General features: G+C 48.4%; 103 protein-coding genes (1 of these 103 running past the window's edge). 46 read left to right on the top strand and 57 right to left on the bottom strand.

Annotated elements, in window-relative coordinates:
• From NC980_RS12265 to NC980_RS12240, 6 genes are all read right to left on the bottom strand, one after another.
• Nucleotides 1–995: the 5' portion of a radical SAM family RiPP maturation amino acid epimerase gene (locus NC980_RS12265; protein ID WP_190375284.1), read on the bottom strand. The gene continues 199 nt to the left of window position 1, outside the view; only the first 995 of its 1,194 coding nucleotides appear in the window; it begins with the start codon at nt 993–995; its stop codon lies off the left edge, out of view.
• Nucleotides 996–1,129: 134 nt separating this feature from the next.
• A complete protein-coding gene (locus NC980_RS12260; protein ID WP_190375283.1) occupies nt 1,130–1,792 on the bottom strand; it encodes an NHLP leader peptide family RiPP precursor in 663 nt (220 codons plus the stop codon).
• A gap of 77 nt (nt 1,793–1,869) precedes the next feature.
• Nucleotides 1,870–2,670: a helix-turn-helix domain-containing protein gene (locus NC980_RS12255; RefSeq protein WP_190375282.1), complete on the bottom strand. Its 801-nt coding sequence runs from the start codon at nt 2,668–2,670 to the stop codon at nt 1,870–1,872.
• Between the two features lie 4 nt (nt 2,671–2,674).
• A complete protein-coding gene (locus NC980_RS12250; protein WP_190375281.1) occupies nt 2,675–5,569 on the bottom strand; it encodes an NHLP bacteriocin export ABC transporter permease/ATPase subunit in 2,895 nt (964 codons plus the stop codon).
• A 40-nt stretch (nt 5,570–5,609) separates the two neighbouring features.
• Nucleotides 5,610–7,766: an NHLP family bacteriocin export ABC transporter peptidase/permease/ATPase subunit gene (locus NC980_RS12245; protein WP_190375280.1), complete on the bottom strand. Its 2,157-nt coding sequence runs from the start codon at nt 7,764–7,766 to the stop codon at nt 5,610–5,612.
• A gap of 37 nt (nt 7,767–7,803) precedes the next feature.
• Nucleotides 7,804–9,243, bottom strand: coding sequence for an NHLP bacteriocin system secretion protein (locus tag NC980_RS12240; RefSeq protein WP_190375279.1), 1,440 nt, complete (start codon nt 9,241–9,243; stop codon nt 7,804–7,806).
• A gap of 362 nt (nt 9,244–9,605) precedes the next feature.
• On the opposite strand from NC980_RS12240, the gene NC980_RS12235 reads away from it, so the two are divergent.
• Both NC980_RS12235 and NC980_RS12230 read left to right on the top strand, forming a co-directional pair.
• Nucleotides 9,606–11,279 (top strand): TolC family protein, encoded by a 1,674-nt coding sequence (locus NC980_RS12235; RefSeq protein WP_190375278.1) that lies wholly within the window; start codon nt 9,606–9,608, stop codon nt 11,277–11,279.
• A gap of 55 nt (nt 11,280–11,334) precedes the next feature.
• Nucleotides 11,335–11,652, top strand: coding sequence for a transposase family protein (locus NC980_RS12230; RefSeq protein ID WP_347272561.1), 318 nt, complete (start codon nt 11,335–11,337; stop codon nt 11,650–11,652).
• Nucleotides 11,653–12,301: 649 nt separating this feature from the next.
• Here the strand turns inward: NC980_RS12230 and NC980_RS12225 are convergent.
• Both NC980_RS12225 and NC980_RS12220 read right to left on the bottom strand, forming a co-directional pair.
• Nucleotides 12,302–12,664 (bottom strand): pentapeptide repeat-containing protein, encoded by a 363-nt coding sequence (locus tag NC980_RS12225; RefSeq protein ID WP_190375276.1) that lies wholly within the window; start codon nt 12,662–12,664, stop codon nt 12,302–12,304.
• Between the two features lie 133 nt (nt 12,665–12,797).
• Nucleotides 12,798–13,097: an RNA-binding protein gene (locus NC980_RS12220; protein WP_190375275.1), complete on the bottom strand. Its 300-nt coding sequence runs from the start codon at nt 13,095–13,097 to the stop codon at nt 12,798–12,800.
• Between the two features lie 293 nt (nt 13,098–13,390).
• Here NC980_RS12220 and NC980_RS12215 point away from each other — a divergent pair, with 293 nt between their 5' ends.
• Nucleotides 13,391–13,591 carry a chlorophyll a/b-binding protein gene (locus tag NC980_RS12215; RefSeq protein ID WP_190375274.1) on the top strand — a complete coding sequence of 67 codons (201 nt, stop codon included), beginning with the start codon at nt 13,391–13,393 and terminating at the stop codon, nt 13,589–13,591.
• Between the two features lie 375 nt (nt 13,592–13,966).
• On the opposite strand, the gene NC980_RS12210 is transcribed toward NC980_RS12215, so the two are convergent.
• Together NC980_RS12210 and cutA are read right to left on the bottom strand one after the other, a co-directional pair.
• Complete coding sequence (locus tag NC980_RS12210; protein WP_190375349.1) at nt 13,967–14,449, bottom strand: GNAT family N-acetyltransferase; 483 nt, start codon at nt 14,447–14,449, stop codon at nt 13,967–13,969.
• A complete protein-coding gene (cutA, locus tag NC980_RS12205; RefSeq protein WP_190375273.1) occupies nt 14,446–14,772 on the bottom strand; it encodes a divalent-cation tolerance protein CutA in 327 nt (108 codons plus the stop codon). The genes NC980_RS12210 and cutA overlap by 4 nt, the downstream gene beginning before the upstream one ends.
• Before the next feature lie 47 nt (nt 14,773–14,819).
• On the opposite strand from cutA, the gene NC980_RS12200 reads away from it, so the two are divergent.
• The 10 genes from NC980_RS12200 to NC980_RS12155 all read left to right on the top strand — a co-directional run bounded on the left by NC980_RS12200 (nt 14,820) and on the right by NC980_RS12155 (nt 29,170).
• A complete protein-coding gene (locus tag NC980_RS12200; RefSeq protein WP_190375272.1) occupies nt 14,820–15,491 on the top strand; it encodes a DUF2834 domain-containing protein in 672 nt (223 codons plus the stop codon).
• On the top strand, nt 15,488–16,213 hold the full coding sequence (locus NC980_RS12195; RefSeq protein WP_190375271.1) for a 4'-phosphopantetheinyl transferase superfamily protein: 726 nt from the start codon (nt 15,488–15,490) through the stop codon (nt 16,211–16,213). The genes NC980_RS12200 and NC980_RS12195 overlap by 4 nt, the downstream gene beginning before the upstream one ends.
• A 27-nt stretch (nt 16,214–16,240) precedes the next feature.
• Entirely contained in the window at nt 16,241–17,293 is a 1,053-nt protein-coding gene (locus NC980_RS12190) for a BMP family protein (protein WP_190375270.1), read from the top strand.
• 29 nt (nt 17,294–17,322) lie between these two features.
• The gene (locus tag NC980_RS12185) at nt 17,323–18,804 is read left to right on the top strand and encodes an ABC transporter ATP-binding protein (protein ID WP_242026526.1); all 1,482 of its coding nucleotides are present in this window, start codon (nt 17,323–17,325) and stop codon (nt 18,802–18,804) included.
• On the top strand, nt 18,801–19,835 hold the full coding sequence (locus NC980_RS12180; RefSeq protein ID WP_242026525.1) for an ABC transporter permease: 1,035 nt from the start codon (nt 18,801–18,803) through the stop codon (nt 19,833–19,835). Before NC980_RS12185 ends, NC980_RS12180 begins: the two co-directional genes overlap by 4 nt.
• Before the next feature lie 5 nt (nt 19,836–19,840).
• Complete coding sequence (locus NC980_RS12175) at nt 19,841–20,803, top strand: ABC transporter permease (protein WP_190375269.1); 963 nt, start codon at nt 19,841–19,843, stop codon at nt 20,801–20,803.
• A gap of 15 nt (nt 20,804–20,818) precedes the next feature.
• The gene (locus NC980_RS12170) at nt 20,819–21,832 is read left to right on the top strand and encodes an aromatic ring-hydroxylating dioxygenase subunit alpha (RefSeq protein WP_190375268.1); all 1,014 of its coding nucleotides are present in this window, start codon (nt 20,819–20,821) and stop codon (nt 21,830–21,832) included.
• Nucleotides 21,833–22,128: 296 nt separating this feature from the next.
• A complete protein-coding gene (locus tag NC980_RS12165; RefSeq protein WP_190375267.1) occupies nt 22,129–25,029 on the top strand; it encodes a PAS domain-containing protein in 2,901 nt (966 codons plus the stop codon).
• 74 nt (nt 25,030–25,103) lie between these two features.
• A complete protein-coding gene (locus tag NC980_RS12160) occupies nt 25,104–27,902 on the top strand; it encodes a PAS domain-containing protein (protein WP_190375266.1) in 2,799 nt (932 codons plus the stop codon).
• 53 nt (nt 27,903–27,955) lie between these two features.
• Nucleotides 27,956–29,170, top strand: coding sequence for a PQQ-dependent sugar dehydrogenase (locus NC980_RS12155; protein WP_190375265.1), 1,215 nt, complete (start codon nt 27,956–27,958; stop codon nt 29,168–29,170).
• Between the two features lie 111 nt (nt 29,171–29,281).
• Here the strand turns inward: NC980_RS12155 and NC980_RS12150 are convergent, their stop codons facing one another.
• The 7 genes from NC980_RS12150 to psbB form a co-directional block, all read right to left on the bottom strand.
• Complete coding sequence (locus tag NC980_RS12150) at nt 29,282–30,613, bottom strand: hypothetical protein (RefSeq protein ID WP_190375264.1); 1,332 nt, start codon at nt 30,611–30,613, stop codon at nt 29,282–29,284.
• A 79-nt stretch (nt 30,614–30,692) separates the two neighbouring features.
• Complete coding sequence (locus NC980_RS12145; protein ID WP_190375263.1) at nt 30,693–31,145, bottom strand: RNA-binding protein; 453 nt, start codon at nt 31,143–31,145, stop codon at nt 30,693–30,695.
• A gap of 579 nt (nt 31,146–31,724) precedes the next feature.
• On the bottom strand, nt 31,725–33,902 hold the full coding sequence (locus NC980_RS12140; RefSeq protein WP_190375262.1) for a M48 family metalloprotease: 2,178 nt from the start codon (nt 33,900–33,902) through the stop codon (nt 31,725–31,727).
• Nucleotides 33,903–34,087: 185 nt separating this feature from the next.
• Nucleotides 34,088–35,659 (bottom strand): bifunctional pantoate--beta-alanine ligase/(d)CMP kinase, encoded by a 1,572-nt coding sequence (locus tag NC980_RS12135; protein WP_190375261.1) that lies wholly within the window; start codon nt 35,657–35,659, stop codon nt 34,088–34,090.
• Between the two features lie 224 nt (nt 35,660–35,883).
• Entirely contained in the window at nt 35,884–36,474 is a 591-nt protein-coding gene (locus tag NC980_RS12130) for a GNAT family N-acetyltransferase (RefSeq protein ID WP_190375260.1), read from the bottom strand.
• Between the two features lie 106 nt (nt 36,475–36,580).
• On the bottom strand, nt 36,581–36,676 hold the full coding sequence (locus tag NC980_RS12125) for a photosystem II reaction center protein T (RefSeq protein ID WP_083622085.1): 96 nt from the start codon (nt 36,674–36,676) through the stop codon (nt 36,581–36,583).
• 63 nt (nt 36,677–36,739) lie between these two features.
• Nucleotides 36,740–38,272 carry a photosystem II chlorophyll-binding protein CP47 gene (psbB, locus tag NC980_RS12120; protein WP_190375259.1) on the bottom strand — a complete coding sequence of 511 codons (1,533 nt, stop codon included), beginning with the start codon at nt 38,270–38,272 and terminating at the stop codon, nt 36,740–36,742.
• A 445-nt stretch (nt 38,273–38,717) separates the two neighbouring features.
• Between psbB and NC980_RS12115 the strand changes: the two genes are divergently transcribed.
• Nucleotides 38,718–39,005, top strand: a complete 288-nt coding sequence (locus tag NC980_RS12115) for a 2Fe-2S iron-sulfur cluster-binding protein (protein WP_347272560.1) — start codon at nt 38,718–38,720, stop codon at nt 39,003–39,005.
• A gap of 48 nt (nt 39,006–39,053) precedes the next feature.
• Nucleotides 39,054–39,170, top strand: coding sequence for a photosystem II reaction center protein PsbM (gene psbM, locus NC980_RS12110; RefSeq protein ID WP_190375257.1), 117 nt, complete (start codon nt 39,054–39,056; stop codon nt 39,168–39,170).
• 59 nt (nt 39,171–39,229) lie between these two features.
• Here the strand turns inward: psbM and NC980_RS12105 are convergent, their stop codons facing one another.
• Nucleotides 39,230–39,565 carry a hypothetical protein gene (locus NC980_RS12105; protein ID WP_190375346.1) on the bottom strand — a complete coding sequence of 112 codons (336 nt, stop codon included), beginning with the start codon at nt 39,563–39,565 and terminating at the stop codon, nt 39,230–39,232.
• 283 nt (nt 39,566–39,848) lie between these two features.
• On the opposite strand from NC980_RS12105, the gene NC980_RS12100 reads away from it, so the two are divergent.
• The 4 genes from NC980_RS12100 to NC980_RS12085 all read left to right on the top strand — a co-directional run bounded on the left by NC980_RS12100 (nt 39,849) and on the right by NC980_RS12085 (nt 43,533).
• Nucleotides 39,849–40,676, top strand: a complete 828-nt coding sequence (locus NC980_RS12100; RefSeq protein WP_190375256.1) for a photosystem II manganese-stabilizing polypeptide — start codon at nt 39,849–39,851, stop codon at nt 40,674–40,676.
• 392 nt (nt 40,677–41,068) lie between these two features.
• Nucleotides 41,069–41,857, top strand: coding sequence for an RNA polymerase sigma factor SigF (locus NC980_RS12095; RefSeq protein WP_190375255.1), 789 nt, complete (start codon nt 41,069–41,071; stop codon nt 41,855–41,857).
• Nucleotides 41,858–42,020: 163 nt separating this feature from the next.
• Complete coding sequence (locus tag NC980_RS12090; RefSeq protein ID WP_190375254.1) at nt 42,021–42,794, top strand: hypothetical protein; 774 nt, start codon at nt 42,021–42,023, stop codon at nt 42,792–42,794.
• Nucleotides 42,795–42,906: 112 nt separating this feature from the next.
• Nucleotides 42,907–43,533: a DUF6391 domain-containing protein gene (locus tag NC980_RS12085; RefSeq protein WP_190375253.1), complete on the top strand. Its 627-nt coding sequence runs from the start codon at nt 42,907–42,909 to the stop codon at nt 43,531–43,533.
• Here NC980_RS12085 and NC980_RS12080 read toward each other — a convergent pair.
• The gene (locus NC980_RS12080; protein ID WP_190375252.1) at nt 43,530–44,429 is read right to left on the bottom strand and encodes a 4-hydroxybenzoate solanesyltransferase; all 900 of its coding nucleotides are present in this window, start codon (nt 44,427–44,429) and stop codon (nt 43,530–43,532) included. The two genes, NC980_RS12085 and NC980_RS12080, sit on opposite strands and share 4 nt — an antisense overlap.
• Nucleotides 44,430–44,611: 182 nt before the next feature.
• Between NC980_RS12080 and NC980_RS12075 the strand changes: the two genes are divergently transcribed.
• A complete protein-coding gene (locus NC980_RS12075) occupies nt 44,612–46,261 on the top strand; it encodes a Ppx/GppA phosphatase family protein (protein WP_190375251.1) in 1,650 nt (549 codons plus the stop codon).
• Nucleotides 46,262–46,320: 59 nt separating this feature from the next.
• Here the strand turns inward: NC980_RS12075 and NC980_RS12070 are convergent, their stop codons facing one another.
• The 7 genes from NC980_RS12070 to NC980_RS12040 form a co-directional block, all read right to left on the bottom strand.
• Nucleotides 46,321–46,974, bottom strand: coding sequence for a PIG-L deacetylase family protein (locus NC980_RS12070; RefSeq protein WP_190375250.1), 654 nt, complete (start codon nt 46,972–46,974; stop codon nt 46,321–46,323).
• Between the two features lie 22 nt (nt 46,975–46,996).
• Nucleotides 46,997–47,785 carry a glucose-1-phosphate cytidylyltransferase gene (locus NC980_RS12065; protein WP_190375249.1) on the bottom strand — a complete coding sequence of 263 codons (789 nt, stop codon included), beginning with the start codon at nt 47,783–47,785 and terminating at the stop codon, nt 46,997–46,999.
• A gap of 42 nt (nt 47,786–47,827) precedes the next feature.
• On the bottom strand, nt 47,828–49,144 hold the full coding sequence (locus tag NC980_RS12060) for a DUF4910 domain-containing protein (RefSeq protein WP_190375248.1): 1,317 nt from the start codon (nt 49,142–49,144) through the stop codon (nt 47,828–47,830).
• 3 nt (nt 49,145–49,147) lie between these two features.
• Entirely contained in the window at nt 49,148–50,485 is a 1,338-nt protein-coding gene (locus tag NC980_RS12055) for a UDP-glucose/GDP-mannose dehydrogenase family protein (protein ID WP_190375247.1), read from the bottom strand.
• Nucleotides 50,485–51,630 carry an NAD-dependent epimerase/dehydratase family protein gene (locus tag NC980_RS12050; protein ID WP_190375246.1) on the bottom strand — a complete coding sequence of 382 codons (1,146 nt, stop codon included), beginning with the start codon at nt 51,628–51,630 and terminating at the stop codon, nt 50,485–50,487. Before NC980_RS12050 ends, NC980_RS12055 begins: the two co-directional genes overlap by 1 nt.
• A 114-nt stretch (nt 51,631–51,744) precedes the next feature.
• On the bottom strand, nt 51,745–52,977 hold the full coding sequence (locus NC980_RS12045) for a class I SAM-dependent methyltransferase (protein ID WP_190375245.1): 1,233 nt from the start codon (nt 52,975–52,977) through the stop codon (nt 51,745–51,747).
• A gap of 369 nt (nt 52,978–53,346) precedes the next feature.
• A complete protein-coding gene (locus tag NC980_RS12040; protein WP_190375244.1) occupies nt 53,347–54,306 on the bottom strand; it encodes an inositol monophosphatase family protein in 960 nt (319 codons plus the stop codon).
• Between the two features lie 138 nt (nt 54,307–54,444).
• On the opposite strand from NC980_RS12040, the gene NC980_RS12035 reads away from it, so the two are divergent.
• Complete coding sequence (locus tag NC980_RS12035; RefSeq protein ID WP_190375243.1) at nt 54,445–55,380, top strand: alpha/beta hydrolase; 936 nt, start codon at nt 54,445–54,447, stop codon at nt 55,378–55,380.
• A 42-nt stretch (nt 55,381–55,422) separates the two neighbouring features.
• Here the strand turns inward: NC980_RS12035 and NC980_RS12030 are convergent, their stop codons facing one another.
• Nucleotides 55,423–55,638 carry an RNA-binding protein hfq gene (locus tag NC980_RS12030; protein WP_190375242.1) on the bottom strand — a complete coding sequence of 72 codons (216 nt, stop codon included), beginning with the start codon at nt 55,636–55,638 and terminating at the stop codon, nt 55,423–55,425.
• Nucleotides 55,639–55,723: 85 nt separating this feature from the next.
• Between NC980_RS12030 and dapF the strand changes: the two genes are divergently transcribed.
• Entirely contained in the window at nt 55,724–56,569 is an 846-nt protein-coding gene (dapF, locus tag NC980_RS12025; protein ID WP_190375241.1) for a diaminopimelate epimerase, read from the top strand.
• Between the two features lie 48 nt (nt 56,570–56,617).
• On the opposite strand, the gene NC980_RS12020 is transcribed toward dapF, so the two are convergent.
• Both NC980_RS12020 and pdxA read right to left on the bottom strand, forming a co-directional pair.
• A complete protein-coding gene (locus tag NC980_RS12020) occupies nt 56,618–56,839 on the bottom strand; it encodes a DUF4327 family protein (RefSeq protein ID WP_190375240.1) in 222 nt (73 codons plus the stop codon).
• Between the two features lie 293 nt (nt 56,840–57,132).
• On the bottom strand, nt 57,133–58,164 hold the full coding sequence (pdxA, locus tag NC980_RS12015) for a 4-hydroxythreonine-4-phosphate dehydrogenase PdxA (protein WP_190375239.1): 1,032 nt from the start codon (nt 58,162–58,164) through the stop codon (nt 57,133–57,135).
• A gap of 120 nt (nt 58,165–58,284) precedes the next feature.
• Between pdxA and petM the strand changes: the two genes are divergently transcribed.
• The gene (petM, locus tag NC980_RS12010; protein ID WP_063270207.1) at nt 58,285–58,389 is read left to right on the top strand and encodes a cytochrome b6-f complex subunit PetM; all 105 of its coding nucleotides are present in this window, start codon (nt 58,285–58,287) and stop codon (nt 58,387–58,389) included.
• A gap of 33 nt (nt 58,390–58,422) precedes the next feature.
• Here the strand turns inward: petM and NC980_RS12005 are convergent, their stop codons facing one another.
• Nucleotides 58,423–58,806, bottom strand: coding sequence for a metalloregulator ArsR/SmtB family transcription factor (locus NC980_RS12005; protein WP_190375238.1), 384 nt, complete (start codon nt 58,804–58,806; stop codon nt 58,423–58,425).
• Nucleotides 58,807–59,043: 237 nt separating this feature from the next.
• Here NC980_RS12005 and NC980_RS12000 point away from each other — a divergent pair, with 237 nt between their 5' ends.
• From NC980_RS12000 to NC980_RS11955, 10 genes are all read left to right on the top strand, one after another.
• Nucleotides 59,044–60,027, top strand: a complete 984-nt coding sequence (locus tag NC980_RS12000; protein ID WP_190375237.1) for an SDR family oxidoreductase — start codon at nt 59,044–59,046, stop codon at nt 60,025–60,027.
• A 40-nt stretch (nt 60,028–60,067) separates the two neighbouring features.
• A complete protein-coding gene (locus tag NC980_RS11995) occupies nt 60,068–60,982 on the top strand; it encodes an NAD(+) kinase (RefSeq protein ID WP_190375236.1) in 915 nt (304 codons plus the stop codon).
• Between the two features lie 81 nt (nt 60,983–61,063).
• Complete coding sequence (gene nblR / locus NC980_RS11990; RefSeq protein ID WP_190375235.1) at nt 61,064–61,753, top strand: response regulator transcription factor NblR; 690 nt, start codon at nt 61,064–61,066, stop codon at nt 61,751–61,753.
• Nucleotides 61,750–62,283 (top strand): DUF192 domain-containing protein, encoded by a 534-nt coding sequence (locus tag NC980_RS11985; protein ID WP_190375234.1) that lies wholly within the window; start codon nt 61,750–61,752, stop codon nt 62,281–62,283. The genes nblR and NC980_RS11985 overlap by 4 nt, the downstream gene beginning before the upstream one ends.
• A gap of 476 nt (nt 62,284–62,759) precedes the next feature.
• Nucleotides 62,760–62,957 carry a DUF2949 domain-containing protein gene (locus NC980_RS11980; RefSeq protein WP_190375233.1) on the top strand — a complete coding sequence of 66 codons (198 nt, stop codon included), beginning with the start codon at nt 62,760–62,762 and terminating at the stop codon, nt 62,955–62,957.
• A gap of 63 nt (nt 62,958–63,020) precedes the next feature.
• Complete coding sequence (locus NC980_RS11975) at nt 63,021–64,166, top strand: glycosyltransferase (protein ID WP_190375232.1); 1,146 nt, start codon at nt 63,021–63,023, stop codon at nt 64,164–64,166.
• 110 nt (nt 64,167–64,276) lie between these two features.
• Nucleotides 64,277–65,413, top strand: a complete 1,137-nt coding sequence (locus NC980_RS11970; protein WP_190375231.1) for a glycosyltransferase — start codon at nt 64,277–64,279, stop codon at nt 65,411–65,413.
• A gap of 5 nt (nt 65,414–65,418) precedes the next feature.
• Nucleotides 65,419–66,501, top strand: a complete 1,083-nt coding sequence (locus NC980_RS11965; protein ID WP_190375230.1) for a glycosyltransferase family 4 protein — start codon at nt 65,419–65,421, stop codon at nt 66,499–66,501.
• A gap of 16 nt (nt 66,502–66,517) precedes the next feature.
• Nucleotides 66,518–67,975 carry an SLBB domain-containing protein gene (locus tag NC980_RS11960; RefSeq protein WP_190375229.1) on the top strand — a complete coding sequence of 486 codons (1,458 nt, stop codon included), beginning with the start codon at nt 66,518–66,520 and terminating at the stop codon, nt 67,973–67,975.
• Nucleotides 67,976–68,221: 246 nt separating this feature from the next.
• Nucleotides 68,222–69,250, top strand: coding sequence for a pentapeptide repeat-containing protein (locus NC980_RS11955; protein ID WP_190375228.1), 1,029 nt, complete (start codon nt 68,222–68,224; stop codon nt 69,248–69,250).
• Nucleotides 69,251–69,346: 96 nt separating this feature from the next.
• Here the strand turns inward: NC980_RS11955 and rfbB are convergent, their stop codons facing one another.
• The 3 genes from rfbB to NC980_RS11940 all read right to left on the bottom strand — a co-directional run bounded on the left by rfbB (nt 69,347) and on the right by NC980_RS11940 (nt 76,102).
• A complete protein-coding gene (gene rfbB, locus NC980_RS11950; RefSeq protein WP_190375227.1) occupies nt 69,347–70,441 on the bottom strand; it encodes a dTDP-glucose 4,6-dehydratase in 1,095 nt (364 codons plus the stop codon).
• Between the two features lie 667 nt (nt 70,442–71,108).
• On the bottom strand, nt 71,109–74,504 hold the full coding sequence (locus NC980_RS11945; protein WP_190375226.1) for a patatin-like protein: 3,396 nt from the start codon (nt 74,502–74,504) through the stop codon (nt 71,109–71,111).
• 497 nt (nt 74,505–75,001) lie between these two features.
• Complete coding sequence (locus tag NC980_RS11940) at nt 75,002–76,102, bottom strand: EAL domain-containing protein (protein ID WP_190375225.1); 1,101 nt, start codon at nt 76,100–76,102, stop codon at nt 75,002–75,004.
• Nucleotides 76,103–76,405: 303 nt separating this feature from the next.
• On the opposite strand from NC980_RS11940, the gene NC980_RS11935 reads away from it, so the two are divergent.
• Nucleotides 76,406–76,705, top strand: a complete 300-nt coding sequence (locus tag NC980_RS11935; RefSeq protein ID WP_348244597.1) for a DUF370 domain-containing protein — start codon at nt 76,406–76,408, stop codon at nt 76,703–76,705.
• A gap of 117 nt (nt 76,706–76,822) precedes the next feature.
• Nucleotides 76,823–77,392: a guanylate kinase gene (gmk, locus tag NC980_RS11930; RefSeq protein WP_190375224.1), complete on the top strand. Its 570-nt coding sequence runs from the start codon at nt 76,823–76,825 to the stop codon at nt 77,390–77,392.
• A gap of 99 nt (nt 77,393–77,491) precedes the next feature.
• On the opposite strand, the gene NC980_RS11925 is transcribed toward gmk, so the two are convergent.
• Nucleotides 77,492–78,016: a photosystem I reaction center subunit XI gene (locus NC980_RS11925; RefSeq protein ID WP_190375223.1), complete on the bottom strand. Its 525-nt coding sequence runs from the start codon at nt 78,014–78,016 to the stop codon at nt 77,492–77,494.
• Nucleotides 78,017–78,313: 297 nt separating this feature from the next.
• On the opposite strand from NC980_RS11925, the gene NC980_RS11920 reads away from it, so the two are divergent.
• The 3 genes from NC980_RS11920 to NC980_RS11910 are packed head-to-tail and all read left to right on the top strand — an operon-like array spanning nt 78,314 to nt 81,702.
• Nucleotides 78,314–78,628: a hypothetical protein gene (locus NC980_RS11920; RefSeq protein WP_190375222.1), complete on the top strand. Its 315-nt coding sequence runs from the start codon at nt 78,314–78,316 to the stop codon at nt 78,626–78,628.
• A 55-nt stretch (nt 78,629–78,683) separates the two neighbouring features.
• A complete protein-coding gene (locus tag NC980_RS11915) occupies nt 78,684–80,207 on the top strand; it encodes a pitrilysin family protein (RefSeq protein ID WP_190375221.1) in 1,524 nt (507 codons plus the stop codon).
• A 34-nt stretch (nt 80,208–80,241) separates the two neighbouring features.
• Nucleotides 80,242–81,702: a pitrilysin family protein gene (locus NC980_RS11910; RefSeq protein ID WP_190375220.1), complete on the top strand. Its 1,461-nt coding sequence runs from the start codon at nt 80,242–80,244 to the stop codon at nt 81,700–81,702.
• A gap of 12 nt (nt 81,703–81,714) precedes the next feature.
• Here NC980_RS11910 and NC980_RS11905 read toward each other — a convergent pair whose 3' ends face one another.
• From NC980_RS11905 to minC, 5 genes are all read right to left on the bottom strand, one after another.
• Nucleotides 81,715–82,266: an MOSC domain-containing protein gene (locus NC980_RS11905; RefSeq protein WP_199298368.1), complete on the bottom strand. Its 552-nt coding sequence runs from the start codon at nt 82,264–82,266 to the stop codon at nt 81,715–81,717.
• Nucleotides 82,267–82,295: 29 nt separating this feature from the next.
• Nucleotides 82,296–83,147: a shikimate dehydrogenase gene (locus tag NC980_RS11900; RefSeq protein WP_190375219.1), complete on the bottom strand. Its 852-nt coding sequence runs from the start codon at nt 83,145–83,147 to the stop codon at nt 82,296–82,298.
• Nucleotides 83,128–83,538 carry a cell division topological specificity factor MinE gene (gene minE, locus NC980_RS11895; RefSeq protein WP_190375218.1) on the bottom strand — a complete coding sequence of 137 codons (411 nt, stop codon included), beginning with the start codon at nt 83,536–83,538 and terminating at the stop codon, nt 83,128–83,130. Before minE ends, NC980_RS11900 begins: the two co-directional genes overlap by 20 nt.
• A 43-nt stretch (nt 83,539–83,581) precedes the next feature.
• Nucleotides 83,582–84,385: a septum site-determining protein MinD gene (minD, locus tag NC980_RS11890; protein ID WP_190375217.1), complete on the bottom strand. Its 804-nt coding sequence runs from the start codon at nt 84,383–84,385 to the stop codon at nt 83,582–83,584.
• A gap of 247 nt (nt 84,386–84,632) precedes the next feature.
• Nucleotides 84,633–85,496 (bottom strand): septum site-determining protein MinC, encoded by an 864-nt coding sequence (gene minC, locus NC980_RS11885; RefSeq protein ID WP_190375216.1) that lies wholly within the window; start codon nt 85,494–85,496, stop codon nt 84,633–84,635.
• 142 nt (nt 85,497–85,638) lie between these two features.
• Between minC and NC980_RS11880 the strand changes: the two genes are divergently transcribed.
• Complete coding sequence (locus NC980_RS11880; protein ID WP_190375215.1) at nt 85,639–88,062, top strand: sucrose synthase; 2,424 nt, start codon at nt 85,639–85,641, stop codon at nt 88,060–88,062.
• 61 nt (nt 88,063–88,123) lie between these two features.
• On the opposite strand, the gene NC980_RS11875 is transcribed toward NC980_RS11880, so the two are convergent.
• Both NC980_RS11875 and NC980_RS11870 read right to left on the bottom strand, forming a co-directional pair.
• Nucleotides 88,124–89,134: a cistern family PEP-CTERM protein gene (locus NC980_RS11875; protein ID WP_190375214.1), complete on the bottom strand. Its 1,011-nt coding sequence runs from the start codon at nt 89,132–89,134 to the stop codon at nt 88,124–88,126.
• 346 nt (nt 89,135–89,480) lie between these two features.
• Nucleotides 89,481–89,651 carry a hypothetical protein gene (locus NC980_RS11870; protein WP_348253927.1) on the bottom strand — a complete coding sequence of 57 codons (171 nt, stop codon included), beginning with the start codon at nt 89,649–89,651 and terminating at the stop codon, nt 89,481–89,483.
• On the opposite strand from NC980_RS11870, the gene NC980_RS11865 reads away from it, so the two are divergent.
• The gene (locus NC980_RS11865) at nt 89,650–90,744 is read left to right on the top strand and encodes a peptidoglycan DD-metalloendopeptidase family protein (protein WP_242026522.1); all 1,095 of its coding nucleotides are present in this window, start codon (nt 89,650–89,652) and stop codon (nt 90,742–90,744) included. The genes NC980_RS11870 and NC980_RS11865 overlap by 2 nt on opposite strands.
• Here the strand turns inward: NC980_RS11865 and NC980_RS11860 are convergent.
• From NC980_RS11860 to NC980_RS11840, 5 genes are all read right to left on the bottom strand, one after another.
• Nucleotides 90,735–91,259: a vitamin K epoxide reductase family protein gene (locus NC980_RS11860; protein ID WP_190375212.1), complete on the bottom strand. Its 525-nt coding sequence runs from the start codon at nt 91,257–91,259 to the stop codon at nt 90,735–90,737. The genes NC980_RS11865 and NC980_RS11860 overlap by 10 nt on opposite strands.
• 413 nt (nt 91,260–91,672) lie before the next feature.
• A complete protein-coding gene (locus NC980_RS11855) occupies nt 91,673–92,116 on the bottom strand; it encodes an HHL1-like protein (RefSeq protein ID WP_190375211.1) in 444 nt (147 codons plus the stop codon).
• A 60-nt stretch (nt 92,117–92,176) separates the two neighbouring features.
• Complete coding sequence (gene argF / locus NC980_RS11850) at nt 92,177–93,112, bottom strand: ornithine carbamoyltransferase (protein ID WP_190375210.1); 936 nt, start codon at nt 93,110–93,112, stop codon at nt 92,177–92,179.
• 102 nt (nt 93,113–93,214) lie between these two features.
• A complete protein-coding gene (locus NC980_RS11845; RefSeq protein WP_242026521.1) occupies nt 93,215–94,876 on the bottom strand; it encodes a DUF2079 domain-containing protein in 1,662 nt (553 codons plus the stop codon).
• Nucleotides 94,834–95,247 (bottom strand): hypothetical protein, encoded by a 414-nt coding sequence (locus NC980_RS11840; RefSeq protein WP_190375209.1) that lies wholly within the window; start codon nt 95,245–95,247, stop codon nt 94,834–94,836. The genes NC980_RS11845 and NC980_RS11840 overlap by 43 nt, the downstream gene beginning before the upstream one ends.
• A 116-nt stretch (nt 95,248–95,363) precedes the next feature.
• Between NC980_RS11840 and NC980_RS11835 the strand changes: the two genes are divergently transcribed.
• Entirely contained in the window at nt 95,364–97,199 is a 1,836-nt protein-coding gene (locus NC980_RS11835) for a DUF5942 domain-containing protein (protein WP_190375208.1), read from the top strand.
• A complete protein-coding gene (locus NC980_RS11830) occupies nt 97,196–97,411 on the top strand; it encodes a hypothetical protein (protein WP_190375207.1) in 216 nt (71 codons plus the stop codon). The genes NC980_RS11835 and NC980_RS11830 overlap by 4 nt, the downstream gene beginning before the upstream one ends.
• 256 nt (nt 97,412–97,667) lie before the next feature.
• Here the strand turns inward: NC980_RS11830 and NC980_RS11825 are convergent, their stop codons facing one another.
• The 3 genes from NC980_RS11825 to mfd all read right to left on the bottom strand — a co-directional run bounded on the left by NC980_RS11825 (nt 97,668) and on the right by mfd (nt 102,895).
• On the bottom strand, nt 97,668–98,237 hold the full coding sequence (locus tag NC980_RS11825; RefSeq protein ID WP_190375206.1) for a YtxH domain-containing protein: 570 nt from the start codon (nt 98,235–98,237) through the stop codon (nt 97,668–97,670).
• 39 nt (nt 98,238–98,276) lie between these two features.
• Nucleotides 98,277–99,251, bottom strand: a complete 975-nt coding sequence (locus NC980_RS11820) for a hypothetical protein (protein ID WP_190375205.1) — start codon at nt 99,249–99,251, stop codon at nt 98,277–98,279.
• Nucleotides 99,252–99,448: 197 nt separating this feature from the next.
• The gene (mfd, locus tag NC980_RS11815; protein ID WP_190375204.1) at nt 99,449–102,895 is read right to left on the bottom strand and encodes a transcription-repair coupling factor; all 3,447 of its coding nucleotides are present in this window, start codon (nt 102,893–102,895) and stop codon (nt 99,449–99,451) included.
• A gap of 143 nt (nt 102,896–103,038) precedes the next feature.
• Here mfd and NC980_RS11810 point away from each other — a divergent pair, with 143 nt between their 5' ends.
• Nucleotides 103,039–104,367, top strand: a complete 1,329-nt coding sequence (locus tag NC980_RS11810) for a hemolysin family protein (RefSeq protein ID WP_190375203.1) — start codon at nt 103,039–103,041, stop codon at nt 104,365–104,367.
• Between the two features lie 3 nt (nt 104,368–104,370).
• Here the strand turns inward: NC980_RS11810 and NC980_RS11805 are convergent, their stop codons facing one another.
• Nucleotides 104,371–104,694: a cupin domain-containing protein gene (locus NC980_RS11805; RefSeq protein WP_190375202.1), complete on the bottom strand. Its 324-nt coding sequence runs from the start codon at nt 104,692–104,694 to the stop codon at nt 104,371–104,373.
• Nucleotides 104,695–104,696: 2 nt separating this feature from the next.
• Nucleotides 104,697–106,268 (bottom strand): aldehyde dehydrogenase family protein, encoded by a 1,572-nt coding sequence (locus tag NC980_RS11800; RefSeq protein ID WP_190375201.1) that lies wholly within the window; start codon nt 106,266–106,268, stop codon nt 104,697–104,699.
• 95 nt (nt 106,269–106,363) lie between these two features.
• Here NC980_RS11800 and NC980_RS11795 point away from each other — a divergent pair, with 95 nt between their 5' ends.
• Both NC980_RS11795 and NC980_RS11790 read left to right on the top strand, forming a co-directional pair.
• A complete protein-coding gene (locus NC980_RS11795; protein ID WP_190375200.1) occupies nt 106,364–106,963 on the top strand; it encodes a peroxiredoxin in 600 nt (199 codons plus the stop codon).
• A gap of 331 nt (nt 106,964–107,294) precedes the next feature.
• Nucleotides 107,295–107,675 carry a hypothetical protein gene (locus NC980_RS11790; protein WP_190375199.1) on the top strand — a complete coding sequence of 127 codons (381 nt, stop codon included), beginning with the start codon at nt 107,295–107,297 and terminating at the stop codon, nt 107,673–107,675.
• Nucleotides 107,676–107,719: 44 nt separating this feature from the next.
• On the opposite strand, the gene NC980_RS11785 is transcribed toward NC980_RS11790, so the two are convergent.
• The 6 genes from NC980_RS11785 to upp all read right to left on the bottom strand — a co-directional run bounded on the left by NC980_RS11785 (nt 107,720) and on the right by upp (nt 113,809).
• A complete protein-coding gene (locus NC980_RS11785; RefSeq protein WP_190375198.1) occupies nt 107,720–108,841 on the bottom strand; it encodes a geranylgeranyl reductase family protein in 1,122 nt (373 codons plus the stop codon).
• Between the two features lie 305 nt (nt 108,842–109,146).
• A complete protein-coding gene (locus NC980_RS11780; RefSeq protein WP_190375197.1) occupies nt 109,147–110,496 on the bottom strand; it encodes an FAD-binding oxidoreductase in 1,350 nt (449 codons plus the stop codon).
• 273 nt (nt 110,497–110,769) lie between these two features.
• Nucleotides 110,770–112,290, bottom strand: a complete 1,521-nt coding sequence (locus NC980_RS11775) for a DASH family cryptochrome (RefSeq protein ID WP_190375342.1) — start codon at nt 112,288–112,290, stop codon at nt 110,770–110,772.
• Nucleotides 112,291–112,394: 104 nt separating this feature from the next.
• Nucleotides 112,395–112,691 carry a YggT family protein gene (locus tag NC980_RS11770; RefSeq protein ID WP_190375196.1) on the bottom strand — a complete coding sequence of 99 codons (297 nt, stop codon included), beginning with the start codon at nt 112,689–112,691 and terminating at the stop codon, nt 112,395–112,397.
• 90 nt (nt 112,692–112,781) lie between these two features.
• Complete coding sequence (locus tag NC980_RS11765) at nt 112,782–113,111, bottom strand: hypothetical protein (RefSeq protein ID WP_190375195.1); 330 nt, start codon at nt 113,109–113,111, stop codon at nt 112,782–112,784.
• 47 nt (nt 113,112–113,158) lie between these two features.
• The gene (upp, locus tag NC980_RS11760; RefSeq protein ID WP_190375194.1) at nt 113,159–113,809 is read right to left on the bottom strand and encodes a uracil phosphoribosyltransferase; all 651 of its coding nucleotides are present in this window, start codon (nt 113,807–113,809) and stop codon (nt 113,159–113,161) included.
• A 208-nt stretch (nt 113,810–114,017) separates the two neighbouring features.
• Here upp and NC980_RS11755 point away from each other — a divergent pair, with 208 nt between their 5' ends.
• Nucleotides 114,018–115,319, top strand: coding sequence for a recombinase family protein (locus tag NC980_RS11755; RefSeq protein ID WP_190375193.1), 1,302 nt, complete (start codon nt 114,018–114,020; stop codon nt 115,317–115,319).
• Nucleotides 115,320–115,343 lie beyond the last annotated feature (24 nt).

Genomic DNA, 115,343 nt, shown 5'->3' with positions numbered 1-115,343 from the left:
TGTTTTCGCACTGTCCCGAATGTCCGTCCTGCATTAATTTTGGGAGCAAGTTCAGCTTTAAACGGAAACTGCGTGATCACAACTGCTTCTGGATTTTGTGGCACAATCCCGACAAACGCCAACTCTTCAGCCGTGAATTCTTTATACACGCGATCGAGCGTTTTGGCTGACAAAATTGATAGCCGATTCAACTTACATCCTTTTTCGAGCGAATGCTTGAGCAGCGAGCGCAACCGTTCAGGATATTTCGTTGGTTGTGCTGTGGTAGTTTGCGGAAAAATTCCTAAAACATCATGAAACTCAGCCGCGAATTGTTCATAATCAGGATTATCAAGCGGATCAGTCGCCCAATAGCAAAATCCCGCACTCACAGCCGTTCCAAGTAAATCTTGTAGTACCTGAAGCATCGATCTCCAGAGCTTTGCATTTTCCGGTGTGTAGTAGAAATTATTTTGTAGCGACGAAGCGGAGATCGCGCAAAACGAGCAACCAACTGAGCAACCTTGACTCAGTTCAAAACACACAGGGACGTGCGCTAGATTGGCAGCAATCAAAGGCATTTCGCGCTGAGTGCGTTTAATTTGCCGCGATCGCCAAGCTCGATACTTCGCATGGCTCGATTGAGCACTGATTGATTGGAGTTCTGACCAATGTAAGCGATCTTGACCAAACGCAAAGAAATGCTGAAGCGTTTCGGAAATTGTTCCAGGCTGATGTGTCCAGAGGGATTCAACATCTTGTAGCGCTACGGCAAGTCCAGCTTGTTGAATCGCCTCACCCGGATTGCTTTGCAGCGCTTCCCGAAAGCTACGATCGACGCAATATTTTTCCAAGAATCGTTTGAGATGGCTCGTAGTCGAGAGGCGTTGTTGCAACGCTGCATCCGACAGATCACACCAAGATTGCGTCTGTGTTCCTGCCCATTGCTTCAAATTCTGGCGCAGGGATACCGCATCAATCAAGCCAATGTTACTAGAAAAAAGGGAAGCACTCATAAAAGTCATCTGATTAAAAATAGCTCCCCAATTTCAACCACTGATTTCAGGGAGCTAGGATTCAGCACAATGTCTGACTTGGCTCGAAGGAACTCATTCAGACGATCGAAATGCTGCTTGACGCAAGTTAGGGATTAGCACTTGCCCTTTGAACTTGCAACTGTGCCACCTGCTGTTGAGATACCCGATGCTACACCGCCTGCAACTCCTAAACCGCCAGCAATAATTCCAGTGACGGCTGTTCCAACTGCACTAAAGGCTAAAGCAGCAGCAGCGATTCCGAATCCTCCGGCAGCGACTCCTGTAACTGCACCAGCAGAGCCACAGCCGACGCCCCATTGTGCGCCTTTAGACAGTCCACCCGCAACCCCTTCAAGATCCATATCGCTCAGTTCTGAGTCATTCGGGTTCGCAGGCAAAATCATGTGGCGCACTTCTGGAGTGTTTTCATAGACATTGACGGTCATCTCTTCTGGGAGTGTTACGCCCGTCGCATCTTGAATTGCAGCTTTCGGCTCAGCTAGCAATTGCGTCTTGAACTCACTGTCTGCCCAGGCTCGCTTCATCACTTTCCCTGCAACCGGATCAAGCGCTTCAGGGTCAGCCCCTTCAAAAATCGCTTGCTCAGGCAAAATAAAGTTGAGGCAGTTTGCCGTGTTCTCATGCACTTTAACGTCAACTTGGTCGGAAATGTCCAAACCAAACTCAGACAAGACAGGCTTCGGATCGCTCAATAAGCGATTTTTGAGCGCTTCATCGCTCCATACCTGCTCTAGTGCTTCTTGAATTGTTTGCATTGTCAAGCTCCTAATATAGATTGAGGCTCTTCGCTATTAAATGCGATCGCACTCATTCCAGTGTTGCGTTTCCTTGGTTAAACATTGCATTTCTTTCGATCCCGTTCGAGAACTAAGAAATCGCAAGTCCCTCGATGTTGATTTCGCCACGATCGAGGCGTTTGTCCATAGATTTGCCGAAATTGGCGAAAGAAATTACAAACATTCAAATAGCCCACTGATCGCGCAATCTCCTCAATGGAGCGATCGGTTTCAATCAATAAAGCCGATGCAGCTTTCATTCGACGCTGTATCAACCAACTATGTAATGATTGCCCAGTTTGCTTGCGGACAAGGTGAGTAAGATAAGTCGATGAATATCCAACCGCCTCAGCAACATCTTTTAGCCCAATCTCTTCTGTGTAATGCGCTTCGAGAAAGTCAAATATAACTTGAAGCCGGGCAGACACAGTGGGAAAAATCGTTGAATCTGATGGAACTGTCGATTGAGCGGCATACCATTGCTTTAGTTTGGCTTGGCGATCGATGCGGACTGTGATCACTCGCAGTAATTCTGCGATCGAAGGCTGAATCAGATAGTCATCTGCACCGAGCTCCATCCCCCGACGATAGTCTTCTGTGGTTGCTTGAGCGCTCAGAAAAATAAAAGGAATAGGTAACGTTGCGGTCTGTTGACGCAGCGAAGCCAAAAGCTCAAATCCGTCCAGATTCGAGGAATTCACGCCACAGAGAATCAAATGAGGCAACCATTGATGTGCTGTTTGCATTGCCATCGGTGCGGTTTCACAGCCGATCGCGTGAAATTCTTCAGCTTCAAGACATTGAATTAACTGTTCTCTAGCTTTCCTCTCGGTTTCAATCACCAGGATTCTGTTCATTTTCCTACACCACTTGCCGAGCAATTAACTGAGAAAATAAGCCATTCTGCTTTGCTAACTGATCAAAGCTTCCGACCTGCACCACTCTCCCTGCCTGCAAGACATAGATGCGATCGGCGTTGCGAATCGTGCTGAGGCGATGAGCAATCACAATCCGCGTTACATTGAGTCGATCGAGGCTTTCACTGACGATCGCTTGAGTCCGATTATCTAGCGCACTGGTCGCTTCATCAAAAAATAAAATCCGAGGTTTCAGCACCAGCGCTCGTGCAATAATCAATCGCTGCCGTTGCCCGCCGGAAAGATTGCTGCCACCTTCGCTGATTACGGTGTGCATTCCCATCGGCATTGCCTGAATATCTTCGGCAAATCCTGCCATCTGTGCGGCTTCCCATGCTTCGTCCATTGTGACTTGAGCGCCGGAAGCAATGTTGTCAAAAATTGAGGCAGAATTAATTCGAGCATTTTGTAAAACAACACCAATTTGACGACGCACTGCATAGATATCTAACCCTGCCAAATCTTGTCCATCATAGAAAATGCTGCCTAGCTCTGGAGTATCAAACCCCAGTAAAAGTCGCAGAATGGTTGACTTACCACTTCCAGAAGGGCCGATCAAGGCAATAAATTCACCGGGATTTGCCTCTAAACTGACATCATCGAGCGTCAGCGCTCCATCCATTCGATAGCGAAATACAACATGATCAATCTTAATACCTCCAGCGAGTCTACCTGGATCAGCTTTACTTTGATCGACTTCTGGAAGTTCTTCGAGAATTGGCTTGGCTCGTTTCCAAAGCGGAATCACGGACAGAATGCTGAGAGTGGTATTGCTCAAACTGGTGGCACCACTAATAAAGGTTCCAAATGCAGAACTAAATGCTAGGAATGTACCGGTTGACATTGGCTCTGCATCTAATGCGGTCGCAGGTTTTGTCAGCATTCCTACTACAAACCAGTACAGCGCGATCGAGGTTAAGGTCGGCATGATTGTATTGAACAATATCACCACATCTTCGATCAATTGAGTGCTTAGTTCCAGCTTAATCTGCTGACTATATCGACGGCTCCAGTAAGCGAACGCTCGTTCTTCAGCCCCGGCAACCCGCAGTTTCGAGATGCCATTAATCAATTGCACAACCAAACCAAAAATGGTTCCTTGTAGCTCTAACAGCGGACGCTGTTTACGAAGCAGCAGCACACCTGAAACAGTGGTAACAATGATCGAAATGAGCGCGACAACAATGGCTACGATCGATAGCTTAAAACTATAGAACATCAGCAATCCCAGATTCAGCAGCGAGAAAAATCCGCTAAATAGCGTTCTTAAAGTCGTACTGCTCAATTGTTGCCGAATGCTACTAATTGCGGTGACGCGAGACTGCAAATCTCCAACCGAGTATCGCCGAAAAAATCCCATGCGGAGATTGAGCAATCGATCCCACACGGCAGCTTGTGTCGTTGCATCTGAAGCGGTTTCCGATCTCAAACTTGCAAAAGTCTGGGTAAGCTGAAACATGGTCGAACCGAATGCAGTTGCCGCGAGTCCTAATGCAAGCTGAAGCACTAGGCTACGATCGCTGTTGGGAATGGCTGAATCCATCAAAATCCCGGTGGCTTGGGGTACAACCATGCCCAGCACCGACCCCAGAATGCCCATGACGATGACGGTGGCAAAGTCTTTGAAGCGTCCTCTGCCTGCAAATCGAATTAAATCGCCCGCGTTCAGCAATGTTGCGGGTAGGGGGCGGTAAAACATCACGCTTTCCGGGGCTAAAGTTGCAGCAACTTCAGGGGTTACAAGCGTTCGGGATTGATCTGTGGGATCAAACAAGTCATAACGTGCTCCCCGAATCGGTAACAAAGCGACTGGAGATTGATCTGCTTTGCGATAAGCGAGTAGTGCGCCAGCATCTTGCCGCCACCAATCATCTCGCAACAACACCCGACGGCTGCGAATTCGAGACGATCGCACGATCGCTTCTAAGGGATCTTTCAGCCGCGATAAATTTTCTGATTTTGCCGGGGGACGGATCTCAATGTTGAGCGATCGACCAACTGCACCCATCGCAATCAGTAAGGCATCGCCTTCAAAAAAAGACTGCTTCTGTTTCGGGATCAGAATCGAAGCTAACTCACCAAAGGCAGATTCGGTCACTTGCTGATTCAGTCGTTCTTTTTCCGCAAAACGCTGAAGTTCTGATTGGGCTTCTTGTTGTTCTAGCCAAGCAATCGCATCGAAGACAACCGAGTGAAACACGGCTAGGCTGGATAAAATTTGATTCCAGTTCAAATCTTGAGTCGCGCTGAGCGTCAGAGTCGATCGCTGTTCTGCTTTAATCCAAGCATGATGACTAAGGGGAAACCTACCTGTTTCTACATCTAGCGACTTTAGCCCCATCCAGGAGAAGCATCCGGTCTGCACTTGCAACCAATCAATCTCAGAGGATTGGTAAGTCTGACCTGCTTCTAATTCCAATGATGAAAGAGATTGACCAGTTGCTGTGTTTTTTGTGTAAGCGATTGTATTCTCAGACTGAAGGGCAGCACTGAGATGATCAATCCAAGCTTTAAGAAGTGCAATCGGGTCAATCTGAAAATCGCCCTTCTCAGTTGAAATCGTATACTGTACCAATTCTGTTGGTTCGATCGGCACAACTAAAAGCTGTCGATCGCTCTCCTCCAATTCAGAATTAAACAATGCCGCGCCCGCTTCTAAGCTAAACAAATAGCGTCGAGCCGCCGCAGGAGTTCCCTGCTCGACCGACACTGCAAACACTGCCACAGAGCCAGACCGAATCCACCAGAACGTTTTGTCTGAATCAGCGAGAAATAAAGGCTGATTCGCAGTGATGTCTTTAACGTTTCCAGTCGCTTTGGCAAAAAATGAGTTCAGCATGAATCAAATCGCAGATAGAACTTTAATCAAACACAGGTGACTACTCTCCCTGTAATGCTTCGCCCTCAGTCTTAATCAACCGAGCATAAACCCCATCTCGATCGCGCAATTGTTCATGAGTTCCACGCTGTACCACTCGCCCTCGCTCTAGAACAATGATTTCATCACAATCGCGAATCGTACTCAATCGATGCGCCACAATCACGCAGGTACAACCCCGACGACGCAAATTTTGATCAATGATCTTCTCGGTTTCAGTATCTAATGCACTCGTAGCTTCATCCATCACCAAAACACTAGGATTGTAAACGAGCGATCGAGCAAGTTCCAATCGCTGTCGCTGTCCTCCACTTAAGTTCACCGCTCCTTCTAATAACAAAGCATCATATCCCCCCGGAATCGATAACACCGTGTCATGAATCGCAGCATCTCGGCAAGCATGAATCAGATAACTATCTGGTACAGTCGCATCCCAAAGCGTCAAATTATCTCGCACAGTTCCCGCAAATAAGAAAATTTCTTGCTCAACCATTGCAACCGAATGAGTTAACACACTTCGGGGAATCTGCGATCGTGGCTTTCCATCAAACAACACTTCACCCGACCAAGGTTCGTACAGTCCCGTGATCAATTTCGCGATCGTGGATTTGCCAGAACCGCTACCGCCGACTAAGGCGACTCGTTGCCCTGGTTTGACCGAGAGATTGAAATTTTCAATCAAAGCATCCGACGCTCGACTATAGCCATAAGTGATGTTTTTTAGCTCTACATGCCCTTGTAGCTTTGGTGTTTGAAAGACTACAGGCTGTTGTCTGGGTTCAACCTGGGGATCAGTTTCATTCTGAAGCACATCATCAAGCCGATTCAGGCTTCCTTCTAGTTCTTGCAGGCTGCTTCCAAAGCTCACTAAACTATTGACAGGTCCTTGAAAGCTTCCCATCAACGATTGGAACGCAATTAGCATTCCAATACTCAAATTGCCATCCATCACTCGAAAGCCACCCACGACTAACAGCAACATCGTAGTCAATGATGAAAGCAATGAAGGTAAAGCTTCCAAAACTTGTCCGACCGTATCTAATTCTTGTTGAGCATTGATGGCTTTGGCATAGTAACCCGCCCAGCGCGAGAAAAACTCTGATTCTAGCCCCGATGCTTTCAAAGTCTCCATGCTTTGCAGTCCCGCGATCGATGCTCCTGCAACTTTGCCATGTTCTTGTACCAGCCGCATATTGGTATCAATCCGCCGCCGTGAAATCCACTGCAATGCAGACACATTGACGATCGCAAAAAACACACCAATGCTAGTTAAAACCAAGTCGTACTGAATCATTACCCCCAGGTAAAAAATCAGCATCACGACTTCAATTACGGTACTCGCTAACCTTCCAGACAAAACATCTGAAACATTGTCATTTAATCTGACTCGGTTACTAATTTCGCCCGCAAATCGTTGTGCATAGAAGCTAACTGGTAATCTCAGAATGTGCCAGAGAAATTCACTCGACAGTTTCACTGATAGCTTAACTCTCAGCTTCCTCAGATAGCGCAGTTGCAGTAACGTGAGTAAAGCTTGCAGTAAGCCCGTAATCAGCATTCCTAAGATTAATGGTCGTAACCATTCATACCGACCTTCAATCAGCACATTATCGACAAAAACTTGGCTGAACACAGGGATTGCTAATCGTGGTAACACCAGAAAGAAACCAGCGATCACACAATACAAAAGTGCACCCGTCGAACTCGACAAGCGATCGACCAGCGCGAGCATTAAACTTGGCTTTCGTCCACCGCGTTTAAATTCATCCGTCGGTCGAATCACGAGCGCAACCCCCGTGAATGACTCATCAAACTCTTGCAGCGAAACGGTTCTAGGTCCTGTTGCCGGATCGTTGAGATAAACTCGCTGTTCCTGAATGCCCTCAACGACGAGAAAGTGGTTAAAATTCCAGAACACAATGTACGGAGGCGTTAACTCACGCACGGCTTCAATACTTTTCTTGAACCCTTTCGCGCTCATTCCATAGTTTCGCGCTGCCTTCAGCACATTTGAAGCCTTACTACCATCGCGGGAAACGCTGCACTCTCTGCGCAGTTCAGCAAGCGGCACAATCCGCCCGTAGTACGCCAAAATAATTCCTAAAGCGGCGGCTCCACATTCTACTGCTTCCATTTGTAGCACTGTGGGCGTTTTCACACGACTTGAGGATTGGGAAGATTGGGGGAGCTTAAGCTTAATAAACACCAGTGTACGACCTCAAAATCGGGAGCAAAAATGTAATCGGCGCACGTTCTTCCACCACCACACGAGCGATCGTTGTTGTTCCTGGCGTGATTTTTAGGTCTGGTCCTTTCGATGAAGACCATTCATAGCCGCTAAAATTTCCAGCACCGGGCTGTAGTTCTGCTGTGATTTCAAGCATCGGTCCTTGAGCAGACAATCCTTTTACCAGTTCTTCGTTTCCCAGTAGCGCCACTGCCCCAGCTTGGGTCACTGGAAACGGCGATACACTTTTAACCTTGGCAATAATGCCGCCAAACCGCTCACGCTTTACCGTTTGCGGTGTGATTTGGATTTGCATTCCGGGTTTGACTTTTTTACCGTCTCCAATGCTGAAGTAAGTAATGCCTTCGAGTGAGCCAGACTCATTCTCGGCGGCAATCACGCCCACCCGCAGTCCCATTGAGACAAGCTGACCATCGACTGCTGAAACTTCCAGCACTCGACCACTGTAAGGACTAACAATCTGACTTTGGTTCTTCAGTTGCAGAGTGAGTTGCGCGATTGCTCGTTGCAGTTCGTTGATCTGATTTTTACGGCTTAAGTTCGCTTCAAAGGTCTGTTGTGCGACTGAGGTTTGTCTTGAGTCAAGCTCACGAAGCTGCGATCGCAACTCCGCAATCAAGCTGAGGTTCTCTAGATATGATCGCTGTGCTTCTGCTTCACGAGTATCAAGTTCTTTAAGCTGTGCTTGAATATTCGCAATCTGAGCATTTTGATCGAGATACTGTTGCTCGGCTTGCAGAACCAGATCTTCGGTGACATATTGATCTTTGTATAGTTGTCGTCGATTGTCTAATCGTTCTTTGAGTACAGGTTTGAGCGCTTGAGCATCCCTAAGACGCTGCTGCAAGTTCTGTCGTTGCACCTCAAGTGAAGTTAGCCCTTTATCTTTCAGTACTGGAATTAATTCTTCTGCATTCGCAATGCGCTGAGTTAGGTTGCGCCGTTGCTGCTCGATCGAAGTGGTTTCACTCGCAATTCGCTGCTGTTGCAACTGATTTGCGTCTTCACCCTGAGCTAAGAGTTCGGTGAGTTTGGCTTGTTGTTGCTGAAGCTGTTTTTTTAGTTCGGGTTGGTCGATCGTGGCAATCACATCTCCTTTTTTCACCACATCTCCAACTTTGATCCTAAGATTTTGCAGTTGCCCAGCGCTCGGAGATTGTAGCGAAGTCACTCGACGAGGATAGATTAGCACTCCTTGTCCTGCAACGGTCATCGGAATTCGCCCAAAAACGCTCCAGCCTAACCCAATGGTTAACAATCCACCTAATGCTGCAAGCGGTATCCAGGTTTTTGGGCGAACGACTTGCATCAATTGATCCAATCGTTCCGGCGAAGACAGCCGCTCTAGTGATTCCTTACGAAAAACATTTCGATTGGGATTAAACATACAAAGAGCTTCAATTCACTAATGACTTAACTTCCTCTTGCGGATCAATTCAACAAGTTCCGATCGTATCGATAAGCCGATGTTCTCTAATAAACTGCGAATGACACCTAAGATTAGATGGCAATCCTCTTTAGGGATAAACAGAGAATCCACGGATTTTTATTGAGATAAGCAGTGAAATTACTTAGGTATTACGTAGATTTTGCTAAAAGTTTACACTTCAAATTGAGTATCTAAATTCAGAAATCAGAGTAAACTGAACTCTGCAACTTTGCAAACGCTGTTAGCAAGCGAACTGATTCGCTTCTGAGTCCTAATTCTAGGAGTACAGAGTATTTACTTGTGCTGGAAATAAGAAACAGATGAAATGTTTAAATTTCGGTATTATTGCAGGACTGAATGCTGCGATCGCGCTGCAATTTGGCATCTACCCAGTTCAGGCTCAATCCCCGCCTCCAGCTCCATCAGCACCGCTTCCCACATTACAACCCAGTGTTCAACCTAAAACTTCGGTGGTTGAAGCTCCCGCAACTCCGTCTGCCGCCGATCTAACGCCCAATCCAAATCGGCTTCAGCTTCCTACTGAGACCAATCAAGTTGAAGTACAAAAAACAGTTGCGATTACCCTGAAGCAAGCGATCGAAACCGCTCAGCGCAACAGTCTTACTTTGCAGGTTGCTCAGGCACAACTGCGACGATCGCAGGCAGCATTGCGCGAAGCAGAAGCCGCGCTCTATCCAACCTTCAGCTTTCAAGCCAGTCTCAGTCGTGATCTGTCTGCAAGCGGTGATATTGCAGTCCAAGCAACGGAGCGTCAGACCCGTCAACAGATTACTCAAGGAGAAGCAGCGCTCAGGGATCTACTTGCATCTCCGTCACCAACTGATCCATTAAGTGCTTTCTTACAACGGAATAGCCTCTTGCAGACGCAAGCCCAACTTGCCCAAGGACAAGCTTCGCTCGACGCGCTCAAGAACTATGGCACCACCAGCTTCAACGGTTCTTTTCTACTTGAGTACGCACTCTACACGGGCGGACAAAGACCCGCATTAATTCAAGTGTTTGCAGAACAAGTTCGACAAAATCAATTGGAAGTAGAACGCATTCTGGAACAACTGCAACTAGATATCACAAATGCTTACTATGACGTGCAATCTGCCAACGAGCAAGTTCGGATTGAGACCGCAGCCGTTACCGAAGCAACGCGCAGTTTGGACAACACGGAAGCGCTGTCGAAAAATGGATTAGCAACCCGCTTGGATGTTTTAAACACACAAGTTCAATTAGATAATGCCTCACAGCAACTCGTCGTGGCACAGACACAGCAGCAGGTGAGCCGTAGACGGCTTTCGCGGTTGCTCAATAGTTCGGCAACGATCACTGTAACCGCCGCAGAGCCGGTCAAACTGGCTGAACCCTGGACACTATCGCTAGAGGAGAGTATTGTTCAAGCCCTGAAAAAGCGGGTCGAATTGCAGCAGCAGCTTGCACAACGCAATGTTAGTATCAATCAACGCAAGGCAGCAGAGGCAGCACTCCGTCCGCTAGTGGGGGTGTTCGCAAACTATAACGTATTGGCATTAGGCAATGATGCCCCGGGTGAGGGTATCAGCCGAGGCTGGGGAGATGGCTATAGCGTCGGAATGCGCGTCCAGTGGAGGTTATACGATGGAGGTGCAGCCAGAGCCAGAGCAGCGCAAGAAACGGAAAACATTGCGATCGCAGAAACCCGGTTCGCGGAAACTGGGCAGCAAATCCGGTTGGATGTGGAGCAAAGCTACTTTAACTTACAGTCGAACCTGAAGAATGTTCAGACTGCGACTGCTTCCCTGAATCGAGCCAGAGAAGCGTTACGTGCGGCTAGAGTCCGGTTTGGAGCCGGGGTTGGACTTCAAAATGATGTGCTAGATGCAGAAAGTCGATTGACCCAGGCAGAGGGCAATTTAATTCAGGCGACTTTGGGATATAACCGAGCGCTAGCTGCACTGAAGCGAGCCGTGAGCTGGGTAGGAAGTAGCCCGAATGGGCAGAGCTAGTTTATTGGAGAAAGAAAAAGCAGAATGAAAGCGTTGTTCCTGCCGTGAATAGCCCATAAGCCTGATTGAGCATCTCAATCAAGTGCGCGACTTCCGAACTCATCCTCAGTATGAGCTATGGGTGATCCGATTGCAGGTCGTGATGGGCGTGCTGAGTGGCTGTACGAGCTATCGAGCGTTAGAAGAATTTGTGACACGGCATCAAAAAGCATTGCTGAAATTGCTGGAACTGCCCTATGCCCGCTTGCCCTCGTACTCGACGATTTGCAAAGCAATTGAGCGTGTTTCATATGCGTCGCTGATGAGTGCATTCAATGCTTGGGCCATCGAAACGATTGAATGGCAGCCCACAGAACATTTAGCGATAACCTGAGCTCGGGATAAGGGTTGAGACAAGGAAGGGGCAAACCCAATCGGCTGAAAATACCAAAACTTTAAGCCCAGTTTGCCCTCATGCTTGGTCTAGAAGAACTCTTCTGTCCCATCGATGATTTCTGCCAAACCTTTGAACTGCAATGGAGACAGCAACTTTTAGCGAACTCGGCGGGAAGCCCCGTGCTCTAATCTTTGATTGAGCGTCGGGATGAAAGCCAAGGTATTGGCGAATTGATGCCTGGCTTATGGTTAGTGAAAGCTTTTGCGATTGACATCGATGAGGAAACGCCAACGACAAAGACATGTCACCACGCCATTTTCAACACCATAGCAGCATGGTACGATTGATTTATTGGTGAAGCCGCCAACTGGAATGCCTGCAACCATCAGAACCAGCATAGTCCGGGAAGGTCCTACCCCAAGAGTACGAGACCCATCCAATTGGGCGGAGTAACGCGAGACGGATAGCTGAAAGGCGATGCTGTATCAAACAATTATCACCCTGTGGGGCATCACGCGGAGCCTAAACAACGCTCGTGGAGGCGATAGGGACTGCCCAGCCGATGAAACGAGTATCCTACTAGCTTGCCTATCCGGACGCTGAATCAGAGATTACAGCGTCCGGATAGGCAAGCTAGTAGGATACGTCACACCTGTGGCACTCTCAGATGCTTCGAGAGCGTACTGACACTGACTCCAGCAGGTAGAATTGCACCTTTGAGATAGGTCTGGTTCAGAGTAGCTTCACTTAAACTGGTATCGCTTAAATTTGCCTCAGTGAGATTTGCTCTAGTGAGGTTCGCTTCGGTTAATGTTGCCCCAGTCAGAATTGCACCTGTAAGATTGGCGCAACTTAAGTTAGTTCGAGTTAGATTTGCCTTTGTTAAGTTCGCACCACTTAGATTGATACCCATAAGGTTTACATTTCTGAAGTTGACTGCCATTAAATTCAGATTTCGGAAGTCCCGTTGTCCTGCAGCATATCGGCTCAGAATTTCTTTGGTATTCATTTGTGTTTCAGCCTCAGTAAAGAACAATAGATCACTGAATCGAAAAGCAGGATCAGCGATCGCCAACAAGGCAAACTCTATATTTACAAGAGTTGCTTATAAATATAGAGTTGCACTTAAAACCCGTTGAGAACTAACGTCGAGAAGAGCCACCTCTGCGATCCCAACTTCCCCCTGAAGAACCTTTCTCCTCACGTGGCTTCGCCTTATTGACGGTCAAATCGCGCCCCATCCACTCGGCTCCATCGAGCGCACCGATCGCAGCCTCTTCTTCTGCTTCAGTTGCCATTTCGACAAATGCAAAGCCCCGAACTCGTCCCGTCTCCCGATCGGTCGGTAACTGAACCCGCTTGACTGTTCCATATTCTGCAAAGACTTCGCTGAGACTGTCTTGCATCACTTCGTAAGAAAGATTACCAACGTAGATAGACATAAAAATGGCTCCAGAATCACAATGTAGAGAGATTTAGGTTCGGAGCAACACTTATATTTACATAATAAGGCATTACATAGCCGAAAATATCGCTTTAGTCTCCAGCCTAACACAGCTTCAAAGAGTTCGACGATCGCGTAGAGCAATAGAGAAACGACAAATTGGGTGATTGTCAGTCAATTGTTGCCGATCGCGCCTTTAATCGAAACCACTAGAGACACTTCTAAAGGTATAGAGCCGATCTGAACTCCGCTTATATGATGATGGGTAGAAGTTTATTAAGAAGTGTAACAATGCAATCGAACAAAGCGACTAACTTACCTCCTGTTGCCACCGAATACAATGGTGTCGATCGCAACGCTTTTCTTTTCGGCTTTAATCCTCAAGCAGAACTCTGGAACGGTCGTCTAGCAATGATTGGATTTACTGCTTACTTATTGTGGGACTTAGCAGGCTTTAGTGTTCTGCGAAACGTTTTGCACTTAATTAAGTAGATTTGAGAATGCTTTCTCTGAGCTACAAACTGTTGACTCAGGAGTAAGCATTAAATAATCTAGCCCCCAAATTTGGAGCGATTCGCTGCTCTAGTTCGGGGGCTTTGAAGTTTTAAGTCTTCTCCAGCAAAGGCAGCGCCAAATTCAATCCGAAATGAACGGGGCGTTACTTCGGGTATGGTCGAACTCGGTCGAACGTTCTCAAGAATCGGCTCCATTGGCTGGAATTCGCGAAGTTGAACAATTCGTTTGGCTCGAAGCCGTAGGACTGGGACTGATACTGTGATCAGAACAGTTCGAGGAAACAATAATGCCTTAGTTTGTGTCAAATCTCCTGCGATCGCTCACAGTAATCCTACGTTTCTAAACAACGATTTAAACTTTCAGCCCTAAGAGAATGACATCGTGATCCATACCCCACGATCGCGCTACCTGCGGCAAATATCCCCATTGCTCAAAACCGAATTTTTTCAGCAAAGTTACACTCGGTTGATTCTCAGCAAACACCACTGCAATCAAGGTGTTAATCTCTAGCTTTGGAGCCTGTTCGATCGCATAACTGAGTAACGTTTGTCCGACTCTCTGACGCTGAAATTCGGGTGCAACATACAAGCTAAACTCAGCGGTCGATTGATAAGCGGCTCTACCATAGTACATTTTGAGTCCAAGCCATCCCGCGATCGCATTGTCTCGCTCTAGTACCCAGAGTGGATATCGGCTCGAATAGCTATGAAACCAATCCAAGCGACTTTCCACGGTTACAGGTTCAATGTCGGCGGTGATCGTATGAGCGGCGATCGCGTGATTGTAGATTGTCACGATCTCGCTTAAATCAAACTCAACGGCATTTCGGATCATCGGGACGTAACCTGCTGAGACATCCACTGAAGATAAGGATGCGAACCTGCCACAATCGGAAGGGCAATAATTTCGGGTATTTCGTAGGAGTGAAGTTCACGAATTTTGGCTTCGAGCGCAGCGAAGCGATCGAGATCCGTTTTGATCATCAATTGCCATTCTTCTGCGTATTCGAGTTCGTCTTGCCAAGTGTAAATCGATTGCACCGGGAAAAGTGTGACACAGGCTGCTAACTTTGCGGAAACGAGCGATCGGGCGAGGGTTTCTGCTTCGGATTTCGATGCAGCCGTGACGAATACGACTCCATACGTTGCTTCTGCCATGAGTTCTCTACAATAAATATGCTTGTTTTCAGTTTAGGTGAGTCGGGATGAGTGGGAAAATTCTGTTAACGCTAATTTGGGTGGGGTTTGTTGGATATGCGTTTACGCTTGCGCCTCCCAATCAGCCGGATACGTTTGAGTTGATCAAAAATCTTTCAACGGCGAATGTCGCGGGAATTAATCCCTTGATCGTCGCGCTGTTTAATATCATGGGCTTTTTGCCATTGGCGTATGCTTGCATTACGTTTTTAGACGGTCGATCGCAAAAGATTCCAGCGTGGCTGTTTACAGCAGCATCCTTTGGAGTGGGTGCGTTTTCGCTATTGCCATATCTGATCTTTCGCAAATCCAATCCGACCTTTACCGGACAGAAGAACTGGTTTCTGAAGTTGATGGATTCGCGAATTACAGGCGGCGCGATCGCGCTGGGTGCGATTGGATTATTTCTCTACGGTGTGACAAATGGCGATTGGAGTAATTTCGTGCAGCAGTGGCAAACAGATCGGTTCATTCATGTGATGAGTTTAGATTTTTGTTTGTTGTGTGGACTATTTCCCGTGTTATTGCAAGATGACATCAAACGACGGGGTTTAGAGAATTCTCAAGCGTTTAGGATTCTGTCATTTCTGCCCTTCTTTGGAGCGTTGATGTATTTGGTACTGCGTCCACCGACGATCGAACCATCCACTTCTGTGTCCCCTGAAAAAGCCCCGGCATGAACTGGCAAACTCCACCGGACGAATTGAGGCTGGGCGATTCAGAGGTTCACATCTGGCTGACGAACTTAGACGCGATCGCACCCTCATTTGAGATGCTCTCAATCGATGAACGATCAAGAGCCGATCGCTTTAAGTTCGAGCAGCATCGACAGCGATTTATTGCGGGGCGGGGATTTCTGCGATCGCTCCTCAGTCGCTACCTCAACACTGATCCTACGACTTTAGAATTTGACTATGGTACACACGGAAAGCCATTTCTCAAGCATTCAACCCTTCAGTTTAATCTGGCGCATTCACAGCATTTAGCGCTTTATGCTGTCACTTACGATCGTGCAGTTGGCATTGATATTGAACAGATTCGAGTGATCGATCAGGTTGAGAGATTAGTGCAACGATTTTTTCTACCCTCAGAAGCCGAAGCAGTTCAGACACAGCCTGATTTATTTTTTCAGTATTGGACGTGCAAAGAAGCGTTTCTCAAAGCAACAGGCATCGGGCTTTCAGGGCTGAAAGAGATAGAAATTGATCGTTTTCAGATAAAAAACATTCCACCTGAAGCTCGATCGCAACAATGGCAACTGCATCCCATTACAATCAGCGATCAATTTGCAGGCGCGATCGTGATTGAGCAAAATTGTTCTCAGTTGGACCTGCGCTACTTTCACATTGAAGTGAGTTCAACAGATTTACACGCTTTACGAATTCAGGATTACAGGGAATAATGGGGCATTCTTTCTCTAGCCCGGATTATGACTTTATCTGCTCAACGATCGCTGAAACACTCGGCGCTTTGCTTCTTACTTTCTGTGCCTGTTTGGTTAACGGCTTGCTCGACCGCGCCTCAAACTTCGACCACGACTTCTAGCCCTGCTTCCCCAGTCGCCGCAACAAACGAGAACAAACCTGCAAAGTTTGCCTTAATTTTGAGCGCTCCGCCAACAGACAAATCCTGGAACCAAAAAGCCTTTGAAGCTGCCCAAGCACTCAAAGCCAAAGGAGTCGAAGTGGCAGTGTCGGAGTCAGTCTCTAACTCGGATGTCGAACGAGTGCTAAGGCAATATGCAGAAGCGGGATTTACGACGATCGTCGCGCATTCTTTTAACTATGGCGATGCTGTCTTCAAGGTGGCAAAAGAGTTTCCGAATGTGAACTTTGCTTGGGCAGGTGGGATTAACAAAACCGCGACTAATGTTGCAGACTATGACCAGCCATTTTATCAAGGCGCTTACTTAGTGGGCATCGTGGCAGCAAAACTCAGCAAGACCGGGAAACTAGGAGCGCTTTCTGGGTTTGATATTCCCGTGTGTCATGCCATGGGTGAAGCGATGTTAGCGGGGGCAAAAACCGTTCGCCCGGATGTGACATTGACCAGTACTGCAGTGGGAGATTGGTACGATGTGGCAAAAGCCAAAGAAGCCGCATTATCACAGGCGGAAACCGGGGTAGATTATTGGATCGGCTGTGGACAAGGGCCGACGATCGGGCAAATCGAAGCCGCAAAACAAAAGGGGGGCTATGTCACAAGCTACGTCGGCGATATGTCTTCAATGGGCGAAAAAGTCGTTGCAACGAATTTGATCTGGAACTTAGAGCCACTGTTCAGCCGGATGCTCGAAGACACCAAAGCGAAGAAGTTTGCCAACCAGTATTACAAAATGGGCGTTGCTGACAATGTGATCAACGTTGAAGTGAATCCAGCCGTGAAAGATAAAGTGCCGGCTGATCAACTCAAGGCGTTAGAAGCGGCTCGCGCCAAGATTGCGTCTAATGAGCTGAAAGTTCCATTTGTGCCGAAGAAATAGACGGTAACTGTTGTTCTAAGGTACAGACTATGACTTCCAAATCAGACGTGATCGCAATCGAGATGCGCGGCATCACTAAGCGATTTCCGGGAACGATCGCGAACCAAGCGATCGACTTTACGGTAAGAGCAGGTGAGATTCACGCGCTCTTGGGTGAAAATGGTGCGGGTAAAACTACATTGATGAACATTCTCTGTGGACTCTACACGCCCGATGCGGGAGAAATTCGATTGTTTGGTCAGTCGGTGCAGTTTCGCTCTCCCAAAGCTGCGATTCGTGCTGGAATTGGCATGGTGCATCAACACTTTATGCTGGTTGAGTCGTTTACTGTGGCTGAGAACATTGTCTTGGGAACGACTCGATCGCTAATACGAGAACCACCTCAACGCCTTCACACCAGAATTCAAGGTTTAGCCGATCAGTATGGTTTGAAGCTTGATCCGGCGGCGAAAGTGTGGCAGTTGTCCGTGGGGGAACAACAGCGCATCGAAATTCTCAAAGCGCTTTATCGCAATGCTCGAATTCTGATCTTGGATGAACCAACCGCAGTGTTGACTCCACAAGAAGCCGAAGATTTGAGTGCAACATTACGATCGCTCTCTGCTCAAGGAACTACGATTATTTTTATCTCACACAAGCTCAAGGAAGTGATGTCTCTGTGCGATCGAGTCACGGTTCTGCGCGATGGGCAGACTATTGGAACTGTTGTGATCAAGGACTGTACAGAAAAAGCGTTAGCGCAAATGATGGTCGGACGCGAGGTTGATTTATCACGTAAGTCACAAAGGTCGTCCAAAGCAACCACACCAGCATTAACGCTAAAAGATCTTTGGGTGATGGGCGATCGAAGTCTTCCAGCATTGCGAGGCATCAATCTAACAGTTCATGCAGGTGAGATCTTGGGGATTGCTGGTGTGGATGGGAACGGACAACGAGAACTAGAAGAAGCGATCGTCGGCTTACGAACGGTAAAAGGTGAAATTAAGTTAGACGGCAAGTTAGCTCACATTCCCTCGGATCGCTATTCGATGGGATTGTTAACCGAGTTTTCGATCGCAGAAAACTTCGTTCTCAAGGATATCCAGCATCCGCCGTTTAGCTGGAAAGGTTTACTCCGCCCACAGTTGATCTTTAAGAATGCGATCGACCTCATTCAACGGTTTCTCATTCGTACCCCTTCTCCGAATGTTCCTGCTGGAAAATTGTCCGGCGGCAACGCCCAAAAAGTAGTGTTTGCAAGAGAACTATCTCGCGATCATCAAGTGCTGTTAGCAGCACAACCCACACGCGGATTGGACATTGGTGCAACGGAATTTGTACATAGTCAATTGATCGCCCGTCGTGATGCAGGAACGGCTGTTTTATTGATCTCGACTGAGCTTGATGAAGTTATGCGATTAAGCGATCGGATTGCCGTGCTGTACGAAGGCAAAATTGTCGAAGTTCTAGATGTTGCACAAGCAAATCTCGATCGACTTGGACTATTAATGGCAGGGAGGAACCACGCTTGAATCTCACGCTTTCTCGATCAGTTCAACTGAGATCCTTTGCTCCTTGGATGGGTGGATTGATTGCACTGTTACTGGGCGCTGTGTTGATTCAATTAAGCGGTGCGAATCCACTCCAAGCGTACGGGGTTATGCTTGCGGGTGCATTTGGTGGCTTTCGGCAACTCACCGAAACATTGTTAAAAGCAACGCCACTGTTGATTATTGGGTTGGGAATGACGATCGCGTTTCGCTGTCGCGTGTGGAACATTGGTGCAGAAGGACAGTATTACATTGGGGCATTGTTGGGAAGCATTGTTGCCCTAAAATTGCCGGACTTGAATGCTGTTATTCTAATTCCATTGATGCTAATGGCTGGAATGCTGGGTGGTGTGATTTGGAGCGTGATCGCCGGACTCCTACACCTAAAGCGCGGCATGAATTTGATTATTTGCACCTTAATGCTGAACTATGTCGGAATTCTGCTGGTGCAATATGCAGCGCGGGTTCCTTTACAGCAACCGGATGGATTTTTGCCCGAATCGGCTCAGTTTAGTGTTGCGGCTCAGATTCCAATCTTGTTCGGAACCCGATTGCATTTGGGAATGGTTCTGGCGGTGTTGCTGGTGGGTGGGGTTTACCTGCTGCTGTGGCGGACTCCGCTTGGGTTTCAGCTTCGGGCAGTCGGATCACGCCTAAGTGTGGCACGTTGCGCGGGAATGAAGGTCGATCGTAGCATTCTCACAGCATTGTTACTGAGTGGCGCGCTCTCAGGACTGGCAGGCATCCTCGAAGTGAGCTACACCTACACGCGGCTAAAAGGAGATATTTCAGATAGCTATGGATTTAGTGGCATTCTCGTCGCATTGCTGGGTCAACTGCACCCGATCGGCGTTTTGATTGCTGCGGTGTTATTTTCAGCATTAATGGTTGGGGCACAGTCGCTCAATGTTGTATTGCAAATTCCCGCTTCGGTGGCAGAAGTGATTCAAGCATTAGTGGTGCTGTTTGTGCTGGCGGGTCATGCTATTTCGCGACAATCTGAATCGGAGTAAAAGCAATGCCGTGGGAACAGATTTTAACCTGGAGTTTTGTCGTCGGTTTGCTGACCGCAGGCATTCGATTAGCAGTGCCTGTATTGTTAGCGGTGCTCGGAGAAATTATCTCAGAGCGATCGGGCGTGATGAATCTCGGACTTGAAGGTGTGATGCTGGTCGGAGGACTATCGGGATTCATTGTTGCCTATCAATTAGAGCAAGCCGGGATTAGCGGCGCGGACTGGTTTGGATTGTTCGCAGGGCTGTCCGGAGGAGCAATCATGGGGTTGCTGATGGCGGTTTTAGCGGTTCGATTTAAGACGGATCAAGTGGTGACAGGGGTAACACTCGTATTGCTTGGACAAGGCTTAACTTCATTTGTATTTCGCAAATTTAGCGCTCTATCTGGGGCGCGAGTGAAAGGCTTAGAAGCTTGGGCAATTCCGGGACTCTCAAAGATTCCAGTGATCGGAGATATTTTGTTTAATCACAACGCGATCGTCTATCTCACGGTGATCTTAGTGATTCTCTGCTCGGTTTTTCTCTTCCGCACCAATTCGGGACTGGCGTTACGTGCAGTGGGAGAAAATCCCGCAGCCGCAGAAACCTCTGGATTGAACGTCGATCGCATTCGTACTCTTGCGGTGATGGTTGGGTCAGCCTTTGCCGGGTTCGGGGGAGCTGTGCTGACGGTGGTGCAGCTCAATATCTTTACCGAAGGCATCATCGCGGGGCGGGGCTGGATTGCGATCGCGATCGTCTTTTTCTCGCGCTGGCAACCGATTTGGGGATTATTCGGGGCGGTGTTGTTCGGAGTTGGCGATGCGCTGCAATATCGAATTCAGGCATTCGGGTTAAAGGATCTTCCCTATGAATTTCTATTGATGCTACCGTATGTGTTGACGCTGCTCGTCTTGTTACGCGGAACTGTTCGCAGCGATACGCCTGCTGCGTTAGGTGTCCCGTACTCTAAAGGTAAACGGTAAGCTGGAGAAGCTCAAATGGTTGGATTGATCGCTGCACCTCAAAAGAACAATCGCTCGATTGAGTCGGTGTTGCTAGATGAATGGTATCCCGTCGCGCGATCGAGTGAAATTCAGCCCGGAACAGCGCGATCAGTGCAACTGTTTGAGACGGACTTGGTACTATGGCGCGGTGAAAATACTGGGGTAGTGGCATGGCTCGATCGTTGTCCCCATCGCAGCGTTAAGCTCTCTCCCGGAACAGTTGAAGCAGATACTTTAGTATGTCCCTATCATGGACTCGCCTTTGATGCTCAAGGGCAATGTGTCAAAGTTCCAGCGCATCCGAACTATCCCCCGCCTAAGCAAGCCTGCACCACAACCTTCCCGGTACTGGAGCGATATGGCGTAATTTTTGTTTCATTGGGCGATCCGCCTGCCGATGTTGTCCCTTTTGCAGAATGGGATGATCCAGACTATCGCACTTATCTGAGCGGCGGACATCGGTTTCGCTGTAGCGGATTAAGAGCGATCGAAAACTTTCTGGATGTGGCGCATTTGCCGTTTGTTCATGCGGGAATTCTGGGTGTGCCCGAACAGCCTGTGATCGAAGACTACGAAGTTCAGACGATCGACACCGGCATTTACATGAGAAATATTCAAGTCTGGCAGCCTGATCCTGATGGCACAGGCAAAGACGGGATTGCGACCTACGACTATTGGACGCTTCGACCGTTAATGGTTGCCCTGAAGAAAGAAAGAGCGAGTGGGCAAACGATGGTGTTGCTTTACTGTGTCACTCCGATTTCCGAAGAAGAATGCGTCGGTTGGATGTGGGGCGCTTTGAACTATGCTCATCACATTCCAGAAGCAGACCTTGTGGCATTTCAAGACACCGTGATCTTGCAAGATGTTGCGAACCTGGAATCCCACAACCCGAAGCGGCTCCCGCTTGATCCGCAGATGGAATTTCATCTGCCGAGCGATCGTGCTTCTTTGGCGTACCGCAAGTGGTTGAAACAGAGCGGTGTCACTTATGGAACCGTGCGCTAATTTGAGTTAAATCTATCCACAGATACAAGACAGTAATGCCCTTTTCGATAGATAGTCAAATACGGAGAATCGCGCTATGGGAAATACATGTGATCTTGCGTCTTAGGAACGCAGATTTATTCATGCTAGAATCTTTGCCCTCATCCCCTAACTCCTTCTCTCACTTGGGGGTAAGGACGAATTAGTCTTGTCATGAGCGCTCTCTTATTGAGTCCCCGTTCCTTAGCGATCAAATTTGCTAACCTTAAAGGCGATCGCTCGTCGATTATTGATGCGAGAAGACCAGGATAAATTAAGTGCTGCATTCGCCTGACATCAGTAAAGCCTTCGTTCGCATTACCGAGAGCCTAGCACAGCGCTCCTCAAGAACACCAAATTTTCAAGCAGAAAATCGGGCACTGCAAATCCTGGCGCAACAACTTGCAGGAGATGCTCGATCGCTGCTCAAAACCCTGACCCATCTGGCGATCGAACTCTGTCAAGCCGATGCCGTTGGAATCAGCCTGCTCGAAGACACTGTGTTTCGATGGGTGTCGATTTCAGGAACCCTCAGCCATTGGGAGGCTCAAACTGTCGCCGTCGATTTGAGTCCCTGTGGCACAACCGTCCGAACTCGGCAACCACAGTTGTATACCTGCCCGGAAATCTATTTTTCCGACCTATGTCATCTCGATCGTCCACTGGCTGAAGTGCTGTTGATTCCTTTGTTTGCCGATCAGCAAGTCCTTGGCACTATTTGGACGGTTACCCATGATCTTGATCGTCATTTCGACCTCGAAGACCTGCGCATTTTGACCAATCTCTCTGGCTTTATCAGTGCAGCGTTAGCGAACCTAAGAGTTAGACAAACCGCTGAGGAACTCCTTCAGCGCGAACAAGCCTTTAACAAAGCTGCAAATCGAGCGATCGACATTCTCGAAAGCACAACGGATTGCTTTGTGTCCCTCGATCAGGATTGGCGCATTACCTATGTGAATCAAGTCACCGCAAAACTCAATGCTCTCTCCCCTGCTGAGATGATCGGGAAGACGCATTGGGAAATGTGGTCTTGGTCGGCTGGAACTATTGTCGAACACAACTATCGTCAAGCGGTTGCAACTCAAACTCCGGCGCACTTTGAGGTGCTGTATGAACCCCTGGAGATGTGGTTAGAGATTCATGCTTATCCCTCGATCGACGGTCTCAATCTATTCTTTCGCAACATCAGCGATGCAAAGCACCGCGAAGTGGAACGCAAACGAGCGGAACTGCTTTTAAGCCAACAATATGCCGAAATTGAAGCGATTTACAACACGGCTCCGATCGGCTTGGCGGTTCTAGATCTTAACTATCGCTTTGTACGCCTCAACCCGAAGTTGGCGGAAATTGACGGACGGTCTGTGGAAGATCATTTAGGTCGATCGATACGCGAAATTGTGCCCGCCCTTGCCGACCAATTAGAACCCATCTTTCAGCAGCTCTTAGCGACCGGAGAGACGGTGTTAAATCTCGAAATTAGCGGCGAAACTCCCTCGCAACCCGGACAGCAGCGCGTCTGGCTGGGAAGCTGGTTTCTGCTGCGTGATTCAAACGGTGAGAGTATTGGCATCAATGCAGTCGTGCAGGAAATCACCAGCCGTAAGCAGTCCGAAGCAAAGCTGAGTGAAAGTGAAGAACGCCTACGTATGGCGCTGGTGGCTGCTAATCAAGGTCTGTATGATCTGAACGTGCAGACCGGAGAAACGATCATCTCTCCCGAATATGCTCAGATGCTTGGTTACGATCTAGAAACGTTCTGCGAAACGAATGCGGCGTGGCAAGAACGGCTGCACCCGGACGATTGGGAAGCCGTGAGCCGAAATTACAAAGACTATATCTCTGGTAAACGCAGCGACTATCGCGTTGAATTTCGCCAACGGACACGATCGGGCAATTGGAAGTGGATTCTATCGCTCGGCAAAATTGTCGCTTGGGATGCCGATGGACGACCCCTGCGAATGCTGGGAACGCATACGGATATCGACGATCGCAAAGCTGCCGAAGCCGAACGCGAACAGCTTTTACTGAGAGAACAAGCTGCCAGAGAAGAAGCCGAACGCGCAAACCGCATCAAAGACGAATTTCTCGCTGTCCTCTCTCACGAACTCAGAACCCCGCTGAATCCGATTCTCGGCTGGAGCAAACTGTTGCAAACCGGAAAACTCGATGCAGATCGAACCCGGCAAGCTCTCGCTACGATCGAGCGCAATGCCCAACTGCAAACCCAACTGATCGATGATTTGCTCGATGTCTCGCGGATTTTGCGCGGCAAGCTGACTTTAAATGCTCAGCCCGTGAACCTAAAAACCGTGCTCGAAGCGGCGATCGAAACCGTTCGCCTTGCCGCTGAAGCCAAATCAATTCAGATCGAAACTGCATTCGATGGGATTGGTATAGTTATCGGCGATTCGGGGCGATTACAGCAAGTCGTCTGGAACCTGCTAACCAATGCGGTGAAATTTACCCCGCCGCACGGACGAGTCAAAGTCGAACTGACAGCAACCGTAACTCAGGCTCAAATCCAGGTCATCGATACCGGAAAGGGCATTGCTCCTGAATTTTTACCACAGGTTTTTGAGCAATTTCGACAAGCGGATTCTTCCACCACGCGCCAATTTGGAGGGCTAGGCTTGGGGCTGGCGATCGCTCGTCAATTGGTCGAACTGCATGGCGGCACGATCGCAGCCGCAAGTCCCGGAGAAGAACAAGGCGCAACCTTCACCGTTTGCCTGCCGCTGGCTTCAGCGTTTGCGATCGCGTCGTGCCCCGGAGGGTTCACCGCTCCAAACTCACCAACTTCAGGCTCTCTCGCAGGAGTCCGAGTCTTACTGGTCGATGATGAAACGGATGCACGAGAGCTCGCACAGTTTATTTTGCAGCAAGCGGGCGCGATCGTCTTGAGTACAGCATCGGCAACTGTGGCGCTACAAATTCTGCAAGGAGCGACTGTTGATCTACTGATAAGTGATATTGGAATGCCCGACTGTAATGGCTATCAACTACTCAAAGCCATTCGCTCTCGTGGGCATCAATTTCCTGCGATCGCGCTTTCTGCTTACGCAGGAGAACTCAATCAAGCGAAATCGCATCAGGCAGGATTTCAGCAGCATCTCTCGAAACCGCTTGATCCAGCTTTACTGATTACTGCCATCACTACCTGCTTGTATCCTGCTTCATAAAATCTTTCTTTAAGGCGACGAGACCGCTTTATCTTTGGTGTATATCTACACTGAGCGACTCTTGTGCCTGTGTTATGACGATTCGCCCGTCCTCTGTCTTTTCCGCTATCATTCGTCGAATTCGGCAGCGCCTCGGATTAATTTCGCTCGATCGTCAGTCTCAGCCCCCCCAACAGCAAATTCTCGACATTCTCGAAAGCATTTCCGATGCGTTCTTCTCGCTTGACCAACAATGGCGCTTTACCTATGTCAATTCTCAAGCCACACAGGTTCTGAATCGCTCAAAAGCAGACCTCATTGGTAAAAGCATTTGGGAAGTATTCCCTGAAGCGGAAGACAGTGTATTTGGACAAGAATACCGGCGGGCTGTGGCTGAACGAATCACGGTGAGCCTGGAGGCTTTTTATCCACCCTTGAATGCTTGGTTTACAGTCCGCGCCTATCCGATCGTCTCCGGGCTTGCGGTGTACTTTCAAGATGTGACCGCACAAAAATCAGCAGAAGCCGCTCAGCTTCAGCAGCAGCAAACGGCTCAGCGCCGACGCGCCGAAATTGAGGCAATTTACGCCACTGCGCCTGTAGGACTATGCTTTAACGATACCGACTTGCGCTATGTGCGGATCAATCAACAATTAGCAGAAATTAATGGCGTTCCAATCCAGCAGCACCTCGGACGAACGGTGCGCGAGGTGCTTCCAGAACTTGCAGATCAGCTGGAACCAATCTACCGACAAGTGATCGAGACTGAGAAACCCATTCTTAATCTGGAAGTGAGCGGCATGAATCCGGCTCAGCCTGGAGTGCTGCGAACTTGGCTATCGAGCTTTTACCCCCTTAAAAGCGAGGACGATCACGTTTTGGGCGTAAATGTCGTGGTGCAGGAAATCACCGCACTCAAGCAGCGAGAAACCGAACGCAAACAAGCAGAGGAAGCCCTACGACAATCCGAAGAACGCTATCGATCGCTGTTTAACTCGATCGATGAAGGTTTTGCCGTCATTGAACTCCTGTTCGACGACGCTGACAAAGCGATCGATTATCGCTTTCTCGAAGTCAATCCAATCTTTGAGCAACAAGCCGGACTCAAGAATGCAGTCGGAAAAACAATACGTGAGTTCGTTCCTGATCTTGAGAGTCATTGGTTTGAGATTTATGGCAGAGTGGCGCTAACTGGAGAACCCGTTCGGTTTGAAAATGGTTCTGAATCAATGAACCGATGGTTTGATGTCTATGCGTTTCGCGTCGAGGAACCCGAAAAGCGCAAAGTCGCGATTTTGTTTAGAGATGTCACCGATCGCAGGCGCACCGAGAAGGAACTGCGCCAGAAGAACGCCATTCTAGACGTAATTAATGCCGCCGCTCCAACGCCGATTTTTGTCAAAGACCGAGCCGGACGAATTATCTATGCCAATCCTGCCACGCTAGAAACGTTAGGCAAGACCGCAGATCAGGTAATTGGATATCGCGACGCTGAAATCTCCTCTCCGCCTGAGCTCGGCGCGATCGTCTCAGAAAACGACCAGCGCATCATGACCACCGGACAAACCGAAGTCGTCGAAGAGTCTCCCGATGGCATTCGCACTTTTTTGGGAACGAAAACGCCTTATCGCAATGAAACCGGAGAAGTGATTGGCTTAATTGGCATCTCGAATGACATCACCGAACGAGTACAATTCGAGCGCGAACGAGAACGCCTGTTTCAGCAAGAGCAAGCTGCCCGCGAAGCCGCAGAGCAAGCCAACCGTCTCAAAGATGAATTTCTCGCAGTGCTCTCTCACGAACTAAGAACGCCCCTGAATCCCATTTTGGGCTGGATTAGACTGTTACAAAACGGGCGCTTAGATCCTGCAAGAACCGCAGAGGCACTGAATACGATCGAGCGCAACGCCAAACTTCAAACCCAACTGATCGATGATCTGCTCGATATTTCTCGCATTATGCGCGGTAAGCTCAGCCTCAACCGCTACCCTGTCAATGTTGCCTCAGTGATTCAAGCCGCTGCAGAGACGATTCGACTCACCGCCGAAGCCAAACAAATCACCTTTGACTTGCAATCCGATCGCCAAGATTACTTTGTGTTTGGGGATGCGGGACGATTGCAGCAAGTGTTTTGGAATTTGCTCTCCAACGCTGTGAAATTCACCCCAGAAGCGGGAAGAGTGACGATTCATCTGGCGCAAGTCGAGCATCAGGCTCAGGTGCAAATTACGGATACAGGAATTGGAATTCGCCCAGACTTTTTGCCTCATCTGTTTGAACACTTTCGGCAAGAAGACGGCTCAATTACTCGCAAGTTTGGCGGCTTAGGATTGGGGTTAGCGATCGCTCGTCAAATCATGGAATTACACAGCGGCACGATTTCCGCCGAAAGCCAGGGAGAAAATCAAGGCGCAACGTTTATAGTGCGATTGCCATTACTTCCGCAAGTCCCGGAGGAAGCGGTTGCTTCTACACCTGTCACGCCTCCTACGGTGGATGTACCCTTGGGCGGGATTCGAGCAGTGATCGTCGATGATAACGCTGACACACGAGAATTTCTCACCTTCTTATTAGAAACAAACGGCGCGACCGTAATCACGGTTGACTCAGCCCTTGAAGCGTTGATTTTGGTTAAGCAAGCTCCACCTGACATTCTCCTGAGTGATATTGGAATGCCAGAAATGACGGGTTATGAGTTCATTCGAGCCGTTCGCGCCGCGAAGATTGCAATTCCTGCGATCGCGCTGACCGCTTATGCGAAGGAGTTCGATCGCCAACAAGCCCTTGAATCTGGATTTCAGCAGCATCTTGCAAAGCCAATCCAGCCAGAAGCGCTCGTTGCAGCCGTGCTGGAGCTAGTTCAGCAAAGCACTGCTCGCGATTCCCAGAGTTAAAACTCCCAGACTAGAATGGCAGCAACGGCTACCGACGCATAAGGAATACGGCTATGAAGTTTTCGACCGAGCAACTAAGGCGCAGCGTAGGAATCAGTTTGCTAGGATTTGCGATGACCGCTTGCTCCCTAACTGCCGCGAATACGGTTGCGCCCACTCAAAGCCCCTCAGATGCTGCTCAGATATCTTCTGCCCAAACGCCTCAAGGATTTCAGCAAACAACGATCGTATCAGGATTAGAACGCCCGTGGAGTATGGCATGGCTTCCCGATGGCGCGATGCTGATTACCGAGAAAGCCGGACGGCTACGGCTAGTGCGAAATGGCGTGTTAGATTCGACTCCGATCGCGGGAGTTCCAGAAGTGATGTCAGCAGGTCAGGGCGGTCTGCTGGATGTCTCGATTCATCCCCGATTTGCCCAAAACCGCTGGGTGTATTTAACTTATTCGCATGGAACTCAGAGCGCAAATCGGACTCGTGTAGCGAGAGCCACGTTTGATGGCAAAGCGCTGCGGGATTTGCGCGTGATTTTTGAAGTGAAGCAAGCGAAATCCGGCGGACAGCATTTCGGGTCGCGGATTCTTTGGCTACCGGATGGCACAATGCTGGTCGCGATCGGCGATGGTGGCAATCCACCCGTTCAGCTAGAGGGTGAGTTGATTCGCAAGCAGGCGCAAAATTTACGCAGTCGCCTCGGTAAGATTGTGCGGCTAAATGACGATGGCTCAGCGCCACGTGATAACCCCTTTGCAACGAATCAAACCGCAGATCCAGCGATCTGGAGCTATGGACATCGCAATATTCAAGGGTTGGCGTTTGACCCGCTCAAGCAGCGAGTTTGGGCAACTGAACATGGGGCGCGGGGCGGCGATGAGCTGAATCTAGCGCAAGCAGGCAAGAATTACGGCTGGCCCGTTGTGACTTATAGCCGAGAATATTTTGGCGGGGAGATTTCGACAGCGCGATCGCGCTCCGGTATGGTGAGTCCGAAAGTTGTTTGGACTCCGGCAACGGCTCCTTCGGGATTGGCGTTTTATACGAGCGATCGTATTCCGGCTTGGAAAGGTGATCTGTTTGCGGGCGGATTGGTGTCTCAAGATGTACGGCGCATTGATCTTGATGAAACGGGAAATGTGCGAGGGCAGCAGAGGATTGCGATCGGGCAGCGAGTACGCGATGTGCGGCAGAGTCCCGATGGATTGCTGTATGTTCTTACGGATGGATCAGGAGACGGGCGTTTAATTCGATTAGAGCCGACAGGGAGCTAAAAAACGCAAGTTCGATGGGTATGACCTTCAGAGATGCCCTTATACCAAATCTCCAAATACTCGCTACAGACTGGGTAAAGACGCGATGAATCGCGTCTTTACGTCACATCTTCACCGGTTGAGCATTCGTTTTTCAGCCGAAGCCCTCATTTCTGCTGCTTTCTCGTAAACCGTTGTATTGGGTTTCACTTGATCAAGCCGATCAAGGATGGCGCGTAGCTGTCCAAGAATGTAGGAACGATCGACTCGGTTTGGATCAGCATTTGAAATCAAGCTCTGAGTCATTCGCTGCGCGGATTTGTAAGCGACAACAGAGTCTTCCTCATGCTGAATTCTCTCTTTAATCGCACTGCGACTCTGTTGATACTGGGTCATTCTGCGGCTCGCTTCTACATAATCTGGATCAGTGGGCTGAATTTGCTGTAATTTGGCGATCGCGCGCTCCCAGTTCTCCTGCACCTGCCCCAGCTGGATTAGCGACATTGGCGCATCTTGAGTTTGTTGTTTTGCAGCGTTCGCGCTGATTTGAGCGACTTCGATTAATCGACGGTTGCGATCGCTCTCTGTTTGAGTTCCAACCATGGCGCGAAAGTCACGTTCTGCCGCGCTTAATTTATTGCGGGCAAGTCGTCCGGCGAGGGTTGAACCCGGAAGTTGACTCAGGGTATCGATCGCCGATCTCCAGTCCGCGATCGCAGCGTTACGATTTTCTCCGGTTGCACCATCGCGAATGATGCGAATGGCTTCACCCAATGACTGTTCAGCTTGCTCAAATCGAGTTTGAGCGTTCTTCTCCTGAAAGAGCTTTGCATCCAGCCGGGCAACTTGCTCACGGGCAGATTTGAACTCATCGATCGTGAATCGCCAATAGCATTTAGCCCATCGGCAGTAACTCCCTGGGTAATGTCCTAAAAACCAGACAGGCAGTTCGTCCAAATGCTTTTGCGCCGCTTTGACTTTTTGTGTTCCAAGATCTAAGTCTTCAAACGCGGTTGCTTCGTTCACGAATTGATCGGATTGCTCAACCAGCGCGACCGCCCTACGGTAGTTGTGATCCATCGCCATGTAGCTCGGTGTGAGCAGAAATGGAGCAGCCCCCATGACCGGATAACGAATCCACGGAATCGGGCGATTGACGAGCCAAATTCCACCCGCTGAAAGAACGATCGCAACTGTTCCAAGCTTTAAACTGATCCACAACGGCGACGAGGGGCGATTTACTTTTGCAGCCTTGCGGAGAATCTTTGAATCAAAATCTGGAATCAAATCGCTGATCGCGTCTCGTAACTCTGCCTCGGTTGCAGGTGTTCCCGACTGGAGGCGTAATCTCTCCAAACGACGAAGGGCAAGCTCAGTTTGAGCTTGCCCAATCTTACACGAACCAAGACATCGTCGAACCTCAGTCTGGAGGATGTAAAATGCTTGATTGTTCAAACGCTTCATTCAAACGAAACCCTATCACAACGCAATGTTATTAGGATTCCCGTCACTCAAATCGAAATGCGGCAGAGAATCTCAAATTCTATGAATTAGTCGTTTGAGTTGCCAGCATTTGTTTGAGTTTTTCCAGTTCTTGTGCCCAGCGCGGATCGGGTTGAACCGAGTCAGGATCAGCAGTAGAAGTGGTGGTGCGGCGCGATTTGTTGTTGTTGTTCGTGTTGCCGCCTTTGCGCTTTCCACCGGCCGACGCGACGGGTGCTGCTGCGGGTTCATCAGCTTTGTCTTTCGATCGCGGCAACGCTTTTTCAATTTTGATCGCGTTGTCCTTGATGCTGACTCCGTTGTATTTCTCAATGAATTGATCCGCTAATTCATCAGATTTGACGGTGACGAAGCCAAAACCGCGGCATTTACCGGTTTTGCGATCGGTGATCAGCTTGGCGGAGACTCCTTCTCCTGCATCCGCAAATGCAGCTTCAAGGTCTTGCCGACTTAAATCTTCGGGCAAATTGCCCACATATAGACGAATTGACATATCGAGACACCTCCAGACTTTGATCCTAATACATGGTACGGACGCTTACCACACATCCCTCAGCTACACCTTTCGTTTTCTTGGCTCAGGTTAGACGATACAGACATTTCTGCCACCTTTCGTCAGGACTACATGAAGCAGCACGATCGCGCTGCTGACCCTTCCTCCGGAGATTTCAAACCAAACCCGGAAAATCTCCATAGGGCTCGATTCTTGTCGCTGGGCGATGATCGCGGGATTTGAGGTTAAGCAACTTGGTCACTGTGTCCCAAGGATATGCACCACTCTTAAAGGTATCATGCTCGTCTCTTAGATTCGAGCCACCTGAAGAATTTCCCTCCTGAGTGCTATTTCGATTGTTAGAGCCTGCAAAATTGTTAGAGTTTGCAAAATTTTGCTTCAGTTGCGAGACAAAAACCAGCCGATCCTACGATCGACTGGTTCAGCTTGCTGTGTTGGGAGGAGAAATACCGAATACTGAAAGTTCTGTAAGTCGATGCACGACCGACTGAGCCACTTCAGGACTGGACTCCTTGTAACGAAATGTAACACTATGTCTAGAGAGAACGCAACTATTCTTTACAGAATCTGAGCGATGCCAAATAGAATTGCCGCGATCGCAACCAGTAACGACCAGACGGGATGCCCAGCTCGGATTAACGATCTCGTTCTAATCGTGTCTACATCAATCCAGGGAGTTGCGCTACGTCGGAGCCATCCAGTGACGATCGCGGGCTGCCCAAGCGGGAGCGAACAGAGTAGATTTCCGATCGCGCCTAGCTGAGAGCAGTAGTGCAGCTTAATTAATCCGGTCTCGGTTTGCAGGAGGAGGTCTTGAGCAAGTCGGTTGCTGGCTCCAGTGCGCCCGATAAGCGTTCCTTCGAGGCGAATTCTGGGACTATCGAGGGGGGTGAGCTGGGGTTGCGTCAGGAGCTGAACGAGATCGGTGTGTGCGTCCTGAGAGTCAGGAAAGAAGCGATTAAATCGAATGATCATCCCAATGCCAAATCCAATGCACCCAAAACTTGGAAACAAGCTGTAATCGCTGGCTAACCAATTGAGGCGGAAGTTACCAATGGCAAAGAGAGCGTGAGCAATTAGCCAGAGTAATGCTGCGATCGCAATGCCGCCTAAACCACCAAACAGGGGTGCGAATTGCAGTAAGGGTTGCTTACGGTTAGTGGGGGTGAGGGTTTCGAGATCGAGTTCAGGTTTGAGGTGCCATTGCTGACAGCAATTCATCAGTTTTTGCAGTCGGGTTCCCATGAGAGCATGAGGGCTATCCAACAGGGATAAACTACGATCGCAGTTAGCAAAATCCCACTGAAATAAAGTCGATAAAGAGACTCGATCGAATAGCCCTTCAAATAAAATTGCGCTGCGATAACTCACAGGATTAAGCAGCTCAAAACCCTCTAATAGATAAGGAGTTCGCTTTTCGTGTTTGATTGTTTTAGTCGTCGCGATCGTTAATTTAATCAAGGTTCGTGCTAGTCCGTTTGGATTGCCTGTGAGACTGCAAGCCTGACGATCGCTATAGATAATACGCTCTCTTGAAAGCCATAATCCTGACCAGCGAAATACCCAGAAAAATCCATAGGCGATCGCAGAAATTAGCCCTGTTACATCAGCAGCAATTTGAATGAGTTTGGAAACAAAAGCCTGATTTAACTTCAAGGCTCGGAGCCGATCGCTGGAGATCGCGCCCAATTGATAAATGGAGTAAGGAATCTGCAACACGACAGCAACAAGTGACATCCAAGCAAAATCCCAATGAGCAATATGGCTCACTTCTCCGGCATAAATTGCTGCAATTTCTTCATCGGTTAACTGATCTAAAAGCCCTTGACTCACCACAATTCGAGCAAATTTAGGTAGACAACCGTAAGTAAACGCGATCGGAACCGAAGCCGGCAAAATTCCGAGCTTGGGAATGGGAATTTTCTGCTGCTGAGCAAATCTTTGAATCAGGCGATGCGCCTCTACGCTATGACGAGCGATCGCGGCCGTGGAAAGCGGCTTGAGTCCATACAGTTCTTTCAGCACTGCATCCAAAATCCACGGAGATGCAAAAAATAGGAGCATCAAGCTCAATCCGAATTGCAGGATCGGAATGGTTTGATCAGGAGCAGCAATACTCCAGCGCAAGAGCCGTGTCACTGCTATATGGGGCAGCGAGAAAGTGAAACCTACTACTTGCCAGAGCAAGCACAGTGTCATAAAGAGCGAGATCGCGCTTCCAACTTCTGCACACCGCAACCGCATCGGATTGAGCGGAGGAAGGGGATGCCAGCGCTGAGCACGAGCGGCGTTTTTCCAGGCGTGCGGCGTTATAGCTGAGATGGTTTCAGGTCGAGCTGGCTCTGATAGGGGTTCTGTTTGAATTGTGGCGGCATTTTTCTGAGATGGCGTTGCTCGTTTGCGTCGAACGGGTTGAACTGTGGCATCAAGCGGCACGAATCCCGAATCAATAGGCGCAAGCTTTGTTATCATTTGCGTCGCCCACGCCCGCACCTTTTCGTGGCGGCTCTGTTGAAGCTCTTGGCAAAGTGCGATCGCTGACTGAATTTCTCCACTTTGCGCGTATGCCTGCACTAATCCCATTTTGGCTTTGACAGCATCTGAGGAATTGAGATCGGGAGAGGTGAGACACCGGTTAAGTTGTACGATCGCGCTTTCGGTCTGCCCGCTTTGAAGCGCCATTAGCCCTGCTTCTAGCTGATTCTGACAAGAAGCAGACTCCGAAAAAGAAGACATAGGGTTCCCTGAACGACAGCGCTTCTAGAGTACCCAACGAAATCTTTAAAGAATGGTCGGTGTGAATTCCAATTCAAAAAACAAATGCGGCAAATCGCCCATTCGTTGTATCCGTTGCCGTCATAGAGACGCGATTAATCGTGTCTCTATGACTACAACAAATCCCGCAGCGACCCATAATATTGTCAAATCGAAACCGGTGCCGTTTTTTCCTGATACAGACTGACAATTCGTTGCAGCACTTCCGCCACCGTCAAGTTGTCGGATTGAATCTCAATCGCATCCTCCGCCTTCCGCAATGGTGAAATGACACGAGTGCTGTCCTTACGATCACGCTCAAAAATTGCGGCTTCTAACTCTGCCAAACTCACCTCTGGCTGTCCCAGAGTCTTCAGATCGTGCTGTCTGCGCCGCGCTCTTTCTTGAATCGAAGCAGTTAAATAGATTTTTACTTCTGCGTCCGGGAAAACGTGCGTTCCGATGTCGCGACCATCAACCACGATGCCCCCGCGCCGACCGTAATTCTGCTGCTGCTTCACTAACGCTTCCCGCACCGCTGCCTGTGCCGCGATCGTCGAAACATGCGCCGTTACTTCTGGAGTCCGAATCGCCTGCGTCACATCTTGGCTGTTGACAAACACGAGCGGGGTTGCCGTGTCAGTTTGAAAATCGATCTCGCACTGATGCGCCAATTCTGCAACTGCCGGTTCATCGTTCAAATCTACGCCCGATTGCAGCACAAACCAAGTCAGCGCCCGATACATCGCACCCGTATCCAGATAAAACAAGCCCAGCTCAGCCGCTACTGCCCGTGCCACCGTCGATTTTCCTGCTCCCGCAGGACCATCGATCGCAATCATCGGGCGACGATCGCGCAGCACGCAATTGTCAATCAGGCGGGTCGAACCCAAACGCGCAGCCAGCGCTAACAAACCCTCATCGGTCACAGAGTCTAAAGATTTCAGCGTCATCGGATCAACAAGTTCGATATATTCTGGTCGCAGTTCGGAAACTTTTTCGAGTTCCTGTTTCACTGCCTGAACTAAGGTAGCACTTACACGCTCTCCGGATCGAAACAGTTTTTCAGCTTGTGACAATCCTCGATAAAGCGCGGTTGCCTTTATTTTTTCTTCATCTGACAAGTATTGATTTCGGGACGAAAGCGCTAAACCGCTGGATTCCCGCACGATCGCGCACGGCACAACCTCAACAGGCAAATTCAAATCTTTCACCATTTGCTGAATCACCGCGAGTTGCTGAGCATCTTTCTGCCCAAAATAAGCTCGATCGGGCTGCACCAAATTTAAGAGTTTCGTCACAATGGTTGCCACGCCTTCAAAATGTCCAGGACGAAACGCCCCACACAGTCCAGAAGTTAGCTCGTTCGACGGCTGCACTCTCGTTGGAGTAGGCGGACTGACTCCCATTTCTGCGGCATCAGGCGTAAAGATCACATCAACCCCAACTGCTTCACACAGCGATCGATCGCGCTCCAAAGTGCGGGGGTAGCGGCTCAAATCTTCGTTTGCTCCAAACTGCAGCGGATTGACAAAAATGCTGACGACAACGATTTGATTTTCTTGTCGCGCTCGTTGAATCAGGCTCAAATGTCCAGCGTGGAGTGCGCCCATCGTGGGAACAAACCCGATCTTTGATCGTGCGATCGTCGATTCGGTGGAACCCGTCGCGATCGGTTGTTTTCCCTGAGCCAAGTTCAAGTAGCACCGCAATCCTGCGACGGTCGTAAACAGGCGCACAAGCCCTCCTAACTCTGTTTCATACAGATCTTTCTAAGTTTAGTGAATCTCCAGAATTTTTTGCGTATATCCAAGTGAATTCGGAGGCGAAAACGGAATACTTACCCAATCTTTCGCTCGGCTTCGTTTCTTTCGCCTTTCCCGCTGGTACGCCTTCGTTGGAGATTCAAGTTGAAGTGGGTAATTTCGACTAGCGTATTGTGGCCCTGAATTCGAGCGCTGAATTAAAGCTCTCTGACTTCAGGCGATCGCAATTCCTTCCGCAAAAACATCCGTCTCGGTTTTCCCAAGAACCAATCCCAACTCGGCTGAATCTCTTCTAGCTGATACCCCAACTTAAAATAAAGCCGCTTTGCCGCCTCATTTGTTTCCAGCACATGCAAATAAATATTGCGATAGCCCCACTCTTGGACATACGGCTCACATGCCAATAACAACTGCTGCGCCACTCCTTGCCGTCGCGCGTCTTCCCGTACCGCCAGATTCGACAAATAAATATACTGATTAGTACGCGGCTGCCAAGGATTCGTTCCACGTAATCCAATCTCGACCGTTCCAACCAATCGCTCTGCTCGATCACTCGTATCGATCGCCACCAAGCAAACATAATTCGGTACCGGAAATCGCGTTCGACTCCTTAGATCCTCATGAATCCCGACTCGAATCACTGGAGCCAGCCACGGTAGAAACGACGGATACAGCGGAAAACTATCCACCAAAACTCCCGCAATCTCATACAAATCCGAAGGCTGTACCGCCCGAACGCAATAGCGAGTCGGACTGGAAAAATCTGTTTGTCGCGAAGAAACGCTCACAAGCACCGAGTAAACCCAACATTCACATCCTAAATCAGCTTGTCCGAAACCGTCGCAAAAAAGAGCCCGCCTCGGTCTGAAGCGGGTTCTTCTCGTAATCGTGAAATTACTTACCGATTCTCGGTGGTTCCCGAAAGGCGATCGCAAAGAACAGAACGCCGAGCGCCAAAGCCAAAATCAAAATATATGCAACGCTTTCCATGATGATGTCCCAAGATAAAGAGTCAATCGGGTCTAAGCGAATTGCCTAGACCCGTGAAGCCAATTACGCTTCTGTTCTTTGAAGGGTGGATTTGTCACCCACTTTCGCGAAGCGTCCCCATTCGACCTGCTCTTCCGACAGATCCGGGTCAACCCCAGCAAACACATCCCGGAAGATGGTTCGAGATCCGTGCCAGATGTGACCAAAGAAGAACAACAGTGCAAACACAGCGTGACCGAAAGTAAACCATCCACGCGGGCTGGTGCGGAATACACCATCCGAGTTCAGCGTTTCACGATCGAATTCAAACGGTTCGCCCAACTGAGCCGCACGCGCATAACGCTTAACCTGTGCCGGATCGCTGATGGTCTGCCCATCCAGCTTACCGCCATAGAAGCTAACAGTTACGCCAGCTTGCTCAAAGCTGTACTTCGACTCAGCCTTACGGAACGGAATGTCCGCACGAATCACGCCATCGCTATCTTGGAGAATCACAGGGAAGTTCTCGAAGAAGTTCGGCAAGCGACGGACAAACAATTCACGACCTTCGCCATCCTTGAATACCGGATGTCCGACCCAAGTCTGAGCGATTCCATCCCCTTTGTTCATCTGACCGGTACGGAACAAGCCACCTTTCGCGGGGCTGTTACCGACGTAATCGTAGAACGCCAGTTTTTCAGGAATTTGGTTGTAAGCCTCAGACAGACTTGCGCCATCTGCAACCGCATTTTGAACACGACGATCGATCTCTTGGCTGAAGAACCTGCTATCCCATTGATAGCGTGTCGGACCAAAAAGCTCGATCGGAGTGGTTGCGTTGCCGTACCACATGGTTCCTGCAACCACAAATGCTGCAAAGAACACGGCTGCAATACTGCTCGACAACACCGTTTCGATGTTCCCCATTCTCAGGGCGCGATAGAGACGCTCAGGCGGACGAACGCTGAGGTGGAATAAGCCCGCAATAATGCCGACAATGCCTGCTGCAATATGGTGCGCCACGACTCCACCCGGATTAAACGGGTTAAATCCAGCCGGGCCCCATTCAGGCGCGACAGCCTGAACGTGACCCGTTACACCGTAGGCATCAGACACCCACATTCCGGGACCAAATAAGCCCGTCAAGTGGAACGCACCGAAACCAAAACAAAGTAATCCCGACAAGAACAAATGAATTCCGAACATTTTCGGCAAGTCGAGCGCAGGTTCACCTGTGCGCGGATCGCGGAAAAGCTCCAAATCCCAATAAACCCAATGCCAGCAAGCTGCCAAGAACAGCAAGCCCGATAAAACGATGTGGGCAGCCGCAACGCCCTCAAACGACCAGAAGCCTGGATCGGTGACGGTTTCACCCGTAATGCTCCAACCGCCCCAGGAAGAGGTTACGCCGAGTCTTGCCATAAACGGCAGCACGAACATACCTTGTCTCCACATGGGGTTCAGAACTGGATCGCTCGGATCAAAAATGGCAAGCTCATAAAGCGCCATTGATCCTGCCCAACCTGCTACCAGTGCGGTGTGCATCAGGTGAGTCGCAATCAACCGTCCCGGATCATTCACCAGAACTGTGTGTACGCGGTACCAGGGTAGTCCCATTGACTACTCTCCTCCTCTAAATTACGTCTACTGCAACGCTTCTTTCAGCCTTTTGTTAAAGTGCCTAATATTGGTAACTTTACCAGACAAGGCATCCCGTAACCCCGCCGTTTCTGCGCTCCAGCCGTTCACAAGAACGTTGAATCGCGACCATGACAAGGGATTGATAAAAAATGAAAGTGTATAAAGAAGTGTAACCAGTGTTAGAAGCGATTGCAAGCGAATCACGATCGTCTGAAATTCCTTCCAATTCTTGCTTTTCACTTATTAATATTTCTTAATTCTTGAATGAAATGAGGTACAACTAAAGAAAGCATTTTGAGTGCCAATCAATCTACAAATTCTCTTCAAGAGGAAGACTATGCAACCAGCAGACACCGATCTCCAACCCGTTGAAGAAGCTGTCGTTCAGGAGTCACCGAAACCCGCATTCCAGTCTGCCAGCATCAATTTTGTCAAAGAAGGTAAAGAAGTGGTCGCGGCTCAAGGCGCGAATCTGCGGATTAAAGCGGTAGAAAATCAAGTCGATCTCTACACCTTTGGCGGCAAGTTAATGAACTGTGGCGGCAGCGGTCAATGTGGCACTTGCATTATCGAAGTGATTGAAGGTATGGAAAATCTCTCGCCGCGCACCGCATTCGAGGAGCGCAAATTAAAGAAAAAACCCGCTTCTTATCGCCTGGCTTGTCAAGCCCTAGTCAATGGGGCAGTCAGCGTTAAGACCAAGCCTTAGTGGTATTCTAGAAAGTGTTGATGCCAAGTTTAAAAGGGGTCGTGCTTTATGCAAGTTAATGATTTGGGATTTATTGCGTCGATTCTGTTTGTGCTTGTGCCGAGCGTGTTTCTGCTGATTCTCTATATTCAAACCGCCAGCCGCCAGCCCAAAGACGAGCAATAAAACTTTACAGTTTCACTCAGAAAAAGCGCTGAAGATTAAGCATCTTTGGCGCTTTTTGCCTATCTTTCGGTTTCAGAGCAGGTGTCATCTTCGACAATCAGATTTCGCAGAAACTCTTGAAGCGGCATGCGATTGATATAGGGCCATCCCCCCGTCGCTTCAATATCTTTCAATAAACTATAGAGCGCCTGACGATTACTAGGCAGTGCCTCCTGAAACAAGCCTTCTCGGATTTCGCGATGGAGGATTTCAAGCACCCTCAGCAAAGCGAGAAGCGCGAGTCCGTCTCCGGCTGAACGCTCCGAGATCGAGCGAACCGTCCGCGCTAGCTCGTCAAGTTCTAACGACCTCGCAGTAATCTCATCAGCTTTACTCTTGGTGTAATCTCTTATCATCGCATCGTGATCCATACGGGTTGCTCCTCAGGCGCGTCTACTGATAACCGGAAAAAGGCATTAATACCGTACCGCTTTTTGGCGATCGAGACCGCTGCCCCCAGCACTGTAATTCCTTCTGTGCAATCTGCGATCGTCTTCGATTCTTAAAATGTTTACGAATATCTGTAAAATGCTATGAGAGGTTCGATTGAACCACACCAGAATTTATAGAAACTCGATGAGATCTGACAGCAGTGCCAAAACACCCTGACAGAATTTTTACATTACTTTGAGGTTGACCATGAGGTATCGCGCATTGATTGTGACACTGCTGGCGTTCTGCCTGAGTGTTCTAACGGCTTGTAGTGACGCTACTGCTACCAGTACGGAAGGATTGACCTACGAGCAAATTCGCGGCACAGGCTTAGCCAATAGCTGCCCCCAAATTGAGGAAACATCCCGCGGCTCGATCGCGATCGAAAACGGAAAATCCTACAGCATCACCGGATTGTGCCTCCAGCCCACCACTTACTTTGTCAAAGAAGAGTTGGGCAACAAGCGCCGTGAAGCTGAGTTTGTTCCTGCGAAAGTGATGACCCGCTACACCTCGTCGATCGATGCGGTGTCAGGAACATTGACGGCAAACCCAGATGGTAGCTTGACTTTTGTAGAAGAAGATGGTCTAGACTTTCAGGCGATTACTGTTCAGCTACCAGGTGGCGAACGGGTTCCCTTCTTGTTCACCATTAAAGGATTGGTGGCAACGACCGCGCCGGGTTCGTCCACGATCAACACTTCAACCGACTTTACTGGAAACTTCCGCGTTCCGTCTTACCGGACTTCTAACTTCCTCGACCCGAAAGGTCGCGGTTTGACCACCGGTTACGATAATGCAGTTGCGCTTCCAGCTTCAGCAGACTCAGAAGAGTTGAGAAAAGAGAACGTCAAACGCTTCCAGCTTGACAAGGGTGCAATTTCGCTACAAGTGGCAAAAATCGACAGCGCAACTGGCGAGATTGCCGGAACGTTCGAGAGTGAACAGCCATCTGAAACCGACATGGGATCCCGTGAAGCCAGCGAAGTGAAGATTCGCGGCTTGTTCTACGCACGAGTCGCGCCTGCTGCTTAGATTCCCGCTAGTCTAGGAATTGCCAATTTAACGCGCTCTTTTTCAGAGCCATTCACGTCTTGGGGCAAGCTGCCCCATTTTTTTGCGCATTTTAATTTTGTAAAATCTAATTCTCACGTTTGTTCAGAATCTATTCATAAAGTGATTCAAATCACGGTGGGCTAACGTTCCGTGGAAATGCAGTTGTACGCAATTCGATCAAAGAAATAAGTTTGATTTGTCACCAAGAGAAGAGCAAAAATCTAGCAGTTTCAACGACTTGCTTAAAGCTTTTGTTCTCATCTCTCCGATCGCATTCTGGGTGTGATTTCTACCATCACAGCTCTCAGCAGAAGCAGCAAAAAATCGGGTTTGACACCTTCTTAAGCGTAAGCTCATCACTGAAATTCGTCATGCCTAATCTTGTCTCTCCTAATCTTGTCTCTACCGATTTAAGAAACGAAACGTTACAACTGCTCCGTGAGTATCAGAAGTCGGCATCGGCTTCTATCCGCAATCAACTGGTTGAACTAAATATTGGGCTGGTGAGGAAAGAAGCGCACCATTGGGTGAATCAGTGTACGGAAAGCTACGACGATCTGCTTCAGGTTGGATCGATTGGATTAATTCGGGCGATCGAGCGATTTGATATGTCGAAAGGACACGCTTTTAGCTCGTTTGCAATTCCCTACATCCGGGGCGAGATTCAACATTATTTGCGCGACAAAAGCCCCTCGGTGCGAATTCCGCGCCGTTGGCAAGCGCTGCAACGCCAAGCGATCTGGATTATTCGAGAATTTCAGGCGCAACATCGCAGACCCCCGACTGATATTGAAATCGCGGCGGCGTTGGATATTGCGATCGGAGAGTGGCAGGAAATTCGATTAGCGGGTCAAAATCGCGCCCTGCTTAGCCTAGATACCCCCATCGGTGACGAAGAGGGGACTGCATCCCTAGGAGATCTGGTTCCCGATACCCGTTATCGCAGTTTTCAACTCGTTCAGGAAGACCGCCTTCGGCTTCAGCAAGCCTTGGTGCAGTTAGAACAGCGAACCCGTGAAGTTCTGGAGTTCGTTTTTCTCTACGATTTAACTCAGAAAGAAACCGCAGAACGCCTGGGAATTAGCGCTGTCACCGTCTCTCGTCAAGTGAAAAAAGGGCTGCAAAAGCTACAAGCCATCATGATTTGTACTGAGGCTTAAGCAAGAAAGCTACGAAAATTTACGCAATTTTTTTAGCAAGTCGTCTCTTGAGCGAGATCGGGGCACACTGTCATCACACGAATCGTTCTTCATTGCGGGTCATTTAAGTTTGGGCTGTGAACCGCGATCGAGGCTAATTCTAAGTCGAATTTTGGGAGTGATCATGAGCAAGCGGTTCACAAAGCAAGTTACGGGGAGTCTTCCAAGCAGAATGCTGATTCTTTGTGCGGGTACGTTTACGCTTTGGTTGAGCGGCTGCACGACGGGCGAGGAAACGGCGACGATTAATCCTTCGCCCGCAGCTAACCCATCCACGCCTGCTCAGGCGTTTGCCAAGCCAACCGTCCCTGCTAAAGACGCAGCAAAATTGGAAGGTGCACAATCAGGAAACAAAATTGCGGGTCTACTGCAATCGACTGATCCATTAGAGCGAGCGAAACAAGTTCAGCGCGGCATCAGTAGCGGGAAAGATCCGTTTTCAAGTGTCCCGCCCCTTGTTTCGTTCAAGGTTCCGGTGGCACCGCTATCTACAGCACAGCCAACGGGATCTACTCCCACTCCACAGCCGCCAGTGAAATCCGAGCCAAGGAATCGACCAACTGCGACTTTACCGAAACCAGAGCCGCAATCGCCGATTCGTCCGATTCCGCCGCTGCCTGATTCGAGCTTAGCAAAGGGAGTGCAAATTACGGGTGTCGTGGTCGTTGGTGGTGTACCGCAGGTGATCGTGCAGGCTCCGAATGAAGCAACCAGTCGCTATGTTCAAGTGGGACAGCGTATTGCAAACGGGCAGGTCTTGATCAAGCGGGTCGAAATGAATAGCGGATCTGAACCCATTGTGATTCTGGAGCAAAATGGTGTCGAGGTGGCGCGCTCTGTTGGGGGTTCTGGGACTCAACCCACTGCGGCCTTGCTGACTGTTCGATTGTTTGGTTAATTATTTAGCAGTGACTCGCTACAATTTGCAACAGCTTGCAGTCAACTTCGGGAGACAAGCGCTAGAGTTGAAGCACTGATTCTCTAGCGCGGGCTTCCGAAGTTGTTGGGTTATGACTGCACATGTTTCTGAATTGGATCAATTTTTGAGTTCGTTGCTCCCAACTCCCCAAGCGTCTCAAGATACGGAGTTGCTTCAGCAGATTGGATTTATTCCTGGACTGCGAGAAACGCTGATGGTGCGGCAGGTTCATGCGCTTGAACACGCAACGGTCTGGATTTTAAGTGGTTTGCCCGATCAGCGAATTGCGCCACCTGACTGGACAGATAATAGTGGGCTAGGCGGATTATCGACTGAGGAAGGATTTTATTTATATGGTCAGGCGGATACGGTTGAGGTTAAACGATCGGTGAATCAAGCCCTAGAGCGCATTACCCATGGGGAATGGAACTTGGCGGTTCACCCGCGTTGTGGGACAAATCTTTCAGTGGGAATGCTGCTCACTGCCTCGATCGTGCTCGGAATTCACTTGCTCTTACCGCGCAACCCGATCGAGCAGCTATTGGGCTTAGGAGTCGCAGCAACAACCGCTTCGCAGATTGCACCGGAATTAGGGCGGTTTGTGCAGCAGTATGTTACCACTGCAATTCCGTTTAACCTAAGAGTGCGCGAAGTCTCTGTCGTTCAAGATGGTTGGGGTCGCCCCGCTCATTTTGTCCGGACAGAGTGGATCGATTAACTTCCAGCAATCATTCCAGCTAATAAGAGAAAACCAATCCAAACATTTTGCTTGAAGCTAAACGCATAGAATGAATGGGGAATTGAGAGCTGGATCAGTTTGTACGATTGCCATGCCCACGCGATCGTGCTGAGTCCTAATGCGCTCCAATACCACAGATTCAACTGCATCACGGCTCCCAGCTTCGCCAAAATGACCACTGTTCCTGTGTAGAAAGCGGCGATCGCATAAGGAGCATACCGTCCAAAAAATAAAGCGCTGGACTTGACTCCGATGCGGCGATCGTCCTCGCGATCAGACATGGCGTACACCGTATCAAATCCCAACGTCCAAAGCACCGTTGCGCCCCAGAGTAACCACATCGATTGGGTGAGGCAAGCCGTGTTTGAAGTCGCGCTACAACTCACCGCACTCCAGCTAATCAAAACGGCAAAGCCCCACGCGATCGATAACACCAGTTGCGGCACAGGAAACACTCGCTTAGCAGCAGGATAAAGGAGAATCACGGGAACGGCAGCGACACAAAGCCAGAATGTGAACGGGTTGAGAAATAGCGCTAATCCTGCGGCACACAGCAGCGAAATCAAGCCGACGACGATCCCGACCTTTACGGAGAGCGCTCGTGAAGCCAAGGGACGATCGCAGGTGCGTTCAACGTGTGGATCAATATTGCGATCCCAGAGATCATTTGCCACACAACCTACCGCACTGGTTGCCAAAGTGCCTAAAATAATGATGACTACTAATAACCAAGGTGGCGTTCCTCGTCCTGCGAGAAACACCGCCCACAGTGCCGGAATCATTAAGATCAAACGCCCTTCGGGTTTGTGCCAGCGCAGGAGTCGTGCAATGGTGAGCCAGGTTGGTTCTGAAGAGGGTTTCGGCTGAGTCCACATAAAGTTCGATCGCAAGTCTATAAAAAGACCTTAGCGTGGTTTTTGCCTAAAAAATCGGTTGACTGACTTAGGAATTGCGATAAGACCTTAATCTGAGAAATGGTTTGACTTGTCTGATCGCGGTTTGAATATTCGGTGCTCTCGCTTGTAGAAACATTAGGTCGCAGTACGCTTTAATGCTCATGGTTAATTCCATCTCGAACCCTCCTCAAGAGAATCCGGTGACACTGCCTACAGTTCCATCGGATCGCGATCGCATTCTGGCAGCAATTGATGTCGGAACAAATTCAATTCACATGGTAATTGCCCGGATTCAGTCAGACATTCCGACCTTTACGATCATAGGTCGGGAAAAGGCGACGGTGCGTCTGGGCGATTTTTGTAAGAAAACGGGCGAACTGTCAGCCGAAGCGATGGATCGGGCGTTTGTTGCGCTGAAGCGCTGTCAGGAAGTTGCGAAGAGCTTGAACGCTGAGCAGGTGATTGCAGTGGCGACCAGTGCGGTACGAGAAGCGCCAAATGGACAAGAATTTTTACAGCGAATCGAGAACGAGCTAGGGCTGTGGATTAATTTAATCTCCGGAGCCGAGGAAGCGCGGCGAATCTATCTCGGTGTGCTGTCAGCGATGAGTTTCAACAATCAGCCGCACGTGATTGTGGACATCGGCGGCGGTTCGACTGAGCTAATTTTGGGCGATGGGCATGAGCCAAGAACGCTTAGTAGTACAAAGGTTGGCGCGGTTCGGCTTACGGTTGAGCAGGTTAAAACTGATCCGATCAGTGTGACTGAGTTTGCTGGGCTGCAAGCTTATATTCGCGGAATGCTGGAGCGATCGATTGAAGATCTACAAGCGCATCTCAATCCTGGAGAACGTCCGCGCCTTGTGGGGACATCGGGAACGATCGAGACGCTGGTAGCGTTAAATGCTCGCGAGAAGTTTGGCGCGGTTCCAGTGCCGCTCAACGGTTGTGAATTATCGCTGAAAGATTTGAAAGATTGGATCAACCGCTTGCGAAAAATGACCTTGGCAGAGCGCTTGGCAATTCCAGGATTATCAGAGCGACGCTCAGAAATTATCCTGCCTGGAGCGATGATTTTGCAGGAAGTAATGACTCAGTTGAAAGCAGAATCGATCGTCATTTGTGAGCGATCGCTACGAGAAGGAGTCATCGTCGATTGGATGGTCGCGCATGGGCTGATTGAAGATCGTTTGCGCTATCAGGGATCTGTCCGCGAGCGCAGTATCTTCAAAGCAACTCAGAAATATCAAGTCAACCTAGAGCATAGTCAGCGAGTCGCAGAATTTGCGCTGAGTCTGTTTGATCAAACGCAGGAGAAACTGCATTTTTGGGGAGATGAGGAGCGAATGCTGCTTTGGGCGGCGGCGATCCTACATAACTGTGGGCATCACATCTCGCATTCTTCGCATCACAAGCATTCTTATTATCTAATTCGCCATGCGGAGTTGCTAGGATTTACAGAGATGGAGATCGAAACGATCGCGAATCTCGCTCGCTACCACCGCAAAAATAGCCCGAAAAAACGTCACGAAACTTATCGCAATCTCACCAGTAAGCGACATCGGCGCGTTGTCGAGCAGTTATATCCACTGTTACGATTGGCGGTGGCGCTCGATCGTCGTCAAATTGGAGCAATTCAATCCATTCAATGCCAGTTCAATTTAGACCAAAGAGAAATGCGATTGTTAGTTAAACCATCGCATTTCGATGATCCTTGTGAGTTGGAACTTTGGAGCTTAGCAGGCAAGAAGGGAAGCTTTGAGACGGAATATGGTGTGAAGCTTACGCCTGTGTTGCAGGTGAGTGCATAAATTATATAGAGGCGATCGTGAGTAAACTCGAGCGCCTCTATCTCTCAAAACAAGAATGTTTAAAACACTAACTTTCGGCTATAAAACGCTTCCGCAAACTTACTAGGTGAATTGGCTTCAATGCCTCGCAACCGTAAGATTGCTTGGAACGTATCTTCAGTAAACCACTGTCGCTGTTTTTGAGTTTCAAACACCTCCATCAGCGTTTGAATTTTACGCTGGCAAACTGCTTCGCTCAAGGGAACATAGAAATTTGGATTACCAATGTCACCATCGTATTTCGGAATTTCGTACTCCAGAACTAGGTGATTCCGATAGCTATTCCAGGTTAAATCCGAAATGACCCGATGATCCTGGTGAGCATCATGCTTGTAGTGCGTCAGAATTAGATCCGGTGAAAATGCTTGGCTGAGTTCGTTGAAGTAGTCTTTGATTTCGGTTCCCACATAGGGAAAGAAGCTGTTGCGGAAGTTTTTCACCACAATGTTCTCAACTTTCGCACCTGCTAGAAATCGGTCGGCACTCGCAAATGCTTCTTTCGATCGAATCTCACTAGAGCTAAACACGACCCAGTAGAACACAGCATTTGGATACTCTTCGATCAGTTTCAGAATAGTTCCTCCACAGCCGATCTCAATATCATCACAATGAGCGCCAAGACAAAGAATACGGTATTCAGCATCTTTGCCGCGATCGAACATCAGTTTCAGCATTTTCATCTTCCCAGATTAACGACTACATCACTTTACGAGTCTTCCAAACTTCCCAAGGTGGATTGCCCTGAGTGTATAAGTCATCAAGATTCTGCTTGTCGCGGAAGGTGTCCATGCAAGTCCAGAAGCCATCGTACTTGTAAGCGACCAATTGTTCTTTCTCAATCAGGCGTTGGAAGGGTTCAATCACCAATTCTTCACCGGGTTGCATATATCTGAAAATCTCAGTTTTAAGCGCAAAGAAGCCACCATTGATTCGTAAATCTGCGTTGTTCACATGCTCAATGCTTTTTACCAATCCATCTTCTTCTGTTGAAACCACATGGAAGGTCTGAGTCGGCTTTACTGACAGAAAGCTTGCAACTTTGTCATGGTGCATGAAATGGTTAACAAAGTCATCAAGCGGCAGGTTACTTAAACCGTCGCTGTAGTTTGCCAGAAACATTTCTTCGCCTTCTAAGTACTTCTCAACTGCTTTGAGACGCTGTCCGATGTTGGAATTGAGTCCGGTGTCAACGAAGGTGATTCTCCAATCGTGAATGTCGCTGCCGATCATCTGAACTTGCTTACCCCCCGCCGACAGAACAAAGTCATTCGAGAGGCATTCGTTATAGTTCAGGAAATACTCTTTGATGTAGTCTGCTTTGTAGCCAAGACAGAGGATGAAATCTTTGTGACCATAGTGAGCGTAATACTTCATCAAGTGCCACAGAATCGGACGATACCCAATGTTGACCATGGGTTTCGGAATCTTTTCCGAGTAGTCTCTCAGTCGAGTGCCTAGACCGCCACAAAACAAAACAACTTTCATGCAGATTTCCCTCTCTATTTTCGCTTTTACAAATCAATCCCGTCAGATAGCCACTTCTTCCAACAGCTCGGTTTCAATCAATGCCTCTGCAACCTGCCTAATGGTGTCAAACTCATAGCCCGATCGCTCCGCAATGTCTAACAATGAATGCTGTCCATCAGATAGATTCAATGTCCATAACAGGGCAAGCTCATTCAGTCCTGTTCCAGAAGCGCCTCCGATCGATCGATACAATCCTCGTCGGCCTAGCTGCGGTTCACACTTCGGATTCTGGTTGAGATAGACCTTGTTATGCTCCAACACACTCAACACACTCAAACATTTCAAAAAAGAATCAGTGAGAGATTCAGGTCGAATGAAGTCGAGGTTGTCAGCCGAGGTGTGATATTCAGGGAACTTACTATTTGGCGATCGCATCAAGCATCCAACAGGTAAGTTAAACCCGGGTGAGCAAAACTGCCGCTCATCATAGCCGTAGGGGAAGAAGTCAATCATGTTGTAGTCTTGCTCAGAATGCTTCAAAACATGACTGACAATGCGATCGATTTCTGCATCTCCCCGCCGACTTTTCTTGTAGGTTGACTTACCCGGATCGCCCAAACAGCTTAAAACTAAACCATGTTTGATCCGATGCACTTGGTCTTCGTTTTGACTGAGCCAGGTGATTGATCCGATCGTCGCTGGAATGAAGATGAAGCGGTAGGAATAGCGATGCCTAATCTCACTTAGGGACTTTGCAAGATGGACGGCGATTGCAATTCCCGATAGATTGTCATTTGCTAAGGACGGATGGCAAGCATGACAGGAAATCAGAACTTCATCTTCAATCTCCCCAGGTAGATAATACTCACCATAAGTCAAATTTCCCGCTTCTAGGGTCGAATCAATGAAAACTTCATACTGATCCTCTGGTAGTTCAAGTAACTGCTTGTGAGTGAGGCAGAACCCCCAGGTATCTTTGTAGTAAGACGTGCGATAGGGAATCCAATCCGGGCGATCGGGCAGGCTGAACAGATGCGGCTTTAGTTCTTCCAATGACATTGTTTGATGCACTGGAATGCTGTAGTTAACCACATGTAGATTGCACTGTTGGAAATCGATGACGCGATCGCCGCGTGAGTTTTTCACATAAGCATCGCGAATATTCCATTCCCGTGGAACTGTCCAATCAAAGACCTGTGTCCCGGTTGGGATTTCAAATCGCTTTAGGGGGATAAAGCGTTCGATTTGACGCAGGGTTTCCCGAAAGCCGTCGCCTGTGATGCTGCGACAAATGGGGTACAATTCGGCAGCAAAGCGATGGAGATCTTCACCGATCGCCTGAGAGTCGAGAACTGTTTTGAGATCAGTAATGTTCATTGCTTAAAGCCCAATGCCTTCGTAGCGCTGAATCGAGTGCTTGTCTAACATCCGACGACCATCCACAAAGACAGGCTGCGGGTCGAATTCAGCAATCAGTTCAGGAACAGCGCGGAATTCATCCCAGCGTGTGACTAGCACGATCGCATCAACGCCTTCAAGCACCGACGGTAAGCTATCACAGAGTTCTACATCCTCTGGTTTGAGTAGTTTTGCAGCTTCGGGAATTGCAACCGGATCGTAAGCTTTGAGCGCTGCATTTTGCGCTTTGAGTGCCTTGATCAATGGGATTGCTGGCGTTTCGCGCATGTCATTCGTATTGGGTCTGAAGGAGAGTCCCAAGATTGCAATTTTCACGCCATCAAGTGACGGGAAATGTTTGTTGAGTCTCGCGATCACTTGCTGAGGTTGCGCCTGATTGATCTGAATAACAGCGTCTAACAAGGGCATTGGACTTTGATATTTCTCGCCATGAGCAATCAAAGCCTTAACATCTTTGGGTAGGCAGCTTCCACCAAATCCGCAACCTGCGGCGAGAAAGCTGGTAATCGGTGGAACAATTCGCTCTCCGTTCGGGAGTACCGTGGTCAAGTAGCGACTGTTATGTACACCCTTCATCACCTCTACAATATCAGTGTTGCCGATCGCAGAACAGAGATTGCCAACCTCGTTTGAGAATGAAATTAGCAGTGCCAACAATGAGTTGGAGGTGTACTTGATCATCTCAGCGGTTGAATTGTTCGTGCGTAAGCGATCGACTCCTTCAAATCCGGTGTAGAGAACATCTAATTGATCGATACTGCGCTCATCAATCCCACCCAGAACAATGCGATCGGGATACATAAAGTCATCGATCGCTTCTCCTTCGGTGAGAAATTCTGGGTTCATCCCCACTCCAAAATCAACACCTGCTTTCTTACCTGAAGCTGCTTCGAGAATTGGTAGCACCACTTGATCAGTCGTTCCTGGAACAACCGTGCTTTTAACCACAACTAAATGGTAGGAAGACTTCTCTCTTAGCGCTTCACCAATTTGCTGTGCGACTTGCTTAACATAGGTGAGATCAACTTCTTTGCCGTCGAAAGGAGTTCCAACTGCGATCAAAGAAAGCTCCGTTTCAAGAATCGCTTGCCGAAAATCAGTGGTTGCTTTGAGACGAGTGTTAATGTTGCGCTCTAACAGTTCGTTCAGTCCAGGCTCATAGAAAGGAGAAATGCCCTGATTAATCAAATCAACCTTGGATTGATCCACATCAACACAGTACACTTGATGCCCTTTCTCAGCAAAGCAAACGCCCGAAACCAAGCCAACATAACCCGTTCCAATGATCGAAACTTGCATTATGCGTCCTCCGCTTCTTGGTTGTCTTGATACCAGATCAGCGATCGTCGAAGTCCTTCATCGATCGAAATGGTCGGATTGTAACCCAGATGAGTTCGAGCTTTTTCAACTACCGGACAGCGACGATTCGGATTGTCTACTAAATAGTCTTTGTCTTCACTAATCTTACGAACGACTTTACCTTCGTACCCAAACAATTCTTTGGAGATTGCAACCACTTTTTCGGCAAGTTCTGCAACAGAAATCTCAGGCGTTTCGATCCCGATGTTATATGCTTCACCCGCATGACCTTTGACTAAGACCTTGTAGTAGCCTGTGATCGAGTCTGCGGAATAGCAGAATGTCCGCTTTGGTGAACCATCAGACAGCATCGTAATGTCCCGACCGCTGAAGATGTCACGTGCAAAGTCGGGGAGCAAGCGACGATCGGTAATCTTTAATCCAGGGCCGTAGTTGTTAAATGGGCGGGCTGATTTAATCGGTAGATTATATTGCTGAGCGAAGTTCACACACAGCGTTTCACCGTAGCGCTTCGCTTCGTCATAGCAAGCGCGAGGCCCAGTACAGGACACATTGCCGCGATAGTCTTCGGGTGTGGGAATGTTCTCTGGTGTGGGATCGCCGTAGATCTCGCTACTGGAGAAGAACAAAAAGCCACCGACTTCTTTGCCTTGATCTCGTTGATTTTTGAAGTATTCCAACAGGTTGCGGAGTCCATTCACATTGGCATCCATTGTGCCGATCGGGTCTCTACGGTAGAACGTAGGAGATGCGATCGAAGCCGCATGAATAATGTATTGAAAATCACCCATATCAGAGGGTAACGGCTGCGTCATATCGTGCTTGAGCAGCGTTAGAGTTGGATCATCTTTGAGATCCGTTAGCCAAGCAGGTACGCCTCGCGAATAGTTGTCATAAACGGTCAAAGGAATCTGTTGGTCTGGCTCGTGCTTTTGATTCCAGTGCAGAACCGATTGCACAAAGTAATAGCCTAGAAAACCCGCACCGCCTGTAATCAGCAAGTTTTTGCCTGCCATCGTGCCAAGCTCTTCAGTAAGGTTGCCACAGATATAGTCTAGGTCTTCAGCAATGATGTCTTTTGCTCGAAGTTGATTTTTGGGCTGGATCTTAGTTTGATTACTCATTAATCGCTCTTGATTAAGGCTCGCGCCTACACTACTTATTCCACTCATACATCAGTCTCCGCAACATTAGCAGCAAGTTACATCATCGAGAACACAAGACTGGCAGCGCCATGACTAGGCATAGATTTTAACTTCAGGGATAGGAACCACGAACTGACCGCCCCATTCACGAATGTAGGAGACTTGCTCCATAATCTCGTCTTTGACGTTCCAAGGCAGAATCAACAGATAGTCTGGCTTGGTTTCTCGAATCTTCTCTGGAGAGTAGATAGGAATGTGAGTTCCAGGAGTGAACTTGTTCTGCTTGTAAGGATTGCGATCGACTGTGTAATCGAGAAAATCGGTGCGAATGCCACAGTAGTTGAGCAAGGTGTTGCCTTTTCCGGGCGCGCCGTAGCCTGCGATCGTTTTCCCTTTTTGCTTTGCCGTAATCAGGAACTCTAGCAGTCTCCGCTTGGTTTCTTTGACTTGCTCTGTGAAGTGAGCATAGGTCTCAAGCTTGTCAAATCCTGCTGCTTTCTCCCGCTCTAGCAGTTCGATGACGCGATCGCCCACGGGCTTCGAGGTGTCCTCTGTATGACGAGCGTAAATCCGGAGAGATCCACCGTGAATCGGAATCTCCTGCACATCGAACAATGTCAGACCGTGATGGGCAAAAATGCGCTGCACTGCCATGAACGATAGATACGAGAAATGTTCGTGATAGATTGTATCAAACTGGTTCTCTTCCATCAGGCGCATCAAATGGGGAAACTCCATCGTGATCACACCGTCGGGCTTCAGCATGAGCTTCATCCCGCCCACAAAATCATTGATGTTGGGAACGTGCGCTAAAACATTGTTACCCAACAGCAAATCTGCTTTACCATCAGTTGCAAGCTCGGTTGCAGTTTGTACTCCAAAGAACTTGTTAACAACCGGAATTCCCTTGTCTTTTGCAACTTGGGAGACATTCACCGCAGGCTCAACTCCCAACACTGGGATGCCCTTTTTCACAAAGTATTGCAGGAGATAACCATCGTTGCTGGCGATTTCAACCACTTTACTTTGGGAATTTAAGCCAAACCGCTCTACCATTAAATCGCTGTAATTGCTGGCGTTTTTTAACAGCGCATCAACATAGGATGAGAAATAAGCGTACTCAGTAAAGATGTCTTGGGGGCTGACAAACTCTTGTAGTTGAACCAGAAAGCAATTGTCACAAACATAAGTATGCAGTGGATAGAAGGGTTCCATCTCGTTTAATTGCTCTGGAGTGATATGGGTTTGACAGAGCGGTGACATTCCCAAATCGACGAACGTGTGATGCAGCGCAGAGCCACAAAACCGACAATTTGAACTACTCATAAAATCATGCACCTCACAGCATTAGGGCGCTACAACAACAGCACGGCAAGCTTTAAATCAGGTTTCTAGTTAGAGAACAGCTACGATCGGAGACTGACATCACTCCTAGCTCATATCAAGTCTCTTCTGAAAGTTAGCTGAAACAAGTCTCTACCATCTCTGCATAATTTTCCAGTGTTTCCACCTAATCTTTATCGAAACCTCAGCATCTTTACTTAAACAAAATAGAGATGCAAAAATTGCTGTTTGGCGGTTGAAAATTTTACGGAAATATTGATCGGATCTCTATACTTAGAGAAATTGAATATTACTGATTAACCACCTTTCATCAACATATTATTTCTTGGTCTTAGCAATTCATAATGTGAGCTATATATCTGCTGCGGCATTTGCTGCGATCGCTGCCAACACCGCATCATGAATTTCTCCTTGACTCGCCACGATGCCACAATTCTCAATCAACTGAGCATCGGTTGAAAAATTCAACGGTTTACCGTGCATATCACTGACGCGCCCCCCTGCTTCTTCTACAATGATTGCGCCTGCTGCATGATCCCAAATGTTTTCGCGATAGTCTGGATTTTGTGACCAAGGCAATCGTAAATAAAGTGCGGCATGACCCGAAGCGATCGCACCATATTTGGCTTGACTGTCCATCTGCAAAGAAGGTGCAGTTAGCCCGACAGCTTGAGCAATCGATCGCTGCCGTTCTGGATCGCCGTGACTCGTTTCTACACTTTCGGCTAAACGAAATTGGAAAGAGGTTTGATCGTTCAAAACCTTGAGCGCTTGTGACTGTCTAGTCTGGAGTGAAAGTCTTTGTGCTCCTTGCCCCAGGATTGCTGTAAAGATGCAGCCTTCTTCAAAAGCAGGACAAGCGATCGCGCCCAGTTTCACTTCTCCAGATTCAATTAGCGCGATCGCAATCGCATACTGAGCTCCTCTGAGAAACCCTTTCGTGCCATCGATCGGGTCAAGCGTCCAAAATCGTTCTCCGACTTTTCCTTGACCTAAGTCAATCCAGGCTGCAACCTGCTCAGGCATTGCATCTGGAATTAACGCTTGCACAGCTTCAGTCACCTTTGTTAACTGTAAGGCTGATTGGTAGAGAAGCGCAGCGCTCTCTTCTGCAACGATCGAGTCTTGTGGAAAGGCTTGATGAAGTTGGTGGCAAATAATTGCTTGAGCCGCAAAATCCGCGATCGTTACCGGAGAGCGATCCGGCTTATCTAGACTTACAAAATTCACTGATCGGCGCACTGACTCACAAAGAACAGCAGCTTGTTTTGCAGCAGCGATCGCAACTTTAGATTCGTGTTCATATTTCATTTGCCGTCATGCTCCGTATTCCTGACCGTAAAATCCGTAGTTCGCGGATACCATAGACTACCTTTTTTGTTGCAGGATAAGGTTTTGTTGCACAATGAGGGACTGGATAAAACTGATGCCCAGGCCGAGGAAGTTCACATGAGCCAAGATTCTCCTATTTCTACGATCGAGCCGCTAGACGGAATTGGCGGTACGATTCGAGAACATAAATGGAGTTGGAAAGGCAAGCCGCTGACGCTGGTGTACGAAGTGCTGGGGGAAGGTAAGCCGATCTTATTACTTCCGGCGCTGAGTTCAGTGTCTAGTCGATCGGAAATGCGGGGTTTAGCAAAGCAGTTGGCAGACGAATATCAGGTGTATGCGATCGATTGGATCGGATTTGGCGATTCGTCGCGTCCTGCAATGCAATACACCCCTGCTTTGTATGAAACCTGTTTGCGGAGTTTTGTGCAGACGATGTTTTCCGAGCCTGTGGTTGTGATCGCAGCGGGACATGCAGCGGGATATGTGATGGAGTTAGCTCAGCGGCAGCCGCCTTGGGAATGGGTTGTGTTGGTCTGTCCGACTTGGCGCGGCCCTTTACCGACTGCGATGGGAGAGCACCGTTGGGCGTATCGCCTGCTGCAACGGCTGATCGGATTGCCACTGATTGGGCAATTTCTTTATTCTTTAAATACGACTCGCGGCTTTTTAAGCTGGATGTATGGGCGGCACGTTTTCGCAAAGAAGGAAAATATCACCCCTGACTTGATCGATCGCAAGTGGAAGACGACCCAGCAAAAAGGAGCGCGGTTTGCCTCTGCTGCATTCGTGACGGGGGGACTGGATCGAGTACGATCGCGCCAAGATTGGTTGAATTGGTTTCAGCCGCTTCCGGTGCCCGCGATGATGGTGGTCGGTGAAGAGATGCCCCCAAAATCCCGGCAAGAGGTTGAGATATTGGCGCATTTCTCTGGGGTGCAAGTGTATCGAATGCCGGGATCGCTTGGGCTGCATGAGGAATATCCGGAGCAGTTAGCAGCAGGAATTCTGTCGTTTCTTGAGAAATATCGATCGCGAAAACGCAGATTCTAAGCAAAAACCAGGAGCCGGATTGCCCCTGGCTCGGCGTGATTTTTAGAGTTTAGGCTTGATAAACACGATCGACTGTCTCCAGACGATTGTCGGCTGATCATAGTGATCGATGATGCAGATACAATGGGGGTCTTGCCAACGTACCTTTCCGGTGAGCAAATCTCCAGTCGAAAGTTTCATTTCGATCTCTTTTTCTTCGCGGATAATCGTCTGAATCTGACGAGTGCTTGGCAATCCGGTATCTAGTTCAATACTCATTGGGGGAAGTCCTCGATCGAAACCGTTCTAACCTACTAGAGTGCCTTAATTCACCAAATCCTACACATTCTTGTAACCGATCATCATGACGATTGAATTTACGAAATATCACGGGCTGGGCAACGATTTTATTTTGATCGACAATCGTACGTCCGATCAGCCGAAACTGACTCCTGAAGATGCGGTAAGGTGGTGCGATCGACATTTTGGCATCGGAGCAGACGGCGTGATTTTCGCGCTTCCGGGTCAAGATGGCACCGATTACACGATGCGAATCTTTAATTCCGATGGTTCAGAGCCAGAGATGTGTGGAAATGGCATCCGCTGTTTGGGGCGGTTTCTGGCAGATTTGGAAGTTGCAGAAACCGGAAAATCTCAACCCCAATACCGCATTCACACTTTAGCAGGGGTAATGACTCCGAAGTTTGAAGCCGATGGTCAAGTTACGGTGGATATGGGAGAACCGCGTTTATTGGCAGGAGAAATTCCGACGACGATCGCGGCTCCAGATCAAAAAGTAATTAATCAACCGCTCGAAGTGGCAGGGCAAGTTTGGAATGTCACTTGTGTCAGTATGGGAAACCCCCACTGCATTACATTCGTGGACGATGTTGCCGCAATCGAGCTTGAAGAAATTGGCACCCTGTTTGAAAACCATCCTGTTTTCCCGCAGCGTACCAATACCGAGTTTATTGAAGTGGTGCGATCGGACTACCTTAAAATGCGAGTCTGGGAGCGCGGAGCCGGAATTACCTTAGCTTGCGGAACCGGAGCTTGTGCCTCGCTGGTTGCGGGTGTACTGAATCAAAAATGCGATCGTCGCGTCACGATTGAGTTGCCCGGCGGTTGTTTGCAAATTGAATGGGCAGTCGATAACAGGCTGTATATGACGGGCAGCGCTGAGAAGGTTTTTACTGGAATCCGGCAGTAGGGAGCGGAGAGTGGGGAGAAAATTCATTCAGCCTTCTCCCCACTCTTCCTAATCGTTATCCCAGCATTCCTGACAGATTAGATCGCTAATGCGATCGCGCAGCAGAAAATCATAACGCTCTAACTCGGCTTCAAAGCGCATCCACTCACGCGCTGGAATATGCTTACAAAGGGCGTAAATCGGCTGTTGTTTGCTAATAACGCCGCGATCGATCAATTGGCGTACTTCGTCTTGAATCATTTCAAGCGAATACTGTACGGTCTGAAGCATGGGTCTACCTTCCTGAGAAATCTGGGTGTCGAAGATATCAACCTAACTAGCGTATAGGGACTAACTAAAAAGATATCCAAAGTTTAGCGCTATCTGTCTCCTTCAAACAGCGTACTTTGTAGTGAGATATACTGAATTATTTTCTACCTCATTTCTGAGTCGAAAATGTAAGAACTATTACTAATGTCAGCAATTTATGACATTTACTTCTGCACTAAATCTGCTCTTTGAAACGAAAACCTGGCTTTTCAACCAGACCTGAGTGCTTACAATCTATGAAAATCATTCATGGATTATATTGTTTCGGCTGAAGTGAAAGATGCTCGACGCTGCACCAGTTCAACCGCAAGTTTGATCGCGGCTTTCATGCTAGTTGCATCAGCAATTCCTTTACCCGCAATATCAAACGCAGTCCCATGATCGGGTGAAGTTCGTATAAACGGCAACCCGATCGAAGTGTTGACGGCACGATCGAACGCCATTAACTTCACGGGAATTAAGCCTTGATCGTGATACAACGCCAGATACGCGTCATGAGCTATCACCGGAGCGCTTCCAAACCAAGCCTGACCCGGTTTAACCCACATCGTATCAGGTGGCAATAATCCATCCAGTTGAACAGGAGGAAATCGATCGCGCATCTCGTCCAGCCAAGTACCGATCCAGTCGATCTCTTCGCGTCCAAGTTGTCCTTGTTCACCACTGTGGGGATTCAGTCCAGCGATCGCAATTCGCGGCTTGGTAATTCCAAAGGCGTGTTCAAGACATTCGATCAAAAGTTCCAATTTCCGCGTTAATCCATTCGGTGTAAGGGCATCCGCAACCTGCCGCAGTGGAATGTGCGTGGTTGCCAAAAGAGTACGTAATGTCCAATCGGTGTAAGGAGAGCGAGCCACAAACATCATGCCGTAGCGATCGACTCCTGCTTTTTCGGCTAAAAGTTCGGTTTGTCCAGGGTAAACGTGACCTGCAGCTTTCCAGGCAGATTTGGCGATCGGAGCCGTAATGATGCCGTCAAACTCACCCGCCAAGGTTCGATCAATTGCGGTTTCTAAACACCGAAAACTGGCTTCGCCACTATAGGCATCCCCTGTGCCAAGTGTGATCGTTCCTGGACTATCAAGGTGCAGAATTTTGAGGTCTTTTGGGTTCGCTAAGTCAGAACATAAGGAATTGAGACGATCGTACATCTCATTGAGATAGTCGCGATTTCCGACGATTGTAAAATCGGCACTTTCAGCGATCGTCGGATCAGCCAGTGCCTTAAGAATAACTTCTGCGCCGATTCCCGCAGGGTCGCCGATTGGAATAATTAAACGAGTCATAGAAAACGTGATGAAAAACCCGTGACTGAACTGCTTTACAATACTTATGAACGGTTTCAAATTTCAAAAACGAACTTCGACAACCGAACTCGATCGCTGTTTAACAGGAGAATTGACACAATGGCTGGAGAGATTTTTAACACCGCAATCCTGGCGTTTACCCTGATTTTGGTTGGGTTGTCGCTGGGCTTTTTGCTTCTCAGACTTCAGGGCGGCGAAGAGTAATCACACGAAGCGAGAGTGATGGAGCCGTTTCCCTCACTCTTCTTCATCTAAATGCTCGGCAACCTCGCGGTAAAGATTAAACACATGATGATCTTTGAGCGAGTAATAGACATTACGACCCTGTTTCCGATATCCCACTAACCGCATCGATCGTAACGCCCTTAATTGATGCGAAACCGCAGATTCTGACATCTTCACCGCAGCAGCAAGATCACAGACGCAAAGTTCTTGAATGGATAGCGCTGAGAGAATCCTCAATCGATTGGCATCCCCCAGTAAGCTAAAGAATTCTGCCATTCGCTGAGACTTTTCCACGCTCAAAAGGTCGCGGTGCAGAGAGCGAATATGGTCTAAGTTCACCGGATGCTGATCGCTGCATTGGTCAACCGCAGGTGTCACAAGATTAGGATTTGCCATAGAAATTCGAGAACGTAGCCTGCTACGATCGTAGATACTTTCAGAGTAGCGTACTTAGCTCTCTAGAATAAATGAGAGTTTTAACCCGCTCAAAGAAAACCGATACATTCCTTTACCTACGCTACGATAAGGAATGCTCGATTCTGGATCTCAAAACTCGATCGCCCTTATCGTGCTTTCAATGCGAGATTTCTGATAGAATTTATCGAAAAGTTAACATTTTGTCACAAACTCCTCATGAGCGTATTGATTGTAGGTGCCACGGGTACCTTGGGAAGACAGATTACTCGTCGCGCCTTGGATGAGGGATATAAGGTACGCTGTCTCGTCCGTAGTCCTAGAAGAGCGGCCTTTCTCAAGGAATGGGGAGCCGAGCTTGTCACCGGGAACTTGTGCTATCCAGAAACCTTACCTGCGGCGCTAGAAGGGGTGACAGCAGTGATTGATGCTGCAACGGCTCGCGCAACCGATTCGCTCAGCATCAGGCAAATCGACTGGATAGGCAAAGTTAACTTAATTCAAGCGACGAAAGCAGCAGGGGTCGATCGCTATATTTTTCTTTCTATTTTGGATGCTGAAAAATTTCCCAACGTTCCCTTAATGGAAATTAAGACCTGCACTGAAAAGTTTTTAGCAGAGTCAGGATTAGACTATACAATTTTGCGCCCTTGTGGATTCTTACAGGGATTAATCGGACAATACGCCATCCCAATTCTAGAAGGGCAAGGCGTTTGGGTCATGGGCAGTACCGCCCCAACTGCTTACATGGACACGATCGATATCGCCAAATTCGCTGTGCAATGCCTCAAAGTGCCAGAGTCGATCGGCAAAACTCTTCCCGTCGTTGGTTCAAAAGCTTGGAGCGCCGATGAAATTATTAAGCTTTGTGAACGCCTCTCCGGTAAAGAAGCGCGAGTAACAAAAACGCCGATTGGAGTCGTGAGAGCCACCCGTCGCATTGCTCAATTCTTCCAGTGGACTTGGAATATTGCCGATCGGCTGGCATTTACTGAAGTGGTCGCAACCGGAAGACCGCTCGTGGCTTCGATGGATGAAACTTATAAAATCTTGAATCTCAATCCGCAAGAGATGACAACGCTGGAATCCTATATGCAGGAGTATTTCAGCCGCATCCTGAAGAAGCTCAAGGAAGTCGAATATGCCCAAGAGCAAGCCAAGAAAAAGAAAGAACGAACCAAGAAAGCGTATCCTCGATTTTAGAATTAGATGTTTCCTGATTGTTTAGGATAGGTTTTTGCTTGTGCCGAAAGCTGGCATTATCTACAACGATGGCAAAGAAATTGCTTGTCAGGTTGCTACGCAACTCAAAGACAAGCTGATTTCGCTGGGCTGGGAAGTGGCACTTGCACCCGGTGCGGGTGGCATTTTAGGCTATGCCTCGCCGGAAAGTCCGATCTGCCATACGCCGATCGATCGATTAGTTCCACCAGGGTTTGATGCAGAGATGAAATTTGCGATCGTGCTTGGCGGCGATGGCACCGTTCTTTCTGCATTCCGACAGGTTGCCCCTTGTCATATTCCTTTGCTCGCCGTAAATACGGGTCATTTGGGCTTCTTGACTGAAATCCTCCTCGACCAATTGCCAAATGCGATCGAAGCCATCTTGGCAGATGAGTACGAGATCGAAGAACGCACAATGCTGCGGGTGCAGATTGTTCGCGAGGATGTCATGCTGTGGGAGGCGCTCTGCCTCAACGAAATGGTGCTCTATCGAGAACCACTCACCAGCATGTGTCATTTTGAGATTGAGGTCGGACGGCATACCCGTGTCGATATTGCTGCGGATGGAATTATCGTCTCGACTCCGACAGGTTCAACTGCCTATTCTTTATCCGCAGGTGGCCCTGTGATTGTTCCGGGGGTTCCGGTGATGATTTTAGTGCCCATTTGTCCGCACTCATTAGCCTCACGAGCGCTGGTGTTTACCAATAGCGAACCTGTCACGATTTACCCCGCTAATCCGAATCGGTTAGTGTTGACGGCTGATGGCAATGCGGGCTGCTATGTCTTGCCAAACGATCGAGTCTGTGTGCAAAAAGCGCCGTATCCGGCTCGATTTGTTCGATTACGTCCACCCGAATTTTTTCATGTTCTCAGAGAGAAGTTAGGCTGGGGCTTACCGCATGTCGCTAAACCTTCGTCTGGACAATGCTGACAACTTTGTGTAATTGAGGCACTTTCGCAGATTACTGCGTCTATGGTTAAAATGGCGGCGTGAATTGTAAGCGAGTCGAGTATGAGTCTTGCAGATGCTCCCCCCTGTGTCCTGATTGTCGAAACTGATCCAGCATTAGCCCATCACGTCAGCGTTGATTTGCAAGAATCGGGATATGACACGATCGTTGTCCATGATGCCCGTGCTGGATTGCGACAAGTGATCGAGAAACATCCGGCTCTCATCGTAGTAGATCGGCTATTAGATGGAGATTCCGGTCTGACGTTCTGCCACGATCTTCGCACGACCGGAGCTCGAACCCCAGTGTTACTCCTGATGGCGCGGGATACGGTGGACGATCGAGTTGCCTGTATCGAAGCAGGAGCGGATGATTATTTCCTCAAGCCTTACCGCAGTGAGGAATTTCTCAAGCTTGTCCGGTTGTATCTCAAGCCAGACATTTCGGTTTCTGAACAATTGCGGTTTGGGGACTTGGTGCTAGATTTGGCAACTCGTCAGGCGTTTCGCAATGGTCGAGCGATCGATCTCACGATGAAGGAGTTTGAATTGCTCAAATACCTGATGGAGCATCCCCGCGAGGTGCTGACACGAGAGCAAATTCTAGAGAATGTCTGGGGATATGATTTTGTTGGGGAATCGAATGTGATTGAAGTCTATATTCGATACCTCCGCTTAAAGATCGAAGACGAGGGCGAAAAGCGCCTGATTCAAACGGTACGCGGTGTTGGCTACGTTTTAAGAGAGTCATGAAATCAACGCATCAAATGATCTGCGCGAGTTTGGGATTGCTATTAGTCAGTTGCTCTACGATACCGTCGGTACCTGATGGAATCGTAACTGGGGAAAAACCTGCACCTTCTCCCACAGCCCCCATAGTTTCCAACTCATCAATGGGTCAAATTCTGCCGCTTTCAGCATCCTTTAAAGTTGCAGATCAAGTAATCAAGTTAGAAGTGGCAAGAACTCCAGACGAGCAAGCAACAGGCTTGATGTATCGTACAAGCTTGGCAGACGATCGGGGAATGCTCTTTCCGTTCAATCCACCCCGTCCCACCCAGTTTTGGATGAAGAACACGCTGATTCCTCTAGACATGCTGTTTTTACGGAACGGAATTATTCGATCGATCTCTGCAAACGTGCCACCTTGCCAAGCAAATCCCTGCCCAACTTACGGTTCTCCCACCGAAGAAATTGATCAAGTAATCGAACTGAGAGCAGGTAGAGCCGCAGAACTTAACCTAAAAGCAGGCGATCGCATCACGATTCAGACAATCAAATAATACAAATAATAATTTTTCAGGAAATAGACTCAGCTTCTAATTCTTAACTTTTTCGGAAAAAATTCCCATATACTTGTATCATCGCTTACACTCTGTGTTTATCAACATTTGTCATAAAATGTTGCATTAAAACAATAGTTCTGAAGTTCTATGACACGACACAATCACTCCCTAGATAGAGACGGCTTAAAAAGTCAATCTTTACACTTGGGGTCTCGTAGCTAGGTGCAATCATTAAGCTACAAGCTTTGATAACAGAGTGAACGGATTGTGAATTAGCCTAGCTGTTGCGCTCCTCGCCCGATACCAGAGTGGATTCAAACGACTTGTATCCTTTGACTTACATTCTCTACTCGTTTCGTTACAACAAGTTTTAGCTTTATAGCAGGTAAACGTAGGCTATAAAGCTCACTCTCATCTAACTTGCCCATTATTGGGCAAAATCTAATCCTTATTGCTCCAGAGGTGCTATCCGAATGTTGTCTGCTACTCACTCTAAATTTATTCGCTTTCTCCAGGAAGAGCTTTCACTTTCAACGTCTTCGATCGCCCTCGCATTACGATATCGAGAACAGAACCCTGGCCCCTTGCCGATGATTCTCTGGCAGTATGGATTAGTTACAATAGAACAGCTTGACAGAATCTATAGCTGGTTAGAATCCTCAGATCGCTAAATTCTTCTACGATCAAAGAACTTCCCCTAATGGTCTGATCGTTAAAGCTTGAGGGTTGGTGGAGTGAAACTTCTATTTCTAGACCAGACGGGCAAATCTGGTGGTGCAGAACTCTGCTTGCTTGATATTGCAACTGCTTACCAGAACTCCTGCCTAGTCGGTCTATTTGAAGATGGGGACTTTCGGCAGCGATTAGAACAACGAAAAATTCCAGTCCAGGTTTTAGCTGAAAAAGCGATCGCGGTTCGCAAGTCGAGCGGAGCGATCGCGGGCTTATTGAGTCTGGGTCAATTGCTTCCGTTAATCCACCGCGTTGCAGGCTTGAGTCGTGAATACGATGCAATCTACGCCAATACACAGAAAGCGTTAGTCGTGGGCGCGATTGCGAGTACGTTGTCTCGCCGACCCTTGATTTATCATTTACATGACATTCTTTCGCCCGCTCACTTCAGCCGCGCCAATCGACGCATCGCGGTATGGATGGCAAATCAAGCCAGATTGGTGATTGCAAATTCCAAGGCAAGTCGAGCCGCATTTATTGAAGCAGGCGGCAATCCAGCGTTAGTCGAAGTGGTTTACAACGGATTTGAGCCGGAAGCCTACGCAGTTGAAGTAGAGACAAATGAGTTGCGATCGTCGCTCGGCTTGACAGGACGATTTATCGTGGGTCACTTCAGCCGCCTATCGCCCTGGAAAGGACAGCACGTTCTCATCGAAGCATTGCAATATTGTGACGAAACCGTTAGTGCAGTCTTTGTTGGAGATGCACTGTTCGGAGAGCAAGCCTATGTTCAGCAGCTACAGCAGCAGGTTCAGCAGCTAGGACTGCGCGATCGCGTGAAGTTTTTGGGGTTTCGCGAGGATGTGATTCCACTGATGAAACTGTGTGATGTCGTAGCGCATACCTCGATCGCAGCTGAACCTTTCGGGCGGGTGATTGTGGAGTCGATGCTCTGCGGTAGACCGACGATCGCAGCCGCGTCTGGTGCGGCAGTAGAGCTAATCGATCCGGGTGTAACAGGATGGCTGACTCAATCTGGGGATGCAAAAGCCCTAGCAGGAGCGATCGAATACTGCGGTAAATTCCCAACCGAAGCTGCTAAAATCACTGCTTTCGCTCAACAGCAGGCTTGTCAGAATTTCCAACTTGCCCAGACTAATGCTCAAATTCACCAGCATTTGCAAAATAGGCTCTCTCCAATGAAGTAGCTCGATCGAGGTAGCTAAATTTCACCAGCTCTATCTTGTATTCCAAACTACAGAAGGACGAATTTTCTTTGGAATTACCTCACTCTAAAATTATATCTTCGTTCAAAAATATGGCTGTTCGCCCGCTTTTGGTCACTGCTAAACCACTGATCAGCGTCTTTCTGCCCGCTTTGGCGGGAGGAGGAGCCGAACGCGCCATGTTGTACCTTGCTGTCGGACTAGCGGAGCGGGGTTGGCGAGTCGATTTAATTGTGGCAGAGGCAAAAGGCGCTTATCTCGATCGCGTTCCGCCTGATGTTCAGCTAGTCGATTTGAAGGCAAGATTTCCTGTAATTTTGTCTAAAACGATCGCCCTCCGTCGCTATCTCCAACAGGCACAACCTGCCATTCTATTTTCAGCTTTAGACATCCTGAGTTCGGCGTATTGGGCGCGATTGGGTGCAAATGTTTCGACTCGCCTTGTAATGTGCGTTCAAACGTATCTATCAGAACAGTTTAGAAATGATCAAAGACAAACCTTCGGCAAACTGCGATCGCGCATGGTGCAATGGCTTTATCCCAAATGCGATGCGATCGTTGCCGCTTCCTGGGGAACCGCGAAAGACGTGGCAGAGTTGACACACCTCCCGTTAGAGCAGATTCAGGTGATTTACAATCCTGTAATCACTGAAGAAGTGTTTCAAAAGAGCGAAGAACCGCTAGAGCACCCCTGGTTTCAGCTCGGAGAGCCACCCGTGATCTTAGGAATTGGGCGATTGGTTAGCCAAAAAGATTTCCCGACTCTGATTGCAGCGTTTGCGAAAGTGCGAGAACAGCGACCAGCTCGATTGATGATTTTAGGCGAAGGGGAAAAGCGATCGTCGCTAGAAGCTTTGATTCACACCCTTGGACTCGACGCAGAGGTGGCGCTACCTGGATTTACAGAGAATCCCTATGCCTACTTATCAAGAGCAGCAATATTTGCGCTGTCATCGCGGTTTGAGGGATTTGGCAATGTGGTTGCAGAAGCTTTAGCTTGTGGTGTCCCTGTTGTGTCTACAGATTGCCCTAGTGGTCCTGCTGAAATTCTAGATTACGGAAAATACGGTAGGCTAAGTCCAGTCGGTGACGCAGCCGCCATGACTACCGCAATTCTAACCCTGTTAGAGACTCCAGCCGATCGTGCTGCGTTAAAACGTCGATCGCAATTATTCGAGCGCGATCGCATCGTCGATCAGTATGTGGCACTTATAGAACGCTTGCTATAGCTAAGATGCGAATTCTTCATGTTCTCAATCACGCTCAGGATGTCGGTAACGGCATCGTGAACGCCGCGATCGATCTTGCCTGTTGGCAAGCACAGGCGGGATTGGAAGTTGCGATCATATCCAGCGGTGGGGAATATGAATCTTTGATGAAGCAATATCGAATCCGGCATTTCACGCTCAAAATTCCTCGATCGCCTCTGGATGTTATTAAATTTGCTCGCACCTTCCGAGAAATTACGCAGATTTTTTTACCCGATGTAGTACATGCCCATATGGTGAGGGGCGTGATTTCCGCAAAGACATTACGCGGAAACTCCGATTACGTCTTGGTTTCGACCGTGCATAACGAATGGCAATTCCACGCCTCTTTGATGGGGATCGCCGATCGAGTGATTGCCGTCAGTAGATCGGTTGCACGATCAATGCAACATCGCGGCATTCCCTTACAGAAGCTCCACATCGTCGCCAACGGCACGATCGGAAGCCCGCGCCGCCCACCCCTCGATCACGTCAAACCCTTATCGCTTCAGCATCCTGCGATTACGACCGTCGCTGGACTCTATCCCCGTAAAGGAATTCGCGACTTACTTGAAGCCTTTGTGCAGGTAGCTGACGAATCTCCAACCGCCCATCTATATTTAGTAGGAAACGGACCTCATCGGGCAGCGTTTGAGCGGCAAGCTCAGCAAAGCGCTCACTCAGGGCGGATTCACTTTGAAGGATTTCAAACTGAGCCACAACGCTACTTGCTCTCGACCGATATCTTCGTGCTTGCCTCGCGTCAAGAACCGTTTGGACTGGCACTCTCTGAGGCGCGAGAAGCGGGATGTGCGATCGTAGCAAGCAACGTGGACGGGATTCCCGAAGTCCTAGAGGGTGGAAACGCAGGTCAACTCGTTCGATCCGGAGACGTGAAAGCGCTCTCCCAAGCACTCTTAGGGCTGCTTCGATGTCGCAAAGACCTCGAATCTTGGAAACACCGCGCCCAGACGAATCTCGACTGGCTGCGAGTGGAACGAGTGCATCAAGAAACGCTAGAAGTGTACCAGGCTGCGATCGCAGAAATGACTCGGACTGTTTGTGCTTAGGAGACTTAAAAGATTTATGGATTTGAATTCAGCAGTTAGAAAGGTTCAGCCTAATCCGCTGATGATGGTGACACTACTTGGATTGACAGCGATGCCTCTGGCGCAAGCGACTCCTGCCCTGGCTCAAAGTTCAGGCAGTCAGGCTCAATCGGCTCCTGCTGCCGTGCGGGTCGATGAAGGCTACTTGCTCGGCTCAGGCGATCGCCTCCGGGTTGACATCTTTGGTGTACCAGAATACAGCGGCGAATATCAAGTCATGGCAGACGGCTCGGTTAACTTCCCGCTTGCCGGGAGCGTGTCCGTGCAAGGACTGACGCTGCGCCAAGCCTCTGCGACTGTCGCAAAACGCTACAGTGAGTATCTCACCCGCCCAGTCATTACCATTAGCCTCCTCGCCGCCCGCCCGATTCAAGTTGCCGTTTCTGGCGAAGTCTCGCGCCCTGGAACCTACACGACCACCCTAAACGACACGGGCATTCCTACCTTGAGTCGCATGATACAAATGGCAGGCGGCATCAAGCAATCCGCAAATCTCAAGCAAGTTCAGGTGACTCGTCGCCGTCCGGGAGAAAGCGGGATGCAGACGTTTAATGTGGACTTGGGCAAGCTGCTGCGATCAGGCGATTTGTCGCAAGATGTGCAGTTGCGAGATGGCGATACCGTGATCGTTCCCGCTGCGACCGCGTTAAATTTCGCGGCTTCAAGCGACTTGGCAAATTCAAGTTTAGGCGCAAGCTTCGATCGCCCGATTAGCGTGATTATCGCAGGTGAGGTGAACCGCCCAGGGCCGCAAACCGTCCGGGGTGAAACGATCGCCGTCTCCGATGCGGGTGCAACCGTCACGCCCGGACAGCCCGCAACGACGCGGCAGCGACTCCAAGCTCCGACAGTAACCAGAGCGCTCCAGCAAGCAGGCGGCATTACGCAACGGGCAAATATTCGCGATATTCAGGTGCGCCGCACTGTCTCAGATGGAACTGAGCAAGTGCTCAAAGTCAATTTGATGAACCTGCTGCGTGAAGGCGATGCCAAACAAGACCTCATTCTCCAAGAAGGCGATCGCGTGATCGTGCCCATGGCAACGGTGGCAGTTACGCCAGAAGATGCCGCAATTATGGGTCGCGGAGTCATTTCGCCTGAACTGATTACCGTTAACGTTGTGGGGCAGGTCGAGCGACCCGGTGCCGTTCAAGTTGCGCCCTATACGACAATGAACCAGGCGTTACTTGCAGCAGGTGGATTTGCGCGAGGTGCGAAGCGAGATCGCGTTGAGTTCATCCGACTTCAGCCGAATGGAGCGGTCGATCGCCGCAGCGTTGATATTGATTTTTCACGAGGCATTGACCAAGCGAAGAATCCACCGCTGCAAGCAGGCGATACGATCGTGGTTCGCAAGACCGGATTCCAAACCTTTACCGAAGGCTTGGGTCAAGTCTTGAGTCCAGCGCTTGGAATTTTTGGGATTTTCCGTTAAATTTCAACCCAGTTTGATCCAAAGGGAACGAGGCTTGACTACCATAGAAGGAGCCTTGTTCCCTTATTCTGTTGATTTGTAAAGCCAATCGTTCAGTTAAGGAGATTAAATCACTCTTTATTCTGAGGCAGAAAGCCAAAGAAACCAGTAGACTGAATCAAAGCAAACTTTCTACTTCATTCCAGGAGAATGAATGAGTGAGTAATCACAGTCGTACTTGGTCGATCGCGTAGGATGGTGAAGTAGATGGGCGAGCTAGAACGCTACTATCAATTATTAGGATTAGAGCTTGGAGCCTCGCTTGAAGAAGTGAACCAAGCTTACAAAGATCTTGTGTTTATTTGGCATCCGGATCGCGTCCCCAAGGATAATCCGCGTTTGGTTCAAAAAGCAGAAGCGAAAATCAAAGAGCTAAACCATGCGCGGGATATGTTGCGATCGCATCTGAAAAACGGGACGGCTGCGAAGCCCACTGCGGCACAGCCAAAACCCGCATCGCAAACCTACTACCAGTCCTACTATTACCGCCCACCGACGCACTCGACGAACGCTCAAACGAACGGGCGACAAACCGGACAGGCTCAGGGGCATTCGACCAATGGACATTCCCAGGGTCACTCGACGAACGGACATTCAGCGAATGGTCACTCAAACGGGCATTCGTCCAATGGGCACTCGTCAAACGGGCATACCAATCCCCGTCCGGGTCACCAAACCTACCAACCTTATCCTCGTCCGAACTATTCCGCGAATGGTCGCTCGGATCAGACACGATCGACTGATCCGAATCGAAAAGCTGAACCGCCTAAGTCACCGGACAGTACGCAAAACTACTATCGTCAGTCGCATTACCGCGCAGAGTATCACCACCCACCGAAATCTCCGGCACGTCCTCAAACGCTAGATATGACCGGAAAGGACTTGAGCGGACAGAACTTGAAGGAGAAAGACCTCTCTGGCTATAACCTCAGCCGCGCCAATTTGTCTCATGCCGACTTGAGCGATACGTTTATGCACAAGGTCAATCTTGAAGGGGCAAAATTGGAGAAAGCGAATTTGTTTCGGGCGAATTTGCTAGAAGCAAACCTGTGCGGAGCAGATTTGCGCGAGGCGAATTTGATTGGTGCAGATTTGAGTGGAGCAGATTTACGCGGGGCAGATTTGCGCGGAGCAAAAGTTGGGTTTGAAGATCGGGTGATGGTAAAACTCACCGGAGCAAATCTTCAAGGTGCAATCATGCCCAACGGTAAGGTTCACGGAGTGCAGTCTTCCTAGCGTTGCAGAAGCTCCAGGCTATAGTTTGTAGAACTTTAGGGTTAATGAACTGATCCAATCAGCGTCAACCACCTGCCAAAATAATTCCTTTCATGTTCAAGAGCGTGACGGAGGCACTGAATCTGCTGAAAAAGGGGTGCCGTAGTGCTGTTTGATCCAGGACAAGTAGGAGCCAGAGCGCACTTGCTTAATCCAGTCTGGGTTCTCTAAATACCAGTGAATCGTTTTGCGTAATCCGCTTTCAAAACTTTCCTGCGGTTGCCAACCGAGTTCAGCCAGAATCTTGCTGCTATTAATAGCGTATCGTCGATCGTGCCCCGGTCGATCTTTCACAAACGTAATCAGCGAGGTGTAATGAAAATCCGGTTTAGGAACTAGCTCTTGAAGAATTGCACAAATTTGCTCAACGACCGTAATGTTTCTGCGTTCGCTATTTCCCCCAATGTTGTAGGTTTCACCCACTTTTCCTTTTTGGAGAACGAGTTGGAGTGCATCGCAATGATCTTCCACATAAATCCAATCTCGAATATTTTGACCATCTCCATAAATGGGGAGCGCTTGACCCTCTAGCGTGTTCAGAATCATTAGTGGAATCAGCTTTTCAGGAAACTGCCGAGAACCATAGTTATTAGAACAGTTTGTCGTGAGTGTTGGCAGTCCGTAGGTATGGTGAAATGCCCGGACTAAATGATCTGAACTGGCTTTTGAGGCGGCATAAGGACTGTTGGGAGCATAGGGGCTGTCCTCACAGAATGGCAAATCATCTAGACCAAGTGATCCATACACTTCATCAGTTGAGACGTGCAGGAAGCGAAATTTTTCTTGTTTGTCTGCGGAAAGACGCTGCCAATAGTCTCTAGCTGCCTCTAAGAGTTTGAAGGTTCCTACAATGTTTGTGGTAATAAAATCATCTGGGCTGGAAATCGATCGATCCACATGGCTTTCTGCCGCGAAGTTGAGAATGGCATCGGGTTGATGCTGCTCCAGCAGTTGATTGACAAGTTCGGCATCCCCAATGTCACCTTGATAGAATTTGTAGCCCGAATCTTCTGATAGGGTCGATAAGGTTTGAGGGTTACTTGCATAGGTCAACTTGTCCAGGTTGACAATGCTGCTCCAATGTTGGTGCCGCGCTTTCAAAATGTAGTTTGAGCCGATAAAGCCCATCCCACCAGTCACTAAAGTTTGCATACGATGAGTAAGTTATGAAATGAATCGCAGGCGAAGTTAAGTGCCCGATCTCAATACGGAATTACGTACTTTAGAAGCCAAGTTTTGGTGAGGACATTCCCCGTAACTTCGGTTTTCTTCACTCAGTAAGAGGGTCTTGCAATTGAGTAAGACCAGTCTACCCGAATAAAATTTAATTACTGAAGATGTCGATTTCAACGGGGATAGATGAACCTCGTTTAGAAAGTATAAGTAGCGCTCAGACAAAGCCCAGCACAAGCTAGTTGAACTAGCGCAGTTCATAACGATCGCCCATTCCTTTTAATCCCAGCAACGGGACTGATACCGAATCAATTTGTTGATGCGACAGATCCTTCGCCCCCTAAATCCCCCATACTGGGGGACTTTGAGAATCCGAAACAGATTTGGCTTGAAGTCCCCCACGCGTGGGGGATTTAGGGGGCTTCCAAGATCTGTCGCACTCAAAAATCAATTTGGTATGAAACTCCATCAGCAAACAGCAATGATGCAAAATACTTGCCACGATCAGAACCTTTAATCGTATGGGTCGAGTTCAATTCATCTTTGCTTGCAAACACAGTGCTCACGATCGTCTTGAAGACGTGAGCACTGTGTTTAGCTGGACAGTACGCCTATCGGATTGCTGCTTGTCCTGAAGCAATAGATGCTAGTCCTGCATTTGTAGGAGATGGAGCCTTTCGCGCAGCCAGGTAAAGGGAGCTGCCCAATCGATCGCGCCGTTAGGGGCGAAATAGGGGAGCGCAATCAGCGAAATCACAGCGACTACTATGAGCAGCCAGGAAGCCCATTGAGGTAAACCGAATCTACCTGTAAAGCGATTGATTGATTGCAAAAGAATAAGGGTAACACCGAGAACCAGCACTTGTACGGGTAATTGGCTCACAAAGAATGCTACACCCGCGATCGCAAGAATTGGTAAAAGAAAGGCTATCAAAGACCGAAAACTTACAGGAATTAAGGATGTTTTAGGGTCATTCGCTTGCACCCACCAGTAAAAAGCCTGAATTAATCGATTCAAAACTTGGAAAATAGAGCTATTTCTCACATGCCGATCCGTGGGAGGCGATTCCAGGATATTTCGTAAAACCAGTCCCGCTCGTGTTAGAGTCCCTGCAAGAATAATATGTGGAATATTTTCTGTTAGTTTTTCAGCACCAACCTGATATTGATTGCGGAAATAATGTTCCAGTTTCTCCTGATCATTCAGCATCTCCTCAAGCGAAGCCTTGACTAATTCCTTGACTGCAAACGGAGTTACAGCTTGATCCAAATAAATAGATTGTTGACTCCAGGCAAGTTGATCGCTGATAGCATCTTCTAGAACGCTACCCAGATCAAACTTCAGAATTGTTCGATGAGCGGCTGTAACAAGCTTTTCCTGGAAATCTGTGAGCGGATGATTGGTCTCATCCTTATCCTGTAAGATTTCACCGCGAGCCATCTGCTGTAGCGTTTGCTTAATCTCCTCTTTTTCGATTGGCGTTGCCTCCGGTAGCGTTTCCTCCACTAATTGATCAACGTAATCGGTTCTGGCTTGTTCTGTGTCACATTGACGATTCAGAAAATGAGAGAAGCGCGATCGAGTATCTGGTGCTGTGAGAGACTCTGGCGTCAGCGTCGCTTCTACAAGACGATTTAAGCCATCTAAACGACCCCAGAGAATATCATTCGATCGCCAATTTTTTTTGAAGAAGCCGCCGAATGCTTTCAGTTGATCTCCAGCCAGTTTGTTTTCTGGTAGACGACGACTAAAACCGAGTTGAGCGTCGTTTGGACTAATGCGAAAAATCTCAAGCTGTTCCTTCGCTTGCAGCCCTGATAGATACTCGTAAGCATAAACCGACTGATCGATATTCCTGAAGCATTGAAACAACCTTAATAGTTTGTTGCGTTCAGGTTCTTTAAGGTTGCTCTCTTGAATCAGTTGCTCTGTTGCTGCTTCTACTAAAAACAGAATGCTTAAACTTTTATTTTCCCACTGATCAAAATCGTACTGGCTGCTCCAGATCGAATCAGAGCGAGCTTGATCAAGTTTATCCGGAGAGCTTTGCAATTCCCAACTTCTTTTTCTCAATTGAGCGAGTACGCCGGAGATTCGAGATGAGATCAAATCATCTGTTTCCGCTCCAGAGAGAAGAGAAGACGGAAGAGTTTTGAAAAAGTTAGATGCAGTCTTGGCAGAAAGTTGAGGCCGTTCAGGGCGATCTATCTCTGAAGTGTTGAGAAACCTCTGATCGTTCTCTGGATCAAACTCTGGTAGGCAGTTAGCATCCAGCAAGAAACGATGCAGTCGCAGCAAATAGTCATAGATAGGCTCACGCGCCTGGTCACGGTTTTCAGCATTCCGAATGATTTGGAGAAACCTATCGCTGACGGCTGTAGAAGACAGCATCTCCTCCAGCCCTGCTTGAATCACAATTAGGAGTTCCATTTGAGATTTGATTTTAGAGGCTAGCTGTACCAGCAATTCATGCGCTCTTTCATGGGCTGGATCTTCCATCCATTGACAAAGCTTCTCCAATAGGAAGAAATGCTTTCTTCGAGCATAATCAACATCAAGGTTGCGAATTTCAACACTTAGCGCATGCAGGAAATCATCGCGCTTGATTTGCTCTTGTGGGTTAGCACTATACTGTGTAATAAATTCGGCTGTCTTTTTTAGTAATTCTTGTTGTTTGAGTGGACTATCATTCTGGGGGTCTGAGCGGTCAATTTGTTGAGATCTAAGAATGAGCGGCAGAATTCGATCGCGCAGACCAACCAATCGACAGCGTAAATAAACTTGTTCTGGTGTAGATTCTGAGCTGCCCGATCGGGGTTGCATCTCTGAGGGCTTTTGTTGCTCTTCTGCCCTCTCAGCACTCCTCTCTGCAGTACCGCGCAAAAATTTGTAGCGGCGAACCTTTTCATTGCGATTTTGAATCTCGTTTAAATCATTAGCAATGCTCTCATAACGCGGCATACCGACAAGCGAATCTAAGGCAGCCTCCCAGATGTTTGGCTTGCTCATTTGATTAAACTTAGGACTTCCCAAGAATTGATCAGGACTGGGATCAATGTAAAATAATTTTCGATTGACAGGACGATAGGCAGTGCGTCGATAAATTTGTTCGATCGTATAACTAAACGGGCGATTATCCAGTACACCCCCATCTACAAAGTGGAGTTGATACCCATCTTTGGGTTTCTCCTGCGGTAATGCTCGATCGGCTAATGCCCCCCAGCGCACAAGTCGCTGATCGATTGGATCTATTTCCGGTATTTCTTCTGCTCTTGTATGAGTGGTTGTCCGATCAGCTTGCTTCGTTTTAGTTGTCTTTGTGCTAGAGGGATGAGGCAGTTTGACGCTGACAACGGGAAAAGCAACCGGGAAGCAAGAGGTAATTCGGCAGAGCTTAGCAAGGGCTTGATGGGTGACTGGGGAAGGTTGAAAGGGGTGTTTACGTCCCTCGCGATGTTTCAGCAGAAACACAGCACGATGATCTTTAACTTCAATAATGCAGCCCGTATTATCGAATGCTTGATACACTTTACCTAAAGTATCTGTACCCGTAACAAATAAATCCAGTTCTTTAGATTCAGAAAACCACTCTCCTGGTTCCGCATTAGATGGCTGCTCAAAAGCTTTTTGAAAGGCAGCTTCCAATTGATTTTGATAGTATTCTTCACCATCTAAGAGCGAATCTATGTCTTTTTGCTTTAGATTTCGTAGAAGTTTACTAATGTCTCCATCTTCTCGCCAAATATCAGCAAAATTCTTAAAATCAACAACAGTGTCTCGATCGCTGTTGGTTAAGGCATAGCTCAACAGTACGCCATTAATGCCTCCGGCTGATGTTCCTGAAACGACATCCACAATAATGTCAGAGTCGGTCAATGCTTTGATCAGCTTATAAATACCTCGCCCTCGCACTGCATTGTAGAACTCTCGACAAACCCCATTCATATAAATTGCCAGAGACACACCGCCATAGACGACTAAACCCAAACGAAATTCTTGCTGAAATTCGATCTTTTCTAGAAGTGGTGGATGTGAAGACATAGGAATTACACAGTTTTAGGTTAAAAAGAATTACAGATGAACTTGTCATCTTTGAAAGACTGTTCCGAGCGCTGAGCTTGCCTTTTGCTAAGTTTCAAAGTAGGGTTAGCGTTGCAAGTACGCCGAGCAACGCTTCGCTTTATTTGAACAAACGTTAGTGAACGACGATTCCACAATCCTGTTATGCTAACCTTTGATGGCTAACGCTCTATCGCATCTGTTTTGTGTAGCTAGACAGCAACTTTAAGCTTAAGAGCTAACTCAAGCAAAGATACCTCAGAACTCAGACAGCTTCATTGCAGCGGTTTTAAGCGTGGCTGAATTAGCGTTTGAGCAGTAGGTGCATAGACTAACTTTGAAGCGTAACAGATTTTGTCTAGCGACTAGAATCTCTCCATGAATCTACAAACCATGAATCTACAAAGACAAGGTTTGGATACCTAACTTTCTACCTAAAATTGCTGTACTCTTCCGCCGAAAGCCACATTTTGTAATAACTAGCGTGGGTAGCGTGGCGTTTCGCTTGCAGGGATAGCACTAGGCTTTGCAAACAGATAGCCTTGTGCAAAAGTTGCACCATGCTTTTGCAACCAGTGTAACTCTGCGATCGATTCAATGCCTTCTGCTATTGTTGGCACACCGAGCGCCTGAGCAATCTCTAATAGCTTTGCAGTGATTGAAGCTTTATAAGGGTCTTGATCAACATTCCGAATCAACGCCATATCTAACTTAATAAAGTCAGGGCGTAACTGATGTAGTAGGTTCAAGCTCGAATATCCCGCACCCAAATCATCAAGCGCTACTAAAAAACCCGCGTCTCGATAGTATTTCAGCACGGTTTTGAGATGATTGAGGTCTTGCGGCGTATTTGTCTCTACCACTTCAAACACAATACGCTCATGAGCAATCCCTGCTCTGTCGATCGCTTCTACGGTACTCCGTAAGCAAGACACGGGATCATAAAGAGCCGTGGGAATGAAGTTGATAAAAATGCGGCTGTTCAATTGATGTTGGCTGGCGTGAGCGATCGCGCTGAGACGAGCGACTCGATCAAGTTGTGGAAGCAAATTTGCTTTCGCGGCTTGCTCTAAGATTAATCCCGGCATCACTAAATTACCATCGGCATCTAGACCCCGCAGGAGAGATTCATACGCATAAATCTGAGAAGTATCCTGAGTCGAAACAATCGGCTGAAAATGGGTTGTAAACCGTTCGGCTGTAAGCATCTCGACCAGCCAGTCGCTTTCGTTCCGTCCAACAAAGTGCTGTAGTGAGGTGATATCGCTAAAGTCGTGCAGCTGGGGTTGAGCCATACCCTGTAAAAACAAAACCCGCGTCTCCCCTAGCTCTCTAGGCGCGAGTAGGTGAGCAATCTTGGCAGCAACTTCCTGAGCCTGTCCAGTTTTGCAAGTCACTCTCAGCCCCGATCGTGCTTGCATAAGTTCATAGTCAAAGGCAGCTTGCTTGAGAAAAGGAATGACTTTGATCAAGGCGTGGGGAACTGGAAACCAGATGAAAAGCTGTCCTGCACCGGAGGGGCAGCCGACTCTAGGATTATGACAAACACAGGTTTTAGCGACTGGTAGAGGCTGGCTCATCGGAATAGCTTTCAAACTTACTTTATTTAATCTAGTGTTTCCGCACTCTCTCATTGGATAAATACCTCTAAAGGAGTAGATTGAATCCTACTCATATGGGGATGAAACAGATTACAACATCTCTATTGATAATTTGCATCAGCACAAAAACTTAATTAAAAAAAACAATGCTCTATCTTTTGTTGCAGTCGAGTTACGAGAGGTTAGAGGCAAAAAACTATAAAGGCTCTTGGCAAAATCAACCGTAGATCCCGAATTGAGAATTAAATCTTGATAGCTATAAAGTTCCCGTTGGCGCTATCTATGTCACGATCGATTTCAACGTCAATTTTGCAATCGATGAGTGAAATCAGACTGATCAATATTGGATTTGGCAATATCGTCTCGGCTCATCGGGTGATTGCGATCGTCGCTCCAGAATCCGCCCCGATTAAGCGCATTATTCATGATGCCCGCGAACACGAAAAGCTCATTGATGCCACCTATGGGAGACGTACCCGTGCAGTCATCGTCATGGATTCCGGTCACATTATTCTTTCGGCGATTCAACCTGAGACAGTTGCTAATCGATTTCTATTCACCAAAGACAGTACGGATATCTAGAATTTGAAAAATCATCCCAATCCTTCACCCTTTTATTAACTAATTCAGTCGAGTTGCAAGCTATACTCACAGAATCAGAAAACTGGGAACACTAGCGCACAAAATTATTACGTAGCTATGAGCAAGGGTAGACTCATTGTTTTAACAGGGCCAAGCGGCGTCGGCAAAGGAACCTTGCTTCGATCGCTTCTTCAGCGCCACGAGCAGCTTTATCTCTCAGTCTCCGTCACCACCCGATCTCCCCGTCCTGGAGAAGTCGAGGGCAAGAACTATTACTACGTCACTCGCCCTCAATTTGAGCGAATGGTGGCACAGGGAGAATTTTTAGAATGGGCAGAATTTGCGGGAAATTGCTACGGCACACCCCGACGCACTGTGGAAGAGAAAATTCGCGAAGGCAAGTGGGTCATTCTGGAAATCGAGCTTGATGGCGCTCGCCAAATCCGCAAGTCATTTCCAAGCGCGCTCCAAATTTTCATTGCACCCCCTTCGATGGTGGAACTCGAATCCCGCATTCGAGGACGCGGCCAAGACTCTGAAGCCGCGATCGTGCGTCGGCTGGAGAGAGCTTGGGAGGAAGTTGATGCGGCTGGAGAATTTGACCTTCAGGTGGTCAACGACGATTTAGAGCGTGCGGTAGGAGAAATTGAGCACACGCTGTTTAAGCCAGTTGCAGCAGTGTGTTAATCGCATTACGACACGCAGAGGTGTGCGGTTAATTTCACTACACAGCAAAACGAGTGGGCGATCTGTTTGGATACCCACTCGTTTTGCTGTGTAGCAGTTTTACAGTCCGCTTGTGAAGTTTTTGAACAGCGCTAGATTGGTGAGCAGGAAGTACGCCAACGCTGCACCGCCAACACCGCCCACTAGGAAGCCAGCAGCATATTCGTTCCAACCATGTCCGGTTTTGAGTTCCGAGGGTGGGTTCGGAGTGGTGATTGTGGTCATGGGTGCCGGCGGATTGCTTGCGCCGTAGAGCGAAATTGCCAGCGTAGAGATAATCAGGAGTCCGATCGTGCTGAGCAATCCGGCTAAGTTTGCCAAGTCGGTGTCACGCAGAGGGCCCAATTTTGCAAAAGGGCCAATAATCCAATAGCCATGAGCGAGTCCCACTTCTAATCCACGGCGCAGCGGGGAGAGACCTTCGCGATAAGCGGGGAGAGCGTTGATATAAGTCCGAACGAGCGGGGACGCATTAATTGGTGTTGCGAGGTTGCCATTTTGAATATCAAAGGCAGGATAGATAACCTCTTTATTACGAGGATCGTCAGGACGATCGGTCGCTTCTGGATGTCTAAGAATTTGCATAAATGAAATGTCCTGTTTTACAAGGGTGCTGGAAGCATATTGTAGGGGGTTCATTTTTGCGGCTTCATCACTCTCAAGACACAACTTGAATTACCAGTTTTCAAAGAATGTAAGAGTTTGTGAACGGTGCGATCGATCAAATGCTTGAGCTTAGATAATCACAAAGTCATCCCACGACTTAACCAAGTTTCTTTATAAAGATTTAAGATTTCGCAACATCGCGCCTCAAACTGAGGAATCCCCCCTATCTTTAGGAAAGTTCCAGCCTGTTATTCATTTGCGATGGAAAGGTGAAGTATGTCGTTTAGCCCCACCCCAAATTATCTACGATCGCTCTTGTTAGCCAGCTTGCTGAGCTTTCTTGCACCGATCGCCTTGATCGGGGGAACAATCGCGCTGCTGCTGTTGCTTGGCGTTGTACCGGGATTGATGCCTTTTGGACAAGCTTGTGCGGCTCAAATCCTGTCGTTTCTTGAAACGTTTGGAAATGGTAGCGCTTGGGAAGGAGCGATCGTGATTGGCTGTACCTGCGGAGTCGTTGGTGCTCTATTTGATACCTATATTTTTACGGTGACTCACTCGCTGACCTTGAGCAAGCCGCTCTCGAAATAAGCCATTGCCGACAAAACTCCCTATGCTAGAGAACATGCCTTAAGAGTTCGTTGACATGGTGAGAATAAGTCGGACGATCGTAATCTTTGTTTTAGTGTTTCTGTTGGGTTGGGGTAGCGTTCCTGGAATTAGCGTAGCGCGGACGCTGCCTTCACAGTTGATTCAGCCTTATCTGGATCGAGTGATCCAAAACGTGACCGAGTTTAAGTTAGAAAATGGTCTGAAGTTTATTGTTTTAGAGCGTCATCAAGCTCCAGTGGTTTCGTTTGTAACTTATGCAGATGTGGGTGGAGCGGATGAACCGGAAGGAAGAACCGGAGTCGCACACTTCCTAGAACATTTAGCGTTTAAGGGTACCACTCGGATCGGCACACAGAATTTTCAAGCGGAAAAGCCGTTATTAAACCAGCTAGATCAGCTTGCAGCACAGATTAAAGCGGCAAGAGAGCAAAAGAAAGATGTTCGCACCTTGCAAGCGGAGTTCGATCGCGTTGAAGCCGAAGCCACGAAATTGGGACGGCAAAACGAATTAGGACGCATCGTGGAGCAAGCAGGTGGCGTGGGGCTGAATGCCAATACTTCGGCAGATGCCACTCGCTATTTCTATAGTTTTCCGTCTAACAAATTAGAGCTTTGGATGTCGTTGGAGTCAGAACGCTTTCTCGATCCGGTATTTCGAGAGTTCTACAAAGAGAAAGCGGTGATTCTAGAAGAGCGGCGATTGCGGACAGAAAATTCACCGATCGGGCAATTGATCGAAGCGTTTACGGGTACTGCCTTTAAGGTTCATCCCTATCGCCGCCCGGTGATTGGTTATCCAACTGATTTAGCCAATCTCACCCGACAAGATGTGCAGACCTTCTTCGACACGCATTATGTCCCGAATAATTTGACGATCGCGATCGTGGGCGATGTCAATCCAACCGAAGTGAAGCGTCTCGCTCAAACCTATTTTGGTCGCTACAAAACGAAGCCCGCACCGCCGGAAGTGGTTGCCGTTGAGCCGCCACAAACCCAGCAGCGTGAAGTCAGTTTGAAGCTACAATCTCAACCCTGGTACGTAGAAGGCTACCACCGTCCTGCTTTAAATCATCCGGATAACGTTGTGTATGAAGCGATCGCGTCAATTTTGAGCGATGGGCGCACTTCTCGGCTGTACCGATTGTTAGTTGAAGAGCAGAAGGTCGCATTAGCCGCTCAAGGAATTAACGGATTTCCGGGCGATAAGTTTCCGAATTTGATGCTGTTTTATGCGCTGACCGCTCCGGGTCGATCAATTGAAGAAGTCGCGCCTGCTCTGAGAGCCGAAATCGATCGCCTGAAAACTCAGCCTGTTTCGGCGCAAGAACTCGATCGCGTCAAAACTCAAGCGAGAGCCGGATTATTACGATCGCTTGATTCCAATATGGGCATGGCTCAGTCGCTATTAGAGTACGAAGTTAAGACCGGAAACTGGCGCAACTTATTCCAGCAAATTGACGCGATCGCCAAGATTACGCCTGCTGATATCCAGCGAGTTGCAAACGCCACGTTTACCGATTCCAATCGCACGATCGGACGAATTTTGCCGCAAGGATAAGCCACTCTATTGATGTGATGCGTTGTTAACTCAAATGAAAACTTTCCGAATCTCAACTCTATTTGTTTTGGCGTTTCTGGCTGTGTTGCTGTTTGTACATCCAGCGATCGCAGAGACACCGAAACACTATACCGATCTAAAATTCACACCGCCCCCAGAAGTTAGAGTCCCGGAGTACACGCGGTTTCAGCTTCAGAACGGCATGATCGTTTATCTGATGGAAGACCACGAATTGCCTTTAGTGAGCGGAACGGCGCTTGTTAAAACGGGAGATCGCTTCGAGCCTGCAAATCAAGTTGGACTCGCAGAACTTACGGGAACAGTGCTGCGATCGGGGGGAACTCAAAAACGCACTGCTAATCAACTGAATCAATTACTTGAGCAACGAGCGGCAGTGGTTGAAACTGGAATTTCCACTACTACGGGAAGCGCCAGCTTTAACGCGCTTACCGAAGATTTACCGGAAGTGTTTGATCTGTTTGCCGAAGTCATCCAGCAGCCTGCATTTGCACCGGATCAGTTAGCGATCGCCAAAGTTCAACTGCAAGGCGGCATTGCTCGACGGAATGACGATCCTAACGGCATTGTCGGGCGAGAATTCCAGAAGCTAATTTACGGCAGCGATAGCCCTTATGCTCGTACTGTGGAGTATTCGACGATCACGAACATTTCTCGCAATGATTTGATTCAGTTTTATAGCCGATCGTTCCGTCCGGATCAAATGCTGCTCGGAATCGTGGGAGATTTTGACTCGAAGCAAATGCGATCAGCGATCGAATCGAAGTTCGGAGCTTGGAAACCCGCAGAACAGGCTATCCCATCACAGCTTCCATCGGTTTCCCAAGCAAAACAAGGTGGAATCTTCTTCGTCAATCAGCCGCAACTGAATCAAAGCTATCTACAAATCGGGCATCTAGGCGGACAGTTAAACAGCCCGGATTACCCAGCATTAAGCGTGATGGAAGATGTATTAAGTGGCTTCGGGCGACGATTGTTTAACGAAGTGCGATCACGCCAAGGATTGGCTTACTCAGTTGGGGCAAGCTGGAGCGCTCAGTTTGATTATCCAGGTGTGTTTATTGCTAGTGGAGAAACGCGATCGGATGCAACCGTTCCGTTCATTCGCTCTGTGATGAATGAGATCGATCGCATTCGCAAAGAGCCGATTTCAGCCGATGAATTAGGATTCGCGAAAGATACCGTGTTGAATTCTTTTATCTTTAACTTCCAAGATCCGGGTCAAACTCTTTCGCGTTTGCTGCGATATGAATACTATGGATATCCCAAAGATTTCATCTTTCAATATCGCAAAGCGGTAGAAGCAACAACAATTCCCGATGTTCAGCGAGTCGCTCAGAAATATCTTCAGCCTGAAAAGCTTGTTACTTTGGTTGTCGGCAATGAAAAAGAAATTCAGCCGCCGCTATCGAGCTTGGGGCAGCCTGTCATACCTGTTGATATCACAATTCCCAAGCCGCCCCAGAGCAGCCGATAATCTCGCTTTGTATTAGACTCGATCGAGCGGTTGGTGAGGAGCTGGTGGTAGTTCAACTTGAATCCCATCGCCAGGGCGCACCTCGCCATCCGCCACAACAATACTCATCACTCCAGACTTACGAATCAGCTTTCCTTGTTCATCGTGATCGAGCACTGCTGACATCAAACCAGGCTGAAATCGATCGAGTTGAGCGCAAGGATTCCGTAGACCTGTTAGTTCAACGATCGCACTGTTGCCTAGATGTAGTCGTGTTCCAGCCGGCAGATTCAGAAGATCAATACCGCGTGTGGTAATGTTTTCACCCATTTGCCCCGCTGAAACTGAGAAACCAGCCGCTTGCAGTTCGTCGTGCAATTCAGCGTGGATGAGATGTACCTGCCGCAAATTCGGCTGGGTTGGATTTTTTGCCGCGTGCGATCGGTGTTTGACCGTCTCGCCTAAGTGAGCATCACCCTCAACCCCAAGACCGCCCAAAAGTCGAATGCGCTCCTGCTTCTGCTTGCTGAAGTTATGAGTTGCGCTGCGGCTAACGGCAACGACGGCTCCACTGAGTTGCACCACTTGACTCACTCCAAGCGGTAAAAACTTTCTTAATTCAAACCTAAATGAGTCTGCAGTGATCGCCGCATGACATCATCTGGGACAGATTCCCCTGTCCAGATTTCTAGAGCCGCCGCACCTTGTTGAACCAGCATTTCTAATCCGTCGATCGCGTCTGCTCCTCGCTGTTGCGCCTGCTGCAAAAATCGAGTCGGATTCGGCACATAGATTAAGTCGTAAGCGATCGCGCTCGATTGGATTTGATCTGCTTGTTCCTCGGTTAGAGGCGATTGATCAACGTGCGGCGACATTCCGATCGGTGTGGTATTCACAATCAGATTTGCTTGCGGCAGAAGTCCAGAAAGCTGATCCCAGGCGTGAACTGATAGAGAATCTAACGACCAAGATTGTGCAAACTCTTGAAGCTTGTCAGGATTACGTCCAACGACGTGAATTTCTGCAAATCCTAGCTCTACGCATCCCGCAACAACGGCTCTTGCAGCGCCACCATTACCAAGAATCAGCGCGATCGATTGATTCCAAGTTCGATGCTTTAATGGTGCAATAAAGCCAACAATATCGGTATTTGTGCCGCTCCAGCCGCGATTAGTTCTCCAAACCGTATTGACGGCTCCGATCGCTTTTGCCACATCGGTAATCTCAGTCAAGAGTGGCATAATCGCTTGTTTGTGAGGAATCGTCACGCTGAATCCTTGCAGATCGATCGCCTCGAATCCAGCGATCGCAGTTCTGAGATCTCCTGGGCGAATGCGAAACGGAACATACGCAAAGTCGATCTGCATCTCGGAGATCGCAGCATTGTGCATGATCGGAGAGAGCGAGTGTTCGATCGGATCGCCAATCACACCCAGCAGCTTTGTTTTACCCGTGATTCGATTCATTCTTCGGCTTTGGGGGTTCGGACGGCTCAGATTGATCAGGTTGAGCTTTGGGCGGATCTTCGGTCAAAGTCGCTTCAGTCAGCGTCAAATCCGGCACAATCTTTGCCATTTCTTCCGGGCTGGGTTCTGGCATCGAGCGAATTCGACGGATCGGTAAATTGGCAATTAATGCGGTCGATCGCTGGTGATTTTCCAGCACAAACTCCATGCCTTCATCCAGCTCGACATAACGCGACACCACTTCTAGAATTTCTTTTCGCAATTCCTCAACCAGGTGGGGCGGTAAATCTGCGCGATCGTGTGCTAGGACTAGCTTCAGCCGTCGTTTGACATCGCTGCGGCTATTATCTGCGCCACGCGGAAATAAGCGTTCTAGAAATTCGGTGATCATGAGCAGAGATGCGAACGGTTAAATAAAACGTGCAGCGATCGGGTTAATTCTTCTTAGAAAATCGACCAAACAAGCGAGCAAAAAATCCTTCATTTGGCGGTTCTAAGCTCATTAAGGGTACTCGCTCTCCTTCCAAACGGCGCACAATATTATCAAAAGCGGTTGCCGCCATTGAAGGTGTTTCTGATAATACCAGGGGTTCACCTTTATTCGTGGAAACAATCACTTTTTCATCGTCAGGAACGACTCCCAATAATTGCACCGCCAAAATTTCTTGCACATCTTCGACGGACATCATATCGTTTGCCTGCACCATATTCGGTCGGATGCGATTCACAATCAGACTGATGCGTTTAATGTTGTTCGCTTCGAGCAGTCCGATCACCCGATCGCCATCTCGAACCGCCGCAATTTCAGGAGTCGTGACGATAATCGCTTCTCGTGCAGCCGCGATCGCGTTTTGGAATCCAAGCTCGATCCCAGCCGGGCAATCAATCAAAATATACTCATACACTCGCGCCAAAGCATTCACTAATTGCCGCATTTGATCGGGGGTCACTGCTTCTTTGGTGCGATTTTGAGCCGCAGGAAGCAGCACTAAGTTCTGGAACCGCTTATCTTTCACCAGTGCTTGTTCCAATCGACATTGACCCGCGAGCACTTCAACGGCGGTGTACACCACGCGATTTTCCAGCCCTAGTAATAAATCTAAATTTCTCAATCCGAAATCCGCATCGATCACAGCAACTTTACGTCGCCGTTTTGCCAATGCCATACCGAGATTTGCGGTAGTGGTCGTCTTTCCGACTCCACCTTTACCCGAAGTGATAACGATGATACGCGCCATTAATAAAAATCCGCTTTCGAGAGGAACGGAGTATGCCGATTACAGGTTTTATAGGATATCAGAATTCGGAATTTGAAGTGTTCGGAATCTAGCATGATTTAAGAACTAGATCGAGAAACTTTCAAATTCGGGGTCGATCGCTGATTAGCATACCGCAAGCAGCAAGTCGCGCAAGGCTGGCTCTACAAAGCTTTACCGCACGTTGGAAATCACCGTGATCAATTCTGATTTTTGGACTCAGACTAATTTAGTCCTGTTTCCGAATCACAAAATCTGCGGCTCTCGCAATCCGAATATTGCCTTGCGGTGAAACATACGCTACTTCTGGGAAATACTGAGCGGGCGGGGTCTCCGGGGCGCGGGCGACGTAATCCGCAATCCGAATCTGGGTCGGCTCTAATTGCAGCGCCATGATCAGACATTTCGAGTTGCCTTTGCATCCGGCATGAGCCACACCACGCAGGCGACCCCAGACGAGAATATCGCCTTCTGCGATAATCGATCCTCCTGGATTGAGATCACCCATCACAATCACGGTTCCGTTATGGCGGATTTCCGTTCCGGAGCGCAGCGTCATTTGAATATAAAGCGGCTCCTCCATCGCGGTTGCCGTTCCAGGCTTGGTGAGCAGCGGTGAAGCGGCAGTAATTTGCTCAACGGAGTAGCCTGCGGTAGCGGCGACGACAGCCGTTTGACGGCGACGGGTGTGAACGCATTTGAGTTGCAGTTGCGCTTCTGCGAGGGCTTGGGCGATCGCGCTGAGCTGGCGGGTATCGAGGAGGCGATCGTCTGCGATCAGATGCACAACAGTGTTGGGCTGCCAGTGGCGTTCTCGTCCGGCTAAAAGCTGTTTGAACTGCTGCCAGAGTTCACTCCACGCTAAAGCGACTTTGGAAACAGATTCAGATTCAGGCGGCAGAATTAAATGCAGCGCACCGTCTTTGGTTTTGAGGCGGACTTGCAGATCTTCGATCGCAATTCTGGGCGTGTCCGGGGTTTCGAGTGGCGGCAGTTCTGGCAAATCCGGTTCGAGATTTGGGCTAGAAACGGATTCTGGGGAAATGGGGCTGGAGTCGTTCGAGATTGGCGAAACAGAGGTATCAGAAGTCATGCCTAATGTGGGGCTGCAACGGATAGATCATATTCACACATCCGGATGTTGGCAACATTGTTTCGATCGACAGACGTAAAGCCTGAGTTTTTTCATTATTGTGTGATGACGATTTTCTGACAGAGAACAATTAGGAGTTAAAATGTCAGACCTAATTCAAGCCGTTCTAGATAGCGATGAGAAAACCTGTTTGCGGCAGTTTGCAAGCGTGTTGAGAGCTTATGACAAACGCTATTTCCTGAGAAACGAAATCTTGCAGGTGTTCGATGAGTATTGCGAACAGTACAAAAAACCAGATGATTTTCAGGCTTCGTCTCAATTAGGAAAATTAATTCGATATGTGCAGGAGATTATTTTAGAAGATGAGAGTTTATGTCTGATTATTCGTCCTAGAATTGCGCGGCAGGAAGCGTATCGTCTGCTCGAAGATTTGACGATCGAGCCGATGACGATTCAGGAACTTTTAGACGTGCGAGATCGCTTTGTTAATCATTATCATCCGCAAGAAGGGGATGTATTCGAGATTGATTTTGCGCCGTTTTATGATTATTCACCTGTATTGCGCGACCCAAAAAATATTGGGAAGGGTGTAGATTTTCTCAATCGCTATTTATCAAGTCAGCTCTTCCAAGATCCAAAGCAGGGACAAAATCCGCTATTTAATTTTTTGCAGCTACATCAATATAACGGGATTCAATTATTAATTAATAAGCGGATTCAATCTCCAAATCAATTGAGCGATCGCGTGAAACAAGCGCTGAATTTAGTCAGCGATCGTGATCCGAATGAGGCGTATGAAACATTTCAGTTTGACCTACAAGATCTTGGATTTGAGCCAGGGTGGGGAAACACAGCAGGGCGAGTCAGAGAAACGTTAGAGATTTTGGATCAGTTAATTGATTCACCCGATCACCAAGCCTTAGAAGCGCTGGTATCGCGGATTCCGATGATTTTTAGAGTAGCAATTATTTCGCCGCATGGCTGGTTTGGGCAAGAAGGCGTATTAGGCAGACCAGATACAGGTGGACAAGTTGTTTACATTCTGGATCAGGTCAAAAGTTTAGAAAAGCAATTGCAGGAGGATATTACTCTAGCGGGATTAGGTGGGCTGGGTGTGAGTCCAAAAGTAATTGTGTTAACGCGGTTAATTCCAAATAGTGATGGGACGCTTTGCAATCAGAGACTTGAGAAGATTCACGGTACAACAGATGCTTGGGTTTTGCGCGTTCCGTTCCGCGAATTTAATCTGAATCTTACTCAAAATTGGATCTCTCGATTTGAGATTTGGTCTTATTTGGAAACGTTTGCGATCGATGCCGAACACGAGCTTCGAGCCGAATTTCAAGGCAGACCTGATTTAATTATTGGCAACTATACAGACGGAAATTTAGTTGCGTTCCTGCTTTCAAGACGCTTGAAAGTGACATATTGCATCATTGCTCACGCCCTTGAGAAATCAAAATACTTGTTCAGTAACCTTTACTGGCAAGAATCCGAAGATAAGTATCATTTTTCGCTGCAATTTACCGCAGATTTGATTGCCATGAATGCGGCAAATTTCATTATCAGCAGCACCTATCAGGAGATTGTCGGAACTCCAGAAAGCGTTGGACAATATGAATCTTATAAATCATTTACGATGCCAGATTTGTACCATGTTGTGAATGGCATTGAGTTATTTAGCCCGAAGTTTAACGTCGTTCCACCGGGTGTGAATGAAGTCGTCTTTTTCCCATTTACGCGCACCGAAGACCGATTGCTGAACGATCGAGAACGCCTCGAAAATCTTCTGTTTACTGATGAAGACCCCGATCTGATTTACGGCAAGCTCGACGACCCGACTAAACGCCCACTCTTTTCAATGGCACGGCTCGATCGCATTAAAAATCTCACGGGATTGGCAGAAGCCTACGGTAAGAGCGAAGCCCTGCAAGAGCGTTGTAATTTGATTCTAGTCGCGGGTAAGCTTCGGATTGATGATTCTAGCGATTACGAGGAAATCAGCGAAATCGAGAAGCTTTACGAAATCATCAATCGCTACGATCTCAAAGGCAAAATTCGCTGGTTGGGTGTGCGATTGCCAAAAAGCGACACCGGAGAAGTCTATCGCGTGATTGCCGATCGTCAAGGCATCTTCGTACAGCCTGCTTTATTTGAAGCGTTTGGATTGACGATTCTCGAATCGATGGTGACAGGTCTACCCACGTTTGCAACTCGGTTCGGTGGCCCGCTTGAAATCATTCAGGACAAAGTGAACGGGTTTTACATCAATCCGACCAATCATGAAGAAGTTGCAGCCGTAGTTCTGCAGTTTCTGGAGAAGTGCGATCTCAATCCAAACTACTGGAGCGAAATTTCCCAACGTGGGATCGATCGCGTCTTCAGCACCTACACCTGGAAAATTCACACGACTCGATTACTATCCCTTGCAAAAATCTACGGCTTCTGGAACTACACATCGCAAGAAAATCGCGAGGATATGCTGAGATACATCGAATCACTGTTTTACCTGCTCTACAAGCCCAGAGCAAAGCAATTACTACAGGAGCAAATGCAGCGATCGTAAACCAAAGCGAATATAGACCAAAAAGAGGGTGAGATTAAACTCGACCCTCTTTTGCTTGGTTTTACGCTTCAGCGTCGGCTTCTTGCTGCTTGCGGTATTTGAGTGCGATCGCGCTTACGAGAGCCAAAGCTGCGATCGTGCCGGGTTCTGGGACTTTCGTAGGCTTTGGTGTAGGAGGTTTAGGCGACGTGGGTGGGCTGACTGGGGGCGTAGTCGGTTGATCACCTGGTGGGGTTCCGTCGATCGGCTTGTCAAACAGTGGAGGCGGAGGTGTGACCGTGGTTGGTGGTGGAGGTGTCACAGTCGTCGGCGGTGGAGGTGTCACAGTCGTCGGCGGTGGGGGGGTGACCGTGGTTGGTGGTGGAGGTGTTACAGTCGTAACTGACGTTCCGCGACCTGTACCACTCTCACCATTAAAGCCTAGAGATTTGCTATCAATGCTCTGATAGCGAACGCCAAAATTGCTCAGACTCAGCGTGTTAACATTACCGCTCAACGCAAGCGAGAAGCTAAACGTGCCTTTATCGAAGGTTCCGGGCAGCGAAGTGCTGTTGTTCACACCACCACTGGTTCCACCTTGACAGGTATTACCATTCGTAAAGCAAACCCCGACATTACCAAATTGATTTGGGAAAGCACCGTTGAGATGAGCGTCGCCAAATAAACCACTGGTACTTGCATTTATAAGCGTTGCTGAGGTATTGAAGCCCAGTGCTGAAACACGAGAGAAGATATCACCACCAGTGGTGTTATCCAGCAAAACATCGAACCTTGCGATCGTGTTTCCACCTTGAGATGTAAATCCCTGGAAGGTGAAGTCTGCAAACGAGGTCATTCCGTTCACGGTTTTAGTGTCAACGTTACCGTCAAAGTTGATCCGGAAGATTTTCCCCAGATCTGCTAATCCAACCGTGAAAGAACTGGTGGATGGCGTTGCGCTTTGAGTGGGTGCCGTAGTCTGGGTTGAGGTAGTGTTGCTTTGTGCAAATGCTGGATTAGCAGCAAGCAACAAGCCTAAACTCGCAACCCCAGAACAGAGCGTCAAAATTGCAAAAGACAAGTTTTTAAACATCTGCGTGGTTTTAGACGATATGTATAAGCTATTGCATCGGACTGCCAGAAGAGCATGATACTTCTGCGGACTTAAGAAACTCTTTAAAGAGTCAGTTAAGTCAGTATTATTACGGTAAATTTTGTATAAGGCTAATTCAATTTGTGATTGAGCAGGACAGAATTTGCTGGATTCTTAGTAAACATAAATAGAAATAGATGAAATTATTTTGTGTATCTCCGTATTTCTGCGGAAAGCAGGAATAGAACTGAGAAGAGTACGGGGCTCGATTCAAGCATCAAGAGTACCGGAATTTTACTGAGGGCGGTTTGCAGAAGTGTAGCGATCCATTTTGCCCGAATGCACTTCAAAACGCTCCCGTAATTTCAGCATTGCCGAAGTTTTGGTTCTCGACATAATGGTTGCTTGTTCTGATGCCGTAGGTCGAGGATATGCTGGCGATCGTCCAATCTATAACCGCTCTCAAGCCGATAAAAACGTTCCTGATCGGTGTATGCTGCATCGCCTTAATTTTCATGGGCTTACCGCTTGCCGCGCAAACCCCACCGGAAATTAACCAACTTAAGCAGCAGCAGCAGCAACTCGACCAGCAGCGATCGTACGTCCAGAAAGAACGCGAAAAATTGCAGCGCCAAGAGCGATCGGCGCAAAAGAATCTCACAGGCATTCGTCGAAACATCCAAGTGACGACCGCTCAGATCCAAACGACTGAAGCACAACTCAGCAACGCCAATCGAGTGCTGAAAAAATTAGAAGCCGATTTGAGTAAAGCGGAAAACAGCTATCAGCAGAGACAATCTGCCACCGTTTCACGGCTGCGATTTCTGCAACGCCAGCAGAGGAGTAGCGGTTGGGCAGTTTTGCTGCAAAGTGAAAATCTCAATGATTTTCTCGATCGCCGATTTCGTCTCAAGCAGATTTACAAGAACGATCGCAAAACTCTAGCCGATCTGCAAACCGCAGCCGAAAAAGTCGATCGTCAGCGTCAACAAGTTGAACAGCAAAAGAACAACATCGTGATAATTAGCCAACAATTGATGGCGCAAAAGTCCGAGTTTGAGCAGCAGGCAGACTCTCAGAAGCAAGTCGTCGATCGGCTCAGAACCAATCGCCGCGCTCTCGAAGCCGCAGAAGCCCAACTTGAACAAGACTCGAAAAGCATTGGAGAATTGATTCAAAGACGCATTGCCGAAGAACGCGCCAGAAATGGAATTGTGATTTTAGGAACGGGGCAATTTAACTTACCGAGTGAAGGCCCGATTACTAGCCCATTTGGCTATCGAATGCACCCAATTTTGGGCTATCAGCGCTTTCATGCAGGATTGGACTTTGGAGCGGATTATGGTGCGCCGATCTTAGCTGCCGATCGTGGCGTAGTCATCTTTGCGGGCTGGTATGGCGGGTATGGAAACTCGGTGATTCTGGATCACGGAAACGGAATTACAACGATGTATGCCCATGCTCAGGAACTCTATGTATCAGACGGGCAAACCGTAGAACGTGGAAAAGCGATCGCTGCAACTGGCTCGACCGGACTATCGACAGGCCCCCACCTGCATTTTGAGGTGCGAAAAGATGGAGAACCTGTCGATCCGATGAACTATCTCTGAGCGATATCCACGTCGCCCTTGCCCGTGAGAAACTGGAAGGCGCGACTCGCTTCGGGAATCGAGAGCAGGAACGATGCGATCGAACACAGCGTCGCGACTTGACAGTAGGCGCAGAAGGCTTCGTTATCACGCCATTCAATCCGAGCTAAGCGTAGTGCAAAGATCGAATCCATCAAGGTTTTGCCTGACATTGCGATCGGCAACCAGGGTGCATCTTTTGCTCGATTGGCGGTGCCTGCTCCAGCTAACAATGCAGTGATCGAATAGTTCACCAGCATAAAGAAGCCATCAGGTGTATCCAAAACGCTGTAAGCATAATCGGAGGCATCCACTTTATTAGAATCAATCCCTGGAAGCGGCAAGTCTGGTAGTTCCTTGACTGCACCGATTTGATAGAGCGAAACAGCTTCTGCCATCGTTGCACCGAGTACAGATAGTCCAGTGATTAATCGACGGCGGGATAGGTCAGGATTGTCGCCTCTACGCAATTCAAGGCTCAGTTCTCTCGGTTCCATCTCAAAGATTCTCCTTAGTTTGTAAGAATGCCTTGAATCAACGTATTGGATTCAATGGCGCGGTTAGGTTGGGATAAATTGCGTGAGTTCAACAGCAAAAATTGGCTTCGGTTACGGCTTCTTGCCCCCTAAATCTCCCACAAGTGGGGGACTTTGAAGGTTGAAATTCCTGGCTCGAAGTCCCCCATTCATGGGGGATTTAGGGGGCAAGAAGCCGCTCAAACCGAAGCAAGAAACTCCGTCAAACTAACGTTAAATGATTGCGATCGGGGTGAGCGTAAATGCTCGTATTTCACAACGGTATTCACAATCAAAATCGGGGTCGTCTAACCATCGGAAGGCATCTGATCAAGACAATAAAAAAAGCGCCCGATCGAGTCGATCGAGCGCTTTACCGTAGACTCAGTTTGAATCTATACAGATTTAGGCTTGAACAATCCGCCGAGTTTTTCACCCACAGATGCGATCGCACTTTGCACCGCATTCGCAACACCCGGAGTCGGACGCACCGCTAATTGAATCTCTTCGTCTTTGAATTCTTTTAGCCGATAGCCATATTCCAGTGAATCTCGCTCTTTGCGGAGCGCGGGAAATAATCGGAATGCACCTTTGAGCAGTTCTTCTTCGTTCGCAAAAATAGCGTCATCAATTTGAGACGATCGTTTGACTGCGATCGCGCCGATCGGGAACCACTGAAGCTTCTTTTTCCCCTGGACTCGGAGGTAAATTTCATACTCTGGTAACCCTTGCGATTTGAAATTATCAAACTGCTTCGAGGCTTGAGCGCGTTTGTCGGTTCCCGTAGACTTTTTCTTTTCTTTGTGAACCTTTTTACCGAATCCAGGAGAGCTTGTCATAATCGCAGTGCAGAAATGTCTATTAACAAAAGTTTACGACATTTTAAGAATGAATGGGGATCAGACTGCACCAAGTAGGCTTGCCATCAGTGCTTTCTGAGCGTGCATCCGGTTTTCCGCCTGAGCCCAGACTTTCGATTGCTTGCCTTCGATCGCTTCATGGGTGATTTCCTCGCCTCGGTGCGCCGGGAGACAGTGCAGCACGATCGCGTCTTTGTCGGCATAGCTCATCAGTTGATCGTTTACCTGATAGGGCTGAAAAATCGGAATTCGACTGGCTGCGAGATCTTCTTGTCCCATGCTTGCCCACACATCGGTATAAATCACATGAGCGCCTTTGGCGGCAGCGATCGGATCTTCAGTTAACAGCACTTCGGATTGACCATTGGCAATCTTTTCGGTCAGTTCGACAATTTCGCTCAAGGGTTGGTAGCCCTTGGGAGTTGCAACTCGGACATTCATTCCCACCAGCGCACACCCAATCATCAGCGAGTGCGCAACGTTATTTCCGTCACCGACATAGGTTAGGGTCAAGCCAGAAAGCGTCGAAAAGGTTTCTTGAATAGTTTGGAGATCTGCCAGGATTTGACACGGATGCTCTAGATCCGTCAGAGCATTAATTACGGGGATTTCCATCTCCTTCGCAAAGGTTTCGAGGTCGGATTGCTCGAAGGTGCGAATCGCGAGGATATCAAGATAGCGATCGAGGACTCTGGCGGTATCTGCGATCGGTTCTCCCCGGCTGACTTGAGTGGCGTTCAGTGGTAAATCGAGTACCTGTCCGCCTAAGTGATACATCGCACTTGAGAAGCTGACACGGGTTCGAGTAGAGGCTTTATAAAACAACAAACCCAACACAGGGGGATGTCCGTTGACGGTCACACGCGGGTTTAATTTTCCTGATTTTAACTGCGCGGCGATGTCTAACAGTTCCATCACTTCATCCGTGCTGAGATCTGACAATTTCAATAAATCTCGTCCTTTTAGTGATCCCATGTGCTTCTCCAAAAAAATAAAAATCGCTCCCTACTCAAGCGTAAAGGAGCGTTGTTTTACCCAGCGTAGCAAATCTATCCGATCGAGCAAATAATCAATGCTTTATCCCTGTTTCAGTTGCAGAACTAATTTCTGCCATTGCGCCAAAATCGCTGGATCAGAAGGCTGACCCTGCACCATCATCACCACGCCATCTTCAACTTGGCGCACACCGTACTGATTCTCGTTGACCAGCTTCTCCAGTAGCGGTAAGGTTCTGGCGAGGTATGCTTGACTATCTTTGAACGCTTTGCTGTATTCCTTCAGTTGCCAGAGATCTGCGATCGCATAATCGACCCGAACCTTTTGTCGGCGATCGTCATAGATCTCCAAGGTTGGAAGGCGGACGATGATCCGACGGGTCGAAAGCTGCGGCACAAGATAGGTCGTCGTGCTAACACTCACATTGTCTGGAACATTGCGAATCACGTTATAGATATGGCTTGCGTGTTCCCATTGACGCGGCAGTGGCACAAACACCCAAGGACGCACCGAATCTGGAATCATAAACGAAAAAGCTCGATGCGGATTTCCGCTCACCATAAATAACAGCGATAGCACAATGCACACTTTCCACCATCGACGGAACTTGGCGGTAAACCAGTGTGGATGGCGCTCCCACCACAGAATCGCACCATAAAACACACCCGGAACCACAGCGACAGCATATCGCAGCGTCACCGAGAGCGCAGTCTGTCCGGTTTGAGCAAAGATCGCAATCAACGGAAACGCTGAGAGAATCCAAGCCGCTCCCGATACCGCAGGCACAAGCGCTAACGCCGCCCACTGCCCCGCAAGATAGTTAATGCGACGATCGATCGGCAGCAGCAAATATTGCGCCAGCCGGAGCGGATGCGTGACCATGCCCCAAAGCACTTGCAAGGTCGTGGGCTGATCCGTATCTACAAACTGTCTAAATCGATTGGCTAAATACAATCGTGAAACATCCGATGAAAACTGCGGTTGAATCACATTCGTCACGAACGCGACATAGCCAAAACTGAGAATGCAGAGCGCAATGCCAATCCCCGGATGCCGCCGACTCAGCATCAAATACACGCCAATACCAAACAGGATAATCCCTGCATCTTCCCGAACGCCCAGCGCCAAGACCGCACAGATCCAAAACCAAAGCCAGTTTTTTTTCTCCAGTGCCAGAAGTGTTCCAAACGTAAACAATGGAATCTGGCAGTGTTCGTAGAAGTTCGCAACGGTTGAACCCACGGCTGGAATCGCTGTGTAATAACTGGCAGTAATCCAGACCGATAACTGTTCTGATAATCGCTGTCGTGCTAGTGCATATAGCAGCAATCCGCCCACGGTCATCAATCCCACTTGCAACACAATTAATGTAATCGGATGAGGAAAGAGGGCGTACAACGGAAGCCAGAGCAGGAAAGTTAAAACGACATGCTGCCCTAGATGAATAAAAGATACAATTGGAGTTACACCGTCTTCGAGTGAAGCAATGGAATTTGCAGACGTGAGTGAACTCTGAAACCAACGCCCGTGTAGGTTATTCCAGAATAGCTGATTGAAAAGTCCTTGATCGTAAGAGGTATAAAACGAGAAATAACGGTTGAGCGAAATTGCTAGGACGATCGTAAAAAATACGATCGCAAGCATGAGCGCTCGTCGCAATCCTACTTGATGGCGATCCGGGACGATTCGCTTCAAAATCCTCATTTCAACGCCTGCCAGTCCTTGGTCAATACTTCGCCCCATCGTGCCGCCAAACTAACTTGAGTAAAGGGCACTTCAATCGATTGATCGCCCAAATCAAACGCAAGTGCGATCGTTTTTCCCTTAGTGGGTGGCGCATTGAGATCAACGGCTTCACCGTTTACCAGCAGTCGAATATTTTGCACAGATTCTAATGAAAAAGTATCGGTTTCGGTCACTGCTTTGCGGGTTGCTTTGCCGACCGTTAGTGTATCTTCTTTTTGTCCCAAAACTGAGTAAATATCGTATTTCGCTCGTCCAAACGGTTCTGCCCAACGGCGGTAGGTTTCTAAGGTTTGATATTCATTCCAGCCTGCATACGCTAATCCAATAAATGCTGCCAATAACGGCAACCATAACAACCCGTGAATCATAATTTTGAAGGCGCACGATCGACAGTTTCCATCGTGCCATAGCTTTATTGTTCTAAACACACGAGAACAGCAGTATCGGCTATGGTTGGAGTGCAAGTAGGATTTTGGCTTCTATTATGAGAAAGCTCCTGATCATCGCCCTCTGTCTTGTGGGATTGGGTTGGGCGATCGTGCAGTTTCCCGGTTTAGCCACTCAAGGCACTTATGATCGCATCATTCTCGATTTCCGCGATGACCTCGCCAACACTGAGATTCAATCTCAGATTGATGCGATCGCGCAAAATTACCACGTCCGCCCTCAATTAAATAGTCAATTTTCACAACTCGAACATCTTTATACGGTTGAAGGCGACAAATCGCTGTTAGACAAACTGAAAAAATCCAATTTGAAGCGATACACCGAAGCGATCGAGCCGGATTATATCTATCGCATTCCCCAAGGTGAAACGCCGAAAGCAGTTCGTTCAAACTCTGAACCAAAGCTCTCCGCTCTAGCGCCCAACGATCCGATGTACAGCCAACAATGGAACTTGCACAACATTGGCATCGAATCAGGCTGGACAGAAACGAAAGGACGGGGTGTAACGGTTGCAGTGATTGATACCGGAGTCTCGAAGGTTCCCGATTTAGAGCAGACTAACTTTGTTACAGGCTACGATTTTGTGAACGATAGCGACAATGCCGAAGACGATAACGGACATGGAACTCACGTTGCAGGCACGATCGCACAGTCCACAAACAATAACTTTGGCGTTGCCGGAATTGCTTACGAAGCAAACATTATGCCGCTCAAGGTTCTGAGTTCTTTTGGCGGTGGAACCGTTGCAGACATTGCGGAAGCCATTCGATTTGCAGCAGATAACAAAGCTGATGTGATCAACCTCAGTTTGGGTGGCGGTGGTGAAAGTTCAGTGCTGAAAGATGCGATCGACTATGCTCACGGTAAAGGGGTCGTGGTCGTCGCGGCGGCGGGAAATTCCAGCAGCAATGCGGCAGATTATCCAGCGCGGTATCCTCACGCGATCGCGGTGGCAGCATTAGATGCCTCTGGAGAAAAAGCGCCTTATTCTAACTTTGGTGCCGGGGTGGATATTGCTGCTCCGGGTGGCTCAACCGCTCAAGGTGAAGCAGGCGGCATTCTGCAAAATACGCTGAATCCCCAAACGGGTGAATCTGTGTTCGCAGCCTTTCAAGGAACGAGCATGGCGGCTCCGCATGTTGCGGGAGTGGCAGCTTTGATCAAAGCTGCAGGAGTCACCGAACCCGATGAAGTGTTAGCCGTTATGAAGCAATCCGCTCGCAAAGTTGAATCTGATGAACTAAATCATTTTGGAGCCGGAAAGCTGGATGCTTCGGCAGCAGTCAAACTCGCGCTACACGGCAAGATTACGTTTAACGATTTTTGGCGCTGGCTGCGGGACAATGGCTATCTGAATCCGCGCTTCTGGATCGATGGTGGAGTCGTAGGACTACTGCCAAAACTGGCAATGGTGCTTGGTTCTTATCTATTGGCATGGTTCTTGAAAGTGTACTTCCCGTTCAACTGGGGTTGGGCGATGTCGTCGGGATTGGTGGCTGGCAGTTCTGGGCTGTTCTTTCTCCGGGGACTGTACCGATTTGATATGCCGCAATTCCCATTCCGCATTCTGGGAAGTTCGCTGCCTGAACTGGGAAGCGCGATTCAAGCGAGTGGAGCGCTCAATCCGATTTCTGCCAGTGTGCTGATTCCGTTTATGCTGCTTGCGTTATTGTTAGGACATTCTCAGGGAAGATTGTTTGCGATCGGCACGACGATCGGCGTGACGACTTTCTTGGGAATTAGCGCGATCGTTGATCCACAAGTCATGTGGCTCGGTGAGGGTTTCATCGGGAGAGCGTATTTGATTGTGAATGCACTACTCTGCTATGGGCTAGCGCGATTGGCTTTGAAAGCGGGAGAAAGAACAGTATGACCGTTACAGGAGTGATTCAGCGGAAAGGATTTGGCACGGGAGCTTGGGCGATCGATGCCGACAATGGCAAGTCTTACGAATTACACAAGCCCCCAGAAGAACTGCAACACGCAGGGCTAAAAGTCACCGTTGAAGGAGAAATTCGCGATGATGTGATGAGCTTTGCGATGATTGGACAGATTCTTGAAGTGAAACAGTTTCAGATTCTCTAAGCGACCGCCCGCTAAAGTGTAAACCTTAGCGGGCTTTTTATTATTCAAAAATAGTGATAAAAGACATGGCAGGATTTCAGCCGCTCCATACCAACAAACAAACCAATAAACAAGCGCGCCAAATCATCGATTCGCTGTATTTGGGATCGTAGCGATGCGATTAATCGCATCGCTACCGGAAAACCTACAATACGTGTGCAGCATTTACAAATCAAATTGAGATTTGAACTGGATTCGATGCGAGAAAATTCGCAAGCTACTTCACGTCTTGATCAATTGGAACTAGCTTATACAGCGTTTCACCAGTGGCGGCAGTGGGCGAAGTAGTGGGCACATTGACAACTCGCTGTGCCGGGGGTGCTTTAACATCATTGGCGATCGCTTTCACTGCGTTAACCGCGTTCATCACAGTCTTCACAGTTTCATTCACACCATCTGCGGTTTGTCTAACCGTACTCACTGTGTTTTTCACAGTATGACTCACACTGGTCGTCACACTATTAACTGCCTCATTGACATCTGTGGTAGAACCATTAATGTTCTCGGCAACATCATTGACCGCATCCCCAATCTGTTGCACAGCATCATTGAGATTGTCTGCCGTAGACCTTGCCGTTTCCCCCACACCTCTAATTGTTTGATTGATCCGCCTTGTTGCCTCTGGAGTCAGAAGCGACGCAGCAAGACCTCCCAATATAGCCCCGATCGAGGCTCCGATCACAATCTTCGTTAAGCCGTTCCCGTTCCCCGATGGACTAGCGGATGCATGGCTAGAACCATTAACCGGAGGAGTTGCTGTTATTAAAAACTCATTGCTATTTGCCACGATCGCATGTCTCCTGATTGACTGACTTCGATCTTCTGCTTACTCTCTCCGCTCAAAAGATTCGTAGAAAGCGTCAACCGGATCGACTTCTGCGTTTTGTTCCATCGTCGGGTAAGTGTAGGACTGTTCTGTTTGAATGTCCACTGGCTGATCGACATCCATCTCGACTGATTTTGCAGACATTTCGCGATCGATCACAGATTCTCCAGTTGAAGACTGTGTAGCATAAGCAGCATTATCGATCGTTTGGCTTGTTGCTTGTCCGGTTTGGTCGATCGCATTAGCAGTGGTCGAAGCCGCTTGTTGTGTTCCTTTGCTTACCGCTTGTCCAGTTTGGTCGATCGCGTTAGCAGTGGTCGAAGCCGCTTGTTGTGTTCCTTTGCTTACCGCTTGTCCGGTTTGAGAGACAGCATTAGCAGTGGTCGAAGCGGCTTGCTGTACTCCTTGGCTCACGGCTTGTCCGGTTTGCTGAATCACATCCGCAGTCGTTGAAACAGCTTGTTGCGCCCCTTGGCTTACTGCTTGTCCGGTTTGCTGAATCACATCCGCCGTTCCAGATGCAACTTGTTGAACGCCATGTGCCACGTTATGTGCAGCCTCAGATGTTCCTCCTACAACTGCATAGCTCACACCGTCTCCAATACTTTGTGCCGCTTCTCCAATGCCTTTTGCAGTGGTCCCCAATCCTTCCCCGATCGTACCCAGTGCTTTACCAAAGCCTTTAGAGGCGCGGTTAAAGCCTTCAGATACTTTTCGACCGGCTAACAGCCCAATCGATGCTCCAATTAGCGCACCAACTAACGCTCTTGAGAGGGGTGAACCTAGGCTAGAGCTATCAGATTTCACTTCTGGCTTGTAGTCAGTCGAAGCGGGTGTTTTAGCCTCCATGTTAACTGAGGTCGGATAGCTCTGTGATTGAGGGGTTGATGTCGGATAGCTCTGTGATTGGGGAGTTGATGTTGATTGCTGTGGATAGTTCGTTTGATTGGTAGTAAACTGATCTTCCTGAAGCATGGCTCTTTTCCCTGGTTAAAATTTTGCTGACTGATGAGTGATTAAATAGTCATCTACAGCAAAGCTAGCGAGTTCACTTTAGGACTAAATGCCCCCAAAGACAGACTTACAGCAAAGTGCAATCAAACAAATCTTCGGAGATTAGATTGTGACTAATCTCCGAAGAACGATAGGAATTTTAGAGTGAAGCTATTGCATTACACCAATGCGGGTTCCGGTAAAGCGCCTTGCATCCGGCTTAACCAGTCAATTAAGTTCGTGAGCTGTTGATCAGCACTGAGCGCACCTAAACCGCGAACCGTAACTTTTCCAGGCGTGAAAACGAAGCGCGATCGCAGATGCTCCGGTAGATTCTCCTTCAGCAAATTCCAAGCTGGTTCTTCCATCGGAGTTTCCAAAATAACGTGCTGCTTACCCTCGGGTTTAATTCGAGAGAAACCAAGCTTTTTAGCGATTTGCTTCAGTTCCATGACTCTAAGAAGCTGTTGAGCCGCGATCGGGATTTGACCATAAAGATCATTCCAGTCGGCTGCGACTTGCACCAATTCAGCTTTTGATTGTGCCGCCGCGACCGCACGATAAGCACCCATTTTCTGATCTAAGTCTGGAATATAATCGGCAGGAATAAACGCTGTGAGACTGAGATCAATCTGCGTATCATCGACTTGCGGAATTTCTTGACCGCGGATTTCCTGGATTGCTTCCTGCAGCATTTCCATATACAGATCAAAGCCGATCGCATCCATCTGTCCGGATTGTTCTGCACCGAGTAAGTTACCCACTCCTCGGATTTCCATGTCTCGCATGGCTAACTGATAGCCCGATCCAAGTTGAGTAAACTCTTGCAAAGCGCGGAGCCGTTGACGGGCTGCATCTGAAAGTTGATGTTGTTTCGGATAAAACAACCATGCGTGTGCTTGAATGCCTGCACGTCCGACTCGACCACGCAACTGATAAAGCTGCGACAAACCGAACTTCTGAGCATCTTCGATTAGAATCGTGTTGACTCTGGGAATGTCTAAGCCGGATTCGATGATTGTCGTACAGAGCAGAACATCAGCTTCACCTCCTCCGAAAGTTAGCATCACGGATTCAAGCTCAGATTCGGGCATCTGACCATGCGCGATCTCAATTCTCACGCCTGGGATCATCTCCCGAATGCGAGCGGAGATTTCCTCAATTCCTTCGACACGCGGCACAACGTAGAAGATTTGACCCCCGCGATCGAGTTCTTGGCGGATTGCCGATCGCACCATTTCACCATCGTAGGGTGATAGATGAGTTTTAATGGGACGACGAGAAGGCGGCGGTGTGGTAATTAAGCTCATTTCCCGCACACCGGAAAGAGCCATGTATAAAGTTCTCGGAATCGGAGTTGCACTGAGCGTGAGAACATCAACTTGAGTCTTCAGAGATTTAATTTTCTCTTTTTGATTAACTCCGAATCGTTGTTCTTCATCAACTACCAACAATCCTAAATCTTTGAATGCAACACCTTTACCTAAGAGCTGGTGTGTTCCGACTACAATATCCAGTTCTCCAGTAATCATGCGGCGCTGAATGTCTTTGCGCTCTTCAGCCGTGCGGAACCGATTGAGCAATCCAACTTGAATCGGGTAGGGTGCAAAGCGTTCTTTGAGGGTGTGATAGTGCTGTTGGGTCAGAATTGTTGTGGGAGCGAGTAATGCAACTTGTTTTCCAGCGGTGACTGCTTTGAAAATGGCTCGGATGGCGACTTCAGTTTTACCAAAGCCCACGTCACCGCAAACTAAGCGATCCATTGGTCGATCGCTCTCCATATCCACCTTGACATCTTGAACTGCTTTTAACTGATCCGGTGTGGGCTGATACGGGAAAGAATCTTCCATTTCCTGCTGCCACGGCATATCAGACGGATAGGTAAATCCTTGTTGCTGTGCCCGTTGTGCATAGAGTTGCAACAGGTCAACCGCAACCTTTTTAACTGCTTTACGAACTTTGCTCTTGGTTTTTTCCCAAGCTTTGCTCGACATTTTGTTTAGTTCAGGTTTCGCATCTCCCACACCGCGAAAACGGGAGAGTGAACCTAACTGATCGGCTGCAACTCTTAACAATCCATCTGCATACTTCAGAACTAAGTATTCACGAGTTTCATTGTTAATCGTTAAGCTTTCAAGCTTGAGAAACTGTCCAATTCCATGACTTTTATGAACAACGAAGTCCCCAGGCTGTAACTTATTTGGATCAACTTGTTTCGATGCAGCACGACGACGCTTACGAACATAAGTCGGTGTTGCTAAGGTTTGCTGTCCGAAGAACTCTTTATCGGTAACAATAACAATGCGAAAGGTTGGTAAGACAAATCCTTCAAGTTCCGCTAAGCCAGAGTATTTAAGAGCAACTGGAATATGCTGCGTTTGGAGCTTGTCGATCGCCAGAAAATCCTTCTGATTCGGAACAAACTGCGCGGGGCAATCATGCTCTTGCAGCAATGCCACTGATCGCGAAGGTTGCGCCGAAACCAGCCAAATTGCAAAGTTACGATCGCGCTCTTGCCGCAAGGTTTCCGCCAGTCTTGCAAATTGATGCGGAATCGCTGGAACTGGACGACAAGCCAGATTTAAGCCATTCTTTTCTTCAGCAAGTTCATTTAGGGTAATGCGATCGAACCGTTCAGCTTCAATCAAAGCAGACTCTAAGGTTCGGTGAATTTTCGGCAAGGTGGGTTTGACTTCTTGCCATTGTTCTTCGACGTGTTCGACCCAACGATTGCTATGTGCCTGAGTCATTTCAGGTTCATCGATCGCGATGATTGTATTGCTAGATAGATAATCTAATAAAGATGCGGGACGATCGAACGCTAACCCTAAAAAGCGACGCATTCCCTCAATGGCTACGCCCTCTGCAAAGCGCTCTTGATCTTCGGGCGAAAGATATTCAAGAACAGTCTCATCTAATGCAGATTGAATGATCGGACTAAAGCTAGTTGGTGTTAAAGTGACTTGCGTAACGCGATCGAGCGATCGTTGTGTTCCTGGATCAAACTCGCGAATCTGATCTAACTCATCCCCGAATAGCTCTATTCGCACCGGTAATTCTGCTGCAACCGGAAACACATCAATAATGTCTCCGCGTCGGCTCCATTGTCCTTCGGTTTCAACTAAGTTCGATCGTTCATAGCCCAACTTCGCTAACGTATCGCTCAACTGTCCGAGGTTGATTTCTTTGCCCTTCTCCAGCGTCACGAAGTAGGGCGTAAACGCTTCAGGCGGCGGCAAATGCGGCTGAAGGGCGCGTTCGGTCGCGACGATCGCTGTTTTTCCCGTTCCCTTCACCAAATCCGCCAGCGTTTGCAACTGTCCCCAAGTCATCTCTGCTTCAGGATCAAACGGCTCATACGGAGACGATTCCGAAGTCGGATAGAAGTGTACCGTATCCCAGCCCATCGCATCCATCTGAGCGCTCCAGCGCCCCGCCTCCTCCAGGGTTGCCGTAATCACTAAGAGTGGTCGATCGCTTGCCTGTGCCAGCGTTGACGCGACAATCCCTTTGGCTAAACGAGATAAGCCACTGAGATGCAGCGTCGAATGTTGCTTGAGTTTGCTGAGCAGTTCCGTGGTGAGCGGCGATCGACCGAGTGCGCGGGTAATCGAAGAAAAAGCCATGTCGGACAGAAGATCTTAATGGGTCTTTACATTCTATCGAATTGAGTTTCTGCTGACAGACGGAAGACCAAATGCCCGAAAGTATTCACCATTGAAAGATAAACTATTACAGTCCGTTCTCTCGGCGAAGTGCCAATTTCTGGATGAATTCGTTCACCTCCGACCTGCTGATTATTCTGTTTCTGACGCTGGCAAACGGGTTATTTGTCATGTCTGAACTGGCGATCGTGTCTGCCCGCAAAGTCCGCCTTCTGCAAAGCGCGAATCAAGGCGACGCTAAAGCGAGAGTCGCCCTACGTCTAGCAGAGCAGCCGAATAATTTTTTAGCAATCGTTCAGGTCGGCATTACTTTAATTGGAATTGCGTCCGGTGCATTCGGGGAACAAGCCTTAACTCGTCGATTAGAACCATTCTTTCAATCCGTGCCCTTTCTTGCGCCGTACAGTCAAGCGCTGGCGTTTGGAATTGCCATTTTGAGCCTGACTTATCTGACGCTGATTGTCGGTGAACTCGTACCAAAACGACTCGCACTCAACTCGCCAGAAGTGATTGCAACTTGGGCAGCCGTTCCGATGAGTTTGATGGCAAAAATCGCAGCGCCGATCGTCTATCTGCTCAGCACGTCTACCAATATTGCGGTTCGATTTTTGGGCATTCGTCCGTCGGATGATCCGCCTGTCACCGAAGAAGAAATCCGCGTGATGATCGAGCAGGGCACAGAGGCGGGAATGTTCGAGCAGGCAGAAGAAGACATCATGAAGCGGGTGTTTCGGTTGGGCGATCGTCGTATTAGTTCGTTGATGACTCCCCGCTTAGAGATTACCTGGATTGATCTGGAGGATTCGATCGACGAAATTCGCCGCCAGATAACAGAAAGCGCTCATGCTCGATTTCCCGTTTGTCAAGGTGGATTAGATCACTTGCTCGGTGTGGTGCAAACTTATGATCTGTTGGTTAATCTAATGTCGGGTCAGCCGCTTGAGTTTACCAGTTCGCTCCAGACTCCGGTGTTTGTGCCAGAAAGTACCCGCGCCCTGAAAGTATTGGAATTGTTTAAACAAACCGGAACTCAGATTGCGTTCGTGGTCGATGAATATGGGGTGATTCAGGGATTGGTGACGCTGACGGATGTGTTGCAGGCGATCGTCGGAGACATTCCCACAGTTGAGGAGTTAGCAGAACCGCAAGCGATTCAGCGTGAGGATGGTTCTTGGCTGCTCGATGGAATGCTGCCCATTTATCAATTTAAAGAGATTTTAGACCTTGAAGACCAAGAGCTTCCCGGAGAACAGCGAGGTAGCTATCAGACGTTGGGCGGTTTTGTGGTGATGTATTTGGGACGCATTCCCACCGCTTCGGATGCTTTTGAATGGGAAACACTCCGGTTTGAAGTGATGGATATGGACGGCAATCGCGTGGATAAAGTTTTAGTTGAGGCTGCTAAGTCTTACGGAACAATCCAAGAGATGTAACACTTAAGCGAACAGCGCATGAATCGCTAACCAAATACAAGCAGGATTGTTGCTGGTATAGCTCACCCGATGTTTTTGGTGGGCTGGAATCAATAGATAATTTCCTGCTTTGAGATCGATCTCACTCCCATCCTCATACATTAACTGCGCTTCACCCTGCAATAGCAACACCCATTCATCGCGGGGTTGATTGTACCATTCACCTTCGGGTGTGGTTTGTCCAGTTGAAATAATGCGTTCAATTAATAGCTGATCGGTTTCGATTAATGGCTCAAATAGTTCTCGATCGAGCGATCGCTCCCCAATCTCAAAGATGTTTCCAATCATACCTACCCTTGAATTGCTGCTATTACAACCTGAGCAAAGTTGCCCCACGTGGGTTTAATCTGAAGTCTTGCAAAACATCGCGAACAATTGAGCAAATTCCGATGATCCGCAAACCAAACCGGAGTCAGAGGCATTCGGAACGGTGCATACAAGACAGATTTCTGGGGTCGATCGAGAAAGCAAGCGTTATGCACAAAGCCTTGACCGGATTGAATATCGTTCGCATCACTGCCTGGATAAGCCCCCCAAGTCAGTTGAGGCACGCCAAAATTGGCAGCCGACCAAGCATTCACGCCGATCGCGCCATACTTCAAATTCGCAACCGCATTTTCTACGTTTGACTTCGACAAAATTACGCAGGACAAATTGCCCCAAATTTTCTCATTAGCAAAGGAAACGACACGATCAAGAAATTCTTCTGCGGTCGTCGCGTCTAAACTCACTTCAGCCAGCACTCCACAAAAAGCTTCGTTTTGTAGCGCATAATCATCCTCAATATTCGGAATGAATGTCCACGGTACAATCGCTTCCGTGCGAGTGCCGAAGATTTCAGCTTGGGGATAACGATCGAGAAATGCCTGATAGCGCTGTTGCGCCCCTGGATAGTAAGCGTTGCGACTGGGAGTTTTGGCGAGTTCTTCTCGGATTAGATCGAGGAAACGATCGCGCAGTTTCCACCCGCTTGCCGTCACAATCACCTGTGCAGCCACACAGTTAAAACTGGCATTGTTGACTACCATACTCGCGACATGACGAGCTTGATATCTTAACTCCGACTCAGACCAATCGCCGGGAACAATCAAAACCGGAGTGACACAGCCTAGCTCAGAGGTGATCGGCTTCGGCTGAGGGAGTGATTGAACGATCGCTTCATAAGTATGATGCGACCCCGTGATGTGAATGGTGTCAATTTTTGGATGCTGACAAAGAAATGCGCCGACATCAGCGCCACCATAGACAATTTGTAGAAAACCATCCGCGATTAACGGCTCAAACGCTTGCTCTAAAAACTTTCCGACGTAGGCATTTACCGGATTCATCTTCAGCAAAACGACTTGATTTTCAGCAAATAGCTTGTGAATTGCATCGAGCGGCGGCGTTGCTCCGACATTCCCCGCTCCCAAAACCAGCGCAACCCCTCCAGCTTGAGAAACCTGACGAGATTCAAAATCCCCCACTCGTGGGGAATTTAGGGGGCTTTCTGAGTCTTCAGCCGCACCTCGATCGAGCCAAACTTCCCCCCGAAACCCAAGCCAAAGCAATCGATCGAACCAATTATCGGGGAACACCCGCGCAATATTATTTTCGATTTTTGCAGTTCGTCCTTCGAGTGTTCTGACGATCGCCCGCAGCATCGTCAAGGTCGCTACTGCTCCGGTCAGATATTCTTCACCTACCCACTTTGGATCAAATCCCTTTGCCTCACACGCCGCGATCGCCCACGGCTCTGCAACGGCCATCACACCCTGCATACACCGCTTCAGATAATCAATCCGCGCTGCCGTTTTGACCTGGAGCCACGCAGATTTCCGGGAATTTAGTAAATCGATCGCACATTCGATTTGGGTAAACATTTCGTAGGTCAAAATCGTAATGACTATGATATAGTTGTTAAAGTTTCGTGATCCTAATACGAAACCTGCTACTCTTGCAAGGAGAATTAAATCCCATGACCCAAGAAGGATGCTTGCGTGTCGGTCAGAGCGCACCCGATTTTGCTGCTACCGCCGTCATCGATCAAGAATTCAAAGACATTAAACTGTCTGACTATCGTGGCAAATACGTGGTGCTGTTCTTCTACCCGCTCGATTTTACCTTTGTTTGTCCGACCGAAATTACCGCATTTAGCGATCGCCACGAAGAGTTCAAAGCGATCGGCACCGAAATCCTTGGAGTATCAGTCGATAGCGCGTTCTCGCACCTCGCTTGGATTCAAACCGATCGTAAATCGGGTGGTGTGGGCGACTTAAACTATCCATTGGTTTCAGACATCAAGAAAGAAATCAGCACCGCTTACAATGTGCTTGATCCTGAACAAGGAATTGCACTGCGCGGTCTGTTCATCATCGACAAAGATGGTGTGATTCAACACTCGACAATCAACAACTTGTCGTTCGGTCGCAGTGTGGATGAAACGCTGCGGACGCTGCAAGCGATCCAATACGTACAATCGCACCCGGATGAAGTTTGCCCCGCAGGTTGGAAACCCGGTGATCAAACGATGAATCCTGATCCGGTGAAGTCGAAGGAATACTTCGCAGCGGTTTAAGCATTCTAGACAGGCTGAGTATTGCCCCTAAGATTAAGGTCTTGGGGGTTTTATTTTGCCAGTTTTATTGTTTATTGCAATCGTGCGATCGTCTCATACCAAATTGATTTTTGAGTGCGACAGATCTCGGAAGCCCCCTAAATCCCCACGAGTGGGGGACTTCAAGCCAAATCTGTTTCGGATTCTCAAAGTCCCCCAGTATGGGGGATTTAGGAGGCGAAGGATCTGTCGCATCCACAAATCAATCTGGTATCAAATAGCCTTCTTTTGATAGACGGCATTGCTAGATCAGGAGTTCTATAACAGTTGTGATGAGATCAAACCGATAGCAATGACTGTAGAAGTTTTAAGAAAAAGCGACATGATGGCGCATCTACTGGATGCGCTAGATGCAGGGGAAGACATCGGACATTATGGGCGATTAGTGTTTGCGATGATTGCGCGGCATTTCTTGTCAAAAGAAGAAGTGATTGAATATCTTCTGAAGGACAAGGACTGCGACGAAACCGAAGCAACATCGCTTTACGAGCAAGTTCAGGGCAAAGATTACAACCCGCCGAAGCGAGATCGTATTCTCGAATGGCAGCAGCAACAAGAGTTTCCCATCTGCCCAAATTCCGATGATCCCGATGCTTGTAATGTCTATCGAGATTTAGAGTTTCCGCAGCACGTTTACGAACATATCTCAAGCTACTACGCGCATAAGGCTTAGCTACTTGTTGGGGGTGAGGAGTCCTATCCTCTACTCCCCAACTTCTAACCGCCCATACCCGGAATCAATCCGCCTCCTAACCGTTTCAGCGCCCGATTTGCTACATCTGCATAACGCAGTTCGCCACACATGATTTTGCCCAGTCGATCGGTCGCAGTCGGACGCTTCACACCAACTTTGTAGCCAATTCCCGGCACACGATAAAACAGATTCGCCAGCCGTTGTGCCCAAACCATGTCGCTACCCCAGTCGCGCTGAATCGTTTCGGTGTATTGCGCCAAGGCAGATTGATCTCCATTCAACGATTGATCGATCGCTTCTGCAGCTTTCATACCGCTATACATCGAAGGACGAATCCCTTCAGCCGTCATTGGATCAACGATCGCAGCCGTTTCTCCTGCCAACACTGCATTCTGAGTATGCAGTGTTTGATCGCCATCCCAAAATACGATCGGATGCGTGTAAATCTGTGCGCCACTGGTATTAAAGCCTGCTTCCTTTGCATACTTCGACAAAGCAGCGTTAAAATCCGTGCGATCGTCCCCTCGAAATGAGGCGGTTCCAGCAGAGAATCCTTCTGCTTTCGGTAAATTCCAGATAAAGCCGTTTTTCAGCATTCCGAAGTCGAACTGAGCAGTATTGCCGATCGCTTGCGGCGCTTCCATTACCGCACCCATGCGGGTTTTGCGCTCTTTGAATCCGAGCCATTTTGCCATCGATCCTTTTGCACCATCAGCAGCAATGAGATATTGAGCTTCTAAGGTTCCAGCCGTAGTGTTGACTTGCCAGTGATTGCCTTTAAATTCGATGCCTGTAACTGCGGTTGCATCTTGGAGTTTCGCGCCTGCTTGCTGTGCCTGCTGCATCAAATACTCATCAAACAGATCGCGCTGCACCATCCACATCGGCTCAGGTGTATTGAGCGTTGCATCCACTGGATCACCAAGCTTCCAGGTATAGCGAATCGAATTCACTTTACGCGAGATCACGGGGCTGAAATCGAAATCGAACCATTGAGCGATCGCAGGAGATACCCCACCGCTACAGGGTTTATAGCGAGGGAGAGCTTCTTTTTCCAGCACCAAAACAGAGCGTCCACGTTTGGCAAGATGATAGGCAGCAGTTCCTCCGGCGGGGCCTGCTCCGACAACAATACAATCAAACATATGCTGGAACCTCACTCCTACGTCAACGCTATGTAGATTATTCAAACGTTCAGCTCGTGATCCGAACTGTTTCGGTAATTCACAGAAATGCTCTGCTAGTGTACGTTAGATTCTAAAAAAATTCCGGCGTTTCTCAGCTTAGGAGAGCAATCATCATCAAGTATTTACAAATTTCCCGATGAACTCTGTAAGGAGATGCTTGAAAAGTCTTCGATCGTTATCTCGAAGCGAAGAGACTTTCTAGATGCTTCAAACATCATCTAAGTTGCCGAATGATTTGAACGAGCAGGCTAAAAGAGTGCGAATTATCGCTCTAGCCAAGCCCGCATTTTACCCGGATTTAATAATCCGTAGGGATCAACTTTTTCTTTGAATTGAAGTTGCGCCAAATCCACCATTTTCATCCCACCATCTTCGATCAAATAGGTATGAGGATTGAAAATAAACGCGCCTTTTGATTCATGATGAGCGATAATCTCATTCAATCGTTCTTCAGTCGAATACCGCACCAATTGCAGCGAAGCCGGACGTGCCGTTCCTTCCACCCTCAAAAACTCCAAGTGCATCATCACTTCATCACCATAGTGATGATACATTTCTTCTAAAAGCGTCAAATTTTTGTCATCTGGAAATAGCGTTTGTAGATAAGTAATCGACGAATCAACGCTGCGAGCATGAAGCGTTGTATGATTCCAACTATACTCAGCTAAAGCAAATCCTTTTCCTGCATCTTCAGCATTTTTTTGATAAGAAATCTCACCACCGAATTCTTTTACAAATTCATTGAGCGGCTCTAAACAAGTCTCAGAAACAATCAAAAGCGCACAACTTTTTCCGCTCGGAATATAGCTTTTCAAGGCCGCGAAATAGTTCGGAATGGGATCAGCGCAAACGCACACCAATTTTTTGATCATGCCGTCCGCATCGCTGAGAGATTGCCCAAATCGAGCCGCGTTCATAAAATCCGAAAAGGTCACAATCACTTCTGCCCAAGGATAAGCAGGCGCAAGCGGAATCTCTAGTTCCGTGATAATTCCATTTGTGCCATACGCATGAGCCACTTGGTACACCTCATCCCCGCGCAATTCCAGCACTCTTGGCTGATCTTCCATTGTGACCACTCGCACTGCCAGAAGATTGCCCCGATCGCGCAGTTGTCCATAAGTCACCGAGCCAATTCCGCCGCTACCGCCACCGATAAACCCGCCGATCGTTGCAGTGCGATAGGTGGACGGAGCCATGCGAATTTCCCAGCCGATCTCGCGGGTTTGTTTGTCGATCGCCGCTAGTTTCGCACCTGCCTCGACTCGCAGCAAACCAGGCTTCATCCATTTCACTGCGGTCATTCGAGTTAAATCCAAAATCACGCCGCCTTCGAGCGGAATACATTGCCCGTAGTTTCCGGTTCCCGCACCCCGCACGGTGAGGGGAACGCGATATCGAACACACGCTTGCGCCACTTGTAACACTTCTGCTTCATTCACTGGACGCACTACCACATCGCCGAATTTGTCCTGCAATTGAGGCTGCAAAACTGGGCTGAAATGATAGTAATCCTGCGAGAGTTTTGCGACTTGGCTTGGCTCGGTGATGAGATCAAGTCCTGCCAAATCTGCTAAAACCGATGCGATCGCGTTAGAAGTGGTCGTTGTCATCCTGCTGTCCTTATAGTCTTGTTTCTGACTATAAAGGGATTTTTCGCTTTCAACTGTACTTGCGATCGCAAAATTTCTAATAAAAAACCCTGATCCGAAGACCAGGGTAAATAATCAGGGTGCATCTACCATTCCACTATTCCCAAAGTGAGAGAGCTATCCGGAGGATTCGCAAAATTTCTAATAAAAAACCCTGATCCGAAGACCAGGGTAAATAATCAGGGTGCATCTACCATTCCACTATTCCCAAAGTGGGAGAGCTACCCGGAAGAATTAGCGACGTTTTTGAGATTTAAATCGACGATCGCGCTCTCTTTGAGGAGCCTGAGACGATTTACCGAATGCAGCGTTGTAGATTTTCTCGTTTGCCTCGGCAGATTTGAATAGATCAACGATCGGGTTCGGATAATCCACGCCTAAGCGCACGTTAAATCGCTGCTGCTCCACAGGCAAAAGTTTCCAAGGCTCATGAACTTTAGCAGCGGGAACCTCTTTCAGCGCTGGGAGCCAGTGTTTCACATAAGAGCCGTCTGGATCGTAGTCCTTCGATTGCTTGATGATGTTGAAAAACCGAAATCCCCGCGCATCATTTCCGACTCCTGCGGTGTAGTTCCAGTTGCCCCAATTGCTACAGACATCGTAATCAATCAGTTGAGACTCGAACCATTCTGCACCCCACTGCCAATTGATTCCCAAATTTTTTGTGAGAAAGCTGGCGACATTTTGCCGTCCTCGATTCGACATAAATCCGGTCGCGGCAATTTCCTGCATATTCGCATCTACAAGCGGAAAACCTGTTTTCCCTTCGCGCCAAAGTTCAAACCGATCGACATCTTTTTTCCAAGCGATCGGAATCCGTTGCAAGCCCGATCGATAAAAGATTCGATCGCCATGTTTCGCGACAATAAACCGGAAATAATCGCGCCACAGCAATTCAAAAATCAGCCAGTAAGTTGAGTCGTTCCGCACCCGCTTCGATTCATAGTCTTGAACTTGCGAATAGAGGTAGCGCGGCGACAAACATCCCAATGCTAACCATGCTGAGAACTTAGAAGAGTAATCGACTCCCAGCATTCCGTTGCGCGTTTCTTTGTAAGCCTTGAGTGCATCTTGATTCCAGAAATACTCCTGAAGCCGCGCCTTTCCCGCTGTTTCACCGCCCTTGTACGGAATCATGCCTCTTGGATCTGGTTCTGGTGCTTCGAGTCCAAACACACTCAACGCTGGAATCTCACCTGGACTAATCTCCGGCAATTGCGGCAATCGCTCCGGAGTCGGAAGCACTTCGTACACAGTCGAAGACTTCTCAACCTGCTTGCGGAAACTTGTAAATAGTTCTGGAGTCTCGCTAATCTCGAACGGTAAATCGTCACGATGATAGAGTGTATGTCCCCAAAATTCTTGAGTCGAAACGCCGATCGCTCTCAACGCCTCACTTAATGTCTTTTCAACCTCCGTTTCTTCGGAAGTAACTTCGTGATAGTAATAAACCAATTCAACGTTCAATTCTTTGGCGATCGCCGGAATCACTTCTTCGGCTTTCCCTTGCCGCACAATCAAATCGCTACCGAGCGATCGTAAACTCTCCCGCAAGTCCGCAACGCTTTCGAGTAGAAACTGCGCTCGGATTGCCCCAGTTTTGGGAAATCCATACGGAGTCGTGCCAAACTGCCTCGGCTCAAAACAATAGACTGGAATAACACTTGCACCGGATCGAAGTGCTTTTACTAACGGTTCATGATCATGAATCCGTAGATCATTGCGATACCAAATAATAATCCGCTTCTCTGCCACGATCGAGTCTTGTAAACGCTGCACGTCGATCGTAACGTTTCTAAACAAGAGCGCGACCGTCAAATGGACGATCGCTTAATGTTGGCTCTTCAGAAGCTGAGACTCTAGCCTGCAAAAGCCGATAAATTCTGCAACGGACTCAGCAATGCGGGAATGAATCCCTGTAGGATTTGAAGCGCAAAAATCGCCAAAATTGCTGAGAAATCGATTCCACCCAGCGGCGGAATGACGCGACGAAATAGATTCAAATACGGATCAGTCAACTGGCTCAAAATCGCGAAAGGTTGTTTATACCAGTCGATATTCGGAAACCAACTGAGCAAAATGCGAATAATCAGCAGGGCAAAGTAAATTCCCAGAAACCGATCGATCGTTGTAGCAAGCAAAATGACTGGACTCATATCCTTTCCTTTTGGTGTAGGGAATGTGATTCACTCTCAGAACAGTTTAAGCGATCTTTTTTGTTCTTGTACTCTTGCTGCGGAAGCACGTCATTCTTCTCGAATAATTTCTCGCGCTCCGGGCAAATCGTTCTCAATGGCGCGTCCGTTCACGTTGCCTAACTGCTGGCGCACATCATCGATCGCATCATTCAATTGAGCAATCTTATCTTCTAAACCTCGACGCGCTAATTCAATATTTTGCTCGGTCGAGGGACGCATCCGGCGTTTTGGCTTGGGGAGTTCTGATTTGGCTTGAGTGTCTTCGACTTCTTCTGCAAATCGTTGCGCAGTTACGACCGAGCCGATAATCCCGCCGACAATGCCACCGACGATCGCCCCCAGAACAAATCCACCAGAAAAATTATCTTGTTGACTCATACGGCGATCGTTCCTCAAACTCTATAAGACTTCTATTGTATCGATCCTCAAGTCCCAAAGATCCGATCACCCGCATCTCCCAATCCGGGGACAATAAATCCGCGATCGTTCAGCACTTCATCAATCCCTGCCGTGTAAATGCTCAAGCTCGGATAAGCCGCACCTAATTTTTGCAGGGCAGGTGGAGCGGCAACGACTGCAACAATTCGCACAAAAGCTGGATCAATTCCGCGCTGAGTTAACTCTTCCATCGCTCGAATTGAGCTTCCACCCGTTGCCAACATTGGATCAACGATCAAAACTCGCGTTTGCGGATCAAAGCGATCGGGCAATTTATTCAAGTAGCAACTCGCTTCGAGCGTTTCTTCATTTCGCACCAGTCCCAGATGGTAGATCGATGCTAAGGGTAACAACGACTGTGCGCCATTCAGTAAACCGAGTCCAGCCCGCAGAATCGGTACGATCACGATCGGGACTTCAGAATTGACAAAGGTTGCCGGACAGGGAGCGAGAGGAGTTTCGATCGTGGTGTCGATCGTTGGCAACCATTCGCGCACGGCTTCATACGTGAGCCACCGTCCTAATTCTGTGATTGCACTGCGAAATATCGTTGAGGGTGTTTCAGCATTCCGAGCGACACCAAGCCAATGTTTGATTAGGGGATGGGGTGGAACGTATACACGCAGTTGCGGACTCATAAGCGCTCATCTTGAATAATCTGAATCATCATACTCCTTACTGCTTCAATATTTTCGGTGATAGGTTGAAAAATTGCGCGATCGTCGCTGCCGATTTTATTGAAATACTTTCTCATTAGTGTTGACAAAATTTTTCAACAAGCCGTATAGTAATTTTCAGTGTTCTCCTCTCTAGAGGATCGCGCACGGTGCGGTTATATGTAATCTTGTGATAGAGTTTCCGATCGTACCGTGCTTTCTCTCTTTTAATGGCGACGGAATTTCACAATATCGGATACGTCGGATTAGCCAACTGGATTACGGGCGAGGAATCTCGAACACCGAGCTAGACGTTGCAGCGAAGCAGCAGAAGAGTCGTTTAGAGCGTGCTGGGTGTACGGAGATCTACTTTGATTTACAGCCGGGCAGCGATGACAACCGCCCGGACTTTGAACGCTTAATGAAGGCGAAGGAGCGCGTCGACCGAGTGACCATCACTCGAGATGATCGAATTACCCGCTCGCCGCAAATGACGCTCGATCTAATAGAAGTGTTTCTCAAGCAGAATATCGAGCTCGTAATCCTCGATATGGGCGACGATCCGATCGATCTGGAGAATCCGTACGTTTGGAAGAGCCGCGTCCAAGCAGGACTCGATGCAGCGTTTGAAATTCGGATGTTGAGTATGCGAATTCGGCGCGGTTACGAGTATTTCCGTCAAATGCAGAAAGCGAATCCCGCCGTGCCGTTTGGGTATCGACGCTCAAAAGAAGGCAAGTATGAAGCCGACCCGGATCAGTGGGGGACGGCGCAGACGATTGTGCAGACGTTCTTCGAGTGCCGATCGCTCAGTAAAACCTGTCTGTTAATCAAGCAGCAGTACGGCAGGGAGATGACCCGGACGACGCTGCGGCACTGGTTAAAGAGTGAAGTGCTGAGAGGCAACACACCTTATAAGTTCGATCCAAAGACGCGGGAGCCGGCTGAGGTCGTGCATGGAACACACACTGACATTCTGATTAGTCCAGAGCAGGCTCTATTAATTAATGAGATCAGTCGAGAGAATCGCAAGTTAGGCGGCAAGCGGCACAACGTTCCGTATCCGCTAGGAAGTGGGCTGTGCCGCTGTCGTAAGTGTGGCGCGACGATGGGAGTGAGGAAATTAATTAAATCAGAGCCGGACGAGTTGGTTTACACACTGCGCTGTAACAGTAACTCCAAATCGGCTTCAATCTGTGACTTTGGATCTGAACCGCGCTCGTTTACGATCGAGCCCCATGTGGTTGCCGCGTTAACCGAGAAGGCAGCGACGATTGCTGAACTGGCGGTTGGAGAAGTGAAGCGGCGTGAATCACCTGAGCTAGGCGCCTTGCGAGTACAACGCTCGCAACTGCTGGCGATTCCTGGAAACAACCCGGCGATTCTCGATGCGATTGAGAAAGTGCATATTTGCACAACTTCGGCACCTAATTCTCACCTTTCTTCGGCAGGTGATTCTCACTCAACTTCGGCAGGTCTAACGATAGCGTAACGGAACCGAATGAAAATTGCAAGC

This window comes from Leptolyngbya sp. AS-A5 (genome assembly GCF_039962495.1).
Classification (GTDB): Bacteria; Cyanobacteriota; Cyanobacteriia; order Leptolyngbyales; family Leptolyngbyaceae; genus Leptolyngbya.
This window is presented reverse-complemented; position numbering and strand designations above follow the sequence as displayed.

Excerpts from the sequence above, each read along its gene's own strand:
- NC980_RS12260 (WP_190375283.1), bottom strand. The coding sequence starts at position 1,792 with ATGCAAACAATTCAAGAAGCACTAGAGCAGGTATGGAGCGATGAAGCG.
- NC980_RS12255 (WP_190375282.1), bottom strand. The coding sequence starts at position 2,670 with ATGAACAGAATCCTGGTGATTGAAACCGAGAGGAAAGCTAGAGAACAG.
- NC980_RS12250 (WP_190375281.1), bottom strand. The coding sequence starts at position 5,569 with ATGCTGAACTCATTTTTTGCCAAAGCGACTGGAAACGTTAAAGACATC.
- NC980_RS12240 (WP_190375279.1), bottom strand. The coding sequence starts at position 9,243 with ATGTTTAATCCCAATCGAAATGTTTTTCGTAAGGAATCACTAGAGCGG.
- NC980_RS12235 (WP_190375278.1), top strand. The coding sequence starts at position 9,606 with ATGAAATGTTTAAATTTCGGTATTATTGCAGGACTGAATGCTGCGATC.
- NC980_RS12225 (WP_190375276.1), bottom strand. The coding sequence starts at position 12,664 with ATGAATACCAAAGAAATTCTGAGCCGATATGCTGCAGGACAACGGGAC.
- NC980_RS12220 (WP_190375275.1), bottom strand. The coding sequence starts at position 13,097 with ATGTCTATCTACGTTGGTAATCTTTCTTACGAAGTGATGCAAGACAGT.
- NC980_RS12215 (WP_190375274.1), top strand. The coding sequence starts at position 13,391 with ATGCAATCGAACAAAGCGACTAACTTACCTCCTGTTGCCACCGAATAC.
- NC980_RS12210 (WP_190375349.1), bottom strand. The coding sequence starts at position 14,449 with ATGATCCGAAATGCCGTTGAGTTTGATTTAAGCGAGATCGTGACAATC.
- cutA (WP_190375273.1), bottom strand. The coding sequence starts at position 14,772 with ATGGCAGAAGCAACGTATGGAGTCGTATTCGTCACGGCTGCATCGAAA.
- NC980_RS12200 (WP_190375272.1), top strand. The coding sequence starts at position 14,820 with ATGAGTGGGAAAATTCTGTTAACGCTAATTTGGGTGGGGTTTGTTGGA.
- NC980_RS12195 (WP_190375271.1), top strand. The coding sequence starts at position 15,488 with ATGAACTGGCAAACTCCACCGGACGAATTGAGGCTGGGCGATTCAGAG.
- NC980_RS12190 (WP_190375270.1), top strand. The coding sequence starts at position 16,241 with ATGACTTTATCTGCTCAACGATCGCTGAAACACTCGGCGCTTTGCTTC.
- NC980_RS12185 (WP_242026526.1), top strand. The coding sequence starts at position 17,323 with ATGACTTCCAAATCAGACGTGATCGCAATCGAGATGCGCGGCATCACT.
- NC980_RS12175 (WP_190375269.1), top strand. The coding sequence starts at position 19,841 with ATGCCGTGGGAACAGATTTTAACCTGGAGTTTTGTCGTCGGTTTGCTG.
- NC980_RS12170 (WP_190375268.1), top strand. The coding sequence starts at position 20,819 with ATGGTTGGATTGATCGCTGCACCTCAAAAGAACAATCGCTCGATTGAG.
- NC980_RS12160 (WP_190375266.1), top strand. The coding sequence starts at position 25,104 with ATGACGATTCGCCCGTCCTCTGTCTTTTCCGCTATCATTCGTCGAATT.
- NC980_RS12155 (WP_190375265.1), top strand. The coding sequence starts at position 27,956 with ATGAAGTTTTCGACCGAGCAACTAAGGCGCAGCGTAGGAATCAGTTTG.
- NC980_RS12150 (WP_190375264.1), bottom strand. The coding sequence starts at position 30,613 with ATGAAGCGTTTGAACAATCAAGCATTTTACATCCTCCAGACTGAGGTT.
- NC980_RS12145 (WP_190375263.1), bottom strand. The coding sequence starts at position 31,145 with ATGTCAATTCGTCTATATGTGGGCAATTTGCCCGAAGATTTAAGTCGG.
- NC980_RS12140 (WP_190375262.1), bottom strand. The coding sequence starts at position 33,902 with ATGTCTTCTTTTTCGGAGTCTGCTTCTTGTCAGAATCAGCTAGAAGCA.
- NC980_RS12125 (WP_083622085.1), bottom strand. The coding sequence starts at position 36,676 with ATGGAAAGCGTTGCATATATTTTGATTTTGGCTTTGGCGCTCGGCGTT.
- psbB (WP_190375259.1), bottom strand. The coding sequence starts at position 38,272 with ATGGGACTACCCTGGTACCGCGTACACACAGTTCTGGTGAATGATCCG.
- psbM (WP_190375257.1), top strand. The coding sequence starts at position 39,054 with ATGCAAGTTAATGATTTGGGATTTATTGCGTCGATTCTGTTTGTGCTT.
- NC980_RS12105 (WP_190375346.1), bottom strand. The coding sequence starts at position 39,565 with ATGATAAGAGATTACACCAAGAGTAAAGCTGATGAGATTACTGCGAGG.
- NC980_RS12100 (WP_190375256.1), top strand. The coding sequence starts at position 39,849 with ATGAGGTATCGCGCATTGATTGTGACACTGCTGGCGTTCTGCCTGAGT.
- NC980_RS12095 (WP_190375255.1), top strand. The coding sequence starts at position 41,069 with ATGCCTAATCTTGTCTCTCCTAATCTTGTCTCTACCGATTTAAGAAAC.
- NC980_RS12090 (WP_190375254.1), top strand. The coding sequence starts at position 42,021 with ATGAGCAAGCGGTTCACAAAGCAAGTTACGGGGAGTCTTCCAAGCAGA.
- NC980_RS12085 (WP_190375253.1), top strand. The coding sequence starts at position 42,907 with ATGACTGCACATGTTTCTGAATTGGATCAATTTTTGAGTTCGTTGCTC.
- NC980_RS12080 (WP_190375252.1), bottom strand. The coding sequence starts at position 44,429 with ATGTGGACTCAGCCGAAACCCTCTTCAGAACCAACCTGGCTCACCATT.
- NC980_RS12075 (WP_190375251.1), top strand. The coding sequence starts at position 44,612 with ATGGTTAATTCCATCTCGAACCCTCCTCAAGAGAATCCGGTGACACTG.
- NC980_RS12070 (WP_190375250.1), bottom strand. The coding sequence starts at position 46,974 with ATGCTGAAACTGATGTTCGATCGCGGCAAAGATGCTGAATACCGTATT.
- NC980_RS12065 (WP_190375249.1), bottom strand. The coding sequence starts at position 47,785 with ATGAAAGTTGTTTTGTTTTGTGGCGGTCTAGGCACTCGACTGAGAGAC.
- NC980_RS12060 (WP_190375248.1), bottom strand. The coding sequence starts at position 49,144 with ATGAACATTACTGATCTCAAAACAGTTCTCGACTCTCAGGCGATCGGT.
- NC980_RS12055 (WP_190375247.1), bottom strand. The coding sequence starts at position 50,485 with ATGCAAGTTTCGATCATTGGAACGGGTTATGTTGGCTTGGTTTCGGGC.
- NC980_RS12050 (WP_190375246.1), bottom strand. The coding sequence starts at position 51,630 with ATGAGTAATCAAACTAAGATCCAGCCCAAAAATCAACTTCGAGCAAAA.
- NC980_RS12045 (WP_190375245.1), bottom strand. The coding sequence starts at position 52,977 with ATGAGTAGTTCAAATTGTCGGTTTTGTGGCTCTGCGCTGCATCACACG.
- NC980_RS12040 (WP_190375244.1), bottom strand. The coding sequence starts at position 54,306 with ATGAAATATGAACACGAATCTAAAGTTGCGATCGCTGCTGCAAAACAA.
- NC980_RS12035 (WP_190375243.1), top strand. The coding sequence starts at position 54,445 with ATGAGCCAAGATTCTCCTATTTCTACGATCGAGCCGCTAGACGGAATT.
- NC980_RS12030 (WP_190375242.1), bottom strand. The coding sequence starts at position 55,638 with ATGAGTATTGAACTAGATACCGGATTGCCAAGCACTCGTCAGATTCAG.
- dapF (WP_190375241.1), top strand. The coding sequence starts at position 55,724 with ATGACGATTGAATTTACGAAATATCACGGGCTGGGCAACGATTTTATT.
- NC980_RS12020 (WP_190375240.1), bottom strand. The coding sequence starts at position 56,839 with ATGCTTCAGACCGTACAGTATTCGCTTGAAATGATTCAAGACGAAGTA.
- pdxA (WP_190375239.1), bottom strand. The coding sequence starts at position 58,164 with ATGACTCGTTTAATTATTCCAATCGGCGACCCTGCGGGAATCGGCGCA.
- petM (WP_063270207.1), top strand. The coding sequence starts at position 58,285 with ATGGCTGGAGAGATTTTTAACACCGCAATCCTGGCGTTTACCCTGATT.
- NC980_RS12005 (WP_190375238.1), bottom strand. The coding sequence starts at position 58,806 with ATGGCAAATCCTAATCTTGTGACACCTGCGGTTGACCAATGCAGCGAT.
- NC980_RS12000 (WP_190375237.1), top strand. The coding sequence starts at position 59,044 with ATGAGCGTATTGATTGTAGGTGCCACGGGTACCTTGGGAAGACAGATT.
- nblR (WP_190375235.1), top strand. The coding sequence starts at position 61,064 with ATGAGTCTTGCAGATGCTCCCCCCTGTGTCCTGATTGTCGAAACTGAT.
- NC980_RS11985 (WP_190375234.1), top strand. The coding sequence starts at position 61,750 with ATGAAATCAACGCATCAAATGATCTGCGCGAGTTTGGGATTGCTATTA.
- NC980_RS11980 (WP_190375233.1), top strand. The coding sequence starts at position 62,760 with ATGTTGTCTGCTACTCACTCTAAATTTATTCGCTTTCTCCAGGAAGAG.
- NC980_RS11970 (WP_190375231.1), top strand. The coding sequence starts at position 64,277 with ATGGCTGTTCGCCCGCTTTTGGTCACTGCTAAACCACTGATCAGCGTC.
- NC980_RS11965 (WP_190375230.1), top strand. The coding sequence starts at position 65,419 with ATGCGAATTCTTCATGTTCTCAATCACGCTCAGGATGTCGGTAACGGC.
- NC980_RS11960 (WP_190375229.1), top strand. The coding sequence starts at position 66,518 with ATGGATTTGAATTCAGCAGTTAGAAAGGTTCAGCCTAATCCGCTGATG.
- NC980_RS11955 (WP_190375228.1), top strand. The coding sequence starts at position 68,222 with ATGGGCGAGCTAGAACGCTACTATCAATTATTAGGATTAGAGCTTGGA.
- rfbB (WP_190375227.1), bottom strand. The coding sequence starts at position 70,441 with ATGCAAACTTTAGTGACTGGTGGGATGGGCTTTATCGGCTCAAACTAC.
- NC980_RS11945 (WP_190375226.1), bottom strand. The coding sequence starts at position 74,504 with ATGTCTTCACATCCACCACTTCTAGAAAAGATCGAATTTCAGCAAGAA.
- NC980_RS11940 (WP_190375225.1), bottom strand. The coding sequence starts at position 76,102 with ATGAGCCAGCCTCTACCAGTCGCTAAAACCTGTGTTTGTCATAATCCT.
- NC980_RS11935 (WP_348244597.1), top strand. The coding sequence starts at position 76,406 with ATGTCACGATCGATTTCAACGTCAATTTTGCAATCGATGAGTGAAATC.
- gmk (WP_190375224.1), top strand. The coding sequence starts at position 76,823 with ATGAGCAAGGGTAGACTCATTGTTTTAACAGGGCCAAGCGGCGTCGGC.
- NC980_RS11925 (WP_190375223.1), bottom strand. The coding sequence starts at position 78,016 with ATGCAAATTCTTAGACATCCAGAAGCGACCGATCGTCCTGACGATCCT.
- NC980_RS11920 (WP_190375222.1), top strand. The coding sequence starts at position 78,314 with ATGTCGTTTAGCCCCACCCCAAATTATCTACGATCGCTCTTGTTAGCC.
- NC980_RS11915 (WP_190375221.1), top strand. The coding sequence starts at position 78,684 with ATGGTGAGAATAAGTCGGACGATCGTAATCTTTGTTTTAGTGTTTCTG.
- NC980_RS11910 (WP_190375220.1), top strand. The coding sequence starts at position 80,242 with ATGAAAACTTTCCGAATCTCAACTCTATTTGTTTTGGCGTTTCTGGCT.
- NC980_RS11900 (WP_190375219.1), bottom strand. The coding sequence starts at position 83,147 with ATGAATCGAATCACGGGTAAAACAAAGCTGCTGGGTGTGATTGGCGAT.
- minE (WP_190375218.1), bottom strand. The coding sequence starts at position 83,538 with ATGATCACCGAATTTCTAGAACGCTTATTTCCGCGTGGCGCAGATAAT.
- minD (WP_190375217.1), bottom strand. The coding sequence starts at position 84,385 with ATGGCGCGTATCATCGTTATCACTTCGGGTAAAGGTGGAGTCGGAAAG.
- minC (WP_190375216.1), bottom strand. The coding sequence starts at position 85,496 with ATGACTTCTGATACCTCTGTTTCGCCAATCTCGAACGACTCCAGCCCC.
- NC980_RS11880 (WP_190375215.1), top strand. The coding sequence starts at position 85,639 with ATGTCAGACCTAATTCAAGCCGTTCTAGATAGCGATGAGAAAACCTGT.
- NC980_RS11875 (WP_190375214.1), bottom strand. The coding sequence starts at position 89,134 with ATGTTTAAAAACTTGTCTTTTGCAATTTTGACGCTCTGTTCTGGGGTT.
- NC980_RS11865 (WP_242026522.1), top strand. The coding sequence starts at position 89,650 with ATGGGCTTACCGCTTGCCGCGCAAACCCCACCGGAAATTAACCAACTT.
- NC980_RS11870 (WP_348253927.1), bottom strand. The coding sequence starts at position 89,651 with ATGAAAATTAAGGCGATGCAGCATACACCGATCAGGAACGTTTTTATC.
- NC980_RS11860 (WP_190375212.1), bottom strand. The coding sequence starts at position 91,259 with ATGGAACCGAGAGAACTGAGCCTTGAATTGCGTAGAGGCGACAATCCT.
- NC980_RS11855 (WP_190375211.1), bottom strand. The coding sequence starts at position 92,116 with ATGACAAGCTCTCCTGGATTCGGTAAAAAGGTTCACAAAGAAAAGAAA.
- argF (WP_190375210.1), bottom strand. The coding sequence starts at position 93,112 with ATGGGATCACTAAAAGGACGAGATTTATTGAAATTGTCAGATCTCAGC.
- NC980_RS11845 (WP_242026521.1), bottom strand. The coding sequence starts at position 94,876 with ATGGGGCGAAGTATTGACCAAGGACTGGCAGGCGTTGAAATGAGGATT.
- NC980_RS11840 (WP_190375209.1), bottom strand. The coding sequence starts at position 95,247 with ATGATTCACGGGTTGTTATGGTTGCCGTTATTGGCAGCATTTATTGGA.
- NC980_RS11835 (WP_190375208.1), top strand. The coding sequence starts at position 95,364 with ATGAGAAAGCTCCTGATCATCGCCCTCTGTCTTGTGGGATTGGGTTGG.
- NC980_RS11830 (WP_190375207.1), top strand. The coding sequence starts at position 97,196 with ATGACCGTTACAGGAGTGATTCAGCGGAAAGGATTTGGCACGGGAGCT.
- NC980_RS11820 (WP_190375205.1), bottom strand. The coding sequence starts at position 99,251 with ATGCTTCAGGAAGATCAGTTTACTACCAATCAAACGAACTATCCACAG.
- mfd (WP_190375204.1), bottom strand. The coding sequence starts at position 102,895 with ATGGCTTTTTCTTCGATTACCCGCGCACTCGGTCGATCGCCGCTCACC.
- NC980_RS11810 (WP_190375203.1), top strand. The coding sequence starts at position 103,039 with ATGAATTCGTTCACCTCCGACCTGCTGATTATTCTGTTTCTGACGCTG.
- NC980_RS11805 (WP_190375202.1), bottom strand. The coding sequence starts at position 104,694 with ATGATTGGAAACATCTTTGAGATTGGGGAGCGATCGCTCGATCGAGAA.
- NC980_RS11800 (WP_190375201.1), bottom strand. The coding sequence starts at position 106,268 with ATGTTTACCCAAATCGAATGTGCGATCGATTTACTAAATTCCCGGAAA.
- NC980_RS11795 (WP_190375200.1), top strand. The coding sequence starts at position 106,364 with ATGACCCAAGAAGGATGCTTGCGTGTCGGTCAGAGCGCACCCGATTTT.
- NC980_RS11790 (WP_190375199.1), top strand. The coding sequence starts at position 107,295 with ATGACTGTAGAAGTTTTAAGAAAAAGCGACATGATGGCGCATCTACTG.
- NC980_RS11785 (WP_190375198.1), bottom strand. The coding sequence starts at position 108,841 with ATGTTTGATTGTATTGTTGTCGGAGCAGGCCCCGCCGGAGGAACTGCT.
- NC980_RS11780 (WP_190375197.1), bottom strand. The coding sequence starts at position 110,496 with ATGACAACGACCACTTCTAACGCGATCGCATCGGTTTTAGCAGATTTG.
- NC980_RS11770 (WP_190375196.1), bottom strand. The coding sequence starts at position 112,691 with ATGAGTCCAGTCATTTTGCTTGCTACAACGATCGATCGGTTTCTGGGA.
- NC980_RS11765 (WP_190375195.1), bottom strand. The coding sequence starts at position 113,111 with ATGAGTCAACAAGATAATTTTTCTGGTGGATTTGTTCTGGGGGCGATC.
- upp (WP_190375194.1), bottom strand. The coding sequence starts at position 113,809 with ATGAGTCCGCAACTGCGTGTATACGTTCCACCCCATCCCCTAATCAAA.